The sequence below is a fragment of the Variovorax paradoxus EPS genome (assembly GCF_000184745.1).
Lineage (GTDB): Bacteria > Pseudomonadota > Gammaproteobacteria > Burkholderiales > Burkholderiaceae_C > Variovorax > Variovorax paradoxus_C.
Genome location: NC_014931.1, coordinates 3,604,494 through 3,717,619 on the forward strand (window position 1 = coordinate 3,604,494; position 113,126 = coordinate 3,717,619).

The following is a 113,126-nucleotide window of genomic DNA, read 5'->3' on the forward strand; positions in this document are numbered from 1 at the left end:
TGCGCGAGCAGGCCATGGTCGCCATCAACGAAGGCGGGCTCGACCGGCTGTTGGAGATCTTGAAATGACCGACGCCAACGTGCCGCTCTACCGCGCCGACGCGCTGCGGGACTACGCGAGCGCCCTGCTGCAGAAGGCCGGGCTCGCTGCAACGATGTCCGACAGCGTCGCCCGCACCCTGGTCGAAGGCGACCTGCTGGGACACGACACCCACGGCCTCGCGCTGCTTGCCGGCTATGTGAAGGAAATCGAATCCGGCGGCATGACTCCCGACGGCGCACCCGAGGTGCTGTCGGACCGCCCCGCCGCCGTGCTGTGGGACGGCAAGCGCCTGCCCGGCCCCTGGCTCATGGACCAGGGCATGGACCTGCTGGTGCCACGCGCCCGCGAGCTCGGCACCGCCTCGCTCGTGATCCGCCGCAGTCACCACATCGCCTGCCTCGCCGTCTACATGCTGCGCGCGCTGCAGGAAGACATGCTGATGCTCTTGGCCTGCTCGGACCCCAACGCGGCCAGCGTCGCGCCCTTCGGCGGGACGCAGGCGGTGTTCACGCCGAATCCGCTGGCGATGGGCTTTCCGCTTTCGCAGGGCGGCGTGATGGTCGACATCTCGGCCTCGATCACCACCAACGGCATGAGCAACCGCAAGCGCGCGGCCGGCGAGACCTTCGCCGAGGAATGGCTGATCGACGCCAGCGGCAAGCCGACGAACGACCCAGAGGTGCTGTTCGACGAGCCGCCCGGCACGCTGCTGCCCGTGGGCGGCCTCAGCCACGGCCACAAGGGCTATGGCATGGCGTTGCTGGTGGAAACGTTGACGGCGGGATTGGCCGGCTTTGGCCGGGCCGATCCCAAAGAGGGTTGGGGTGCGACGGTGCACATCACGCTGCATGACCTGAATGCGTTCGGCGGCAAGGAAGCGTTCCTGCGTCAGATGGACCACGTGGCGGCCCAGTGCCGGGACAACACGCCGATCGACGCGGCAAAGCCGGTCCGGCTGCCGGGCGAAGGCGGGTTGAAGCGCCGGGAAGCGCAATCGAAAAACGGGGTGCGGCTGCACCCGTCGATTGCGCGCTCGCTGCAGGAAGCGGAGCAGCGCCACGGGCTGCAGCTCGCGCAGGCGCTTTTCTAGGGGTCAGTCTTCCTCGAGCGGCTCTTCGGTCCGCTCCCCGGCTGGGCGCGGCGTGCGCTTGCCGGGCTTGGCCAGGATCTCGACGTAGAACTGCTTGCCGGCATCTTTCACGATGCCGTCGATCAGCTTGTTGATGGCTGGCAAATGGGCGACTTCAGCGGTTTCCGCCGATGCCCCGAACTTGCAATCGAAGTCCCAGAAATCGCTGCCCTCGGGCAGATCGCGCCGCCGCTCGCGCTTGATGTACTTGCTGATCTCGTGCTTGATGGCTTCGACGAGACGATCGGGGTGCTTGCCCTCGACTTGAAGCTGAAAGGTTTTTCTCATGGGTGATCGTAACGCCCCCGAGGGGGCTGCCGCGCTGTGTACAGTCGGCGGTTCAATGGAAAGCAGGTGATAGACATGGCGCGCGCAAACGACTGGGCAAGCAAGGTGATGGCATTGGTGAACGGCGGCAACGCCCCCGCGGCCATCGCGCAGATCAAGGTCGCGCCCTCGGTCAAGGACCTGAAGGCGCTGCAGACCATCATGACGCTCTCGAAAATGAAAGGCCGCTATCCGAACGTGGATGCGGCCATTTCGGACAACCTGGACCTGCTGGCGGCGCCCCGCCTGCATCGCTCGCCCTGAGGCATCGTCCCGCAACCTGATCCGGAATCCGTCAAATGAGAACCGTTCTCGACAATAATCGAGAAACGATTACGTACGTTCTCATTTGCCCATGTCCGCCCAACTCTCCCCCACCCCGCTGCTGCGGGCCTTTCAGGACAGCTACCAGGACCTGGTGCGGTTCATCGCTCGGCGCACCGGCAGCACGCACGACGCACGCGAGCTGGCGCACGACACCTGGCTGCGCCTGGCCGAGCGGACCGAAAGCGAGCCGGGCGAAAGGCCCCCGCCGGAGCCCGCCGCGCGTGCCTATGTCTACACCGTGGCCGAAAACATCGCCATCGATCACCTGCGCCGCCGGCAACGCGGCATGGAGCGCTTCGCTTCGGCATCGCAAGACGCCGACGCCGAGGCGGGCGCTGCGCACGACCACAGCACGCACGACATAGCCGAGCGCCTGTCGCATCGGCAAGCCCTCGATGCGGTCGATGCGGCGCTGCGGCAGTTGCCGCAACGAAGCCGCGACATCTTTCTGGCGGATCGCCTCGAAGGCACTGGCCACGCAGAGCTGGCCGAGCGATACGGCGTATCCATCAAGACCGTCGAGCGCGAAGTGATGCGTGCGCTCGACAGCGTGGAAGCGGCTGTGCATCGGTGGCGCGGCGACACGGCACCAGTGCGCACCGGACGCCGCCGGGCGCTGTCGGCACTGCTCGGCGTCGCCGGCATGGGCGTCGGCAGCACTACGCTGTGGCAGGCATGGCGCCAATGGATACCGAGCTACCAGAGCACACTGGCCACGGCCGTCGGCCGCGTCCGGACGCAGACCCTGCCGGACGGCACCCGCCTCAGCCTCGATGCGGCCAGCCGCGCCGAAGTGGCTTACTACGCCACGCGCCGCGCCGTGCAACTGCTTGCGGGCAGCGTCTTCTTCGACGTGGCGCGCGATGAAACGCGCCCCTTCGTCGTCGCCGCTCTGGGCCATGAGATCACCGTGCTCGGCACCCGTTTCGAGGCTGCGCTGCAAGACGGCGACCTGCGCGTGGCGGTTGAATCGGGCCAGGTGCGGGTTCGCAGCAGCAGCGGCGAAGAACGCGTCCTCGGCGCCGGCGACAGCGTGCGCATCGATGCATCGCAGCGGTTCACCACTGCACACCTCGGCGAGGCCGTTGCGGTGGCGCCGTGGCGCGAAGGCTGGCTCGACTTTCACCACGTGCCGCTGGGCGAAGTCGTGTCCCGCCTCGCCCGCTACAGCCCACGGCCCCTGCGCGTCGAGCCCGATGCCGCTTCGCTGCCTGTATTCGGCCGCGTGCACATCGCACAGGCCGGGACCTGGCTTCGCCTGCTGCCCGGCAGCCTGCCCGTGCAGGTGTGGGAAGACCCGAGCATCCCGCACGCCATCGTCATCGCGCGCCGCTCACCATCCTGACATCGCAGATTTTTGCGAATTGCATGAGGGATTCGCACCGCTCGGTCGTATCAGCCTGAAGAGCCCGAGAAAATCCATCCAGCGGATGGCCCGGGACCCATGGCCCAGAAATGAACCGACGTCATCGCATGCCTTCTCGCACCTCCCTTCCACGCGGCGCCTCGCGCCACCTGATCGCCGTCGCCGTCCTGGGCTGCATCGCCCAGGCCGGCCAGAGCGCGATGGCACAAGACACGGCAGCGACGCGGCCCCCGCAAGCCACGTCGACTGCGGCGGGCGCAGGTGCGGTCATCGGCTTCTCCATCCCCGCCCAGCCGCTGGACCAGGCGCTGAACCAACTGGCCCGCCAGGCCAACCTGCAGTTGCTGGCGCCGTCGGCCTTGCTGAACGGCCTTCGCAGCCGGGCGATACGGGCCGACCTGAGCGTCGGCGCGGCCACCTCGCAACTGCTGCAAGGCACGGGATTGACCGCTCGGATGACCGGCAACATGCTGGTCATCGAACGGGCCACGCAGACCTCCGACACCACGCTGCCGGCCGTTACGGTCAACGCCTCGGCAGAGCGCGAAACCGCCATCGGTCCGGTGCCCGGCTATGTGGCGCGGCGCAGCCAGACCGCCACCAAGACCGACACGCCGCTGCTCGAAGTGCCGCAGTCGATCTCGGTCATCGGGCGGGAAGAAATGGACGCACGCGGCGTGCAGGACATCATGGAAGCTGTGCGCTACACGCCCGGTGTCACGGTCAACAACTGGGGCTTCGACCCCCGGGGCATCGAATGGATCCTGATGCGCGGCTTCGACACGACAACCGGCATTGCCGGCTACCGCGACGGCCTCGTCCTGCCCGCCTATTCCGTGACCGAGCCCTACGGCGTCGAGCGCGTCGAAGTGCTGCGCGGACCGTCCTCGGTGACCTTCGGCCAGGGTGATGCCGGCGGCATCATCAACCGTGTGAGCAAGATGCCGAGCAACACGCCAGTGAACGAAGTCGAGGTGAGGTACGGCAACTTCCAGCGCAAGCAACTGGCCTTGGACCTGGGCGGAGTCGCCGGCGACACCCTCAGCTATCGCCTGCTCGGCGTCGGTCTGGACACCAACTCGCAGATGCACTACGGAGATGGCACGCCGTTCTCGAACAAGCGCACCTACCTGGCCCCTTCGTTGCGCTGGCAGCCCTCGGCCGACACCTCGTTCACGCTGCTCGGCGAGTTTCTGGACAACAAGGCCAGCGACGACGTCTTCTATGTCATGGACAACGCGGGCCGCAACACCGGCATCGTTCGCGGCGACCCAAAGTTCAGCCGCATCCGGAACCGCCAGGAATCGCTGGGCTACCTGTTCGAACACCATGTGAACGACAACTGGACGGTGCGCCACAACCTGCGTTACTCCAACGCCCGCATCGACAAGCACATCCTGCGCGACGCCCTGCTGCCGGACGACTACACGCTCACGCGCAGCGCGCGCTCCTTTCCGGAGTGGTACGGCCAGTGGAGTTCGGACGCACAGTTGCAGGGCCGTGTTCGCACCGGAATCGTCGAGCACACGCTGCTGTTCGGCTTCGACGCGACCCGCATCCGCTACACGTCCAAGGAGTTCTCGGGACCGGCACCCAGCCTGGATCTGCGCTACCCCGTCAACCTCCTGCCAATACCAGAGCCCCTCGTCCCCGCGAGCAACTACACCCAGATCACCCAGCAGTTGGGCATCTACGCCCAGGACCAGATCAAGATCGACGATCGCTGGGTGCTCACGCTCAGCGGACGCCAGGATCGCGTGAAGTCCGAGACCACCGACCGCATCAACAGCACCCGCAAAGGCCAGGCCGACAACAAGTTCAGCGGCCGTGCGGGCCTGAGCTATCTGGTCGGCAACGGTTGGGCGCCGTATGTCAGCTATGCCACGTCCTTCATGCCGACCAGCGGCGTCGACCTCAACGGCAACCCGTTGCAGCCGACCCGTGGCAAGCAGGTGGAAGCCGGCATCAAGTATCAGCCCGAGGGGTCGCGCACGTCGTTCACCGCTGCCGTCTTCGACCTGCGCAAGTCGAACGTGGTCACCTATGACCAGAACACCTTCGAGTCCCGTCAGATCGGCCGCATCCGCTCGCGTGGTCTCGAACTGGAAGCCAAGGCCGAACTGGCGCGCAACCTGAACTTAACTGCCTCCTATACCGTGCTCAACATGAAGGTGTTGGAGAGCGCCAACACGAGCGAGGTCGGAAAGATGCCGATCCAGGTGCCCAAGCAATCCGCTTCCCTGTGGCTCGACTACACCCTGGGGAACGGCATCGGATTCGGCGGCGGTGTGCGCTACATCGGCAGACGCTGGAACGACGTGACCAACACCTCGGACGAAGGCGGCGTTGCGCTGTTGGACGCCACGGTGCACTACAAGACCGGCCCCTGGCGCTTCGCACTGAGCGCAACCAACCTGGCCAACCGCAAGTACACCGCCTCACGCGCCTACAACAACTACTACAGCGGCAACGAGCGCACGCTGGTCGCCAGCGCGAAGTACCAGTTCTAGGCAGTGTCCGGCCAGCAGTGCGCAACCCGCGCACCACTGGCCCCGCAATGCTTCAGAGCGCCTGCCCGAGGCGCTTCACACCCTCTTCGATCTTGGCCACGTCGGCGGTCGCAAAGCTCAGGCGCAGCGTCGCCACATCGGGCTTCTCGGCAAAGAACGGTGCGCCGGGCACGAAGGCCACGAGCTTCTCGATCGCACGCTTGGCCAGCTCGTTCGCATCGGCCAGCTTGCCGTTGGCGCCCGTGAGACGCGCCCAGAAGAACAATCCGCCGTTGGGCTGCGTGAAGCTCACAGCATCGCCCAGTTCGCGCTGGAGCGCCGCGCCCATGGCCTGCGCGCGCTGGCCGTAGACCTCGCGCACATGCGCGAGCGTCGCGGGCATGCGGCCGCTCTTGAGGTATTGCGCGGCCGTGGCCTGCGAGAAGGTGCTCGTGTGTGCGTCGCTGAACTGCTTGCACATCGTCGCCTTGGCGAGCAATTCGGGCGGCGCGATCATCCAGCCGATGCGCAGGCCCGGGCTCAGCACCTTGCTCAGGCTGCCGCAGTGCGCGAGCAGCTCGCGGCTGCCGGGCACGTCCTTGCTCAAGGCGAGGATCGAAGGCGGCGGCGCTTCGCCGAAGTAGAGGTCGCCATACGGGTCGTCCTCGACGATCAGCGTCTGGTACTTCACGGCAAGTTCGAGCACCTTCTTGCGGCGCTCCAGCGTCAGCATCGCGCCGCTGGGATTGCCGAAGGTGGGGATCAGGTAGACGAACTTGGGCTTGTGCTCGGCGATGAGCTTTTCCAGCTCGTCGGTCTTCACGCCGTTGGCGTCGATGGGTGCGCTGATGAGCTGCGCGCCGTAGAGGCGGAAGCACTGGATGGTCGCCAGGAAGGTCGGGCCCTCGACGATCACCTTGTCGCCGGGCGAGATCATGGTCTTGCCCAGCAGGTCCAGCGCCTGCTGGCTGCCGGTGGTGACGATCAGGCCGCTGGGGTCCACATCGACGCCCTTGGTCTTCATGAACGATGCGAGCTGGCTGCGCAGCGGCTCGTAGCCTTCGGTGGCGCCGTATTGCAATGCGCCGCCTGGCTCCTCGGTCAGCGCCTTCTGGCTCGCTTCCTTCAAGCCCTCGACGTCGAACATCGCGCTGTCGGGAAACCCGCCTGCAAAACTGATGATGCCGGGCTTGCCGAGCAGCTTGAAGAGTTCGCGGATGGCGGAGGTTTCGACGTTGTCGAGGCGGGAGGCGAATTGCATGATGGTCGGTCTCACTTTCTGCGCGCCATTGTCGCGAAAGGCGGGTGCATGAATGCTGCGTAAGGCCATCGCCTTTCAACGATATATTGCGCCTGTCGCCGCGCTGCGCCCCCGGGCAGACGCGTGCGGCGCCCCCGAGCCCCATGAAAAAAGACAACATCTCCCTCTTCTTCGCCACCCTGCAGGCGGCCAACCCCACGCCCGAGACCGAACTCGAATACGACACCCCCTTCGAGCTGCTGGCCGCCGTGCTGCTCTCGGCGCAAGCCACCGACGTGGGCGTGAACAAGGCCACGCGCAAGCTCTATCCGGTGGCGAACACGCCGCAAGCGATCCTCGACCTGGGCGTCGAAGGGCTGGAGAGCTACATCAAGACCATCGGCCTGTACCGCAGCAAGGCGAAGCACCTGATCGAGGCGTGCCGCATGCTGGTCGAGCTGCACGGCGGCGAGGTGCCCCGCACGCGCGCCGAGCTCGAAGCGCTGCCGGGCGTCGGCCGCAAGACCGCCAACGTGGTGCTCAACGTGGCCTTCGGCGAGCCGACCATGGCGGTCGATACGCACATCTTCCGCGTGAGCAACCGCACCGGGCTCGCGCGGGGCAAGACCCCACTGGAGGTGGAACTCAAGCTCGAGAAGCGCGTCCCACCGGAATACCGGCTGCACGCGCACCACTGGCTCATCCTGCACGGCCGCTACATCTGCGTGGCGCGCAAGCCGCGCTGCTGGGAATGCGCGGTGGCCCCGTACTGTGACTACAAGCCCAAGACACCGGCTCCGAAAACGAACTGACAACGCACGCATGACGATCCTGAAGACCCACGGCGCCGTGCTCGCCACCGCCCTGCTCTCGGCAGCCGCCTTCGCGCCGGGCGCCGCGTGGTCGCAGCAGGGCAGCAAGGGCCTGTCGCCCGACGCCATGACGGCCTACGGCGGCCGCTGGTCGACCTCGTGTGCCGATGCGTCCGCGCCGACGCTGCAGGTGCGCGAGGACCAGTTGATCGTCGAAAGCGGCAAGCGCCGGGTGGTCGGCCAGTCGCCCGAAACGGCCCACAGCTTCTTCGGCAATAGCCAGCCGCCGGCTCGCTTCGACGTCGCCCTGATGAGCGATGTCGACAAGGCCGGCGCCCTGACCTTCCTGGTCTTCCGCGAAGCGCGGGGGCAGTCCATCACGTTGGATGCCGCGAAGCCGGTGGCTGGGCAACTGGGCCCCGAGCTGATGAAGCTGCGCTACTGGCGATGCGACGGCACCGCGCGCGCCGCGCTGCCGGCCGTGGAATCCACCGCGACGAAGCAGCCCGCTCCGCCAACAGGCAGCCCGGCCGCGCTCGCGCAAGGCCCCGCGATGCAGAAAGCCTGGCGCGCCGCACTTGGCGCCAAGGAAAACGACCGCTGGCTGGTGCGCCGCGAAGGCCCGGCGCCCGAGCCGCAATGGGTCACCGTGGCCGGCACGCGCTATGTGCTGCATGCCTTCTGCAAGCCGCACGACTGCCATGAAAACAACGCGATCGCGCTCTACGACCAGGGCTCGGGCCGCATCTACGGGCTGGTGCAGCGCAGCGGCAAGAACGTCTTCGTGGGCGCACCGCCGCAGGCGCTGGCACCGCAGCTGGACAAGCTCTGGCGCGAGCAGTGGCGGCAGAAGAACTGAGCTGACGGACGCTTTCCCGGGCTGCTCACCGAACTCGAACCGCAGTTCGCCCGAGGGTCGCAGTCACCCGACCGGCGGATGCTCGAAGGTCAACCAGCCGCCGAATGCCAGTTCGCCGGCCGGCCAGTCGGCAGCGGCTTCCGGGCAGCGGACGCCGCGCTGCAACAGCGTCACCGCCCGCAGCACGCCGGCGTGGGTGACCCAGAGCGCATCGCCCTCGCCCGCCAGCCATTCATCGTGTGCCTCGGCCGTGCGCCGCATGAATGCGCGCACGCTCTCGCCGTTCGCGCCGGCGATGCCGTCGGCGAAATTGCCGGTCCAGGCCTCGAACTCCTCGCGCGCGATGGCGGACCATGGCTGCCCTTCCCACGCGCCGAAGCTCATCTCCGCCAAACGGGCATCGTGCTGCACAACCAGATCCGGACGCAGCGCTGCGATGGCACCGGCCAATGCGGCGCAACGCCGCAGCGGCGAACTGCGCAGCGCGATGCCGGCGGGCAGCAAAGGCGCGATGCGTTGTGCGGCGGCCAGCGTGGCTTCGGCTTCCGCTTCAAGGTCGGTCGCGCCGTAGCAGAGGCCGGGCTCCGCGATCACGGGCGCGTGGCGCAGCAGCCAGAGCTTTCTCATGCCTGCCAGGCGAGCGCCAGATAGATCGCCAACTCGCAGACCTGCTGGGTCGCCCCCAGCCCGTCGCCGGTGAAGCCCTGCAGGCGACGCATGAAAAGACGCGCCATCCAGCCCGCGGCCACGACAACGGCCAGCAGCGCCGCGACGACATGCACCACGTCATGCGCGCACAGCAGCAGCGCCACGGCGGGAATCGACCACAGCACCGCGACGACCAGCGCACTACCACTGATCGCATCTGCCAGCGGCTTCGCCTTGCTCGCCCCGCTGTCGCCCACATAGGGCAGCCAGCGGATGAGGAACAGCGGCGCGAGGCGCGACAGCACATGCGCCCCGACGATGGCCACGGCCACCGTCTCCAGCCCGCGCCCGGCCAGCGTGGCGAGCAGCGCGAACTTGAGGCCCAGCGCGAGCACCAGCGCCACCGTACCGAAGGCGCCGATGCGCGAGTCTTTCATGATCTCCAGCGCGCGGTCGCGGTTGGCCGAGCCGCCGAGCCCATCTGCGACATCGGCCAGGCCGTCTTCATGGAAAGCGCCGGTCAGCATCACAGTGGCGACGGTGCTCAAGACCGCCGCGGCGAACGCGCCTGCGACGCTCTGCAATCCAACGCCCACGGCCACGAAGACCAGCGCCGCCACTCCACCCACAAGCCACCCGATGCCCGGCAGATGCGCCGCACTCGCCCGCAACATCTGCGGACTGAACCCGACCCATGCCGCGAGCGAGCCCGTCACCGGCACGCGCGTGAAGAACTGCAGCGCCAGCAGGAAGTGGCGAATGCCGCTCATCAAAATCAAGCGTCCTTGCGCGACACGCCCGCCGCCTCGAAGCTCGCCATCTCGCGCAGGATGCGGCAGGCCGATTCGAGCAGCGGCCAGGCCAGCGCGCCGCCCGAGCCTTCGCCCAGGCGCAGGTCGAGGTTCAGCAAGGGCTCAAGTCCAAGGTGTTTCAGCAGCAGCGCATGGCCCGGCTCCGCCGAGCTGTGCGCGGCCACGCAGCGCTGCGTCACATGCGGCTGCAGCGCTTGCGCGACCAGCACGGCAGCGCTGGCGATGAAGCCGTCGACCACGATCACGCGGCGCTCCTCTGCCGCCTGCAGCACGGCGCCGACCAGCGTGGCGACTTCGAAGCCGCCGAAAGCAGCCAGCGCGTCGAGCGGTTCCGTCGCCGTCGAATGCAAAGCCAGCACTTCGCGCAGCACATCCCGCTTGCGTGCGAGCCCCGCCGCATCGAGACCTGTGCCGGCACCGGTGCAGGCCCCGATGTCCAGCCCAGCGAGCCGCGACAGCAGCAGCGCCGCCGACGAGCTGTTGCCGATGCCCATCTCGCCCAGCAACAAGGCATTGCCCGGCAGCGCGCGCACCACCTCGCGTCCGTTGGCGATGGCCTGCGCGCATTGCTCGGCGGTCATCGCCGGGCCGGTCGACGCATCCGCCGTCCCGGCAGCAATCCGCCGCGACACCAACCCCGGACGAGGCTGGAAGTCCCGCCGCACGCCGCAATCGACCACCGTCAGCGCCAGCCCGTGCTGGCGCGCCAGCACGCTGACCGCGGCGCCACCGGCAAGGAAGTTCTCGACCATCTGCCAGGTCACATCGCTCGGATATGCGGAGACGCCGCGGGCCGCCAGCCCATGGTCGCCCGCGCAGACCAGCATCTGCGGCGCTTCGAGCACCGGCGCTTCGCTGCCCAGGATCGTGCCGATCCGCACGGCCAGCGTTTCCAGCTTGCCCAGCGCGCCGAGCGGCTTGGTCTTGTTGTCGATGGCGCTCTGCAGCCTCTCGGCCAGCGCGGCATCGGTGATGTCGGAGATGGAGGGAATCGTGTCGTTCATGCGGGTTCAATCAGGCCGGCCAGAACGCCGGCATCGAAATGGGTTTCGATGAAATCGGCCAGGCCGTCGAAGGTGCTGTCGAGCGTGGGTGCCGCGGCGCCGAACAGCGCATGCAGCACCGCAGCGTCCTCGAACAGCCCGTGAAGGTACAGCCCGAGCACATTGCCGCGCGCGTTCTGCCAGGCGAGCCCTTCGGGCATCACGGCGTGGCCGTCCTGCAGCATCTGCGGGTGGGCCGTGGTCTGGCCGTGGTGGATCTCGTAGCCGGCCATCGGCACATCTGACAGAGCGACCCAGTCGCCGCTCAGCGTGCCGAAGGTGGCTTTGCGATGGCGCACGGTCTTCTCGCGCTCGAACACCGTCACCAGCGGCAGCAGGCCGAGGCCAGGTGCGTTGCCGTCGATGCCGTGCGGATCGACCAGCGCCTCGCCCAGCATCTGCAGCCCGCCACAGATGCCGAGCACCACGCCGCCCCGGGCGGCATGCGCGGCCACGGCGCTGTCCAGCCCCTGCGCACGCATCCAGGCCAGGTCGCCGCTCGTGTGCTTCGAGCCGGGCAGCACGATCCAGTCGGCGCCGGCCACGTCGGCGGGCGTGCGCGCCCAAAGCAACCGCACGCCGGGCACGTTCTTGAGCGACTGGAACTCGTCGAGATTGCTGATGCGCGGGTACGCAATGACCGCCACCGTCGTCGTCACCTTGCCGCTCGCACGGCTGCGGTCGTCGAACACGCCGTCTTCCTCGGGCAGGCCGTGCTGCCACCACATCGGCAGCGTTGCGACCGTGGGCACGCCGGTCAGCGCCTGCAGCTTCTCGGGCGCCGGCGACAGCAGCGAGGCGTCGCCGCGAAACTTGTTGAGCACGAAGCCGTGCAGCAGCGCACGGTCGGCCTCGGGCAAGAGCGCCCAGGTGCCGTAGAGATGGGCGAAGGCGCCGCCCCGGTCGATGTCGGTCGCGAGCAGGCAGCGGGCCTCGGCGTAGCGGGCCACGCGCAGGTTGACGATGTCGCTGGTCATCAAGTTGATCTCGGCCGGCGAGCCCGCGCCTTCGATCACGACCACGTCGTTCTCGGCGCGCAATTCGTCGAGCGCCCCGGCGATCTGCGGCCACACGCGCTCGCTGCGCCCGCGCCAGGGCAAGGCCGAGAGCGCCTCGCTCACCTGCCCCATCAGGACGACCTGGCTGTGGGTGTCGCGCTCGGGCTTGAGCAGCAGCGGGTTCATGCGCACATCGGGCACGGCGTTCGCGGCCAGGGCCTGGAAGTACTGGGCGCTGCCGATCTCGCCGCCATCGACCACGCGGGCGTTGTTGCTCATGTTCTGAGCCTTGAAGGGCGCCACTTTCAGCCCCTGCCGCGCATACCAGCGGCACAGCGCCGTGGCCAGCCAGCTCTTGCCGGCTCCGCTGGTGGTGCCCAGGACCATGACGCACCGCGCCAGCCTGCTTTTCGCCGTTGAACTCATGGGCCGGATTGTCGTTGAGCGCCGGCGCGCCCCCGAGTCGGGTGGCCGAAATGCGGCATCTTTCACGCAGGCGCCCGGAGATGCGGTTGCGTTTTGAATCCGGGGGTGGCGCTAATCCGTATACAAGACATCCCAATGCCTTGCGATCACGGACCCATGCCTGCCCTCAACGACCTGGCGCTCACGGTCGAGGAACGCGAGCCGGGCCAGTTCTACTGGACCCTGCTCGAAGCCCTCGACAACAGCGGCCATTCAGACCTTCACGACACCCGCGACACCCTCGATTACCGGGTGTTCCGCTCGGCCGCCAAGCCGCAGGCCAGCCACTCCAACGCCCTGGCCCTGGGCGTCGCGGAGCTCCAGAAGATCAGCGCGTCGCCACCTTCTGCGTCGCTGTAGCCGATGCAGCCGAAGCGGTTGCCGCCGGCACTTCCCACGTACCGCCTATCGCGCGGATCAGGCCCACAGCCGCCTGGTACTGCGCCGACTTCACCTGCAGCGCCTGGCGCCGGTTGCGCAGTTCGCTGCGGCGTGCGTCGAGCAGGTCGAGCTGGCTGATGTAGCCGTTGCGGTAGCGCGTGTCCGACAGGCTCGTCGCCCGCTGGGCCGACGACACCGCCTTGGCCTGCACCACCGACTGCTCCTGCAGGATGCGGATCGCGGCCAGCTGGTCTTCGACCTCCTGGAACGCCACCAGCACCTGCGTGCGATAGCTGGCGAGCGCGCCGTCGAGCTGGGCGTTGGCGCCCTGCACGCCGGCCTCGCGGCGGCCGCCGTCGAAGATCGGCAGCGACAGCAGCGCGCCCACGCCCCACGAGCGGGCCGACCACTTGAAGAGGTCGCCGATCTCGGGCGAAGCGTAGCCGGCCGCGCCGGTCAGCGAGATGTCCGGGAACCACGCGGTTTGCGCCACGCCCACGCGGGCCTGCGCCGCAAGTACCGCGTTCTGCGCCGCCGACACGTCGGGCCGGCGCGTGAGCACCGTGCCGGGAACGCCGGGCGGAATGGCAGGCAGCGCCGTCGCCCACTCGTCGGTGCGCACACCGAAGCTGGAGGCCGAATCGCCCACCAGCACCGCGAGCGCATGCTCGACCTGGGCGCGTTGGCGGTCGAGCGCCAGCGCATCCGATTCGGTGGACGACACCTCGGTCTGCACCCGCGCCACGTCGAGCTCGGCGATGTCGCCGGCCGCCTGGCGGCGCTGCGTCAGGCGCAGCGTGTCGCTGTAGGCCTCGACCGTTTCGCGCATCAGTGCGCGTTCGGCGTCGAGCGCGCGCAGTTGCAGGTAGGTCTGCGCCACTTCGGCCTGCACCGCGAGCCGCGTGCTCTGCAGCAGGCCTTCGCGGCCGGCGGCGTCGAGCTTGGCCGCGTTGCTGGCGCCCGAGAGGCGGCCGAACAGGTCGACCTCATAAGAGAACGTGGCGCCGATGTTGGTCATCGTGCCCGGCCTGACGCTGGCCGAAGCCTTGTCCAGGCCCCCGCCACGGTTGGCGCCAGCGCCCAGGCCGATCTGCGGCAGCCGGTCGGCGTTGGCACTGCGCGCCAGCGCGCGGGCCTCGGCCAGCCGCGCCGCTGCGCCCTGGATGTTGTTGTTGTTGACGTCGGCCTTCTCGACCAGCGCATTGAGCACCGGGTCGTTGAACGCCAGCCACCAGGCGCCGCGTGCCTGCGCCTCGGAAGGCAGCGCCTTCGTGAAGCCGGCGGGCGGCGTGGCGCCCTGCTCCTTGAACTGCGCCGTGGTCTGGATCTCCGGCACGCCCGAAGGCACAGTGGCGCAGCCGGCCAGTGCCAGGGCTGCAACCAGCGGCAGCAAGGCGCCGCGGACCCAAGGTTGGAATGCGAATTTCATGATGAACTTTCTTCTTGATCGGTTGTGCGATCAGTCATGCGACTCGTGCGAGGGACGCGGCGAGGCCGGCACCGGGTGCAGCCCGCCACCGCCCGAACCACCGTGCGAAGACGAAGGTGCCGGAGCGGCCGGATGGCCCGCCGACACGAACTCCTCGCCATGCGGCACTTCGCCATGCAGCTTGAGCGGCTTGTTGCCCGCCAGGCGGCGCAGCAGCACATAGAACACCGGCGTCAGGAACAGGCCGAAGGCCGTCACGCCGATCATTCCGGCGAACACCGCCACGCCCATGGCCTTGCGCATCTCCGAGCCCGCGCCAGTCGAGAGCACCAGGGGCAGCACACCCATCACGAAGGCCAGCGAGGTCATGAGAATGGGGCGCAGGCGCAGGCGGCTCGCTTCGATCGCGGCCTGGATGGGCGTGCGTCCGGCGAACTCCAGCTCCCGTGCGAACTCCACGATCAAAATTGCGTTCTTCGCACTCAGCCCCACCAGCACGATCAACCCGATCTGCGTGAAGACGTTGTTGTCACCCCCCGATATCCATACGCCCGCCATCGCGGCCATGATGCCCATGGGCACGATCAAGATGATCGCGATCGGCAACGTCAGGCTCTCGTACTGGGCAGCCAGCACCAGGAACACCAGCAGGATGGCCAGCGGGAACACCAGGAAGGCGGAGTTGCCGGCCAGGATTTCCTGGTACGTCAGCTCGGTCCACTCGAAGCTCACGCCCTTGGGCAGCGTCTCGGCCGCGATCTTGGTGATCGCGTCCTGCGCCTGGCCCGACGAATAGCCGGGGGCCGGACCGCCGTTGATGTCGGCCGCAAGGTAGCCGTTGTAGCGCATGGCGCGTTCCGGGCCGAAGGTCGAGTTGACCTTCATCAGCGCGGCCAGCGGCACCATCTCGCCCGAAGTCGAGCGCACCTTCAAGAGGCCCACGTCTTCGGCACGGGCGCGGTAAGGCGCATCGGCCTGGACGCGCACGGAGTACGTGCGGCCGAACTTGTTGAAGTCGTTGGCGTACAGGCTACCCAGGTAGATCTGCATCGTGTCGAAGATGTCCGTCACCGGCACGCCGAGCTGGCGGGCCTTGGTGCGGTCGATGTCCGCATAGAGCTGCGGCACGTTGACCTGCCAGCTCGTGAACATGCCCGTGAGCTCGGGCGTGGCGTACGCCTTGGCCATGAAGGCCTTCACCGCGGCGTCCATCTGGTCGTAGCCGACCGAGGCGCGGTCTTCGATCTGCAGCTTGAAGCCGCCCGTGGTGCCCAGGCCCGCCACCGGGGGCGGCGGGAACATCACGATGAAGGCGTCCTGGATGCTCGAGAAGGCACCGTTGAGCTGGCCCGCCACCGCACCGCCGCTCTGGTCGGCGCGCTTGCGCTGGTCGAAGGGCTTGAGCGTGGCGAACACGATGCCCGAGTTCGAGCTGTTGGTGAAGCCGTTGATCGACAGGCCCGGGAAGGCGATGGCGTCTTCCACGTTCGGGTTCTTCTTCATGATCTCGCCCATGCGCTGGATCACTTCGTCGGTGCGGTCGAGCGTGGCGCCGTCGGGCAGTTGGGCAAAACCGATGAGGTACTGCTTGTCCTGCGCCGGCACGAAGCCGCCGGGCACCGCCTTGAAGAGACCGAAGGTCACCGCGATCAGCGCGACGTAGATCGCCAGCATCAGCGCCTTGCGAGAGATGACGTTCTTCACGCCGCCGCTGTAGGCCTCCGAACCACGATGGAACAGCTTGTTGAAGCCGCGGAAGAGCCAGCCGAAGGCCTTGTCCATGCCGCGCGTCAACGCGTCTTTGGGCTGGTCGTGACCGCGCAGCAGCAATGCAGCAAGAGCCGGCGACAGCGTCAGTGAGTTGATCGCCGAGATCACCGTCGAGATCGCGATGGTCACCGCGAACTGGCGATAGAACTGGCCCGTGAGACCGCTGATGAAAGCCAGCGGCACGAACACGGCCACCAGCACCAGCGCGATCGCGATGATGGGCCCGGACACTTCGCGCATCGCCCGGTAGGTCGCTTCACGCGGCGTGAGCCCGGCCTCGATGTTCCGCTCGACGTTCTCCACCACCACGATGGCGTCGTCCACCACGATGCCGATCGCCAGCACCAGCCCGAAGAGGCTCAGCGCATTGATCGAGAAACCGAGGACGTGCAGCACCGCGAAGGTACCGATCACCGACACCGGCACGGCCAAGAGCGGAATGATCGACGCGCGCCACGTCTGCAGGAACAGGATCACGACCAGCACCACCAGCGCGATGGCTTCGAGCAGCGTGTGGATCACCGATTCGATGGACGCACGCACGAACTGCGTCGGGTCGTAGGCGATGCGGTATTCCAGGCCTTCCGGCATGTTCTTGTTGAGCTCTTCCATCGTCTTGCGAACGTTGGCCGAGATGTCGAGCGCGTTGGAGCCCGGAGCCTGGAACACACCCATGCCGACGGCCGGGTCGTTGTTCAGCAGCGAACGCAGCGAGTAGTCGGCAGCGCCCATTTCGAGGCGGCCGATGTCGCGCAGGCGCGTCACGGCGCCGTCGGTGCCGCTCTTGACGATGATGTCGCCGAATTCTTCTTCGCTCTGCAGGCGCCCTTGCGCATTGATGGAGAGCTGCATGTCCACGCCCGAGAGGCCCGGCGATGCGCCGACCACGCCGGCCGCGGCCTGCACGTTCTGGCCGCGGATCGCAGCCACCACGTCGCTCGCCGAGAGGCCGCGCTGCGCGACCTTCTGCGGGTCGAGCCAGACTCGCATCGAGTAATCGCCGCCGCCGAAGATCTGCACCTGGCCCACGCCTTCGATGCGCGCGAGCGGGTCCTTCACATTCAGCACCGCGTAGTTGCGCAGGTAGTTGATGTCGTAGCGGTTGTTCGGCGAGACGAGGTGGACCACCATCGTCAGGTCGGGCGCGCTCTTGACGGTCGTGATGCCCAGGCGCCGCACTTCCTCGGGCAGGCGCGGTTCGGCTTGCGAGACGCGGTTCTGCACAAGCTGCTGGGCCTTGTCCGGGTCGGTGCCGAGGCGGAACGTGACGGTCAGCGTGAGCACGCCGTCGGTCGTTGCCTGGCTGCCCATGTAGAGCATGCCTTCGACGCCGTTGATCTGCTCTTCGAGCGGAGTCGCAACGGTTTCGGCGATCACCTTGGGGTTGGCGCCCGGGTACTGGGCGCGCACCACCACCGAAGGCGGCGCGACTTCCGGGTATTCCGAGATCGGCAGCCCGCGCAGCGCGATCAGGCCGGCTATCAGCATCAATAGCGACAGCACGCCGGCAAAGATCGGCCGGTCGATGAAGAATTTAGAGAGATTCATGTTGGTTCTCCGGCGGACGCAAAAGCGTCCCCTCCGAGTTCATCGAATTCGATTCAGGACTTCGCGGCTTCGGCCACGCGTTCCGGTTGTTGTTGCTTGGCGGCATCCGCTTTGGCGTCCATCGTCACGTTCTGCGGCACCACCAGCGCACCCGGGCGGATGTGCTGCAGGCCGTTGACCACGACGCGATCGCCGGCCTTCAGGCCCTTGCTCACGACGCGCAGGCCGTTGATGGAAGCGCCGAGCGCCACTTCGCGGTAGACCGCCTTGTTGTCTTCACCCACGACCATCACGAACTTCTTGTTCTGGTCGGTGCCGATGGCGCGTTCGCTCACCAGCAGCGCGGTGTCGTTGCGCGCCTGGCCCATGCGGATGCGGGCGAACTGGCCGGGGATGAGCGCGCCGTCCTTGTTGTCGAACGAGGCGCGCACACGCACGGTGCCGCTGCGGGCGTCGACCTGGTTGTCGATCAGCTGCAGCTTGCCGGTGAAAGGCGTGCCTTCGAGGCCGGCAGTGCCCATCTGCACGGGAATCGTGTCGATCTGGCCGCGGGCGCCGGCGTTGGCCGGCAGGTCCTTCAGGGCGCGGGTGACGACCTGCTCGTCGGCATCGAAGCTCGCGTAGATCGGGCTCACCGACACCAGCGTGGTCAGCACCGGTGCGCCGGGGCCCGCGGCGACGAGGTTGCCCACCGTCACTTCGAGCTTGCCGATGCGGCCGGACACCGGCGCCCGCACCTGGGTGTAGCCCAGGCTCAGGCGTGCGGTCTGCAGCGAGGCCTGCGCGGCGCGCAGGTTGGCTTCGGCTTCGCGGCCGGCGTTCACGCGCTCGTCGAGCTCACGCTGTGCGATGGCCTGCTCGTCCCACAGGCGCCTGGCGCGCTCCTGCTCGCTGCGGCTGAACGCTTGGCGGGCCTGCGCCGAGGCGACCTGGGCTTCGGCACGCTCCACTTCGGCGGCATACGGTGCGGGGTCGATGGTGATCAGCAGGTCGCCCTGCTTCACCAGCGCGCCTTCACGGAAGTGCACCGCCTGCACGGCGCCCGCCACGCGGGAGCGCACGTCGACGCGTTCGACCGCTTCGAGGCGGCCCGAGAACTCGTCCCACGCATTGATCTCGCTCGACGCGACGGTCGCGACCGACACCGGCGTGCCCTGCTGCGCCGCGACCGGTGCCGTGGCCTCGGCCTTGAAGCTGTACATGCCCACGACCGCGGCGGCGACCGCCAGCAGTGCGGTGAGGCCGGTCACGGCGGGCCAGAGGCTCTTGCGGGCGGCGGAAGACAGCTTGTGTTGTTCGTTGTTCGACATGATTTCGTCCTTCTCGATGACTTTTTGGGATGCAACAGGCCACCCCGGTGCTTTTGGCACCAGGAGGCGGATTTCAGGGAAAAAAGGGGCCCGACGCCCGCCTCAGAGGAGAGGCGGCGGCTGTCAGTGGGCGGTGCTGACTCTTGCGGGTCTAGCTGGGCTCGGGTGCCGCGGGAGGAGGCGGCGTCGTGGCGCTGAAGAACTCGCGAAAGTGCTGCTGCACGTTGGCCGCACAGTCCCGACAACCCTCGTTTTCAGGGTCGTACAGCGCTCTGGGCCAGTTCGCGGCGCCGGGCAGCACGCTGCTGGTGACCTCGATGCCGGCCGCGCGCAATCGGCCTGCGAAGGTCATGGCTTCGTCGCGCATCGCGTCGTCCTGCCCCACCAGCACCAGCGCGGGTGCCAATGCGGAGAGGCGCAGCGACCCACTCGGCACCGCATAGGGGTGCGTCGCGTTCGAGGGGCAGCTCAAATACTTTTCCCAACCGCTGGCCCAGCGGCATTCGGGCTCATCGTTGGTCGCCTTGCGCAGCGACGCGGTGCCTGCGCACGGATCGAGCATCGGCGACAGCAGGATCTGGCCCGCCACCGGCGGATGGGCTCGGTCGCGAGCGATCAGCGCAACGGCCGCGGCCAGGTTGCCACCGGCTTCTTCGCCGGCCAGATAAACCAGCGCGCCCTTGCCGCCCAGCTTGTTGCGTTGCTTGTAGAGCCATTCAAGGGCGGCATAGCCGACTTCGATGGGCTCGGGGAACGGCACCAGCGGATAGGCCAGCGAAACCACCACCGCGCCCGCGCCGGCCAGCAGCCGGCCCACGTTGCGCCCGTTGTCCAGGCCGCCGCACACGAATGTGCCGCCATGGAAATGCAGCACCAGGGGTGCCGTGTCGCTCTTGGCGCGCTGTCCGTAGACACGGGCGGCCACCGGTTCGCGACCGGGCAGCTCGATCAGCAGATCGGCTTCCACGCCTTGCACCGCGGCAGCAGCAGCGGCAGCTTCGGCAGAACGTGACGATGGAACGGGTGACATGGACGACCTCAGGGTGATGGGCGATGGTTGAAATATAAGGCGCCGTGTGTGACATGAAACAGGCAAGCTGACCCCACTCTGTTTCCAAACGGCTAACAATCCGTATGCCACAGGGGGTTGAGCGCCTTGTGTGAGAATCCGCCTCCCTCCGGCGTGGGCCGGCCCCCTCAACAGGCATTCACAGGCATTCAATGGATCAGATCCAGGCAATGCGGATCTTTGTCCGCGTGGTGGAAGCCGGCACATTCACCCGTGCCGCCGATTCACTCGCCCTGCCCAAAGGCACGGTCACCAAGCAGATCCAGGCGCTGGAATCGCGCCTGCGCGTCAAGCTCCTGAACCGAACCACACGCCGCGTGACGGTCACGCCCGACGGCGCCGCCTACTTCGAACGCGCCGCCCGCCTCCTGAACGACTTCGACGACATGGAGGCCAGCATGACCAATGCGCAGGCCAGCCCCACGGGGCGGCTGCGCATCGACGTCGGCACATCGGTGGCCCGGCAGATCATCCTGCCCAACCTCGCCAGCTTCTGCGACCGCTACCCCGACATCCAGGTCGACCTGGGCGTGAGCGACCGCACCGTCGACCTCATCAGCGACAACGTCGACTGCGTGATCCGCGCGGGCGAACTCAGCGACCAGTCGCTCGTGGCCCGCCGCATCGGCACGCTGCATTTCGTGACGGTGGCCTCGCCTGCGTACATCAAGCGCTACGGCACACCAGCGCATCCGAACGACATCGAAAAGCGCCACACGGTGGTGAGCTACTTCTCGGGCACCACGCGGCGCATCTACCCGCACGAGTTCCACAAGGGCGACGAGCGCATCGAGCTGAACGGGCCGTACCGCGTGTCGGTGAACGAAAGCAATGCTCATATGGCGGCGGTGCTTGGCGGCTTCGGCATTTCGCAGTGCATCACCTTCATGGCCGATCCGCACCTGGAAAGCGGCGAGCTGGTCGAGGTGCTGGCCGACTGGAGCCGCGATCCGCTGCCGATTCACGTCGTCTATCCGCCGAACCGCCACCTGAGCGCGAAGGTGCGGGCGTTCGTGGACTGGGCGGCGGATTTGTTCGCCAAGAACCCGAGGCTGCAGCGGCGTTGAGGCTCACGTCCGGCGCGAACCTCGCACCGCGGCGCCGCTGCTACGACAGATAGACCGGCTCGCACCGCACATCGGTCTTCACCGAATTCGCGATGAAGCACTCTTCATGCGCCCGGTGATGCATGTGCTCGATCTGCTCGCGCGTGGGCAGGTTCTCGCCCGAGAAGGAAACCTGCGGCCGCAACGTGACCACAGTCATAGCCATCTTGCCGTCGGCGTTCTTTTCCATGACGCCGCTGGCTGCGTCGAAGTAACGGTCGACGCAGAACTTGCGCTTCACCGCCATCGTCAGAAACCAGAGCATGTGGCAGCTCGACAGCGACGCGACGAAGGCTTCTTCGGGGTCGACCGCCGATGCATCGGAGAACGGCAGCGGCACCACGTGAGGCGACGAAGAACCCGCCCACTCCGCGCCGCCGTCGAAGCGCAGCGAGTGCTTGCGGCTGTAGGTGTTGGCCAGAAAGTCCTGATCGCCTCGCTGCCAGAGGACCTCTGCGGTGTATTCGGACATGGTCGTCGTTCTCCTTTGCAGTTTTTGTTGCGGATCAAGCGCCCAGCAGCTTGACCAGCAACGGCACCAGCAGCGCCGTCGCAATGCCGTTCAGTCCCATCGCCAGCGCCGAAAAAGCCCCAGCAGTTTCGTTCACCTGGATGGCCCGCGCAGTGCCGATGCCATGCGCCGCCATGCCGACTGCAAAGCCGCGCACCGCGGGCTCCTTGATGCGCAGCAGGTTCAACAGGCCCGTCGCCATGATCGCGCCCGAGATGCCGGCCACCGCAGCCGCCACCGCGGCCAACGACGGCAGGCCGCCGATCTTCTCGGCCACGCCCATTGCGATGGGCATCGTGGCCGACTTCGATGCGAGCGACATGATCAGTTCGTGCGAGCCGCCCAGCGCCCACGCGATGCCGATCGCCGAGACGATGGCAGCCACGGAGCCCATCAGCAGCGCGACACCGATCGGCAGCCACAGCCGCCGCAGCCGCGCGATCTGGCCGTAGAGCGGCACCGCCAGCGCCACGGTCGCGGGGCCGATCAGGAAGTGCACGAACTTCGCGCCTTCGAAGTACGTGTCGTAGGGCGTGCGCGTTATGAGCAGCACCGTCACGATGACGACGACGGAGATCAGCACCGGGTTGACCATCGGATTCGCGCCGCTGCGCCGATGCAGCCACAGCGCGCCCAGATACGCGAGCAGCGTGAGCGACAGCCACAGCAGCGGCGACTGCGCAAGAAAGACCCAGATTTCGGAAAGCTTTGCCGGGGCGCTCATTCGGCGTTCTTCCCTGTGATGCGGATCATCCAGCGAAAGGTGAGCGCGGTGACCGTCATGGTGAAGGCCGCGCCCAGAATGCCGGCCGCAAGAAACGGCAGCCACTCGCGCCCCACCCGCTCGAAATGCAACATGACGCCGGTCACGGCCGGAATGAACAGCAGCATCAGGTTGCGCAGCAGATGGCCCGAGGTATCGGTCAGCGCCTGCGGCACGCCGCCGCGCACGAGCAGCGCGATGAACATCAGCACCATGCCGATCAGCGGACCCGGAATCGGCAGGCCCAGCCACTGCACGAGCAGTTCGCCGGCCAGCTGGCAAAGGAAAAGCGAGGTGATGGCGTAGAGCATGTTTTCAATCTTCGGTGCAAGCGGCTGCGCGTGTCCAGGCCTGCTTCAGCGCCTCCTGGCTCTGCGGCGGCAGCACGCCCAGGCGCACGTGGCCCGGCAGGCCGAAGGAGGCGCAGTCGCGCAGCTTGATGCCGTCGGCGCGCAAGGCGGTGGCGAGCCGGGGGTATGGGGTGTCGGTGCGGGCGCAGAAGAAATTGGCGTCGCTGGGGAGGCACTGCCAGTTCAGCGATTCGCAGAGGGCGCGTTGTTGCGCTTTCCAGGTTCGCAGGGTGTGCAGGCTTTGGGCGAGCCAGGCTTGGGCTTCGTCGCCAATCCAGGTGTCGAGCAGCGCCACGCCGTGGGCGCCGATGGGCCATGACGGTGCGAGTCGTTCGAGCCGCTGCATCAAGGGCGCGGCGGTAGCGTCGTCGGGTGCGATCGCATAGGCGGCGCGGATGCCGGTGAGGCCCATGGCCTTGTTCGGCGTCCACAGTTGCCAGAGCCGGTTGCGCTGTGCGTCATCGAGCGAAGCCCGGCCTTCGAGGCGCAGCGGTTCGTAGGCCATGTCGAGCACGCAGGTGCTGCCTGCATCGGCGTGCAATACGAGATCTTCCTGCGCCTGCCCCAGCGGGCTCGACGGCTCGCAGCACCAGTGCAGCGCCGCATCGCAATGCGGCTCCGGCGCGCGCAGCACCTGGAGACCCCAGGCTTGCGCCGCGCGCTCGTAGTCGCCATAGCTGTGCGCCGGCAGCCAGACCTGCCGCCTGCCACCTTGCGCGACCGCCGCACTGATGCGATGGATGAATTCGCTCGCGCTCGCAGCGATCACGATGCGCTCGCCCGCAACGCCGTGAAAGGCAGCCAGCCTTTCGCGCAACGACGTGTAGCGCGGATCGGGATAGTGCGCAGCGTCGATCGCGCGCAATGCAGCCACCGCCGCCGGGCACGCACCGACCGCGTTGCCATTGGTCGAGAAGTCATGCGGCGCCGCGCCGGTTTCGTCGGGGCCGCCGTGCAGGGCATGGGTCAATGTCATGGCCACCCTGCCATCGCAACGATCGCCGCCGATGCGAACACGCCGGCCGCCAGCACCGCCCTGCCTCCGAGCACCGCTGTGCGCCGCGTGTCCTCTGCAGCGGCTTTGCGCCCTTCCCCGTTCAAGGTGTAGACGCCAGGTTTTGCCAACCGCACGCCGACCAGCAACGCCATCGCCGCCATCGGCCAACCGCTGTTGGGCGACGGCGTGCGGCGCGCCTCGCGGCCCAGATCCCTCGGCCATTGCCATGCCACCGAGGCCAGCAGCAGCACGGTGATGCGCGCGGGAAGCCACGAAAGCACATCGTCGGCGCGCGCAGCCCATTTGCCGAGCCACGTCCAGTCGCGGCCATTGCGCAGCCCCCGGTAGCCCCACATCGCATCGGCCGTGTTGGCGAAGCGGTAGAGCGCCGCGCCCGGCAGGCCGAGCAGGACGAACCAGAACAGCGGCGCCACCAGCGAGTCGTTGAGGTTCTCGGCCAGCGATTCGATCGCGCTCTCGCGCACCTCGCGCTCGCTGAGCGCGGACACATCGCGGCTCACCAGCCGGGCCAGTTGCGCCCGTCCCGCGTCGAGCGACACGGCCAGCGCCGCCTCGACCGCGAGCACTTCGTCGCGCAGCATTCGCCATGCGAAGAGCGGTTTCAACAGCAGCCCCAGCAGCACCGCTGCGGCCCATGCGGGAAGGTACAGCGTAACGAGCGATTGCAGCAGCTGCGCCGCGCACCAGGCCGCCATGCCACCGAGGCACCACGTCAGCGCGCCGATGAAAAAGACGGGCAAGTCCACGCGCTTCACCTTGTGGGGCTCCGGCGCGATGTGCGAGCCGATCCAGCCAAGGTACTGCCCCATCCATACCACCGGGTGCAAGCGCGCGGGGGGCTCACCCAGCCAGCGGTCGATGGCCAGCGCGAGCCAGAGCGCCGCGATGGCGATGAGGGCATGGGTGAAGGAGAGAGCAGGCATGGGGGCCGTCATTCTCGCGAATCAGGCAGTGGTGGCAGCCGGGTCTCGCGCCCGGCCGCGCCGCCACTGCGCGAAGGCGCCGAGTGCGACAAGCAGCGCGGCACCGAAGGCGACCCAGAGGCGGAGCACCACGGTCTCGGCCTTCGGTGGCGGTGCCTCGTCGGGCGTGGGATCGAGCTTGAGGCCGGTCACGGGCTGAGCGCTGTCGTCGCTCACGGATGTGGGCTTATCGGGTGCTGCCGGTGCCGGCGAAGGCGTGGGGGCCGGCGCCGCTGCAGGCGCCTTCTGCACTTCCACCGGCGCTGCAACCCGCGGCGCCAGTTCCGCCTGCACGAAGCGCTGCACCCCCGTATTGCGCTCGCGCAGGCCCGTAGCGCGCACGGCCTCGGCGTAAGCCTTCGCCAGCTCGCGCCGAGTCGCGTCATCGGGCTTCCAGTAGTTCAAGCGCACCGCATCGAGCATGCGCTCCAGCGTCTGCGCGAAGGCGGCGCGGTTGTCGCCTTCCAGCCATTCGCGCGTGCCCAGCTTGTACCGGTCGCGCACATACACGTCGTGCAGCGACTGCCACTGGTCCTGCCGCACGGTGCCGGGCGCGGTGACCTGCCAGCCCCAGAGGAACTGCGCGGTCTTGAGCACCTGCAGCGTGCCGCTGTAGCCCTCGGCCTTCTGCGCGGCGATCCATTGCGGGTGCAGATAGCGCGTCTGCATTTCGCGGGCGATGGCGCCGGCGGCCGTGTCGGTGCGCACCGTGCCGGCGTCGCGCAGGTTCTGCACGTACAGCGCGGGGTCCTTGCCGGTGAGTTGCCGCACGGCCTGCGCAATGCCGCCCAGGTACTGGAACGGGTCGTCGTTGGTGAGCACGCCGTAGAGATTCGACGTGCGCGCCATCAGCGCCGCATCGACCTGCGCGAGATTGCCCGCGTAGGCACCGGGTCGCCGGGCGCCGTCAAGCCCCTGACCATAGGCGTGGCCCATGCGGTCCATGTAGAGCTGCGCCATCTGCGCATCGCCGCCGCCGCGCCGCTGCGAAGTCCACACGTCGCTGGCGAGCGCAGCTTCTTCGAGCCCGGCGCCGTAGCTGCCCTGCTCGTTCGAGAACACGCGCGCGGTCGACCAGCGCTTCGCCTCGGCCGGCGTCGCGCCTTCCGCGCGCAGCTTGCGGGCCAGCGCCTCGCTGTGCTGCGCGACCGCATTGCCAGGCTCGTTCAGGGCAGCCACCTGCTGCACCGCCTCGTCGAGCCAACGCATCACGTTCGGGAACTGGTCGCGGTACGAACCGGTAACGCTGATCAGCACGTCCATGCGCGGCCGTCTCAGCACCGACGCGGGCAGCACCTCGATGCCCGCGATGCGCCTTGCCTCGTCCCAGCGCGGCTTCACGCCCATCGCGTAGAAAGCCTGGCTCTCCAACACACCTTGATGGCGCGAGGCTTCGCCGGCCCAGAGCGTGAAAGCAATCTTCTCGGGCGGCTTCCCGGCGTGGGCCTTGGCGTGCTCGGCGATCCACGCATCCATCGCGGCGACGCCGACGTCCCACGCGGTGCGCGTCGGCACGCGGCTCGGGTCGAAGCCGTAGAGGTTGCGGCCGGTCGGCAGGCTGTCGGGGTTGCGCACCGGGTCGCCGCCGTAGCTGGCCTTGAGGTAGCGGCCATCGAGGGCAGTGAGCAGGCCTTCGATTTCTTCGTTGTGGGCGAGTGCGGCGTCGATCTTTTGAGCGCGCTCGGCCATGGTTCGCAGTGCTTCGGCCTTCGCGGCATCCGCGCCCATCGCGCTCGCGGCTTCGGCATCCTCGAGCGCCACTTCGATCCATCGCGCCGGACGCGACGCCGCGATGTTCTTCGCGTCGATGAGGAAGGCTTCATGGACGTCTTCGCCCAGCGCCTCGGCCAAGGGCTTGCCGAGGATCTGCAGGATCGTCATGCGGCGCCGCTCCGCATCCGGCGCCTGCCCGAAGGTCGCCAAGCCCAGCGGCTGCGCGGTCAGCGCTAGTTCGTCGAGGTACGGATGCAGCACGGCGATGAAGCCCGTGAAGTCGGCGCGAATGCGCGCGGGCGTCCATTTCAGGTCGCGGTCGTAGTGCTGCTCTACGAACTCCGCGGTGAGCTGCTTTTCCATCGCGGCCTTCACCGGCCCGAGCGACAGCGTCTCCCAATCGTGCATGCGATCGTGCATCGCCTGCACGCCGGGGCGAAAGCCCGCGGGCGCGAACATCGGCGTCGAATGGCTCACCATCGTCGCGCGGCCGCGGCGCTTGGCGGTGGTGGCTTCGCCGAGGTTGTCCATGATGTACGGGTAGACATTCGGCAGGTCGCCGAGCGCGAGCAGCGGATCGTCCTGCACCGAGAGCCCGCGCTCCTTGCCCGCCGACCATTCGACCGTGCCGTGCGTGCCGACATGCACGACCGCGCTGGCGCCGAACTGCGTGCGAAGCCAGAGGTAGGTCGCCAGATAGCTGTGGCCGAGCGGAATCGCCGAGCGGTGATAGACCTGCTCGGCCTTGCCCGCCACCTGCGTGCCGGGCTCGAAGCGCGGCGGCTGGCGCAGCACGACGACGTTGCCGAACTGCACGCGCGGGATGACGAAGGCCGGCTCGCCCGCGACCGGCCGCAGCATGGTCGATTTCTCGGGCGGTCCCCAGTAGGTCTCGATGCGGCGCTGCGTCTCCGCAGGCAGCGCTCGAAACCATGCGACATAGCGCGCCAGTGGCAGCGAATCGGCCAGCCCCTTGCCGAGCAGCGGCTGCAACGCATCGACGCCATCGACCGGGTAGTACGCCTTCATCGTCGCCTGCACCTGCGCGATGAGCGCGTCCGCACCGGGTATCTCGGTGCGGTAACCCGCCGACTGCATCGCCGCCAGCATGTTGTTCACGCTGCGCGGCACGTTGAGAAACGACGCGCCGAAGTTCGCCTCGCCCGGCGGGTAGTTGTAGACCAGCATCGCGACGCGCCGGTCCGCGGTCGGCGTGCGCTGCAGGCGCAGCAGTGCGGCTGCCTTGCCAGCCACGGCGTCGATCTGCGCGGGCAGCGGCTGCAGCGTGCCGGTGGCGGCATCGCGTGCGCTCACGAGCATCGGGTCGGTCATGCCGGCCAGCTCGCTCGGGCTGTAGTAGGCGGCAATGTCGGTCTGCGCGAGGCCGTCCTTGCTCTCGGCCCACTGCCTGGCGTCCATGGCGAGCGACGGCAGCGTCTGCAGCACCGGCACGCCGATGCGTTCGAGATCGGCCTTGCGCTCGTTCGGCGTGAAGACCAGCGAGGCGTTGACGATCAGGTCGGCCACGCGTCGCCCTTCTCCACCGGCCGCATGCGTCATGCGAAAGAACAGGTCCTTCTGCTGGCGCGGGCCGTAGAAAGCGTAGGCGCGCAGGCCGCGTTGTTCGAGCGCGCCGATCAATTGGTCCAGCCAGCCGGTGTCGTCGCCCGTGACGGTGGCGCTGTTGACGGCAATGGCGACGGTTCCTGCGGTGCCAGCCAGTCGGTCCGCCGCCGCGATGTCGGTCTCGATGCGCGTCCAACGTGGGTGATAGAAGCCCGAGAGCGGCGTCGGCACGGGCGGCGGCAGGCCATTCACATCGTCGATCTGGGCCAGCGCCTTCATCGCCGACTTGAGGTTGACCGTGCCCGCGAACCGCCAGTACTCGCGCAGCCGCTGTGCCCAAACCGCATCGACGCCGCGCTCGGCAGCGAGCGGCGCTGCGTTGGAGGCTTGCCCCTTGGCGACGAGCGCGAACTCGCCGATCAACACATACGGCACGGCACTGCGAGAAACAACATCGCCGAATCGCGCCGCCGCGGCCTGCGCCACGCTGATGTGCGGCGCGTCGATCACCAGCAGCCGCGCACCGCTGAGTGCCGCAGCCAGCGCCTCAGGCGAATCCTTCGCAGCCGACACCACTTGGAGCGGCAAGCCCACCTCATGCGCCGCTTCTTGCAGCCGCACCACGCGCGCCGGTGACACCAGCGACGTGCTCAGCACCACGATGCGCGAAGGCTCGTCCGGCTCGGCGTGCGCACAGAACGCCAGCACCATCCACAGGAGTGCTACAAGAAACCGCGTCACTTCCCGCCCTGCGCCGCAGGCACCGCATCGGCCGGCACATAGACCATCGTGCCGTCCTTCAGCCGCCAGGCCGTGCCGGCCTTCTCGCCATCGCCCTGCCCCGTCGCACCGCTGGCCTTGAAGCGCGTGAGCTTCTGCCCCTCGCGCGTGATGATCTCCATGTCCGGCTTGCCCTCGTTGCGGATGACCGTGACCTTGTCCTGCGCGAACGGGTTCATCGGGTTGTTGATGACCGCGATCATCAGCATGCCGATGACCACCATGAACACGTCGATCAGGTTGATGGTGGAGAGCACCGGGTCGTCGTCATCGCTGTCCAGGCTGCTCAGGATCGAGAACTGCCTGCGAGTCATAAAAGCCGATCCCGCGCATCGAGCACCGTCACCAGCTCGCGCATCAGCCAGCGCCGGCGCACCGTGTAGACCACGAAGGTGATCGAGGCCGAAGCCAGCGCGACGATCACCGCCGCGAACGCGGGCGCAAGGCTCTGCGCCACGCCCTGCGATTCGCCCGAGGCCACGGCAACGAGTGCCGGCCCCATCGGGATCATCGTGGCGATCAGCCCGAGCATCGGCGCCACGCGGCTGCACAGGCGCACGCCTTCGAGTTGCTTCAGAACCACCAGCTCCATCTGCTCCTGGCTCGCATCGGCGTGGCGCTGCAGCGCCAGCACCCGCGACGGGTCGCGGCGGCGCTGCAGGTATTCGATGCCGAAGGCGCCGAGGCAATACACCGCATAGACAAAAGACAGCAGCACGCCGAGCGTCACGGGCCAGAGGAACAGGCGCGCGAGTTCGAAGAGAACGGTATCGAAGGCCAGCATCAGGCAGGTTCCACGGAAGACGGAATGGGAAAAAACAGGTTCGACGGCTGGCCCCAGCATTCATCGAACACCAGCGCCGAAAGCGGCTCGCGCTTGGCCCAGCGTTCGCGCTGCAGCATCGGCTCTTCGTAGAAATCATGGACCGGGCCGAGGCACAGCAAGGCGATGGGCTCGGCGCCTTCGGGCAGGCCGAGCAAGGTGCTCAGTTCGACCGGATCGAACAGCGACACCCATCCCATGCCCAAACCTTCGGCGCGTGCAGCGAGCCAGAGGTTCTGGATGGCACAGGAGGCCGAAGCGAGGTCCATCTGCGGCAGGGTGCGGCGGCCGAACACATGCTTGTCGCGGTCGTCGGCGAGCGACACGGCCAGCAGCTCGGCCGCATCGAGCAGGCCCTGCACCTTGAGGCGCATGAACTCGTCTTCACGCTCGCCGAGGGCACACGCCGTGAGCACGCGTTCGCGCTCGACCGCGTCGTGCAGGCGCCGGCGCAACGCAGCATCGCGGATGCGGATGAATCGCCATGGCTGCATGAACCCGACGCTGGGCGCGTGGTGCGCCGCTTCGAGCAGCCTCTGCAGCACCTCGGGCGCAACCTCTCCACCCGCGAAGTGCCGCATGTCGCGACGCTCGCGGATGGCGCGATAGACCGCCCTCACCTCATCGGCAGCGAATGCGTGCTGCTCCTGCGCCATCGCGCTCAATCCTCGATGCCGCGCTGCGCCGGGATGCCGGCCTTGAACGCGTGCTTGACCATCGTCATCTCGGTCACGGTGTCGGCCAACTCGATGATCTCGGGCGGGCAGCGGCGACCCGTGAGCGCCACATGCACATGCTTGGGCCGCGCGCGCAACGTCTCCAGCACGCCTTCGAGCGGCAGCCAGCCGTAGATCAGCGGATAGGTGATCTCGTCGAGCACCACGAGGAAAAATTCGCCCGACAGGATCGCCGCCTTCGCCTTCTCCCACCCGTCGCGCGCAAGCTGCCCCGAGCGTTCGAGGTCCTGGCTCTTCCAGCTGAACCCGTCGCCGAGCCCTTCGATCGGGATGCCGATCTGCTCGAACATGCGGTGTTCGCCGAAGCGCGCCGAGGGCACCTTCATGAACTGGTAGATCTTCACGGCCTTGCCGCGGCCATGGGCGCGCAGCGCGAGGCCGAAGGCGGCCGTGCTCTTGCCCTTGCCGTCGCCGGTGTTGACGATGACGATGCCGCGGCGTTCGCCCTCGGGCTTCTCGTAGGGCTTTTCGCTGGGGGGAGTTTCGATCTGCATAGGTGTGTGTTCCTTATTTCGGCAGTGCGATCCACTGGTCCGCCACGCGGTGCACGCGGATGCGGTGGTCGAACACCTGTTCGAGCGCGGTGTGGGTGGCCGGGTCGTCGCAGCCGCCGTGATGCACCACGCGGCCCTTGTCCATCACGACCATTTCGTCGGCGGCCAGTGCCATCGGCAATTCGTGCAGCACGCTGACCACGGTGCGGCCTTGGGCCACGAGCGTGCGGGCGGTCTGCATCCAGTCGGCCTGGTGCGGCGGGTCGAGGTTGGCCAGCGGCTCGTCCATCAGCAGCACCTGGGCCTCGACCGCAAGCGCGCGGGCGAGCAGCACGCGCTGGCGTTCACCGCCCGAGAGCTGGCCGAGCGGGCGGTCGCGCCAATCCCAGGCCTGCGTGCTGCGCAGGGCCCGCTCCACGGCTTCGCGGTCGGCCGCGCTCGGGGCAGCGAGCCAGCGCTGGTGCGGCAGGCGGCCAAGCATGGCGACGTCGTAGACCATGAGGTCGTCGGCGCTCGCCTCGCCCGTGCCGCTCTGGCCGAGCCACGAGAGCCGCTGCGCGCGGATGCGGGCCGGGATCTTTCCCTGCGCCTCGCCGAACAACCGCACTTCGCCCCGATGCGCGAGAAGGCCCGCAAGCGCCTTCAGCAATGTCGACTTGCCCGCACCGTTCGGGCCGACGATGCTGGTCCAGCGGGCGGACGAGAGCGCGAGGTCGATGCCGTGCAGCACCTCGGTCGTGCCGAGCGTGGCGCTGACGCGGCGCGCTTCGATGGCCGGTGTGCCGCTCATGACAAACCTCCACGCACGCTGCGTCGGTGCATGAGCCACAGCAGGTAACTGCCGCCGAGCACCGCGGTGAGCACGCCCACCGGCAGTTCCTGCGGCGCGATGAGCCACCGCGCCAGCAGGTCGGCCGCCATCAACAGCAGGCCGCCCATCAGCGCGGCAAGCACGATCAGCCGCGCATGCGTGGTCTTGACGACCGAGCGCACGAGGTGCGGCGCCGCGAGACCGACGAAGGCGATCAGGCCAGTCTGCGCGACCGCCGCGCCAGTCGCCAGGGCAAGCACCACGACCAGCGCCGCGCGCATGGCGCCGAGCGGCAGGCCGAGGCTGCGGGCAGTCGCCTCGCCGAGCGCCAACCCGTCGAGCACCGGCGCGAGCGCCCATGCCGCCAGCAGGCACACCGCGCACACCGCGCCCATCACGGCACAGGCGCTCCAGCCGACCAGGCCGGTGCTGCCGAGGATGAAGCCCTGGATGGCCTGCAGGATGTCCGCCGAGGCGATGGTGATCAGGTCTTTCGCGGCACCGAGCACCACGCCGACGATCACGCCCGCGAGCAAGAGCCGCAGCGTCTGCTGCACACCGCGTGCCAGCGTCAGCGTGAGCAGCACCGCGAGCACGGCGCCGATGAAGGCCGCGCCCGTGAGCCCAAGGCGCATCACCCATTGCGTGCTCGCGGCCGAGCCGCCGAAAAGCATCAGCGCCACCGCCACGCCCAGCGATGCGCCCGAGGCGCTGCCGAGCAGATAAGGATCGGCCAGCGGATTGCGGAACAGCCCCTGCGCCACCGCGCCGGCAAGCCCGAGCAGCGCGCCTGCAAGCCACGCGCCGAGCGTGCGCGGCAGGCGGATGTCCCAGACGATCTGCAACGCGACCGGGTCGTGCCGCGCGGCCAGCAGGCTCTCGAAGCCGGTGCTGCCGATGCCGAGGCCAAACAGCAGCAGCGCGACGCCCAGCACCAGCAAGGCCGCGCCGAGCAGCACGACGCGGCGCAGGTGTGCGGTATGCATGCGCGCGGCGTTCACTTGCCTTTGTCCACCAGGCATTGCGCCATCAAGCGTGCCGCTTCGTCCATGCGCGGGCCGGGGCGCACGAGCACGTCGGACTGCAGCGCGTCGAAGCGACAGATGCGCCCTTCGCGCACCGCGCGAATGCCGCCCCAACCGGGACGCTGTTCCAGCCCCTGCGCGCTGCGCACGCTGACCATGATGAGGTCGGGATTCGCGCGCACCACGTACTCGGGGTTGAGCTTCGGAAAGGGCCCGAGCTTCGCCGGCACGATGTTCTTCATGCCCAGCCGTGTGAGCGTTTCGCCGATGAACGACGACTCGCCCGCCGCATAAGGCGTGCTGTTGACCTCGAAGTACACGCGCTTGCCCCGCGCGCTCGCGGGCACCGACTGCGCCGCAGCCGACACGCTCGCATCGATCAGGCGCCACACGCGCGGCGCCTCGTGCGTGCCGAGCACCTGGTCGAGCTTGCCGAGCACGCGCTGCACGTCGGCATGGCTCTTGGGTTCGAGCACCAGCACCTTGAGGCCGAGCGCCTCGAGCCGCTGCGTGACGCGCGACGACTTGGCCAGCAGCACCACGTCGGGCCTGAGCGCGACGATGGCCTCCACGTTGGGGTCGATGCCGCCGCCCATCTGCGGCAAGGCGCGCACCGCGGCCGGCGAGTTGGAATAGTTGTCCACGCCCACGAGCCGCTCGCAGGCGCCGAGCGCGCAAACGGATTCGGTGAGCGACGGCAAGAGCGAGACGATGCGCTGCGGCGGCTGCGACAGACTCACGGTGGTGCCGCGTTCGTCGACCACGTCGAAGGCGTGCGCGGCAAGCGCGCACAGCGACAGGCCGATGGCGGCAAACATCGATGAAATTCGGAGCAGTTTCATCAGGCGGGTGCCTTCAGGCTCAACGGCAGGCCGGCGGCCATCAGCGTCACGCGGCTGCATGCGGCGGCCACGTCCTGGTTCAGGCGACCCAGGGCATCGACGAAGGCGCGCGTTTCTCGGCCGAGTGGAATGACGCCAAGGCCGATCTCGTTGCCGACCAGCACCACCGGTCCGCGCGCCTCGCGCAGCGCGATCTGCAGCATGGCGATGTGCGCCGAAGGCGTGCGCGTCGTCGGCCGTGCGGCTTCGGCGCGCAGCGGCATCAACAGGTTGGTGAGCCAGAGCGTGAGGCAATCGATCACCACCAGCGTCTCGGGCGCGCTCTGCGTGACGATGGCGCGCGCGAGTTCGACCGGCTCCTCGATGGTCCGCATGCCGGGCACGCGCTCTGCGCGGTCGGCCTGGTGGCGCACGATGCGCTCCTGCATCTCGTCGTCATGGGCCTGGGCGGTGGCGATCAGCACGGCGCGGTGCGTGCCGGGCACGGCGGCGAGCCACTCGATGGCGCGCTGCTCGGCGCGGCGCGACTTGCCGCTCTTCTGGCCGCCGAGGATGAATTCGTGCTCAACAACGGTCATCGATTGCTCCGTTTGCGGCATCGTTGCCCAGCTCGATCGGCACGGCCCCGAAGAGCCGCGCCGTCGCTTCCGGGCTGGAGGCGAACCATGCGTGGAAATAGCTGGCCCGCACCGGGCCATGCACATAGAAGGCTTCGCCGCCGCGCGCGCCCACGGGCTGCGTGGCGCCGGGCCGCGCGGTGTGGGCGAACGGCGCGAGCGGCGTTTCGCAGCGCGAATAGTGAAAGGTGTGACCGCGCAGGGTTTGGCTTCCCAACTGGAGTTGCTGGGGGCCAAGGCCGGCAAGGCGCTTCTGCATGGTCACGCGGCCGGGGAGCAGGCCCCAGAGGCGGTGGACCTGCGACTGTTCTTCATCGGTGTGGGTGGCCAGCTCGTCGAACAGCGCCATCATTCCGCCGCACTCGGCCCACACGGGCTTGCCTGCGGCGACGTGCGCAGCCAGGGAGGCGTGCATCGATTCGTTCGCCGACAGGGCTTCGGCATGCAGTTCGGGATAGCCGCCCGGGAGCCAGACGGCATCGCTGGCCGGCAACGCATCGCCCGCCAGCGGCGAGAAGAACGAAAGCCGCGCACCGAGTGCCGAGAGCACATCGAGGTTGGCGGGGTAGATGAAGGAGAACGCCGCGTCGCGCGCGATGGCGATGGTGCGGCCCGCCAGCAATTGCGGCGTGCCTTCGTCATCTGTTGTGACCGGATCGAAACGCACCTGCGGCAACTGCGAGACCGGCAACTGGCCCAGCGGCGTGTCGGCCAGCACATCGGCGGCCGCATCGAGCCGCGCCATCGCGTCGTCGAGTTCATTCGCGCCGACGAGGCCCAGGTGCCGTTCGGGCAAGGTGAACCTTGCATCGCGCGGCAAGGCGCCCATCCATTGCGAAGGTTCGCGCAACGCGTCCTTCAGCATGCCCGCGTGCCGCTCGCTCGCCACGCGATTGGCCAGCACGCCGGCCCACGGCAGGCCGGGCTTGAAGTTCTGTAATCCGTAGGCCAGCGCCCCGAAGGTGCCGGCCATGGCGTGCGCATCGATCACGGCCAGCACCGGCAGGCCGAGGCGCTCCGCGAGGTCGGCCGCGCTCGGCGTGCCGTCGAACAAACCCATCACGCCTTCGACGATCACGAGATCGGCCTCGTCCGCTGCGGCGTGCAGGCGCGCCCGGCAGTCGGCCTCGCCCGTCATCCACAGGTCCAGCGAATGCACCGGCGCGCCGGTGGCGAGCGCGAGCCAGTGCGGATCGAGAAAGTCCGGCCCGCACTTGAAGGCCCGCACCCGCCGGCCTTGCCGCGCATGCAGCCGCGCGAGCGCAGCGGCCACCGTGGTCTTGCCCTGCCCCGAGGCGGGCGCGGCGATCAGCACCGCGGCACAGGTGGCTGCGATGCCGTCGCGTCGTCGCGAAAGGTCGTTTACTGCGGTGTCCACTTGAGGCCGAGGTAGGCGGTGCGGCCCCCGTTGGCGTAGAGGCGTGCGTACTGGTAGTCCTTGTCGCCGACATTGTCGATGCGGGCGATGAGGTTCAGGTCCCGTGCGATCTGCGTGCTGGCCGACAGGTTCAGCAGCGTATAGCCGCCGAGCTTGATCTTGTTGGCCGCGTCGTCGTAGCGCTGGCTCGAGGCCTGCACTTCGGCGCCCAGCGTCCAGCCGGCCACGCGCCAGTCAGCGCCCAGCGTGCCGTGGCGCTTGGCGCGGCGTGCGAGCAGGTTGCCGGTCTCGGTGTCCTTGGGGTCCTGCACGTCGAACGAGGCACGCAGCGTGACGTCGCCGATGCGCTGGCTGGCCGAGAGCGTCGCGCCCTGCAGGGTGGCGCGGGCCACGTTGGTGTAGCAGCCGAAGGTCGAGGCGCAGCCCGTGGCGGTGCCCACGAAGTTGATCAGGTTGCGCACGCGGTTGCGGTACACCACGATGCCGGCGGTGGTGCCGTCCTTGGCGTAGTTCAGGCCCAGCTCGAGGTTGCGGCTGTCTTCGGGCTGCAGCGTGGCCACGCCGTATTCGCTGAAGCGCTGGTAGAGCGTGGGCACGCGGAAGGCGGTGCCGGCCGAGGCGGTGAAGCGCAGCGACGGCAGGATGGCGAAGCCGTAGGCGGCGCTGCCGGTGGTCTTGCCGCCGAACTCGCTGTCCTTGTCGCGGCGCACATGCAGCTGCAGCGAATGCGGGCCCTGCACGAAGCCGTAGCCGAGCGCGAGCGCGTTCTGCGAGCGGTCTTGCGAGAACAGCTTGGCCGAGGTGGTGGGTGCGTTTTCGAGCGCGTCTTCGCGGCGCTCCAGCGTGGCGGTCACCAGGTGCGGGCCGAAGCGGAATTCGTTCTGGAACAGGTAGCCGCGCAGGTTGGTTTCGGTGCGGTAGAACGAAGGCTGCGTCTTGTAGACCGATTGCGAGTCGGTCACCTGCACGCGGGTGCTGTAGATGTCGTTCCACTTGGCCGACCAGGTGAGGCCGGCGGTGCGCAGCGTGTTGTCCGAGACGTCGTTCCTGAATCGGATCGGCGGCCGGGTCCTGAAGCTGACCGAGGCGTCGTAGCCGGCTTCGACGCTGCTCTGGAGCAAGGTGGCGTCGATGCGCTGGTCGGGCGTGATCTGCAAGCCCAGCTTCAGGTTGCCCGAGGTGCTGCGGTAGCCGTCGCGGTCGGGGCTGGTGAAGCCGTCCTTCGAGGGCGTGCGCTTGTCGGCGGGCTGCACGTTGAAACCCTTGCTCTCTTCGTGCGCGACGCCGAACGAATAGTCGAGCAGGCCCGACTTGCCGCTCACGCCGCCTTCGATCTTGCGCAGGCCGTGGCTGCCGAAACCGACGCCCGCGTAGGGCGACACGCCCTCTTCGCCGCGCTTGGTGAAGAGCTGGATCACGCCACCGATGGCGTCGGAGCCATAAACCGCGGCGGCCGGGCCGCGCAGCACTTCGATGCGGTCGATCTGAGCGAGCGGAATGCCTTCCCAGCCAGCGCCGCCGGTCGATTGCGAGTCGATGCGCACACCGTCCAGGTAGACAGCCGTGAAGCGCGTCTCGGCCCCGCGGATGTAGAGGCTGGTGTTGTTGCCCACGCCGCCGTTGCGCGTGATCTCGATGCCGGGCTGGCGGGCCAGCACGTCGGCCACGCCGGTCGCGCCGCTGCGCTCGATGGCCTGGCGATCGATGATGGACACGTCGCCCACCAGGTCCGACAGCGGCTGCGGCGTGCGGTTGGCCGTGACCACCGTTTCGCCCAGCGTGGCTGCTGCTGCCTTTTCCTGCGCGTGCGCAAGCGTGGGCAACTGGATCAGTGCGAGGCCGCCGAAGGCCGAGGCCAGCGCAAGCGGCAGGCAGGCGAGGCCGCGATGGCGAATGGGCGCAGGCGCGCGACCGCGAGAGGCGCGGGAATTGAAAACACAGGAAATCATGAGTGAGCCGAACGAACGTCAATGCCCCTGGCCGGCCTCCCCGCCGGCGCCCTGGGCGCAATGACCGCCGCGGGCATGAACCGGTTTATTCGTTCGTGCATGCGGCAGCCGCCTTGTTGGCCGGTATCCGGGCTGGCAGAACGGCCCCTTGCCGCCTTCCCAGGCACCTGTTTCAGGGCGCCCAGTGGCTGGATGGAAAGGGGTGACGCCTTGCGGCGCCGTCTGCTTGACCGTTGCGGGGGCAGCGCAGGCGGCTTCGGCCTTGATCCGATGTCCGGCTTCCGGATCTCTCGGGGCGTTCACTCCTGCTTCCCGTTGAACTGCACCGTGCGAACCACGGCGCGAGCACCAACGGGCGGGATTTTAGGCCCTGCGGCGGATGCGCTAAGTCGAAAGTTGTGGCGCCGCCGTCGCACCTCTGTCCATCTCTGCACCCATCTCCGCCGAAAATTTGGAACCCTCGGGCGCAGGCCGCAGAATCGCCGCCAGGAAGAAGCCAGGCGCCACGCTGACTGCCAGCGGACCGCCTCCCCCGGGAAACTACAATCGCCAACCATGCCCGCCTCCAGCCCCATCGATCAGATCGCCGAGCGTGTGGAACGCTTGCTCGTGCGTCACGAAGAGGTACAGCGCACCAATGCGCTGCTCCAGGAACAGGTCGATGCGCTCGTGCGCGAACGCGACGGGCTCAAGTCGCGGCTCGCCGCGGCACGCACGCGCCTGGATGCACTGCTCGAGCGGCTGCCGGCTGAACCACCTCCCGAAGACTCCACCGCATGAAGCAGATAGAAGTACAGATCATGGGCCAGAGCTATTTGCTCGGCTGTCCCGACGGCGGCGAGCCGCAACTGCGCGATGCGGTCGAACGCGTGGACGCCGCCATGTGCAAGATCCGCGATGCAGGAAAAGTTAAGGCACGCGATCGCATCGCGGTGCTGGCTTCGCTGAACCTCGCCTTCGACCTCGCGGCGCAGCAAGCGGCAGCGGTTGCCGCGCCCGCTGCAACGCCCGCGCCTGCCACGACCGAGCCCGGTGAAGTCGATGCCAAGGCCGCCCAGCTCATTCAAAAGCTCGATCAAGCGCTGGCCGGCGATGGTCATTTGCTCTGAATGAACACCATGGACTCATACGGAGCGTAAAATCCGAACTGTCTGCGGTGCGCGTCGGGCTTAATATTTCCTTGTTCCAATGCTCTCCGGAGCCGGGCTTGGTACATCGCTTGACGGGCGTGATCATCTCGCGTCAGATGAACCCGAAGTCTTGCTGCCCTCGCCCACCTGAACCCTGGTTCAGGATGCGGGTTCGGCGCCCACTTGCAGACACCTTTTTCTATCCGGCACGGCCCCCAGCACACACTGCTCGGGGCCGTTGCTTTGTCCGAAGACCCGCAGCGTGACCGAATTCCTCGACCCCCTCCTGATTCTTGAACTTGCCGCACTCGGCCTGGGTACCGGCTTTCTCGCGGGGCTCCTGGGCATCGGCGGCGGCATGCTGATGGTGCCGTTCATCACGATCATCATGGGCCACCGCGGCGTGTCGTCCGACCTCGCGGTGAAGATGGCGATCGCCACCTCGATGGCCACGATCATCTTCACTTCGGTCTCCAGCGTGCGCGCGCACCACAAGCGCGGCGCGGTGCGATGGGACATCGTCAAGCGCCTCGCGCCCGGCATCGTGATCGGCAGCCTGGCCGGGAGCCTGGGCGTGTTCGCACTGCTCAAGGGCACGGCGCTCGCCATCTTCTTCGCGCTGTTCGTCGGCTTCTCGGCCACGCAGATGTTCCTCGACAAGAAACCCAAGCCCACGCGCCAGATGCCGGGCACCGCAGGCCAACTCGCGGGCGGCGGCGTGATCGGCTTCATCTCGGGCCTGGTAGGCGCGGGCGGCGGCTTCATCAGCGTGCCGTTCATGACGTGGTGCAACATCTCGATTCACAACGCGGTGGCCACGAGCGCCGCGCTGGGCTTTCCCATCGCGGTGGCCAACGTGCTCGGCTATGCGATCAGCGGCCAGACGGTGCAGGGCCTGCCCACCGGCTCCTTCGGCTACATCTGGCTGCCGGCGCTGGTGGTGATTGCCGTGTGCAGCGTGTTCACCGCACCGCTGGGCGCCAAGGCCGCGCACACGCTGCCGGTGAAGAAGCTCAAGCGCGTGTTCGCGAGCATCCTCTATCTGCTCGCCGCCTACATGCTCTGGAAGGGCCTGCGCGGCTGAAAAAGCCCCCATGGTCCGGGGGTGTGACCCGTTGCGATGCGCCGGACGCAGCCGTATAACGGTTTCATGAAAATCCTCATCGCCGTCGATGGCAGCGCCTACACCCGCAAGGCGCTCGACTACCTCGTTGCCAACCGCACCATGTTCGTGGACGGGCACGAGCTCATCGTGGTCCACGTGTGCACCGGCATCTCGGGCCACGTGACACGGCACCTCAGCAAGGAGGTCGTGAACGAGTACTACGCCGAGGAAAGCGCCAAGGTGCTCGACCCGGTGAAGGCGCTCCTGGCCGAGAAGGGCATCGGCAACTACACGATCGACAAGCGCCACGGCCATCCCGCCGAGGAAATCCTGAAGTCGGCCACCGCCACGCATGCCGAGCTGATCGTGCTCGGCACCCACGGCCATGGCATCTTCGGACGCGCACTGATGGGTTCCGTCGCGACCAAGGTGATCGGCGAGACCGACATCTCGGTCTTGCTGGTCCAGTAAGGCCTACTGCACCCGCTGCTGCCGCCACTCGCGCGGCGAGCAGCCGAAGCGCTCCCGAAACGCGCGGCTGAAATGCGCCGCATCGTTGAAGCCGCGTCCATACGCGATCTCCCCCACCGGCTTGCCCGCCAGACGCGGCTCCAGCAGGTCGCGGCTGCAGGCTTCGAGCCTGCCTTCCCAGATGTACTGCGAAGGCGTCAGCGGCTCGCTCTTGAACACGCGATGGATGTGGCTCGCCGACACCCCGAGCGACGCCGCGAGGCTGCCCACCGACAGCGAGGGATCGGCCAGTTGCTCGTCGATGCAGCGCTTCACGCGCGCAAGGTGGTACGCCGTCAGATTGCTGAGCGACGGCGCACGCGCCGCAGGCAGCGTCTGCAGGCCCGCCACGAGGATGCTCTGCACGCCGTTGGCGACGGCCAGCGCCGATGCGGGCTGCAGCGTGTCGATGTCTTCGCGCAGCGTGCGGATCATGCCGAGCAGCAGATGCCCCGCCCCCTCCTTGCCCGACACCGTGGTGGCCGTCAGCGTCTCGGTGTCGCGCAGCTCGCTGCGCAGGCGCTCGCCAGGTAGCTTGAGCACGATCTGCTCGAACCTGTCGTCGAACAGCAGCTCGTAGGGCCGCGTGCTGTCGTACAGCGCGAAGTCGCCGGCCGAGAGCACCGCATCGCGCCCGTCCTGCCGCACCACGCCGCGCCCCTGCGCCTGAATGCTCACGAGGAAATAGTCGTCCCCCGAGCGCGCGATGTGCCCGCTCGTGCGCATGACCTTCTGCGCGCCCGACTTGACCACCGACACATCGAGGCTGGGCAGCGAGTGCTGGCGGATGCTGCCTTCGAAGCGGCCGATGTCGTCCGGCCGCACCGGGTCGCACCCGAGCTGCACGTAGACGTTGCAGATCATGTCGGTCCAGTAGGCCAGGCGCTGGTCGCGCGCCACGGCATCGGTGCTGAGCAACTGGTTCATTGGGTTTCCCGGAAAGCGCATGCGTGCAACGCTGGAACAAGAACGCCGCCAGTTCGGATCAAGGCGTTCCGCGGCGGCGAATCTACGCTTCAAGCAACCCGCATGCCACCGCGCAAACCCGCGTTGGCGGTGTGCGAAGTTGTTTCATCACCCCACTTCCGGAGACCCGCCATGCCCACCACCGTTCACCCCAAGCTCCGCGTCGCCGCCGTGCAGGCCGCGCCCGTGTTCCTCGACCTCGACGGCACCATCGACAAGACCATCGATCTCATGGCCGAGGCAGCGGGCCAGGGCGTGAAGCTCATCGCCTTTCCCGAGACCTGGGTGCCCGGCTACCCGTGGTGGATCTGGCTCGATTCGCCTGCCTGGGGCATGCAGTTCGTGCAGCGGTATCACGACAACTCTCTGGTCGTCGGCTCGGCCGAATTCGACCGCATCAAGGACGCTGCGCGCAAGCACAGGATCTGGGTGTCGCTCGGCTACAGCGAGAAGGCGGCGGGCAGCCTCTACATCGCGCAGGCGCTCATCGACGACCAGGGCCACACCGTGCAGACGCGCCGCAAGCTCAAGCCCACGCACGTGGAGCGCACCGTGTTCGGCGAAGGCGACGGGTCCGACCTCGCCGTGGCCGAGACGGCCATCGGCAACATCGGCTCGCTCTCGTGCTGGGAGCATCTGCAGCCGCTGAGCAAGTACGCGATGTATGCGCAGAACGAGCAGATCCACTGCGGCGCATGGCCCAGCTTTTCGCTCTATCGCGGCGCGGCCTACGCCCTGGGGCCGGAGGTCAACAACGCGGCGAGCCAGGTCTACGCGGCCGAGGGCCAGTGCTTCGTGATCGCGCCGTGCGCCACCGTTTCGCCCGCGATGAGCGAGCTGATGTGCACCGATGCCGGCAAGCATCAGATGCTGCGCACCGGCGGCGGCTTCGCGCGCATCTACGCCCCCGATGGTTCGCCGCTCGGCACGCCGCTGGCCGAAGACCAGGAAGGCCTGGTGATCGCCGATATCGACCTCGGAATGATCTCGCTCGCCAAGGCGGCCGCCGACCCGAGCGGCCACTACTCGCGGCCCGATGTCACGCAATTGCTGCTCAACAAGACGCGGCGCGAGCCCGTGGTCTTTCAGCGCACGCCCGAGCCCGAAAGCAGTGCTCCCGAAGCGGTGCCCGCAGGCACCGAGCCGCGCCTGCAACTCGCCGCCTGACCGTACCGGAGCCACGCCATGGAATCCGCCATCGCCGAGCATCTGAAATGTCCCCGCACGCGGCACCGCCGCGTCGAGGACGACTACACGCCGCCCTACCCCGTCTGGTCGGCCCGAGCGCCGACTTCAGTGACGCAGGTGACGATGGGCTATTTCGGCGTGCAGTCGCGCGGCCCCGAGATGCAGGGCCGCGCCTGCGCCGCGCTGATGAAGATCGCGCGCGACTTCGCGCTGCCCGATGGGCCGGGCCATCACGACCTCGCGCACTACGTCGACGCCGATGGCTTCGACAACATGGTCGCCATCGCCTACTGGCACGACGCCGCGGCCTTTGCGCGCTGGAGCGCCACGCCTGCCATCGACGCATGGTGGCGTTCCGATGAGCGACTGAACGAAGGCCTTGGCTACTTCCGCGAAATCGCCTCGCCGCGCGTCGAGCACTTCGAGACGATGTTCAACACGCCGGACCGCTTCGAGGGCATCGGCGTGGTGATGGGCGAGCTCAGCGGAGAGCTGCAGGAGCACGGCTACTGGGGGTCGATGCGCGACCGCATCCCGCTCTCGCAGACCGATGCGCTGTCGCCCTCGGGCACGCGCGCAGTCGTCGCCGGCACACCGGCGCCGGGCCAGCGCGTGCGCATCGCGGGCCACGAGAACATCGCGATGATCCGCTCGGGCCAGGAGTGGGCCGACACCACCGGCCAGGAGCGCACGCTTTATCTGGAAGACATGGAGCCGGTGCTGCGCGAAGGCATGGATTTCCTCCGCGACCAGGGACTGGGCATCGGCTGCTACAGCAACCGCTACATGCACCACCTCGACGCGAAGGGCGCGCCGCTGCAAAAGTCCTTTGGCCTCAGCTACTGGCGCTCGCTCGCCGACATGGAGCGTTGGGCCGAATCGCACCCGACGCACGTCGCGATCTTCGGCAGCTTCATGCGCTATGTGCAGGCGCTGAACTTCCAGCTTCAACTGCGCGTGTACCACGAGGTGTCGGTGCTGAAGGCCGACGAGCAAAGCTACGAATACATCAACTGCCGCGCGCGCAGCGGGTTGATGAACGGGCTCGCCGTCACCTGAGAAAGAGGCTCGGTGGGGATTGCTTTAGGATGCGCGGCCCTATTCCAATCAAGGCCGCAAGGCAGGACCCCGACCATGTGGAGCGATCTCGAAAACCTCATCGAAGCCTCGATGCAGGAATGGAAAGTGCCCGGCCTCGCGCTGGCGGTGATTCAGGACGGCGAGGTGGTGCTGCAGAAGGGCTATGGCGTGCGCGACACCGACACCGGCCTGCCCGTGACCACCGACACGCAATTTTTGCTGTGCTCGATCACCAAGTCTTTCACCGCGGCCGGGCTCGGCCTGCTGGTCGACGAAGGCAAGCTGGAATGGAATCGCCCGGTGCGAGAGGTGATTCCCGAATTTCGCCTGCACGACCCGGTGGCGACCGAGCGGCTCACGGTGCGCGATTTGCTGTGCCACCACAGCGGGCTGCCGCGCCACGACTGGATCCACATGCCCGGCGACCTGAGCAACGCGCAGATGCTGGCGGCGCTCAGGCACCTCGCGCCGAACAAGGATCTGCGCGACACCTTCCAATACTCGAACCTCGGCTACCTTGTCGCGGGAATGATCACCGAGCGGATCAGCGGCCAGAGCTATGAGGAATTCACCACCGAGCGCCTGATGAAGCCGCTGGGCTTCAGGCATTTCGGCTTTTCCATCGAGGCGCTCGGCGCAGCCGAAGACGGCGCCCGTCCGCATGCGATCGACGGCGACGAGCGCCACCGTTCGCCGCTGTCGCCCATCCGCGCGACGCCTGCCGGCGGCATCAACGCCTCGGTGGCCGACCTCGCGAAATGGGCACGCTTTCTCCTAGACGGCAAGGCGGACGGCCGCCAGCTGCTCTCCGCGCAATCGCTGCGTGAAATGACGACGCCGCGCGTGTACATGGGCTGCTCCGAATACGCCGAGATCGGCGATTCGCACTATGGCCTCGGCCTCTTCTGCGAGCAATACCGCGGCGATCGAACGATTGCGCATTCGGGCTCGTGGACCGGCTGGAGCACGCTCATGACGCTTCTGCCCGAACGCCGCGCAGGCATCGTGGTGCTGACGAACCGCGCGCCGGGCGGTACCACGCCCATCCTCACCTTCGCGGCGCTCGACCGCCTCTGTGGCCGCGAACCGGTCGACTGGTTCGGCCGGCTCGCACCCAAGCGGAAGCAGGCGGTCGAACAGCAGAAGCTCGACAAGAAAGCCGCCGCGGAAGTTCGCCACAGCGAAACCCGGCCGAGCCATCCGCTCGAAGACTATGCCGGCGAGTACGAGCATCCGGCGTATGGACGCATCCGCATCGAGCAACGAGGGGACGGGCTTGCATGGCACTGGCGCGGCACCGAAGACCTGCTGCTGCACCGCCATTACGACGTCTTCATCACGCCCGACCGGCCGACGATCATGCATCCGAGCGACCGCACCCTCACCTTCCGCTACGACCGGCAGGGCCACATCGACCGCATCGAAGTGCCGCTCGAGCAGATGGTGGATGACATCGTGTTCCGCCGCGTCGCGGCTGGCGAGGTGCTCGACCCCGTATTCCGCCGGCTGTGCGCCGGCAACTACCTGCACGCGGGCCGCGTGATCGAGATCCGGCTCGATGCCGGCGACCAGCTCAACATGACGATCCCGGGCCAGCCGACCTACCGGCTGCTGCCGGCCGGCGGACGGCGCTTCAATGTCGAGACGCTCGAAGGCTTCAGCGTGGAGTTCCGCCGGCCGTCGCCGGACGTGGTGGACGCGCTGGTCTTTCATGAGCCGCGCGTCACAGCCCTCGCGCCGAGAGTGACGAAGCCCTAACGATGATCTGCTCAATGCGATCTCCGGCTCGGGACAAGACCGGCTCGCTTCATAGCCAATGATCGAGCACAGGTTGCGAGCTTGGTTATCAGAGTGTCCCTATGGACTCACTCGATGCGCAGACGACCAACTTGGCAGTTTTTTATACCCTCCACGGTGGGTTTCCGACGATTCCTACCTCCGCTCAATAGCGAAAAGCCTCCACAATGCGTGTTCGGTTCCTGAGAGCTTCCTCTCGCTTGCGAGCAATGCCTCCTGTTATTTGTCCGTCGCATTGCGGCAGCAATTCGCCGACCATTACGAATTCAATCTCTAATATCCGCGTGCAAAAAACACTTATCATTGAGTCGCCCAAATTAAAAAGGCGAATAGGATCACAGTGGGATGACTGTTTCCCCTACTATGCAGGATTCCCCGAATCTTTTGCCAGCCGAATAATTGAAACCGCCTCGTTGTCATCCAAAAAGGCCGTGATATTTGATCCTTGGAACGGCAGTGGAACTACAACATACGCCGCAGCCAAGCTTGGCTACAACTCACATGGCATGGATTTAAATCCAGTGATGGTTTTGGTTGCGCGCGCGCGCGCGCTGTATCCTACTGAGGCGGGAAGTATAGAGCCTCAAGCAAAAAGCTTGATTAAAGGCATTGGTGCATTAAAAAGCAACATCGAACCTAGTGATCCGCTGCTTCAATGGTTTACTTTCTCGACCGCAAGCACCATTAGAAATTTAGAGCGGCGAATTCGGAATAGATTGGTGAGCGCTGATACTCGAAGGGCCTCCTTTGATTTTGAAGAAATATCCTGCTTTGCGGCAACATTTTATATTTCACTATTCTCCATTTGTCGAGCGTTCGCAAAGCCATTTCGCTCAACAAATCCAACTTGGCTAAAAATACCCAAAGATTCAGCCAAAAAAATATCTTTGAATGCCTCCGAGATTCTGACTGCATTTGTCGATCAGGCAAAAAGCATGGCCATCGGGCTTCGATCTATAGATTATTCAAGCGTTGCATCGGCAAAAACAGAAATATCAGTTGGCAACACCACGACTTTGCATCGCAAAAATTTTGCGGACCTGATAATAACATCACCGCCTTATTGCACTCGAATCGATTATACCGCAGCAACAAGAATTGAATTAGCTGTTTTACATCCACTATTGGATGTAAGTCGCGAAACCCTGAGTCAGCAAATGATCGGCTCTATCAAAGTTCCGAATAATTCCATCGTGCCCGATGCTCGCTGGGGAAATTCCTGCATCGAATTTCTCAAGCGCCTTGAGGCTCACCGCTCTAAAGCCTCTGGCGGCTACTATTATAAAACTCATTTAGACTATTTTCAAAAAATGTCTAAGTCAATGGAAAATGTAGGAGCTTCCCTTAAAAAAGGAGGACGCGCAATTTTGGTGGTCCAAGATTCTTATTATAAAGAATTACACAACGACGTTCCGCTCACCTTAATTGAAATGGCTGCAAACTGCGGATTAGATCTCTTTCATCGCGTAGATTTTTCAAAAAATAATCCAATGGCCGCCATCAATCCAAAGTCAAAAAATTATCGTTCAACGGCAAAAGCCGTTGAATCGGTCATTTGCTTCAAAAAGTAAAAATAGGAAAATTAAAATGAAGGCCAACTCCTCTCCAATGTCTGTTGCCGATTACTGCGGCGCGATGCAAGAAAAAAAGATCATTGTCAACACCGACTATCAGCGAAAAGATGGCCTATGGAATACGCCAGCGAGATCCTTTTTTATTGAATCCATTTTGCTAGAGTATCCAATTCCAAAAATATTTGTATACGCAAAATTAGATCTAAAGACTAGAGGAGTTATCAAAGAGATTGTTGATGGGCAGCAACGGAGTCAAGCGCTCATGATGTTTTATGAGAATAAGCTCGCACTTTCGAAGAACATCGAAACAGAAGAACTCCAAGGTTTAAAATACAACAAGCTCGGCGAGGACTGGCAAGCAAAATTCCTTTCCTATCAACTTCCCGTCGACCAGTTTTCTGGTGTACCCGAAGATGAAGTCCGAGAAGCATTTCGTAGAATGAATGCCAACAACGTTCCATTGAACGCGGAAGAACAAAGAAACGCTCGGTATCAGGGCGATTTCAAGTGGTTCATCAATAGGATGGCCGAGTCTTACAAAGAGTCACTTCTGAAGCTCGGCCTTCTTTCTAGGCGTGACCTTATTCGGATGACCGATCTTCGCCTCTACGCAGAAATTGCACTTACGCTCGATGAAGGTTTTTTGACAGTCAAAGGCGTACAGCTCGACAGGCTATACAAAAAATATAATGCAAGCTTCGAGTCCGCCGAAGTGTTCGGCGAGAAGATGAATTTTGGGATAAAGCACTTTATTGAACGCGAAATCTTACATCAAGATGTATTGCTTCGGATGCATGTATTTCAGTCAATCGTCGTTGCCGCAATATCGATTAAATATGAAGAACCTTTTGAAGCACAGGCGATCGCAGCTTATCCCAAAATTGTTCACGCAGTGCAGGAACACAATCACTCCCTAGAAACATTAGTTTCTGCCTTACGTGAACCAGACAATTACCCGGCGCTTAGTGAATTTGTCAAAGCGAATACTTCCGCCACCAATACCGGCGAGGCTCGCGCAATACGCTTTTTTTATTTTAAAGCGGCACTTGTTCAGGCTGTATAAATCATGCGCGCCTCCATGCATCTAATGCATTTGCATAATGCAACACAGGGCAGAATAAGAAGACTACAACGTCTTTATGGGACAACTGTTCTGATCAATGCGCCCCATCAGAATCACCAACTTGGCTATTTGGCCATAGAGCTGGACAATCTGGTTATCTCTGTGCTTCGTGAATTTACGATTAGCACAATCCGCCAGGCAAAAACTCGAATTGGGGCAAGAATTCGAGTAAACCAAAGCTTGGGCCCAGAAGAGCAAATCGCTGCATACATCCTATCGATAGTTAATCCTGTCAAATATCGACGACTTAATTCGCCGCAGTCTATTCGACAAACGGATGAACAGACAATTCGAGACCCAAAAGAGACGGAGAAAATATTATCTTATGCCGGCGCGACAAATCTTCCGTCATTGCAAAATGCTCTAGCCCTAAATTCTGGCCTTTTTAAGAATTTAAAATCAATCCGCCATTTCTACGCACACAGGGGAAAGGACACTTTTGGTAAGGCCTCTGTCAATGCCGTAAGCATGGGGGTTTTGAACACCCATCATCCTGACGACATACTTATGTATGTTATTTCTGGGCGGCCTCATTCGGTGTTGGAGGAATGGCTAATCGATGCAAGTCTCTTCTTTGAACTGCTTATGGAGTGAGCTCTCGACGCGCCCGATTCGGGTCAAAAATCATGCTTGATCGGCAGGTTCAGTAAAGATCGGCTTGTTTCATCACCTGGAGGCCAAGCCTTTGGCTGGGTTATGCGGAGTATCCCGGTGCGAACAACCCCTTGTGCTCGGCACGCAGCAGCGCCTTCTGCACCTTGCCCATCGTGTTGCGCGGCAGTTCGGGCACGACGAAGCAGCGCTTGGGAATCTTGAAGTTCGCGAGCTTCGACTTGAGCTCCGCCACGATGGCGTCGGCATCGATGACGGTGCCCGGCTTGGCGATCACGATGGCCACGCCCACTTCGCCGAAGTCGGGGTGCGGCACGCCGATGACCGCGCTCTCGGCCACGCCGGCCATCTCGTTGATGTAGCCCTCGATCTCCGCCGGGTAGACGTTGTAGCCGCCGCTGATGATCAGGTCCTTGCTGCGGCCGACGATGGTGATGTAGCCGCGGCCGTCGATCTTGCCGACGTCGCCGGTTTTGAAGAAGCCGTCGGCGGTGAATTCTTCCGCCGTCTTCTCGGGCATGCGCCAGTAGCCGGCGAACACGTTCGGGCCATCGACCTCGATGCCGCCGATATCGTCGGTGGTGCAGTCGTTGCCCTTCTCGTCGCGCACGCGCAGTTGCACGCCCGGCAAGGCGAAACCGACGGTGCCGCCACGGCGCTCGCCCTGCTCGGGCTTGTAGGGGTTGGAGGTGAGCATGACCGTCTCGCTCATGCCGTAGCGCTCGAGGATCGTGTGGCCGGTGCGCCCCTGCCATTCGTCGAAGGTCTCGATGAGCAGCGGTGCCGAGCCCGCGACGAACAGGCGCATGTTGCGCACCGCTTCGCGTGTGAGGCCCGGCTCGGCGAGCAGGCGCACGTAGAGCGTCGGCACGCCCATGAACACGGTGGCTTCGGGCAGCTTGGCGACGATGCGCTTGGGGTCGAACTTCGCGAACCACAGCATCTTGCTGCCGTTGAGCAGTGCACCGTGCAGCGCGACGAAGAGGCCGTGCACGTGGAAGATCGGCAGCGTGTGAATGAGCACGTCGCCCGGCGTCCAGCCCCAGTAGTCCTTGAGCACCTCGGCGTTCGACAGCAGGTTGCCGTGCGTGAGCATCGCGCCCTTGCTGCGTCCGGTGGTGCCGCTCGTGTAGAGGATCGCGGCGAGGTCGTCGGGCGACTTTTTCGCGGGCGTGTGCTTGTCGCTGCACTGCGCCGCCACTTCGAGCAGCGTGCCGGTGCGGTCGTCGTCCAGCGTGAACACGTGCCGCGTGCCCGCCGCATTGGCGATGGGCCCGACCCACGATGCATTGCGGCTGGTGCACACCACGACCGCGGGCTCGGCGTTGCCGATGAAGTATTCGATCTCGGCGCTCTGGTAGGCGGTGTTGAGCGGCAGGAACACATAGCCCGCGCGCAGCGTCGCGAGGTACAGCAGCATCGCCTCGACGGATTTTTCGACCTGCACCGCGATGCGCGCGCCCTTCTCGAGCTTGAGCGCATCGAGCAGGTTGGCGATCATCGCGCTCGCGCGTTCGAGGTCGCGCCACGAATAGAACAGGCCGTTGTCGGTCTCGACTGCGATGCCGTCGAGGTCGGCGGGAAAGGCCGCGCGCAAGGCGGCGAACAGGTTGGCGTTGGTTGGCTTCTTCATCGCTTCGTCTTTGAACCGGTACTTCAGAAATTCGGGGTTCGCTTGGCAAGGAAGGCAGCGATGCCTTCGCGGTGCTCGGCGGAATCGGCGTAGTCGTAGGCCGTGGCGAGCAGGTTCTGCGTCGCACCGGCCTTCAGCGCGGCGAAGGTGCGCTTGTGCAGGCGCGCGGCCTGCGGCGCGAGCGCGGCGATGCGGTCGGCATGCACCTGCACTGCGGTCGCGACCTCGTTGTCGGGCAGCACCTGCAGCAGGAAGCCCGCGTCGTACAAACGCTGGGCGCCGTGCACGCCGGCAGCCAGCAGCATGTCGCGCGCGAGCACGTCGCCGATGGCGCCATGCACGAGGGCCGCTTCGCGCGGCGCCATGGGAAAGCCCAGCTTGGCGATCGGCGCGCCGAACTTCGCGGTGGCGCCCGCGATGCGGATGTCGCAGCAGCTCGCGATCTCGATGCCGGCGCCCATGCAGGCGCCTTCGATCTGCGCGACCAGCGGAATCGGGCAATCGAGCAGCGCCTGCAGCGCAGCCCACACCTCGTTCTCGTGGAATTGGCGCAGGCTCGGCTCTTCGAAGCGGAACGACGGATATTCGGAGATGTCACCGCCCGCGCAGAAGGCGCCCCCTTCCCCGCGGATCACGATGCATCGAAGGCCGGCATCGTCCAGGCCCGTGAACACCGTGCGCAGCTCGCGCCACATCGCGCGCGTCATCGCATTGAGGCGGCCCGCGTTCGACAGCGTGACAACCGCCACCGCGCCTTCGCGCTGCACCGATACGGACGCGCGTTCGCGCCTGGGCGACGCAGTGCCCGCAGCCGTCATTCGAGCTTGGTGCCCGACGCCTTCACGACCGTGGCCCAGCGCTTGATTTCGGAGTTCACGAAGCCGCCGTAGGCGGCCATGGTGAGAGTCGGGATCTCGGAACCGTTCTGCGCCCAGATGGTCTTGAGCTCGTCGGTGGCGAGTGCCTTCTTCATGTCGTCGACCGCGCGCGCCTGCGCTTCGGCCGGCGTGTTCTTCGGTGCCCAGAGGCCATACCAGGTGGTCACGGTGTAGTCGGGCAGGCCCACTTCGGCGGCGCACGGCACATCGGGAAACGCGGGGTTGCGCTTGGTGCCGGCAACCATCAGCGCCTTGATGCGGCCGCTCTTGATGTGCTGGGCCGAAGAACCCAGGCCGTCGAACATCAAGTCGACGTTGCCCGAGATCAGGTCCGACAGCGCCGGGCCCGCACCGCGGTACGGGATGTGGGTGATGAAGGTGCCGGTCTGTATCTTGAAAAGCTCGCCCGCCAGGTGGTGCGAGGTGCCCGAGCCGGCCGAGCCGTAGTTGAACTTGCCGGGGTTGCGCTTCACCAGCGCGATGAATTCCTGGATGGTGTTGGCCTGCACGCGCTTGGGGTTGATGACCACCACCTGCGGCACGTTGGCCAGCAGCATCAGCGGCACGAAGTCTTTCTCGATGTCGTAGTCGAGCTTGGGGTACACCGAGGGCGCGATGGCGTGGTGCACCGCCCCCATGAAGAGCGTGTAGCCATCGGCCGGCGCCTTGGCCGCGATGCTCGCGCCCAGCGTGCCGCCGGCGCCGCCGCGGTTGTCGATCACCAGCGTCTGCCCCGCCACCTTGGTGAACTGGCCCGAGAGCGGCCGCGCAAAGGCGTCGGTGCCGCCGCCGGCCGGGAACGGCACGATCATCGTCACCGGCTTGGTCGGCCAGCCCTGCGCGCGCGCGGCGCCGCAAAGAACGGCCGCACCGGCGGCGGCCACGCGCAGAACGTCACGTCGCTTAAAACTCTGGTTCATTTGTCTCTTCTCCGATCGTTGTGGATTTTGCCGCCCCATGCGGCGTTAGGCACCTTCTCCGCGCCCGCCTTGTTGTCGAACGTTCAGCCTTTTTTGAAGAACAGGCTTTCGATGTCTCCCGATACCGCGACCTTGCCGTCGCCCAGCCAGGTCCGATGCTTGTCGAGGCGCTTCAAGTCGTACAGGTAATTGACCATGAGGCCATACGACTGCTTGTGCCCCTTGGGCGAGGGATCGCCCGCCCAGTTCAACCGTTCGACCCGTGCACCGTTGCCCAGGTGGAAGCGCGCGACCGGGTCGGCCGGCGTGCCGTCGACCAGCGCACGGCCCAGGTACTCGGCGGCCGCCTGCAGCAGCCATTGGCGCAGCGGCGACTTGGCATCGAAGGTGGCGGCAGCTTCCACGGCGGCGAGCAGGCGCTCGGCCGTGGGCGGCACCGAGCCGACGAGGCGGCCGAGTTCGACCTCGCGCTTTTCATCGAGGCGCGGCAGCAGGTCGGCGGCGTTCTTGGCGAGCCAGGTGCGAAAGCCCGGAATCGGCGAGAGCGTGGCAAAGGTCTTCAGGCGCGGCAGTTCGTCCTGCAGCGTCTCGACCACGCGCTTGATGAGCGAATCGCCGAAGCTCACGCCGCGCAGGCCATTCTGGGTGTTGCTGATCGAATAGAAGATCGCGGTGGTCGCCTTGGCGGGCAGCACCGGTACGGCCGCCTCGTCGAGCAGCGGCGTGATGCCGTCGCTGATGCGGTCGACCAGCGCCACCTCGACAAAGATCAGCGGCTCGTTGGGCAGGCGCGGGTGGAAGAAGCCGTAGCAGCGGCGGTCGCTGTCGTCCAGCCGGTTCTTCACATCGGACCAGCTCTTGATGTCGTGCACCGCCTCGTAGCGGATGAGCTTCTCGATCAGCGAGGCCGGCGAATCCCAGTCGATGCGGCGCAGCTCGAGGAAGGCGACGTCGAACCAGGTGGAGAAGAGTTGCTCGAGTTCGGCATCGAGCGCAAGCAGGCGCTTGTCGGCCTTCAGGCACGGCAGCAGGCCGGCGCGCAGGTCGACCAGAAAGCGCATGCCCGTGGGCTCGACCGCGAAGCGCTGCAGAAGGCGCATGCGCGGCGAGACGAGCGCGCGGCGCAGCTTCATTTCGGCCTGCCCTTCGTCGGGCGTGCCGACCGCGGCCTGGTGCTGGTCGCGCGCGGTCTTGAGCTTTTGCGCATCGGCGGCGAAGTGCTCGCTCATCAGCGCCCAGTAGTCGCGGCGCTCCTCGGGTGTGGCCGCGGCATAGGCCTCCGCGATGGCGTGGGCCCGGCGGCCGCCTTCGACCTCGCTCACGCGCGGATCGATCACGGCCTGCAGGTCGGCCAGCACGCGGCGCAGTGCGCGCGGCGACAGGGCCTCGTCGGCCTTGCGCAGCGTGACCTGCAGGCGCTCGGCGGTCGTGCGCTCGCTGGGCTTGAGCGTGTTCTTCGGCACGCTCTTGGCAATGCTCTCGAGCGCCACGGGCACCTTGGACTTTTCGCCAGAACGCAGCCGCGCCTGGAACCATTCGGTCGCACTCATCGCTGGACTCCCCTGTCAAAGGTTGCGGGCGCGCCGTGGCAAATGGTCACGGCATCACCCTGGATTTCTGCTGGCGCGCGACTTCGCGCAATGCCTCGCGCTGGCGCGTGAGGTGCGTTCGCATGGCGGCGTCGGCGCCTTCGCTGTCGCGTGCCTTGAGCGCCGCGAACACGGCCAGGTGTTCCGACAGGCTCTGGTCGAGCCGGCCCGGCGCATGCAGTTGCTGCAGGCGCGCGAGCTTCAGGATCTTGCGCAGGTCGCCGATCACCTGCGCGAGCCACCTGTTGTCGGCGAGCTTGATGATCGCCTCGTGAATGATGTGGTTGGTGGCGTAGTAGTCGTTGATGCGGCGCGCCTTGGCGTGGCGCTCCAGGCGCTCGTGCAGCCCGTCGAGTTCGTGCAACTCGGCATCGCTCGCGTTGCGGGCGGCCTCGAAGGCGCAGCGGCCTTCGAGCAGCGCGATCACCGGAAAGATCTCGTCGAGGTCGCGCTCGGTCACTTCGTTGACGAAGCAGCCACGCCGCGGTTCATGTCGCAGCAGGCCTTCGGCGGTGAGCACCTTGAGTGCTTCGCGCAGCGGCGTGCGGGAAATGGAGAGGCGCTCGCACAGCGCGACTTCGTCCAGGAAACTGCCCGGCGCCAGCGTGCCCGCGAAGATCTGCTCGCGCAGCGTGGCGGCGACTTCGTCGTGCAGGGAGTTGGGGACCAGGCGCATGGAGATGGGGCTCTCGACCGTGGGTGGCTCGGCGTAATTTCCTGTAATTACGCATAATTGTGAGCGCGCAAACAATGTTGCGCAAGTGTCACGGGCGCCCCGCCCAGCCCGTGATTACCCTGAGATCACCCGCTTCAGGCGCGTGCGGCGACCGTCTTCTTGGCCCGGCCGAACCAGAACCACAGCGCGATGCCGCCAATCACCATCGGCACGCTGAGCCACTGTCCCTGGCTCAGGCTCAGTGCCCGGAGGCCGAGGAAGTCGTCGGGCTCGCGGAAGTACTCGGCAAAGAAACGCAGCGCGCCATAGCCGATCAAGAAGACGGAAGCCACCTGCCCTTCCTTCCGTTCCTTGCGCGCGTAGAGCCACATGATCGCGAAAAGCAGCAGGCCTTCGAGCAGGAACTGATAGATCTGCGACGGATGGCGCGGCAGCATCGACCCGCTCTGCGGGAACACCATGCCCCACGGCAGGTCGGGGCTGCTGAACCGGCCCCAGAGTTCGCCGTTGATGAAGTTGCCCACGCGTCCCGCGGCGAGGCCGGTCGGCACGCAGGGCGCGACGAAGTCCATCACCTGCCAGAACGGACGCGCACGCGAATGCGAGAACCACACCATCGCGCCGATCACGCCCAGCATGCCGCCATGGAAGCTCATGCCGCCCTGCCACACGTAGAGGATCTCGAGGGGATGGGTCAGATAGAACTCGGGCTTGTAGAACAGGCAATAGCCCAAGCGCCCACCGACGATCACGCCCATCACGCCGAGGAAAAGAATGTCCTCGATGTCCTTGCGCTGCCAGGCGCCCTGCCCGACCAGCGAGCGATACGGCTCGTGGCGCAAGCGGCGGGTGCCGAGGAAATAGAACAGCGCGAAGGCCGCCAGGTAGGTCAGGCCGTACCAGTGAATGGCGACGGGCCCGAGCTGCAGGGCGATGGGATTGATCTGCGGATACATGAGCATCCGCGGATTGTGCCCGGCCGGAATGTCGCGGCCGGCACGGGGACATTCAGGCCAATCTCAGCGCCCGAACTTCCACCACAGGAGGCCCGCCACCACGGCCGGCACCGCGAAGATCAGGAGAAAAATCGGCAGCTCCTCGGCCACCGAATACCCCGCCTTGATCACGCCCACCGCCATGTTGATGCCCGCGCCGATGAACCACGCCGGAATGAACCACTTGGCGGCAGTAGCCAGCGCCAGCGACGAGCCGTCGCCGATGAAGCGGCTGGCCAAGAGAAACACCACCAGCAGCACGAAGCCGCCGCCCATCACCATGACTGTGTGCATATGCGTTGTCCTCCGGGCGCGATCTTGCGGGATCAGCGGGTGGTGTAGCCACCGTTGGCAAGAATCGTCTGGCCGGTGATCCACCAGCCTTCGGTAACGAGGAACCGCACGATCGGCGCGATGTCCTCGATGTCGGTCAGGCCCTTCTTCGAGAACTTGCTGAGCGCCGCGGCGCTGCTGTGGTACTCGACGGCTTCCTTGCTCTCCTGGCCATAGAAGAACGGCGTGTCCATCGGGCCGGGACCGATGCCGTTGACCGAGATGCCGCGGTCGCCGAACTCCTTGGAGGCTGCGCGGGTGTAGTGCTCCACGGCGGCCTTGGAGCCCGGGTAGATCGAATAGAACGGCGTGTAGGCCGCCAGCAGCGAGCTCACGATCGTCACGATGCTGCCGCCATCGGCCATCGTGCGGCCGGCCTGCTGGATGAAGAAGAACGCGGCCTTGGCGTTGGCGTCGAAGCTCTTGTCGTAGTCGGCCTCGGTCACCTCGAGGATCGGCTTCTTGATGACCACGCCCGCGGTGTTGATCGCGATGTCGACCTGGCCGAAGTGCTTCACGGCCTGGTCGAACAGCTTGACGTTGTTCTCCACCACCGAGAGGTCGCCCTGCACCAGCAGCGTGTCGGCGCCCTTGGCCTTGAGCGCGGCGGCGGTTTTCTCGGCATCGCCGCGCGATGCGTCGCTGTTGTAGTGGATGGCGATGCCGCGGGCGCCGCCGTCGACCAGCTGGTGGCCGATGAGCGCGCCGAGGTTCTTGCCGCCGCCGGCGATGACGGCGACCTTGTTCTTGAGGGTGCGTGCGGACATGGAATGAGCTCCTGTTGAAAAAAAGCGTGGATGCGTGACGGGAAGAGTCCAGTCTATTGATTGAAAGCATCGGGATAAAGCGAATGAACGACGCTAGACTGTTCAAAAAATCACGAACAATCTAGGCAGTACCGCCATGGACCGCATCGACCTGCTCAAGGTCTTCCTCAGCGTTGCCGAAACCGGCAGCTTCACCCGCGCGGCCGACCGCCTCGCGCTGCCGCGCGCCGCCATCTCCACGGCAGTGCAGCAACTCGAAGCTCGGCTGGGTTCGCGCCTCCTGCACCGGACCACGCGGCGCGTCAGCCTCACACCCGATGGCGAAGCGCTGCTGGAGCGCGCCCGAGCACTTGTCACCGACATGGAAGACATCGAGCAGCAGTTCCTGCCCGCGCACAGCAATGTGAGCGGGCGGCTCAAGGTCGATGTGCCGAGCCGCATCGCGCGGCTGCTCATCGCACCGGCGCTGCCGGATTTCTTCGCGCGCTTTCCGGGCATCGAGCTGGAACTGGGTTCGAGCGACCGCGCGGTGGACCTCGTGCTCGAAGGCGTCGATTGCGCCTTGCGCGTCGGGCCGCTGGCCAGCAGCAGCCTGGTGGCGCGGCCGCTCGGGCACTTCACGCTGATCAACTGCGCGAGCCCCGCCTACCTCGCGCGCCACGGCACGCCGCAGACGCCAGCCGATCTGCCCGCGCACCTCGCGGTCAACTACGCCTCGCCGACCAGCGGCCGCGCCGCGCCCTGGGAATGGCAGCGCGACGGCGAGACCGCGACGCTGCGCATGCGCAGCCAGGTGGCCGCAAACAATGCCGAGACCTACATCGCGTGTGCGCTGGCGGGGCTGGGGCTGATCCAGATCCCCGCTTACGACGTGCGCGGGCACCTCGCGGCCGGCGAACTGGTCGAGGTGCTGGCCGATGCGCGCGCCGAGCCGCTGCCGGTGCAACTGGTGTACCCGCACCGGCGCAACCTCTCGCGGCGGATGCAGGCTTTTGCAGGATGGCTCGAAACGCTGCTCGCCGATTCGCTCGACAAACCCGCGGGCACTCGCCCCCGGAAGACGCGTTAGCCGCGCTCGCGCACGAACGCCACGAAGCGCGCGAGGGCCGGGTTGTTCGCCCCCTCGGGCCACACCAGGCTGGTCTCGCACACCGGGAGCGCGGGCGCGCTGCGGCGCCGGCCGGCCGGTGCGAACTCTGCAGCGCGGCGATAGACCACGCCCGCTCGCCGGAACTGCGTGACGCTCTCCGGCACCCAGGCCACGCCGATGTCTCCGGAAACGAGGTTGACGATGGTCTGCATCTGGATGGCCGCTTGGGCGAGCTGCGGCACGCGGCCGGCTGCGTGGTAGAGCTCGAAGATCGCGTCGTGCAGCGAAGGCACGATGCGGCGCGGAAAGATCACCAACGGCTCGGCCAGCACGTCGGCCAGCAGCAGCTTCTCAGTGCGGGCCAGCGCGTGCCGGGCCGGCAGTGCGAGCACCAACGGCTCTTCAGACACGGCCAGGCGCGTCAGGCCGGGCGGCGCAGCACCGGGCGAATGCAGCATCAGCCCCGCATCGATCTCTCCGCGCGCAAAGGCTTCGAGCTGCACGTCACCGGTGGCCTCGACCAGTTCGAGCGCCACCTCGGGGCACAGCACGCGGAATTCGCGCACCCACGCCGGCAATTGCTCGAAGCCGACCGTCGAGACGAAGGCGATGCGCACGCGCCCCACCTGCCCCGCCGCCGCAGCGCGCGCCCGCGCGGGCAGCGCCTGGGCACGCGCCAGCAGCTCGCGCACGTCGGGCAGCAGCGCCTCGCCGGCGGGGGTGAGCGCCACGCGCCTGCGGGTGCGGTCGAACAGCACCACGCCCAGCGTCTTCTCAAGCTGGGCGATGGCCTGCGTCACCGGAGGCTGGGTCATGTGCAGTCGCAGCGCGGCACGGCCGAAGTGCAGTTCCTCGGCCACGGCGACGAACTGGCGCCAGGCGCGCAGGTCGATCAATACTTCATTCATATGCCGAGCATATCAATCCACTCACAAAATTGGATTGGAACGAATCAATCAGAAGTCCGATACTTGGCTCCCCCGATCTCCCCACGATAGAAGAGACACCATGGACACCAAGCCAATCCAGATCAACCGCCGCAGCGCCAACATCGTCGAAGGCAAGAGCCGCGCCCCCAACCGCTCGATGTTCTATGCCATGGGCTACGAAGAGAGCGACTTCAAGAAGCCGATGGTCGGCGTCGCCAACGGCCACAGCACCATCACGCCCTGCAACTCGGGCCTGCAGAAGCTGGCCGACGCGGCCATCGCGGGCATCGAAGAAGCCGGCGGCAACGCGCAGGTGTTCGGCACCCCCACCATTTCCGACGGCATGGCGATGGGCACCGAAGGCATGAAGTACTCGCTGGTGAGCCGCGAAGTCATTTCGGACTGCATCGAGACCTGCGTCGGCGGCCAGTGGATGGACGGCGTGCTGGTGGTCGGCGGCTGCGACAAGAACATGCCAGGTGGCCTCATGGGCATGCTGCGCGCCAACGTCCCCGCCATCTACGTGTACGGCGGCACCATCCTCCCCGGCCGCTACAAGGGCCAGGACCTGAACATCGTGAGCGTGTTCGAAGCCGTGGGCCAGAACGCCGCCGGCAACATGAGCGACGAAGACCTGCACGAGATCGAGAAACGCGCCATTCCCGGCACCGGCTCCTGCGGCGGCATGTACACGGCCAACACCATGTCCAGCGCGTTCGAGGCGCTCGGCATCTCGCTGCCCTACTCCTCGACCATGGCGAACCCGCACGACGAAAAGGCCAACTCGGCCAAGGAATCGGCCAAGGTGCTGATCGAGGCGATCAAGAAAGACCTGAAGCCGCGCGACATCGTGACCAAGAAGGCCATCGAGAACGCCGTGGCCGTGATCATGGCCACCGGCGGCTCGACCAACGCGGTGCTGCACTTCCTGGCCATTGCGCACGCGGCCGAAGTGGAATGGTCCATCGACGACTTCGAGCGCATGCGCAAGAAGGTGCCGGTGCTTTGCGACCTGAAACCCTCGGGCAAGTACCTCGCGGTCGACCTGCACCAGGCCGGCGGCATTCCGCAGGTCATGAAGGTGCTGCTGAACGCGGGCCTCCTGCATGGCGACTGCATCACCATCAGCGGCCAGACCATCGCGGAAGTGCTGAAGGACGTGCCCGACGTGCCGCGCGCCGACCAGGACGTGATCCGCCCGATCGACAAGCCGATGTACGACGAGGGCCACCTGGCCATCCTGAAGGGCAACCTCTCGCCCGAAGGCGCAGTCGCCAAGATCACGGGCCTCAAGAACCCGGTCATCACCGGCCCGGCGCGCGTGTTCGACGACGAGCAGTCGGCCCTCAAGGCGATTCTCGACGGCAAGATCGTCGCCGGCGACGTGATGGTGCTGCGCTACCTCGGCCCCAAGGGCGGCCCGGGCATGCCGGAAATGCTGGCCCCCACGGGCGCGCTGATTGGTGCGGGCCTCGGCGAAAGCGTGGGCCTCATCACTGACGGCCGTTTCTCGGGCGGCACCTGGGGCATGGTGGTCGGCCACGTCGCGCCCGAAGCGGCCGCCGGCGGCACGATCGCTTTCGTGAACGAAGGCGACTCGATCACCATCGACGCGCACAAGCTGGTGCTCGAACTCAATGTGCCCGAAGCCGAACTCGCCAAGCGCCGCGAAGGCTGGAAGGCGCCGGCCCCGCGCTACACGCGCGGCGTGCAGGCCAAGTTCGCGTTCAACGCATCGAGCGCGAGCTCGGGCGCGGTGCTCGACAAGTTCTGATCGATCACATCATCATCCAGGCACCGTAGCCGAAGGCGATGAAGCCCAGGCCCACGATGCCGAGGATGCTGCGTGACTCGAATGCCATCGCTGGCGGAAAGCTCTGCACCACCAGGTGCAGCAGCGCGCCGGCGCCGATGGTCATGAAACCGGCGCCGAGCCCCTTGCCGAAGTCCTCGTCCGGATAGAGAAAGCACACGGCAAAGCCGGCGAGGAACACCACGTTGGCGAGCACCGTGCCGCACGTGCGCCATCGTTTTTGTGCGGGCGTGGCCTCGGGCTCCTTCTCCCAGGCGTTGGACGACGGGCGCCCCTCCTTGATCGCCATGCCGGTGAAGAAGAGTCCGAACATCGTCGGAAAGCCACCGAAGAGGCCGAGCCCCCAGACGATGCCCCACATGTTCTGGAAATCGGCCACCAGCGCCTGCGCGGGATCGGCCGGCTTGTAGCGCACGTCGACCGCATCGCCCGACCCTTTGTCGGAGAGCCCTCCACCCAGTCCCTTGACGCGGCGTACCTGCCCATCGGATGCGGTGTATTCGACGATGGGAGCACGGGTGGTCGTCGTGCGGCCCTTGTCGTCCTTGCTGCGCTCTTCGACGAACTCGACGAGATTGCCTTCCACGAGCACCGTGTCGGCAATCGATTGGTAACGCTGCCAGCCGACCGTGGCCGCACCGTAGAGCCCCGCGCAGCCGATCAGCAGCGCCCCGACGCCGACACCCCAGAAGAGCTTCTTGCGCCAACCCACGAGGGCGCCGATGGCCGGCCCGACAAAGAGGGAGAGCCCGAAGACGAGCAGTGCGTGGGTGGCGGCTTCGTCATCCATGGCGCGCTTTCGTTCTTGTAGCGCGGGGATGGTTGCCGGGGAGCGGCTATGCGCTCAGCGGCGCGGGCGCTGGCCGTTGCTGGTCGGCACGCCCATATTGGTCTTCTGGCGGTCGATGCGCGCTTGCTTGCGGCGGTTTTCGCGCTCGATCACCTTGCGCTTGGTGTAGCCCGACGAATCGGCCCATGCCCACCATGCGACGGCCAGTGCGAACGGCGACAGCACGATCCACCAGCTCCAGCCGGCGACCATGCCGACTTCGAAATACTTGAGGGCCAGGCTCAAGATGCCCAACAGCAGAAACCACATCGCGAATCCCTCCGGGTTGTTGTCAACGCATCCGGACGCCGGCGAGCGGCGCTACCTACAATCGCGTTGGCATCGAATGTAACCCAGCCCTTACGAAATAAATCCCCCATGAAAAGAGTTCTGTTCGCCGCAGTCCTGGGCCTTGGCTTCGCGGCCCCCGCCTTCGCAGACCTGGCCCTGGCCACGTCGAAGAACTGCATGAGCTGCCACGCGGTCGACCGCAAGGTGCTCGGCCCGTCCTTCAAGGACATCGCCACGAAATACAAGGACGACAAGGGTGCCGTCGACACCCTCGCCACCAAGATCGTGAAGGGCGGCTCCGGCGTGTGGGGCCCGGTGCCGATGCCGGCGAACAACCAGGTCAGCGAGGCCGATGCGAAGAAGCTGGCAGCCTGGGTGCTCGCAACGCCGCGCTGATCCGCCGCTGATCAGCTCAACCTTGAGGATTGATGTCGGCCGGAACCACCACCGGCCGGCGCTCGATGCGGTCTTCGAGCTGGCCGATGTGCGCGGCCAATGTGTTGTCGGTCTGCTCGGAGCGCACCCGCACCGCTGTCTCGAGTTGGTCGATGCGCGCCACCAGGGCCGCGTGCCGGTCGGCGTTGTGCGCCATGTGCTTGTTCTCCTGGGCTTCGAGGAAATTGCGCAATTCGGTGAAGCGCGAGGCCTCGGCCTTGTCGGCGAGGTCGCGCTGGACCTGCATTTCCTTCGTGTGGCGCTTGGTGTCGATGAGCACCGAGCTGTGCAGGTACAGCACATAGACCAGGAAGAAGGCGGCCAGCACGACCGTGAGGCCCAGCATGATCAGCCCCAGCGGCGCCGAGACGGTCATGAAGCCCAGCCAGACATCGGTGGGAGCCGCAAGCGTCCCCCAGTTCAATGCGGCGAGCGCTGCGATCAGCAGCACGATGACGAACAGGAAAGCGGATCTCACGCCCATTTGGGGCCTCCTCTGAAAAGATCGAACACAACAACCGGCGCCGCACGCGTCGAGGCGCGTGGCAACGGGTTGGTTTTACCTCAGGCAAAGGACCCGTCCGGCACGGCCGGACGGAGAGACGGCCACGTCCTACAGCCGTTCTGACAACTGTTCGAGGATTGCGGGATTTTCCAACGTCGAGGTGTCCTGCGTGATCTCTTCGCCCTTCGCGATGCTGCGCAGGAGGCGCCGCATGATCTTGCCGCTGCGCGTCTTGGGCAGGTTGTCGCCGAAGCGGATGTCCTTGGGCTTGGCGATAGGCCCGATTTCCTTGGCCACCCAGTTGCGCAGCTCGTTGGCGATCTGCTTGGCTTCCTCGCCGGTCGGGCGTGCGCGCTTCAACACCACGAACGCGCAGACAGCTTCACCGGTCACATCGTCGGGGCGCCCCACCACCGCGGCTTCGGCCACGAGGTCGGTCTTGGACACCAGCGCCGATTCGATTTCCATGGTGCCCAGGCGATGGCCCGACACGTTCAGCACGTCGTCGATGCGACCGGTGATGCGGAAGTAACCGCGGTCTTCGCTTCGCACCGCGCCGTCGCCGGCCAGGTAGATCGTGCCGCCCATCTCCTCGGGGAAGTAGCTCTTCTTGAAGCGCTCGGGGTCGTTCCAGATCGTGCGGATCATCGAGGGCCATGGCCGCTTGATGACCAGCATGCCGCCCGCGCCGTTGGGCAGGTCCTTGCCGGTCTCGTCGACGATGGCGGCCATGATGCCTGGCAGCGGCAGCGTGCACGAACCCGGCACCAGCGGCGTGGCGCCCGGCAGCGGCGTGATGACGTGGCCGCCGGTTTCGGTCTGCCAGAAGGTGTCGACGATGGGGCAACGCTCGCCGCCGATATTGCGGTGGTACCACATCCACGCCTCGGGATTGATCGGCTCGCCGACCGAGCCGAGGATTCGCAGGCTCGTGAGGTCCCAGTTCTTCGGATGCACCTTCTCGTCGCCCTCGGCCGCCTTGATGAGCGAGCGGATGGCCGTGGGTGCCGTGTAGAACGCCGAGACCTTGTGCTTCTCGATCATCTGCCAGAAGCGGCCCGCATGCGGGAAGGTCGGGATGCCCTCGAACACAACCTGCGTGGCGCCGGCCGCGAGCGGGCCGTAGGCGACGTAGGTGTGGCCGGTGATCCAGCCGATGTCGGCCGTGCACCAGAACACGTCTTCGGGCTTGATGTCGAAGGTCCAGTCCATCGTGAGCTTGGCCCACAGCAGGTAGCCGCCGGTGGCGTGCTGCACGCCCTTGGGCTTGCCGGTGGAGCCCGAGGTGTAGAGGATGAAGAGCGGGTGCTCGGCGTTCACCGGCACGGGCGCGCACTCGGTGCTCTGGCCCTGGAGCGCTTCGGTGAAGGTCTTGTCGCGGCCTTCGACGCGGTTCCACGCGGTGGGCGTGCGCTCGTAGACGAACACCGTCTTGATCGACTCGCAGCCGCCCAGCGCGATGCCGTCGTCCACGATGGCCTTGAGCGGCAGTTCCTTGCCGCCGCGCAATTGATAGTTGGCGGTGATGACGGCCACGGCGCCGGCATCGATGATCCGCTCCTGCAGCGCCTTGGCCGAGAAGCCGCCGAACACCACGCTGTGGGTGGCGCCGATGCGCGCGCAGGCCTGCATCGCGATCACGCCCTCGACCGTCATCGGCATGTAAATGACGACGCGGTCGCCCTTCTGGATGCCCGCGGCCTTGAGCGCGTTGGCGAACTGGCTCACGCGGCCGAGCAGTTCCTTGTAGGTGACGTTGGTGACGGTGCCGTCGTCGGCTTCGAAGACGATGGCCGTCTTGTTCTCGACCGGGGTGCCGATGTGCTTGTCCAGGCAGTTGGCGCTGGCATTGAGTTCGCCGTCGCCGAACCATTCGTAGAACGGGGCCTTCGACTCATCGAGCGTCCGGGTGAAGGGCTTGGTCCATTGCAGGTTGCCCTTGGCCAGGCGGGTCCAGAAGCCTTCGAAGTCGTCTTCGGCCTCCTTGCACAGCGCGTCGTAGGCGGCCATGCCGGAAATCCGGGCGCCTTCGGTGGCGCGGGCGTCGGGCGGGAAAACGCGGTTCTCGACGAGGACGGATTCAATGTTTTTCGATGCGCTGCTCATTCTCTTTGTCTCCTGGGTGGATGCGGCCGTAATGTCGACGGGGCCACTTACGGGTCACTGACGGATCGCTAACGCGTCCGATGTTAGTTCGCAGGGTTATCACGAGTGCGTCACGGGGGCACCCCTAAAATCGCCGGTCGTCCACGAACCCCCACCCGATGTCCGCTCCCGATCCTTTCGACCCTCTGAACCCGCCCGCCACTCGTACCTACCCGATGGGGCCGCTGCCCCGGCTGATCTTTGCGAGCCGCTGGCTGCAACTGCCCCTGTACCTGGGCTTGATCGTGGCGCAGGCGGTGTACGTGGTGCACTTCCTGGTCGAGTTGCTGCACCTGGTCGAAGCCGCATTCGGCAGCCAGGCCGCGCTGCAGGCCCTGATCACCAGCATCGGCTACAAGACCACCGCGCCGGTCGGCGCGCTCAACGAAACTGTGATCATGCTGGTGGTGCTGGCGCTGATCGACGTGGTGATGATCTCCAACCTGCTGATCATGGTGATCGTGGGTGGCTACGAGACCTTCGTGAGCCGCATGAACCTCGAAGGCCACCGCGACCAGCCCGAGTGGCTCAGCCATGTGAACGCCTCGGTGCTCAAGGTGAAGCTGGCGACCGCCATCATCGGCATCAGCTCGATCCACCTGCTCAAGACCTTCATCAACGCGGACAACTACACCGACCGCGTGCTGATCGCGCAGACGGTGATCCACATCGCCTTCCTGTTCTCGGCCATGGCCATCGCCTACACCGACAAGCTGATGAACCAAGCGGCCGCCGCCGGCTCTTCCAGCCACTGAACGAGATCACGCCGCCTGCCTCAGCGGGGCGGCGGCAAGTCCCACGACGGCACTTCGGTGAAGCGCTCGGCCAGGAAGTCGAGCATCGTGCGCAGCGTGGCCGGCATGTGCTTGCGCGAGGTGTACACCGCGTACATGCCAACGACCTGCGGCTCGCAATCCTCGAAAAGCGACACCAGCTCGCCCGACTGAAGCAACGCCGCCGTCAGGTAGGTCGGCAGCATCGCAATGCCCGCTCCGGCCCGCGCGAGGCACATCAGGCTCGCGGCATCGTTGGCCGACACGTTGCCATTCACGGCCACGGACAACGGCTCCCCGTCCGCCTTGCGGGTGAAATTCCAGAGGCTGTGGCCGAAGTACGAATGCGTCAGGCAGTTGCGCTGGGCCAGTTCGTCCACACGCAGCGGTTTGCCGTGCTCCTTCAGGTACGCGGGCGAGGCGCACACCACCGAGCGGCAGGTGGTGAGCCGGCGCGCGATGAGGTTGGGATCGATCTCCGCCGCCGTGCGGATCGCCAGGTCGATGCGCTCGTCCACCAGATTGACGGTGCGGTCCAGCAGTACCAGGTCGACTGCTACGCCCGGGTAGAGCCGCACGTAGTCCGCGATGGCGTCGGCCAATTGCGCCTGCGCGAACGAGGTGCCGGTCGTGATGCGCAACTGCCCCTGCGGCGCTTCGGCCGGATGCCGCACCGCGGCCTGCATGTCGCCCGCGAGTTCGAGCACCTGGCGGCAGCGCGGCAGCAGTTCCTCGCCCGCGGCGGTGAGGCTCAGGCGGCGCGTGGTGCGGTGCAGGAGCCGTGCGCCGGTCCATTGCTCCAGTTCGGCCACGTAGCGCGTGACCACGGGGCGTGACATGTCGAGCTTCTCGGCCGCAGCCGACAGGCTGCCCGAATCCACCACATTCACGAACACCCGCATTGCGTTCAATCGATCCATTCGAACGATTTTAGGAATAAAGAAGCGCGTATTTCGAGGTATTTCTTTCGAAACCAGAAACCTAAGATGCGATTCATCCCATCCACTTCCGACATTTCTGGAGTCATTCATGAGCCACATCGCCATCATCGGCGCCACCGGTCGCGCCGGTAGCCGCCTTCTCGACGAAGCGCTGCGCCGCGGCCATACCGTCACCGCCATCGCACGCAAGGCCGGCGAAAAGCTGTCCGGCCGTGCCAATGTGAAGGCCGTCGATCTCGACGTGCTAGACGGTCCCGCGCTCGAAAAGGTACTGGCAGGCCACGACGCCGTGTTCAGCGCCGCGCACTTCGCCACCGTGCCGCCCGCAGCCGTCATCGAGCCGGTCAAGCGCGCGGGCGTCAAGCGCCTGCTGGTGGTCGGCGGCGCCGGCAGCCTGTTCGCGGCGCCCGGCCTGAAGGTCATCGAGACGCCGAATTTCCCAGATGCCTACCGCGCCGAAGCCACGGCCGGCGGCGTGTTCCTCGACGCACTGCGCGCCGAGAAGGAACTCGACTGGACCTTCCTCTCGCCCTCCGCCGAGTTCGTCGAAGGCGAACGCACCGGCAAGTTCCGCCTCGGCAAGGACGACCTGCTGGTCAGCGCCGAAGGCCGCAGTTGGATCACTTTCGAGGACTACGCGATCGCCTTCATCGACGAGCTCGAGAAGCCCGCGCATTCCCGCCAGCGCTACACGATCGGCTACTGAAGATCACCCCCTGCCCGTTCGGGCTGAGCTTGTCGAAGCCTTTCACGCCCTGCCCGGCCCTTCGACAAGCTCAGGGCGAACGGGGTTGGGGGGCGCGCCGGCGGAAACGGGTTGCGATCAACGCCCCGTCATGTTCTCCGGCACCACCCACTGGTCGAACTGCTCGGCCGTGAGATGCCCCGAGGCGATCGCCGCTTCGCGCAGGCTCGTGCCTTCCTTGTGCGCCTTCTTCGCGATGTAGGCCGACTTGTCGTAGCCGATGTGCGTATTCAGCGCCGTCACCAGCATCAGCGAGCGCTGCACCAGCTCCGTGATGCGTTCGCGGTTCGGTTCGATGCCCACGGCGCAGTGGTCGTTGAAGCTCACCATGCCATCGGCGAGGAGGCGCACGCTCTGCAGGAAGTTGTGGGCCACCATCGGGCGGAACACGTTCAGCTCGAAGTTGCCCGAGGCGCCGCCGATGTTGATGGCCACGTCGTTGCCGAACACCTGCGCGGCCAGCATCGTGACGGCTTCGCTCTGCGTCGGGTTGACCTTGCCCGGCATGATCGACGAGCCGGGTTCGTTCTCGGGAATGCTCAGCTCGCCGATGCCGCTGCGCGGGCCGCTCGCGAGCCAGCGCACGTCGTTGGCGATCTTGTTCATGCTGGCCGCCAGCGTCTTGAGCGCGCCGTGGGCATGCACCAGCGCATCGACGCTGGCCATGGCTTCGAACTTGTTCGGCGCGGTCACGAACGGCAGGCCGGTGAGCTTGGCCAGTTCAGCGGCGACCTGCTCCGCGTAGCCCTTCGGCGCATTGAGCCCGGTGCCGACGGCCGTGCCGCCCAGCGCCAGTTCGCAGAGGTGCGGCAGCGCGGCGCGCACATGCGCTTCGCCGTGTGCGAGCTGTGCGACGTAGCCCGAGAACTCCTGGCCCAGCGTGAGGGGCGTGGCGTCCTGCAGGTGGGTGCGGCCGATCTTCACGATGTCGGCGAAGTCCTTCGACTTTTTCTCCAGCGTGCCGCGCAGCTTGGCGATGGCGGGCAGCAGCTTGTGGGTGATGGCTTCGACGGCCGCGACGTGCATGGCGGTGGGGAACACGTCGTTGCTCGACTGGCTGCGGTTCACGTCGTCGTTCGGGTGCACGAGGCGCCCTTCCCCGCGCTCGCCGCCGAGGATTTCGCTCGCGCGGTTGGCCAGCACCTCGTTGACGTTCATGTTGGTCTGCGTGCCCGAGCCGGTCTGCCAGACCACCAGCGGGAACTCGCCCGGGTGCTTGCCGGCGACGACTTCGTCGGCCGCGGCCACGATGGCTTGGGTCTTCTTCTCGTCCTGCAGCCCCAACGCATGGTTCACCACGGCCGATGCGCGCTTGACTTGCGCCAGCGCCTTGATGATTTCGCGCGGCTGCTGCTCGCCGGAGATGTCGAAGTTCTGCAGCGAGCGCTGCGTTTGCGCGCCCCACAGCTTGTCGGCCGGCACGTCGATCGGTCCGAAGGTATCGCGCTCGGCACGGGTTTTGGGGGAAGTCGTCATGAGAAAAAGCTCCGCAGTCTGGGGAAATCGGGTGCGCCGCTCACCGGCGCGGCCCAGAGTATCGCCCTGATAAGAATGGCTCTCATCTGACGCGGACTTTGCGTCACGGACCGCGACCGTCCGGACCCGCCGGATTGACAGGCTTCATGTCAAAAAGTTATAATCCAAGTCTTTCGAGGACCTATAAGTCATGTGGATGACGCTGTAGGTCCCGCCTTCACTACTCGCGGATCTTCGAATCCCGTCGCGGTGCAGGTTCATCCCGCCAGGCCTTGCCCGGCAAACCCGCCGGATCTTTTCCGGCCCCACTGCCACGCCAACATTCGGCGGGCACTGGTTTCGTCGCCACGTCGTCTTCAGTGCCTGTCGGCAGCCTCCAGGGCTCGCCGGGCCATTGCACGCGTCTTGTTCACGTGCTCTGTGTTTCGGGCGGCCCATCGGCTGATGGCGTGACCGTTGCCGTCCCGCGCTTTTGGCGGGCGGCGCTGTGTCCAACCTTTCAACAAGGAGCCCCGGCATATGGCCAAAGGAATTCTCATCGACCATGTCTTCAAGGTGTTCGGCGACTCGCCCGACGAAGCCCTCGAACTCGTGCGCCAAGGTTTTTCGAAGAAGGAAATCCTCGCGCAGACGGGCCAGTCGATCGGCGTGTTCGATGCCACCTTCGAGATCCAGGCCGGCGAGATCTTCGTGATCATGGGCCTCTCGGGTTCGGGCAAGTCGACGCTCGTTCGGCTCCTGAACCGTCTGATCGAGCCGACCGCGGGGCGCATCGTGATCGACGGCGCCGACATCAACGAGCACTCCGACACCAAGCTGCGCGCGCTGCGCCGCAAGGACATCAGCATGGTGTTCCAGTCGTTCGCGCTGATGCCGCACATGACGGTGCGCGAGAACACCGCGTTCGGCCTGGAGCTCTCGGGCACCAGCAAGAAAGAGCGCCTGGCGCAAGCCGACAAGGCGCTCGCCCAGGTGGGCCTCGCGGGCTGGGGCGACAGCTACCCCGACGAGCTTTCCGGCGGCATGCAGCAGCGCGTGGGCCTGGCGCGCGCGCTGGCGTCCGACCCGTCGATCCTCTTGATGGACGAGGCCTTCTCGGCGCTCGATCCGATCATCCGCACCGAGATGCAGTCGGAGCTCCTGCGGCTGCAGCAGGAACAGCGCCGCACCATCGTCTTCATCTCGCACGACCTCGATGAAGCCATGCGCATCGGCGACCGCATCGCGATCATGAAAGACGGCCAGGTGATCCAGGTCGGCACGCCCGACGAGATCCTGCGCAACCCCGCCGACGACTACGTGCGCAGCTTCGTGCGAGGCGTGGACGCTGCGGCCGTCTTCAAGGCGGCGGACATCGCGCGCAAGTCGCTCACCGTGGTGTGCGAGCACCCCGAGCGCGGTGCGCGCGCGGCGCTCAAGCTGCTGGAAGACCAGGACCGCGACTTCGCCTACGTGACGAGCCCGAACAAGCGATTCCTGGGCGTCGTGTCGGCCGACACGCTGCGCGGCGCGCTCGACGGGCATTCGGATCCACTCGGGCTGCAGCACGCGTTCCTCGCCGACCTGCCGCGCATCGACGCCGAGGCTCCGGTGGCCGGCCTCATCGGCCAGCTCGCGCAGGCGCCGTGCGCGCTGCCGGTGGTGGCGGGCGACGGGCGCTTCTGCGGCGCGATCAGCAAGACGACGCTGCTCAAGTTCCTGGACCGCGACACGCCGCCGATCGAGCCCGTCTCCCCGCATGCCGCCCCCGCCCTGGCCGCCGAGCCGCACTGATCCACGAAGGACCTGAACGATGAACGACACCACATTGCCTTCCGACCCGAACATGCACGACCTGGGCGCCGCGTTGAACACGGCCCCGGAGCCCACCGCCTTCGTCGATCCGTGGGAGGCGCTCTCGGCCGCGCCCGACACCTCGGCCACCAGCGCCTGGCTCGATGCACCGGTGAACGCCGCGCACCAGCTTGCCGGACAGGCCGACACCGCCACCAGCGGTTTTCAACTGCACCGCCTCTGGGACGGCACCCTCCCCGTCGAGTCCTGGATCAACCAGGGCCTCGGCTGGGTGGTCGAGCATTTCCGCCCCTTCTTCCAGACCGTGCGCCTGCCCATCGACAGCACGCTGAACTGGGTGCAGGGCCTGCTGACCGGCCTGCCGACGCTCGCGATGATCGCGCTCATCGGCCTCTTCGCCTGGCAGTTCGCAGGCCGCGCGCTGGCCATCGGTACCACGGTGGCGCTGCTGCTCGTGGCGATGCTGGGCATCTGGCCCGAAGCGATGGTCACGCTGTCGCTGGTGCTGACCTCTCTCGTGTTCTGCATGGTCATCGGCCTGCCGCTCGGCGTGCTGCTGGCCAGCAGCGACCGGGCCCAGCGGGTCATGCGGCCCGTGCTCGATGCGATGCAGACCACGCCCGCCTTCGTGTACCTCGTGCCGGTGGTGATGCTGTTCGGCATCGGCAACGTGCCGGGCGTGATCGTGACGATCATCTTCGCGCTCGCGCCGCTGGTGCGCCTCACCAACCTGGGCCTGCGCCAGGTGCGGCCCGACCTGATCGAGGCCGCGCGGGCCTACGGCGCCTCGCCCTGGCAGATGCTGGTGAAGGTGCAGCTGCCGCTGGCCATGCCCTCGATCATGGCGGGCATCAACCAGGCGCTGATGCTGTCGTTGTCGATGGTGGTGATCGCCTCGATGATCGCCGTCGGCGGCTTGGGCCAGATGGTGCTGCGCGGCATCGGCCGGCTCGACATGGGCCTTGCGACCGTGGGCGGTCTGGGCATCGTGCTGCTGGCGATTTCGCTCGACCGGCTGACGCAGGCGATGGGCAAGTCGCGCCGCAGCGCGGGACGGCGCTGGTGGCACACCGGGCCTGCGGGGCTGGCGCTGCGTGTGCTGCAGCGGCTCGTCGGCACGCCGTCGCGCGATGCGGGCGCGCCCGTTCCCGCACTTTCCACGCAATGACAGGTCACGGAGGAAATCAACGCATGAAGAACACCCGTCTTCTCATCGCCCGCGCCGTGCTCGCGCTCGGCTTCGTCGCCATCGGCGCAACCGCACAGGCCGCCAACGATCTGCCCGGCAAGGGCATCACCGTGCAGCCCCTCAAGAGCTCGCTCGCCGAGGAAGCATTCCAGACGCTGCTCGTGATGCGCGCTCTCGAAAAGCTCGGCTACACCGTCGAGCCCATGAAGGACCTGGAGCCCGCCACCGAACACCTGGCGATCGCCAATGGCGATGCCACCTTCATGGCCAACCACTGGAGTCTGCTGCACGCGGACTTCTACAAGAACAGCGGCGGCGACGCGAAGCTCTCACGCACCGGCGTGTACTCGGACGGCGCGGTGCAGGGCTACCTCATCGATCGCAAGACGGCCGAGCAATACAACATCACCAACATCGCGCAGCTGAAGGACCCGGCGATCGCCAAGCTGTTCGACGCGGACGGCGACGGCAAGGCCGACCTCACTGGTTGCAACCCGGGCTGGGGCTGCGAACTGGCCATCGAGAACCATCTGACGGCCTACAAGCTGCGCGACACCGTCACCCACAAGCAAGGCAGCTACGCCGCGCTGATGGCCGACACGATTGCCCGCTTCAAGCAGGACAAGCCGGTGCTGTACTACACGTGGACGCCCTACTGGGTGAGCGCCGTGCTGCGCCCGGGCGCGGACGTGGTGTGGCTGCAGGTGCCCTTCTCTTCCTCGCAGGAAGGCCAGGCTGACACCCGGCTACCCAACGGCAAGAACTACGGCTTCCAGGCCAACCGGGAGCAGATCGTCGCGAACAAGGCCTTTGTCGAGAAGAACCCGGCTGCAGGCAAGCTGTTCGAGGTGATGAAGCTGCCGATCGGCGACATCAATGCCCAGAACCTGCGCATGAGCCAGGGCGCCAATACGCAGCAGGACGTGGAGCGGCACGCGGATGGGTGGATCCGGGTGCACCAGCAACTCTTTGACGGCTGGATTGCCGAGGCGCGGGCTGCTGCGAGGTAGCACGGCAGCCCTGGGACGGCGGCTGAGATAATCCGGGAGCGTTTTCCCGTGTTACCCACTACAAAAAGCCCCCCACCATGACGACCACGATCCAGCAGGCCGACCTGATCGAATCGATCAGCGCCGCGCTGCAGTACATCAGCTACTACCACCCCGCCGACTACATCGCCCACTTGGCCCGCGCCTACGAGCGCGAACAGAGCCCCGCTGCCAAGGACGCCATCGCGCAGATCCTCACCAACAGCAAGATGAGCGCCACGGGCCATCGCCCGATCTGCCAGGACACCGGCATCGTCAACGTGTTCCTCAAGGTGGGCATGGACGTGCGCTGGGGCGGCTTCACCGGCAGCCTGGACGACGCCATCAACGAAGGCGTGCGCCGCGGCTACAACCACCCCGACAACACGCTGCGCGCCTCGGTCGTGGCCGATCCGCAGTTCGACCGCAAGAACACCAAGGACAACACGCCCGCGGTGATCTTCACCGAGATCGTTCCGGGCAACACCGTCGAAGTGACGGTCGCGGCCAAGGGCGGCGGCAGCGAGAACAAGAGCAAGCTCGTGATGCTGAACCCCGGCGACAGCGTGGTCGACTGGGTGCTCAAGACCGTGCCCACCATGGGCGCCGGCTGGTGCCCGCCGGGCATGCTGGGCATCGGCATCGGCGGCACCGCCGAGAAGGCCGCGCTCATGGCCAAGGAAAGCCTGATGGACGACCTGGACATGCACGAGCTGCAGGCCAAGAAGGCTTCGGGCGCCGAGCTCAGCAAGGTCGAGGCGCTGCGCATCGAGCTGTACGAGAAGGTCAATGCGCTCGGTATCGGCGCGCAGGGCCTGGGCGGCCTGGCCACCGTGCTGGACATCAAAATCAAGATGTACCCGACCCACGCGGCGAGCAAGCCCGTGGCGATGATCCCCAACTGCGCGGCCACCCGCCATGCGCACTTCGTGATGGACGGCAGCGGCGCTGTCTACCTCGATCCGCCATCGCTGGACCTGTGGCCCGACGTGAACTGGGCGCCCGACGAAAAGAAGAGCAAGCGCGTGAATCTCGACAAGCTCACGCCCGCCGAAGTGGCGAGCTGGAAGCCGGGCGACACGCTGCTCCTGAACGGCAAGATGCTCACGGGCCGCGACGCCGCGCACAAGCGCATCCAGGACATGCTGGCCAAGGGCGAGAAGCTGCCGGTGGACTTCACCAACCGCGTCATCTATTACGTCGGCCCGGTCGATCCGGTCGGTGACGAGGCCGTGGGCCCCGCCGGCCCGACCACCGCCACGCGCATGGACGGCTTCACCGAAATGATGCTGGCCCAGACCGGCCTGATCGCGATGATCGGCAAGGCCGAGCGCGGCCCGGTCGCCATCGAGGCGATCAAGAAGCACAAGAGCGCCTACCTCATGGCCGTGGGCGGCGCCGCCTACCTGGTGAGCAAGGCGATCAAGACCGCCAAGGTGGTCGGCTTCGAGGACCTGGGCATGGAAGCCATCTATGAATTCGACGTGGTCGACATGCCCGTGACGGTGGCGGTCGATGCGGGCGGCACCAGCGCGCACATCACCGGCCCAGCCGAGTGGCAGAAGCGCATCGCCAGCGGCGAGTTCAAGACCATCATGATGGAAGAGGCCTGAGCCCTTGAAACCGGTCGGCGTGTTCGACAGCGGCGTGGGCGGGCTCAGCGTTCTCGCCGCGTTGCGCGCCGAACTGCCGCACGAGCGCTTCGTGTATTTTGCCGACACGGCGTTCGCGCCGTATGGCGAGCGCGGCGATGACTATGTGATCGAGCGCTCGCGCAAGGTGACCGAACAACTGATCGCCGAGCACGGCATCGGGGCGCTGGTGGTGGCCTGCAACACGGCCACGACAGCGGCGATCCATCTGCTGCGCGCCGAGCATCCGGCGCTGCCCATCGTGGGCCTGGAGCCGGCGCTCAAGCCCGCTGTGGCGACGAGCCGCACCGGCCACATCTCGGTGATGGCCACGCGCGGGACGCTGGCCAGCGCCAAGTACGCGGCCCTGCGCGATTCGTTTGCCGGCTCGGCCACGGTTCGCGCCGTCCCCTGCGACGGGCTCGTGAAAGCCATCGAGGGCCTCGACACCGAGGCCATCGCGACGCTCTGCGCACGCTATATGGCGGAGGCCGGTCCTTTTGGCGATGCGGCCGGCGAAGTCGACACGGTCGTGCTCGGCTGCACGCACTACCCGCTCGTCAAAGACCAGTTGCAACGTCACGCACCGGCCACGCTGCGCTTCATCGACACCGGCGCGCCGGTCGCGCAGCAGACGCGGCGCGTACTGACAGCCGCCGGCCGCCTCTCGGGCGGCGAAGGCGGGCTGATTCTCCAGAGCAGCGGTGACCAGTCCGTGCTCGAAGTGGCCGCCGCACGCTGGCTGCAAATCTCGCCGCAAGGTACAACGGCGACCTCCGCCTGAAATCATCGCCGTCATGCGTCTCTTCCTGCGCCACGCCCTGCTCCTGCTGTGCCTTTCTGCCGCAGGCTTGAGCCACGCCGCCTGCGAGAGCGGCCTCGCCGAGCGCATGCACGCCAAGCTCTACCCCAAGCGCCCGCTCGACGAGCGGCTCGCGGCCTGCAAGGTGTGGCCGGCGTTCCCCGGCCGCAGCATCGTGGTGCTGCCGATGCCGCGCGAAACCACCGACAAGGGCGCCAAGGTCTTCGACCTCGAGGTGCTGCTGATCCAGCGGCCCGACAACGGCAACACCGAGCGAGACACCGTCATCGGCCGCCTCCTGCAGCCCGAGGCGCTCGACGAGGACGCCACCACCGCGATCCAGGACATCCGCATCGACACCTCGCGCTACGTGCTCGCCTCCGACGCACGCGCCTTCGGCGTGCGCGTGCGCTATCGCGGCAGCAGCGCGCCGTCGAGCCCGCTGGCCAGCGAGACGGTGCGCCTCTATGTGCAGCACGGCAGCAAGCTGCGCGAGGTGCTGCAGGAGATCGAGCTCGACCACGACAACGGCGGATGGGATTCGACCTGCACCGGCCATTTCGAGAAGCTGCGCACCATGCTCTCGGTGGGCAAGTCGACGAGCAATGGCTTTGCCGACCTGCAGCTCTCGCGCACCCTCGTTCAGAGCCATGCGCAGGAGCAGGAAGACCAGGGCTGCATCGAGAAGACGCTGCCCGCGAAGTTCAGCACGGTGACGCTGCGCTACGACGGCGAGCGGTTCAAGGTGCCGAAGTCGCTGCTGCAGCAATCGCCCTGACGGGCGGCTGAACGGCGGCGCATTTTCACGGCACCGTCACACGAAAGTACCAGCATGTGCGGTTTGTCCAGAACAACAACCGCGCACCATGAACTCTGTCTCCGCCTCCCGCATTCCCTTCAAGCCCATGCTGCTCGCCAGTGCCTTGTCTGCTGTTCTGCTGGCTGCTTGCGGCGGCGGTAGCGGGGGTGCCGCGAGCTTTCCGATCGTGCCTCCCACGGGGGCCGCGCCGCCAGTGACACAGCCGCCGGCAACGCAGCCGCCAGTGACGCAGCCACCGGTCACGGAACCACCCGCCGCGGAACCGGACCAAGTCATTTCAAAGGCGCAGTTCACGCCCAATGCCGGCACCACCGAGGGCTCGTCGGACGCATCGACCGCCTTCGCACTGCCCGACAACTTCATGCTCGTGGCCGACGACGAGGCCAACGTGCTGCGCGTGTACCCGCGCGCCGGCGGCGCTGCGGTAAAGGAATGGAGCTACGAACTCGAAGGCCCGAAGCTGGGCAAGGAGCTCGACCTCGAAGCCGGCGTGCGCATCGGCGACACGCTGTACCTCACCGGTTCCAACAGCAACAAGAAAGACGGGGGCGATGCGCCCGACCGCTCGCACCTCTTCGCGGTGAAGGTGACCGGCACCGGCGCTGCGACCGCCTTCAGCTATGTCGGCCAGTTCTCGTCGCTCGAGGCTCAACTGGTGGCCTGGGACGCCGCCAACGGCCATGGCCTGGGCGCCAACCACTTCGGTTTTGCCGTCTCGGCCGGCGCCGGCATCGTGCCCGAGCGGGTGGATGGCTTCTCGGTCGAGGGCATGACCAGCGCACCAGGCGACAGCGCGTTGTGGCTGGGCTTCCGCGCGCCGCAGACCGGCGCATCGACGCGCGCCAAAGCGCTGATCGTGCCGGTGCAGAACTACGCCGCACTGGTGGGCGGCACGTCCACGCAGGCCGCGTTCGGCGCGCCCATCGAACTGGAACTGGGTGGGCGCGGCATCCGCTCGATCGACAAGGGCACGGACGGCAACTACCTGATCGTCGCTGGTCCGGCGGGTGCTGCTAGCGCGGACGTGGACCGCAACTTCGGGCTGTTCTCGTGGAACGGCAATCCGGGCACGGCGCCTGTCGAGCTGTCGAACGACCTGGACAAGCTGCGCCTGAGTACCGGCGGCAGCTTCGAGTCGACGGTCGAAGTGCCGGGGCCGGTGACGGCGGGCACGCAGGTGCAACTGCTGCTGGACAACGGCGACACGGTCTGGCCGGGACAGAAAGACGCTTCGAAGGACCTCCCGCCAGCGGACCAGAAGTTCGAAGGCTTCGTCGTGCGCCTGGGCCAACCGTGGGTCGACACCGCCGGCCCGGTGCTGCGCAGCGCCTCGCCCAAGGCCTCGGACGGCAGCGTCGGCGCGAATGCGAAGCTGACCCTGAGCTTCAACGAAGGCGTGCGCCTGGGCGCCGGCAGCATCGTGCTGCACAAGGCCGACGGCAGCGTGGTCGAGACCTTCTCGGCCGGTAGCCCGGCCGCGCGCCTGCAAGCCGCCTTCAACGTGATCACGCTGACACCGAGCCAGCCGCTGGCCCCCTCGACCGGCTACTACGTGACCGTCGACGCCAACGCGATCACCGATGCCAAGGGCAACGCCTACGCTGGCATCGCCGACGCGACCACGATGCGCTTCACCACCAGCGCACCGCCCGCGCTGGCGGCCGGCGACATCCTCTTCATGGGCGCGAACGCCGACAAGACCGACGCGTTCGCCTTCGTGCTGCTCAAGCCGATGGACGCGGGCACGCGCATCGTTTTCACCGACCGCGACCGCACCGCCGCCGACTTCGACACCATCACCAACGAGAGCGCTTTCGTCTGGACCGCCGACCGCAGCCTGCCGGTGGGCACCATCGTGACCATCCAGCCGGACGTGGCCAAGAACACGAACCCGATCGCGAACATCGGCACCGTGCAGGGCGCGGGCGGTGGCATCAGCGGCAGCTACGAGACGGTGTATGCCTTCGTGGGCGGCACCATCGCCGGCCTGGGCGACGGCGCTGCCGGCACGATCAGCGGCGTGGGGACCTACCTGGCCAGCATCACGCTGGGGCCAGTGCCCACTGCAGACGCCATTCCAGCCACGCTGACGACCGCGGGCGCCGCGATCAGCTTCCCCACGCAGTTCGACGTGCTCTACAACGGCCCGATGCTGCCGGCCTCGCCGACGCCAACCGACATCGCGAACTTTGCGGCGAGCGTGAAGAACATGGCCAACTGGAAATTCCAGAGCAAGGCCGGCTGGCCGCTGACGAACAACAGCCTGTTCTGACGGCTCATTTGCGCAGCGCGGCCTCGCGGCCGCGCCGCATGTCGATCGGCAGCAGCAACAGCAACCCCGCCACGAACAGCACCGCGGTCGAGAGGATCGCGATGCGCTGGTTGCCGCCCGTGGCCCAGGTGATCGCGCCGAAGCTCAGCGGGCCGATGATGCTGGCCAGCCGGGTCGCGAAAGTCCAGAGCCCGAAGAACTCCGCCAGTTGCTGCGGCGGCGCGAGGTAGCCGGTCATCGCGCGGCCGGCGGACTGGCTCGAGCCCATCGCGAGCCCTGCGATGGCAGCGGCCCACCAGAAACCGCCTTTGGTGGTCACCACGGCGGCAATCACGCAGACCGCGACCCACGCCACCAGCGTGACCGCCAGCGAGACCTTGTGGCCGATGCGGTCTTGGATGTAGCCGAACGAGAAAGCGCCGACGGCTGCGGCGACGTTGAGCACGAAGATCAGCACCATCGTCTCGCTCGCCACGAAGCCGATCACCTGCTCGGCGTAGATCGCCGCAAGCGTGATGGCGACCGCCACGCCGCCCTGGTAGCAGACGGTGCAGACCAGCAGCCACATGAAGTCGCGATAGGCGCGTGCCCGCTTGTAGGTGGCCCGCAATTGCTGCCACGCGCCAAGTTCGCCGCGCGCGGTTTTCGGCTGTGCACGCTCGGGCAAGAGCGCGAAGGTGGCGCAGGCCGCACCGCCGTAGATGGCGGCCGTGATCAGCATCGTGACCGGCACGAAATGCGAAGCCGGCAATCCCCTCGCCTGCGACCACAGCACGTAGGCCAGGCAGATGCCGAGCGTGAGCATGCCGCCGACATAACCGAAGCTCCAGCCCCATCCGCTCACCTTGCCCATGCCTTCGGGCGTTGCCAGCTCAGGCAGGAAGGCGCCCGTGAGGGACTCGCCGTAGGAATAGAAAGCGTTCGAGATGATCACCAGCAACATGGCCAGTGCGACACCGCCCGAGGCGCCCGCAAAGCGCGGCGTGAGCGCCAGTGCGGCCGTGGCCAGCACGCAGCCGGTGGTGGCAACGACCAGCACCCGCTTCTTGGCACCGCGCAGATCGGCCCAGGCGCCGATGGCGGGCATCGTGAGCATCACGATGGCGTAGGAGATGCTGAGTGCGGCGGTCCACGCAAAGGCGGCCCAAGGCGCGCCCTTGGCGATGCCGCCCACGAAGTAGGCGGCGAACACGGCGGTGATGACGACCGTCGTGTAGCCCGAGTTGGCGAAGTCGTACATCGCCCAACCGAAGACCTCGCGCTTGCGCACGCCGGAGCGCAGCGCGGAGGCGGGAAACAGGGCCATGCGGCCTTGCGTTGGGCGAGTGGTTGCGGGTTGCTAGTGCAGGTGACGCGGACGGCGACCGCCGCCGTGGCCACCGCCGCTTCCGCCGCTGCCCGGACCACCCGTGCCGCGCGGACGCTTGCCGATTTCAAGCGAGTTCACGAGGGCGTCGAAGCGGTCGCTGAAGAGACGATCGATCTCGGAGACCACGCCACCCAGTTCGGCGCCGTCGAAATGGCGCTCCATGAGGTTGACGACGTCTTCCACCAGCAGATCGCGCTGCACCTGCATGATCGCGGCCGGGTTGGGACCGACGAACAGCATCAGGAAATCGTCGCGGGATTCTTCGTCCGGGTCGCCCTCTTCCTCGTCGAAGTCGGTGTCATAGAAGGTGACTTCGATCGCGGCGCCGCGGTCCGACAGTTCGTTCAGGCCCATGCACATCTCGTCGAGTGCCTGGCGGAAGTCTTCGTCGCCGGGGACGGTCCAGCAGATCTGCAGCGTGTGATCCTTCTGCTCGAAGCGGATGCCGGGTTCTTCTTCGTAAGTGCTGGTGGCGCCATCGGCCAGCGACTTGGCGCCTGCATATTTCCAGAGCGGCTTGAGCGCTTCCTGAATCTGCTCGAAGCTCACGTCCGAACGCAATGGCACGTCGCCATGCACATGGATCTCAAATGGAGCGTTGTAGCGAGGCATCGAATGCTCCTTTTTTAAGTTTGGTACCCGGAACGGGGGTCGAACCCGTATGCCCCGATCAAGGAAGCGGCGGATTTTAAGTCCGATGTGTCTACCAATTTCACCATCCGGGCGTCAGGTTGGACATCGACGATAACCCAAACGAAACAAGCCCCGGCAACGATGGTTGGCGGGGCTTGTTTGTCGGATCGAATCGTGTCTAACGAGAAGGTGGAGGCGCGACCCGGAGTCGAACCGGGCTAGACGGATTTGCAATCCGTTGCATAACCGCTTTGCTATCGCGCCACGCAGAAAAACGAAATCGAACTTGCGAAAAAAAGGGAAGCATTTGCTTCCCTTTTTCAAAACTGGAGCGGGAAAAGAGTCTCGAACTCTCGACCTCAACCTTGGCAAGGTTGCGCTCTACCAACTGAGCTATTCCCGCGTTTCGAGCCTCGAATTATATACCAGTTTTTCGAGGCCTGGCAAATTCGCGCCTTCAATGTTTGATCGAACCCTCGGCGGCCGGGGTGCCCGCGCGCTGCTTGGCCAACTCGGCCACGGCAGCGGCCGAAGCAGCCACCTCTTCGTCGGACAGCGGCTCCGGCATCTTCTCGAGCGCGATCTCGAGAACCTTGTCGATCCACTTCACGGGCACGATCTCGAGGCCGTTCTTCACGTTCTCGGGAATGTCCTGCAGGTCCTTGGCGTTCTCTTCGGGGATCAGCACGGTCTTGATGCCACCGCGCAATGCGGCCAGCAGCTTTTCCTTCAGTCCACCGATGGCCGTGACCTCGCCGCGCAGCGTGATTTCACCGGTCATCGCAACGTCGCTGCGCACGGGAATGCCCGTGAGCGCCGACACGAAGGCCGTCGTCATCGCCGCGCCCGCGCTCGGGCCGTCCTTGGGCGTCGCGCCATCGGGCACGTGGATGTGGATGTCGCGCTTCTCGAACATCTCGTCCTTGATGCCCAGGCGGCGCGAGCGGCTGCGCACCACCGTGCGTGCGGCCTCCACCGATTCCTTCATCACGTCACCCAGCGAACCCGTGCGGCTGATCACGCCCTTGCCGGGCATGGTGACCGCCTCGATCGTCAGCAGATCACCGCCGACTTCGGTCCACGCGAGACCCACCACCTGGCCGACCTGGTTCTGCTTCTCTGCGAGGCCGAAGCTGTACTTGCGCACGCCGAGGAACTCGTTGAGATTCGATCCATCGACCGTCACCTTCGGCGTGAGCTGCTTCAGCAGCAGGCCCTTCACCACCTTGCGGCAGATCTTCGAGAGCTCGCGTTCCAGCGAACGCACCCCGGCTTCACGCGTGTAGTAGCGCACGATGTCGCGCACGGCCTCTTCGGTGACCGCAAGCTCTTCGTCCTTCACGCCGTTGTTCTTCATCTGCTTGGGCAGCAGGTACTTGATCGCGATGTTGGTCTTCTCGTCCTCGGTGTAGCCCGAGAGGCGGATGACTTCCATGCGGTCCAGCAGCGCCGGCGGAATGTTCATCGAGTTCGAGGTGGCGACGAACATCACGTCGCTCAGGTCGAAGTCGACTTCCACGTAGTGGTCGCCGAAGGTGTGGTTCTGCTCGGGGTCGAGCACTTCGAGCAGCGCGCTCGACGGGTCGCCGCGGAAGTCCGTGCCCAGCTTGTCGATTTCGTCCAGCAGGAACAATGGATTGCGCGTGCCGATCTTGCTCAGCCCCTGCAGCACCTTGCCCGGCAGCGCGCCGATGTAGGTGCGGCGATGGCCGCGGATCTCGGCTTCGTCGCGCATGCCGCCCAGGGCCATGCGTGTGTACTTGCGGCCGGTCGCCTTGGCGATCGACTGCCCCAACGAAGTCTTGCCGACGCCCGGTGGGCCCACGAGGCACAGGATCGGCGCCTTCACCTTGTCGACACGCTGCTGCACCGCGAGATATTCAAGGATGCGGTCCTTGACCTTCTCGAGGCCGTAGTGGTCGGCATTGAGCACCGCCTCGGCATTGGCCAGGTCATGCTTGATCTTGGTCTTCTTGCTCCACGGCAGGCCGATGAGCACGTCGATGTAGTTGCGCACCACGGTGGCCTCGGCCGACATGGGCGACATCAGCTTGAGCTTCTTGAGTTCGCCTTCGGCCTTCTTCAAGCCTTCCTTGGACATCTTGGCGAGCTTGATCTTCTTCTCGATCTCCTCGATGTCCGCGCCCTCTTCGCCTTCGCCGAGCTCCTTCTGGATGGCCTTGACCTGCTCGTTCAAGTAGAAGTCGCGCTGGTTCTTCTCCATCTGACGCTTCACGCGGCCGCGGATCTTCTTGTCGACGTTGAGGATGTCGACCTCGCGCTCAAGCTGGCCGAACAGGTTTTCCAGGCGCGCCTTGACGTCGTCCAGGTCGAGCACGGCCTGCTTGTTATCGAGCTTGAGCGGCAGGTGGGCGGCGATGGTGTCGGCCAGGCGGCCGGCGTCGTCGATGCTCGAGATCGAGGTCAGGATCTCGGGCGGGATCTTCTTGTTCAGCTTGACGTACTGGTCGAACTGCTGCATCACCGCGCGGCGCAGGGCCTCGACCTCGGTGCACTTCTCGCCGCCTTCGGTGGCCTCGACAGGCGTCACGTTGGCCGTGAAGTGCGTCTCGCCGTCATCGATGCGGTTCACGCGTGCGCGCTGCTGGCCTTCGACCAGCACTTTCACCGTGCCGTCGGGCAGCTTGAGCATCTGCAGGATGGTCGAGACGCAGCCGACCTCGAACATGTCCTCGACCGAGGGCTCGTCCTTGGCGGCGGCCTTCTGGGCCACCAGCATGATGCGGCGCTCGGCCTCCATGGCCAGTTCGAGCGCCTTGATGCTCTTGGGGCGACCCACGAAGAGCGGGATCACCATGTGGGGAAACACCACGACGTCGCGCAGCGGCAGCAGCGGCAGGTCGAGTGCTTCGGGAGGCAGGGGGGTATGACCAGACATGCGAAATCCTTTACGCCTTCTTCGCTGCTTCGCGGTAGACGAGCAGCGGTGGCTTGTTTTCGTCGATGGTCGATTCCTCGACCACCACCTTGTCGACATTGGTCGCGTTCGGCAATTCGAACATGGTGTCGATCAGCGACTGTTCAAGGATCGAACGCAGGCCCCGTGCACCCGTCTTGCGGGCCAGCGCCTTGCGTGCAATGGCCTTGAGCGCCGCCGGGCGAATCTCGAGGTCCACGCCTTCCATTTGAAGGAGCTTGGTGAACTGCTTGACCACCGCGTTCTTCGGCTCGGTCAGGATCTGGACCAGCGCATCCTCGGAGAGTTCCGCGAGCGATGCGACCACGGGCATTCGGCCCACGAGTTCGGGGATCAGGCCGAACTTGATCAGGTCTTCGGGTTCGACTTCGCGAAACACCTCGGTGATGCTGCGCTGCGCCTTGCTCTTGACCGTCGCGCCGAAGCCGATACCCGAGGCCTCGGTGCGGTTTTCGATGACCTTCTCCAGGCCCGCGAACGCACCACCGCAGATGAACAGGATGTTGGTCGTGTCGATCTGCAAGAAGTCCTGGTTCGGGTGCTTGCGCCCGCCCTGGGGCGGCACGCTGGCCATTGTGCCTTCGATGAGCTTGAGCAAGGCCTGCTGCACGCCCTCGCCCGACACGTCGCGCGTGATCGAGGGGTTGTCGGACTTGCGCGAGATCTTGTCGATTTCGTCGATGTAGACGATGCCGCGCTGGGCACGCTCGACTTCGTAGTTGCAGCTCTGCAGCAGCTTCTGGATGATGTTCTCGACGTCTTCGCCCACGTAGCCGGCTTCGGTCAGCGTGGTGGCGTCGGCCATTACAAAGGGCACGTCGAGCATGCGCGCGAGCGTCTGCGCGAGCAGCGTCTTGCCCGAGCCTGTGGGGCCGATCAAGAGGATGTTGCTCTTGCTGAGCTCGACGTCGTCGCCCTTGGCCTTTTCCTTGTGGCGCAGGCGCTTGTAGTGGTTGTAGACCGCCACCGACAGCATGCGCTTGGCCGGCTCCTGGCCGATCACGTAGTTGTCGAGGTTGGTCTTGATCTCCAGCGGCGTGGGCAGGTCGCTGCGCGCTTCGCGCGCCTCTTCACCGGCCGGCAGCTCGTCGCGAATGATTTCGTTGCAGAGATCGATGCACTCGTCGCAGATGAAGACCGAAGGGCCCGCGATCAGCTTCTTGACCTCATGCTGGCTCTTGCCGCAGAACGAGCAATAAAGCGTTTTTTCGCTGGAGGAGCCTTTTTTTTCGGCCATGGACAGATGCCTCGTTACAGGGGTATGGACAATGATAACTAAACAAAAACGGCGTTTCCCGTGTGGAAAACGCCGTTTTTTGCCTTTTGCGCCACAGGGCGCCGGGCAGTTTTAACCGCGCTTGGCAACGACCTGGTCGACCAGACCGTAGTCCTTGGCCTCATCGGCCGTGAGGAAGTAGTCGCGCTCGGTGTCGGTCTTGACCTTTTCCAGCGGCTGGCCGGTGCGCTCGGCCAGGATGCGATTCATCTGGTCCTTGGTGCGCAGGATGTCGCGCGCATGGATCTCGATGTCGGTCGCCTGGCCGCGTGCGCCGCCGAGCACCTGGTGGATCATGACCTTCGAGTTGGGCAGCGAGAAACGCTTGCCCTTCTCGCCGGCCGCCAGCAGGAAGGCGCCCATGCTGGCCGCGAAGCCCAGGCACATGGTCGACACGTCGGGCTTGATGAACTGCATGGTGTCGTAGATCGCCATGCCGGCGCTCACGCTGCCGCCCGGGGAGTTGATGTAGAAGGAAATGTCCTTCTCCGGGTTCTCGCTCTCCAGGAACAGCAGCTGGGCCACCACGAGGTTGGCGGTCTGGTCGTTGACCTCGCCCACCAGGAACACGATGCGTTCCTTCAGGAGGCGCGAATAGATGTCATAGGACCGTTCGCCGCGGCCCGACTGCTCGACGACCATCGGAACCATGCCGAGGCCTTGAATTTCGTTTGCGATCATGAATTAGCTCTCCGGGAAGTGGAATCGTTCGCTGTGTATGAACTGTACGCCTGAGTGAAATGGGGCTCGTGCCGCAAAGCACAAGCCCCATTGGCGTTGCGGTCAGCGACGGGATCAGCCTTGTTGCTGCTGCGCCATCAGTTCGTCGAACGACACCGACTTTTCATTGACCTTGGCCTTGCCGAGCACGAAATCGGTCACGTTGTTCTCGATGACGACGGCTTCGACTTCCGCCAGGCGGTTGTTGTCGCTGAAGTACCAGCGCACCACGTCGGCCGGCTTTTCGTAGCTGGCGGCGAGTTCGTCGATGTGCGCCTTGATCTGCTCGGGCTTGGCTTGCAGCTCGTTGGCACGCACCAGTTCGGCGACCACCAGGCCCAGGCGCACGCGGCGCTCGGCTTGCGGGCGGAACACTTCCTCGGGAATCGGTGCCTTGTCGGCGTCCTTGATGCCGCGTTGCTTGAGTTCGGCGCGGGCGCCTTCGATCATGCGGCTGACTTCCGACTGCACGCTGGCGTTCGGCAGGTCGAGTTCGGCGTTGGCAACCAGCGCGTCCATCACGGCGTTCTTGTTGCGGGCCAGCAGGCGGAACTTCACTTCGCGCTCGAGGTTGCGCTTGATGTCGGCGCGCAGGCCTTCGACCGTGGCTTCGGCGATGCCGAGCGACTTGGCGAGCTGTTCGTTGACTTCAGGCAGGTGCGAGGCTTCGATCTTCTTCACGGTGACCATGAAGTCGGCTTGCTTGCCGGCCACGTCCTTGCCGTGGTAATCGGCCGGGAACGACAGCGGGAAGGTGCGGCTGTCGCCGGACTTCATGCCGCGCACCGCATCTTCGAATTCCTTGAGCATCTGGCCTTCGCCGACCACGAACTGGAAGTCTTCGGCCTTGCCGCCCTGGAAGGGTTCGCCGTCGATCTTGCCTTCGAAGTCGACCGTGACGCGGTCGTCGTCTTGCGCGACGGCGTCTTGCGCGCGCTGGGCGAAGGTGCGGCGTTGCTTGCGCAGGATGTCGAGCGTCTTGTCGATCGCGTCGTCGCCCACTTCGGCCGAGAGCTTCTCGACTTCAGCGCCCGACAGGTCGTTGATCTTGACTTCGGGGAACACTTCGAACACCGCGTCGAAGGCCAGTTCGCCTTCGGGCGACTCTTCCTTCTCGGTGATGCGGGGCTGGCCGGCCACGCGAAGCTTGGCTTCGTTGGCAGCTTGCGAGAAGGCTTCGCCGACCTTGTCGTTCATGACTTCGTAGTGCACCGAGTAGCCATAGCGCTGGGCCACGACATTCATCGGCACCTTGCCGGGGCGAAAGCCGTCCATCTTGACGGTGCGCGCGAGCTTCTTGAGGCGCGAATCGACTTCGTTCTGGATGGTGCCGACCGGCAGGGTCAGCGTGATCTTGCGTTCGAGCTTCTCGAGAGTTTCAACGGTCACGGTCATGATGTCTTCCTTGTGAGGGGTGTGGCTGGTGCGCGGGGCCGGACTCGAACCGGCACGTTCTTGCGAACGTCAGGACCTAAACCTGGTGCGTCTACCAATTTCGCCACCCGCGCGATGCCAATTTTTCAGGTGAATGCAAAAGCGGACGGCCCTGGTGCATCGAATACCGGAGTACCCGCCTGCCCAAAGACCGTCCGCCTGAAATCGGTCAACCGCGCATTTTAAACGCAAGAATGGGGGCCTCCCGGCTATTCACTTCGTGTAATTCGCCACCTCCCGAGGAGGAGGCGCGGACCACCTTGGGGCGGCCCGGCGGCGTCCGCTACCCCGCTTTTGGCTCCCGCTTGACACGGAATGCGGCGGCGTACATTGCCGGCAGCGCCAGCAGGGTCAATACCGTCGCCACGATCAGCCCGCCCATGATGGCCACGGCCATCGGTCCCCAGAACACGCTGCGCGAGAGCGGAATCATCGCCAGCACCGCGGCCGCCGCCGTCAGCACGATGGGGCGCAAACGCCGCACGGCCGATTCGACGATCGCGTCCCAAGCCGGCACGCCCTCCTTGCGGTCGCTTTCAATCTGGTCGATCAGGATCACCGCGTTGCGCTGGATCATGCCCATCAGTGCGATCACGCCCAGCAGCGCCACGAAACCGAACGGCCGGTTCAGCAGCAGCAATGCACCGGCGACGCCCGCAATGCCCATCGGCCCGGTGATGAACACCAGCAGCGAGCGGCTGAAGCTGTGCAACTGCAGCATCAGCAGCGTGAACACCAGGAACAGCATGATCGGCACGCCCGCCACGATGGAGGCCGAGCCCTTGCTGCTTTCCTCGACCGCGCCCGCCACTTCGATGCGGTAGGCGCCCTGCCCCGCCGCCAGCCAGCCGGCTTCGAGCTGGCGAAGCTTGGGCAGCAGTTCGGCGGTCACGGTCGCACCCTGTAGGCCTTCGCTCACATCGCCCTGCACGGTGATCGCGTAGTCGCGGTTCTCGCGCCACATCACGCCCGGCTCCCAGGTAAACACCGGCCTTGCGATCTGCGTGAGCGGGATCGAGCGGCCCGACGTCGTCGGAATGTAGGCGTTGCCGATGTCCGAGATGGCTTCCCGCTCATCGGGCGACTGGCGCAGCACGATGTCGATCAGCAAATCGTTCTCGCGGTACTGGCCCACGGTCGTGCCGCTGAACATCGTGCGCGACGCCTGCGCGATGGCCTGGCTCGTCACGCCGAGCGCGCGCGCCTTGGCCTGGTCGATCTCCAGGCGAATCACCTTCACCGACTCGTTCCAGTTGTCGTTTACGCCGCGCATGTTGGCGTTCTCGCGCAGCACCGCCTTCACCTCGTCGGCGTGCGCGCGCAGTTGCGCCGGCTCGGTGCCGATCACGCGGAATTGCACCGGGTACGGCACCGGCGGTCCGTTGGGCAGCAGCTTGACGCGGCCGCGCACCTCGGGGAACTCCTCGGCCAGCAACGCCGGCAAGCGCAGCCGCAGCCGTTCGCGCACCTTCAGGTCCTTGGCGAGCACGATGAGCTGCGACACGTTGGTCTGCGGGAACACCTGGTCCAGCGGCAGATAGAAGCGCGGCACGCCCGAGCCGACCCAGGTGCTCACGGTCTTGACGCCCTCTTCCTTCATCACGCGCTGCTCGACGCGCTTGGCCACCTCTTCGTTGGCCGCGAACGAGGTGCCTTCTGGGAACCAGATGTCCACCATGATCTCGGGCCGGCTCGAATCGGGGAAGAACTGCTGCTGCACCTTGCCCATGCCGAAGATGCCGAGCGCGAACACCAGCACCGTCGCGCCGATGGTGAGCCACCGGTGCTGCACGCACCAGTCCACCGCGTGGCGAAAGCCGTTGTAGAACGGGGTGTCGAAGAGCTCGTGCGGTCCTTCGACAAGCTCAGGATGACCGGATGAAGCGTGCGGCTTCACCTTGAGCAGCAGCGTGCCCAGGTACGGCACGAAGTACACCGAGACGATCCACGACAGCACCAGCGCAATCACCGTCACCGCGAAGATCGCGAAGGTGTATTCGCCCGTCACCGACTTCGCCAGGCCGATCGGCAGGAAACCGGCCGCCGTGATGAGCGTGCCCGTGAGCATCGGCTTGGCCGTCACGTCGTACGCATAGGTGGCGGCGCGGGCCTTGTCATAGCCCTCTTCCATCTTCCGCACCATCATCTCGACCGCGATGATCGCGTCGTCCACGAGAAGGCCGAGCGCGATGATCAGCGACCCCAGCGATATCTTGTGCAGCCCGATGCCGAAGTAGTTCATCGCGAGGAAGGTCACCGCCAGCACCAGCGGAATGGTGATCGCCACCACCAGCCCCGGCCGCATGTCGATGTACCAGCCGAAGCGCCCACCCTTGTGCAGGCCGAGCGCGATGATGCTCACCGCCAGCACGATGGCCACGGCCTCGATCAGCACGCCGACGAATTCGTTCACCGAGCTGGCCACCGACACCGGCTGGTCCTGCACCTGCGCAAGCTTCACGCCGAGCGGCAGGCGCTGGTCGATCTGCGCGGTCGCGACCTTCAGCGCCTTGCCCAGCGCAATGATGTCGCCGCCCTTGGCCATGGAGACGCCCAGGGCAATCACTTCCTTGCCCTGGTGGTGCACCTTGACGGCCGGCGGATCGATGTAGCCGCGATGGATTTCGGCGATGTCGCCCAGCTTCAGCTGGTTGCCCGAGGTGCCGCGGATCGGCATGTCGCGCAGCTGGTCGACGCTGGTGAACTGGCCCGCCACGCGTACCTGCACCACATCGAGCGGCGACTGGATCGTGCCGGCGCTTTCCACCGCGTTCTGCGAACCGAGTTGCGCAAGCACCGCGTTGAAGTCGAGCCCCAGCTGCGCCAGGCGCTTCTGCGAGATCTCGATGTAGACCTTCTCGTCCTGCACGCCGAACTGATCGACCTTGGCCACGTCCTTCACGCGCAGCAACTGCTGGCGGGTTTCGTCGGCCAGCGTCTTGAGCTCGGCATAGCTGAAGCCTTCGCTCTCCAGCGCATAGATCACGCCATAGACGTCGCCGAAATCGTCATTGAAGAACGGCCCCTGCACGCCGGGCGGCAGCGTGTTGCGCATGTCGCCGATCTTCTTGCGCACCGTGTACCAGACGTTGACCACGTCCGCGGCCTTCGAGGAATCCTTGATCTGGAAAATGATCTGCGACTCGCCCGGCTTCGAATAGCTGCGGATCTTGTCGGCGTACGGTGCCTCCTGCAGCGTGCGTTCGAGCTTGTCGGTGACCTGCTCGGCCACCTGCTGTGCGGTGGCGCCCGGCCAGTAGGTGCGCACGACCATCGCGCGAAAGGTGAACGGCGGGTCTTCGTCCTGCCCGAGCTGGAAGTACGCGAAGGTACCCAGCACCATCAGCACGACCATCAGGTAGCGCGTGAGGGGCGCGTGGTCCAGCGCCCACTTGGAGAGGTTGAAGCCGGCAGACTTGGCGGCAGGCTTGTCGACCGGTTTGTCGGTGGTGTTCGCTGCGCCTTCCGTCATTTGGCGGCACCTGCAGCGATCTCCTTCTTGGTTGCGGCGACCGGCTCGACGGCCTGCACGACGTCCTTCGCATTGGCGGCGGCCGCAGCCGCCTCCTTGGACTGGTAGATGGTGACCTTCTGCCCCGGCGAGAGCACATGCACGCCCGCGGCCACGACCATCATTCCCGGCGAGAGCCCGCCGCCGATAACGGCTTCGTTGCCGTCGGCGGTGGCGACCTGCACGGGCTGCGAGCGCACCGTCATCGTCGATTTGTCGAGCACCCAGACCGCCGAGCCCTTTCCTTCCTGTCGCAATGCGCTGGTCGGCAGTTTGATCACGGCGGTGTTGGCGTGGGCCAGCGCCTGCGGGCGCGCGTAGACGGTGGCGCCCAGCGGGGGCGACGTGGCCGCATCGATCGCGACCTTGACCGAATAGGTGCGGGTGACTGCGTCGGCACTGGCCGCCACTTCACGCACCTGGCCCTGCAATTCATTGCCGCCGGACCAGCCGCGCACGGTGACCGGCGAGCCGGGCTTGATCGCCTGGGCGCGGTCTTCGGGCACCGCGAACACCACGTCGCGCGCGCCGTCCTGCGCAATGCGCACGACCGGCGTGCCGGCCTGCACCACCTGGCCCGGCTCGGCCTCGATGGCGGTGATGACGCCCGCCACATCGGCGACCAGCGTCGTGTAATTTGCTTGATTGCCTTGGGAAGCAAGCTGGGCCTGTGCCTGCTCGAGTTGCGCCTGCGCCGCCTTCCAGGTCGTTTCGCGGCGCTCCAGTTCAGCGCCGCTGATGAAGTTCTGCTCGCGCAGTTCGCGGTAGCGCTTCAGGTCGGCGGCGGCAAGGTCGCGGTTGGTGAGCGCGGCCGCCTGCTGGGCGCGGGCGGCGTCTGCGGCGAGCTTGTAGTCCTGTGGATCGAGTTGCGCCAGCACTTGGCCGGCCTGCACGTGCTGGCCGAGATCGGCCTGGCGCTTGGTGATCTTGCCGGCCACGCGGAACCCGAGGCGCGATTCGACGCGGGCGCGGACCTCGGCCGAGAACTCGGGCTGGGCGTCGAAGTCGCTGGTGCCGACGGTCACCAGCTTCACCGCTCGCACGGGCTCCTCGGCGGCCGGCTTAGGCGAACAGCCGGCCAGGATGAGGGAGGGAATCAGCAGCCACAAGGCGCTGCGCACACGGGGAAAAGCAGTGGAGGCGGTCATGAGACACCCAAGAAAGTACGAACCCGGGCCTTTAATGACCCACTGGTTAGTAATCTAGGGTAAACGTTAAATACTGTCAATGACCCGCGGGTCAGTTGACTGCGGAATCTAGGTCCGCTGGCCCATCTCCACCAGCCGGTTGTCAGGCAATTCGAAGTAGTCCGACGCCCTCCCCGCATTGCGCTGCAGCCAGCCGAACAGCACCCGGCGCACCGGATTCATGCCCGGCAGGTTCTCCTCGCCCACCGAGGCGCGCGAGACGAAATACGAGGTCTTCATCGAATCGATCGCCAGCGTCTTCTGGTAGGCCAGGATGCGGATGAATTCGGGCACATCGGGCCGCTCCATGAAGCCGTGGCGCGCGGTGACCACCCAGATGCCCTCCATCAACTGCTCCGCCTCGATGCGGATGCGGGCGTCGACGCGTGGCGTGTCGCAGGGCAGCACGCGCAGCACGATCACCTGGTCGTGCAGCACCTGGTTGTGCTTGAGGTTGTGCAGCAGCGCATGCGGAACCGCCGTGGCATCGGGGTTCAGAAACACCGCGGTGCCGCTCACCCGGTGCGGCATGTGCTGCGCCAGCGATTCGATGAAGGGCCGCAGCGGCAGGCTCTCGGCAGCCGCGGCCTCCAGCCCCAGCCGCCGGCCCTTGGCCCAGGTGGTGAAGAGCACCATCACCACGGCCGCTACTGCCAGCGTGAGCCAGCCCCCGTCGGCCACCTTGAGGCTGTTGGCGATCACGAAAGTCAGGTCGACCACCGCGAAGGCCGCCACGGCCACCACCACCGCCACCCTGTTCCACTTCCACAGGCCCCAGGCGACGATGCCTGCGAGCAGCGTGGTCGTCACCATCGTGATCGACACCGCGATGCCGTACGCCGCCGACAACGCGCCCGAGCTGCGGAAGCCCAGCACCAGCAGCAGCACGCCCACCATCAGCAGCCAGTTCACGGCCGGCACGTAGATCTGCCCGATGGCCGAACCCGAGGTCTGCACCACCCGCATCCGTGGCAGGTAGCCCATGCGCATCGCGTGCGCGGTGAGCGAGAAGGCGCCCGAGATCACCGCCTGCGAGGCGATCACCGTGGCCATGGCCGCCAGCACCACCATCGGCAGCACGCCCCACGAGGGAAAGAGGCGGAAGAACGGGTTGTCGATGGCCGCCGGATTCGCCAGCACCAGCGCCCCCTGCCCGAAATAGTTGAGCACCAGCCCCGGCAGCGCGATGAAGAGCCATGCGAGCCGGATCGGCTTGGCGCCGAAATGCCCCATGTCCGCATAGAGCGCCTCGCCGCCGGTGAACGCCAGGAACACCGCGCCCAGCACCGCGAGCGACTGCGCCCTGTGCTCGATCAGGAAGCCGAAAGCCCTCCGCGGATCGAGCGCCGCCAGCACCTGCGGCTGCTGCACCACCTGCCAGAGCCCGGCAGCAGCCAGCACGAGGAACCACAGCAGCATCACCGGCCCGAAGATCTTGCCGACCACGCCCGTGCCCTTTTTCTGCACCATGAAGAGCGCGATCAGGATGACGACCGTGATCGGGATCACCGCGCGCTGCAGCACCGGCGCCTGCACCTCCAGCCCCTCGACGGCCGAGAGCACCGAGATCGCCGGCGTGATGAGGCTGTCGCCGTAGAACATGGCCGCGCCCACCAGGCCCAGCAGCCCGATCGCGTTCCACACCCAGGGTTTGGTCTTCGGCCCGGCGACCGCGCTGCGCGCCAGCGCCTGCAGCGCGAGGATGCCGCCCTCCCCGTCGTGGTCGGCGCGCAGCACGAACACCACGTACTTCAGCGTCACCACGAACATCAGGCCCCAGAAGATCAGCGACAGCAGCCCCAGCACCGAATCGGGCGAGAACGGCACGCCGTGCTCGGGGTTCATCGTTTCCTTGAAGGCGTAGAGCGGCGAGGTGCCGATGTCGCCGAACACGACGCCGAGCGCCGCGATCATCAATCCGGGCCCTGCCGGATGCCCCGCTCCGCTTTGCGCTGGAATCTGGGCCGTGGAGGCCGGAGCCGATGCGTTCATGGGGCGATCTGTTCGAAGTGGCAACGCACCGAGCATAGGGCCGGGGCATCGTGTCGCGGACAATCGTGGCGTGTCCGCCACTCCCCACCTTGCCGCCCCGCCGGCGCATTACGAAAACTTCCCGGTCGCCTCGTGGCTCTGCCCGCCGCATCTGCGCCCGCCGATTGCCGCGATCTACCACTTCGCGCGCACTGCCGACGACATTGCCGACGAAGGCGACGCCTCGCCCGACCAGCGCCTGGCCGAATTGCGCGCCTACCGGGACGAACTCGCCGCCGCCGCGCAGGGCGAGGCGCTCGCCGGCTCCCGCTGGCCGCACGTCTTCGGCCCGCTGGCCCACAGCATCGCGCAGTACAGCCTGCCCGAAGCGCTGCTGGCCGACCTGCTGAGTGCCTTCATGCAGGACATCGAGAAGACCCGCGATTACGGCACCTATGCCGACCGCGCCGAGCTGCTCGACTACTGCCGTCGCTCGGCCAACCCGGTCGGCCGGCTGCTGCTGCATCTCTATGGCGTGCACGACGCCGAGGCGCTGGCGCAGAGCGACGCCATCTGCAGCGCGCTGCAGCTCATCAACTTCTGGCAGGACCCGAGCGTGGACCTGCCGCGCGGACGCTTCTATTTCCCGCTGACCGACTGTTCCCGCCGCGGCCTCACGCGCGAGCACTTCAAGGTGTTCGAGCCGCTGTCGGCCGCGCCGCCGCCGCAGGAGGCCATCAACCTGGTTTCGGTCGTGTCGTTCTGGGCGCGCGAGCTCATGGAGGAAGGCGCTCCGCTGGTGCACCGCCTGCCGGGCCGCGCCGGATGGGAACTGCGCCTCGTCGTGCAGGGAGGCCTCCGCATCCTCGACAAGATCACCGACCTGGGCTTCGACACCTTCTCCCAGCGCCCCACCATCGGCAAGGCCGACGCGCCCGTCCTGCTCTGGAAAGCGCTGCGGATGCGGAGACAATGGCGCCCCATGAAAGCAGCGCCTCCCCGATGAATCCCGAGCAATACGTGCAAGACAAGGCGGCAGCCTCGGGCAGCAGTTTCTATTACGCCTTCCTGTTTCTGCCCAAGCCCCGGCGCGCCGCGATCACGGCGTTCTATGCCTTCTGTCGCGAGGTCGACGACGTGGTCGACGAGGTCAGCGACCCCGGCGTTGCCGCCACCAAGCTCGCCTGGTGGCGCACCGAGGTCGCCCAGGCCTTCGCGGGCACGCCGCGCCATCCGGTGATGCTGGCGCTGATGCCGCACGCCGCGGCCTACGGCATCGAGGCGCGCCAACTGCTCGAGGTGATCGACGGCTGCCAGATGGACCTGGACCAGACCCGCTATCTCGACTTCCCCGGCCTCGCGCGCTACTGCCACCTCGTGGCCGGCGTGGTGGGCGAAGTCGCGGCGCGCATCTTCGGCCAGACCGATCCGCAGACCACGGCCTATGCCCACAAGCTCGGGCTGGCGCTGCAGCTCACGAACATCCTGCGCGATGTGGGCGAAGACGCCCTGCGTGGCCGCATCTACCTGCCGGTCAACGAACTGCAGCAGTTCGACGTGAAGGCGCACGAGATCCTCAATCGCGTGCACTCGGACCGCTTCGTGGCGCTCATGAAGTTCCAGGCCGAGCGCGCGCATGCCGCCTACGACGAGGCGCTCGCCCTGCTGCCGGTGGCCGACCGTCGCACGCAGAAGCCGGGCCTGATGATGGCCAGCATCTACCGCACGCTGCTGCGCGAGATCGAGCGCGACGACTTCCAGGTGCTGAACCAGCGCGTGAGCCTGACGCCCGTTCGCAAGTTCTGGCTCGCGTGGAAGGTTCAGGCGCTGGGGCGGATCTAGCCGTCGCACCCATGGATCCGTGCCAAGCTCCGTATCGAGATCTGTTCGATGCGCTCTACAAAAGCGCCCCGGCGGAAGATGTCTTTGAGACGCTGCTTCGTCCGTGGCTCGACGCGCACGCGGAAGAACGCGACTGGCTGAATGCGTTCGCGCAGAGATCCTCGCCGGCGCCCATCGTCACCGAGGACTCGTGGCGCCTCTACGCACTGTCGCGCGTCAATCAGGTCTTGCTGCTGGCCTTTCAACGCAATGAGGGCGAAGGCTGGGAAGGCCCGAATCTGAGCCTGCCGGATTACCTGGCATTCATGACCGGCCTGTGTTGCCGCGTGGCCGACGAGACGGACTACTCGCCGTTCTTTCACGAGATTGTCGAAGCCGCTGAAGAGAAGAGACCTCTCTTTTCGCGGCGCAAGGCCCTTGAACTGGCAAGGGTCGATTGGCCCGCGTTGATGCTCGGGACGATGATGTTCTCGCGAGCAGGCGTTGCGGTCAGCTGCGCCCCTGGCGCCCTGCATACTGAGATCGCAACGTCCTCGACTCTCTATTGGCAACGCTGGCGCAAGCACCGTCGCACCTCGGATCTTTCGGATGGCTGGGGCTCCAATTCGCAATGGAGAACGCCCTTTCGTCGCGACTATGTCGTCGGCGAAGAGTTGCTCTTCAACGCGGATGGCAAGCACGACCTGGCTGCGCCCGGATTGCCAGCCTCCGAGTACGACGACCTGACTGTTGCCGAGCGCATCGAGCTGCTCACGCACAGGTGTTTCGTCCGTTGCGAGAAGCCCGACGACGACTTTCATCCCTACGGCGACCGCATCCAACTTCCTCACGGTTTCCAGCAATGAAGAAGCTTGCCGTCATCGGCGCCGGCTGGGCCGGCCTTGCCTGTGCGGTCGAGGCCACGCGGCTCGGTCATTCGGTCACGCTGTTCGAGGCGGCGCCCATGCCGGGCGGACGGGCACGGCGCGTCGATCAAATGCACGGCATGGCGCTGGACAACGGCCAGCACATCCTGATCGGCGCCTACACGGCCACGCTCAAGCTGATGCGCGAAGTCGGCGTCGATGTCGAACAAGCACTGCATCGTCTGCCGCTCTCATTGCGATTCGCCGACGGCGGCGGGCTCAAGCTGCCGCGGCTGCCAGCGCCGCTCGATCTGCTGGCGGGCATCTTCACGGCGCGCGGCTGGACGTGGCGGGACAAGTCTTCGCTGCTGCGCACCGCCATCGGCTGGCGGCTTTCCGGATTCCGCTGCGCGAGCACCACCACGGTCGCCGACCTGTGCGCCGGCCTCTCGCCGCGGGTGATGCAGGAACTGATCGAACCGCTGTGCGTGTCCGCACTCAACACGCCGGTGGCCCAGTCGAGTGGTGAAGTGTTCCTGCGCGTGCTGCGCGATGCGCTCTTCAGCGGCAGCGGCGGCGCCGACCTGCTGCTGCCGCGCGCAGACCTCGGCGCGCTCCTGCCGGATGCAGCGATCGCATGGCTGACGGAGCACGGCGCGACAGTGCGCATCGGCACGCGCGTGCGGGCCATCGCACCTGAAGCCGGGCAATGGCGCGTCGATGACGAAATCTTCGATCAGGTCATCCTGGCTTGTGCCCCCTGGGACGCCGCGCGGCTCGTCCGCGCATCGGGCGTGCCGGCCGAGCGCTGGTGCGAAACCACCGAGGCGCTGCGCTTCGAAGCCATCGCCACGGTCTACGTGCGCGGCGCCTCGAAGTTGGCAGAGCCGATGCTGGCCCTGCGGAGCGATCCGGCCTCGGCGCCCGCACAGTTCGTGTTCGACCGCGGCGAGCTCGGCGGCCCGGAGGGCGTGCTCGCGCTCGTCATCAGCGCCAACGAAGCATCGCGTGAAACGCTCGAAGAACAGGTGATCGCGCAAGCCGCAGCGCAGTTGAATCAGACTTCGCTGGAGATCATCCAGACCGTCGTTGAAAAGCGCGCCACCTTCGCCTGTACACCCGCCCTCGCCCGGCCGCCGATGCGCGTCGCACCCGGCCTGCGGGCCTGCGGCGACTACACCGAAGGCCCCTACCCCGCGACGCTCGAAGGCGCGGTGCTCAGCGGATTGGCGGCAGCGCAGGCATCGACCACCTCATGACCGAACTGCGCTACCTCGACTTCGACTACAGCGAAGACACCGAAGGCCACGGCACCTTCGACGCCATGGCTTCGACTTCGCCGGAGAAATCACCCGAGGTGCATGCCGAGGTCGAGCAGGTGCTCGCCTGGGCCGAAGCCACGTTCCCGGATGCGCGCGGCGCACTGGACGAAGGCGCCCTCTGGGACTATGACCTGCAGGAAACGCGCGAAGACCCGCGCTTCACCACCGTCACCCTCTCGCTCAGCGGCACCGCGGACTTCTGCACCGCGCTGCGCGAGCAATTCGCGCTCGACTGACCGATCAGGCCGCCTTGTTCGGCAGGCGCAGCAGGCTCAAGCCCAACAGCACGAAGGCACCGCCGGACACGCGATTGAAGAGCTTCGAACGGCGCGGATCGGACAGCTGCTTCTTCAGCATCCGCGCGAGCAGCACATAGAACGCATGCGACAGCACCGAGCCCGCGGCGAAGGTGGCCGTGAGCACCGCGAACTGCCCGAGGATCGGCGCATCGTGCGTGAGGAACTGTGGGAACAGCGCCGAGAAGAACAGGATGCCCTTGGGATTGGTGAGCGCCACGGTCACGCCATTGCCGAACAGGCGCCACGCGGCGCGCGGTGCGGCGGGCGCGCCGGTTGCAGCCAAATCGGAGAACACGCTGGCCCGGTTACGCCACTGCTTCACGCCCAGGTAGATCAGGTACGCCGCGCCCGCCACCTTCAGCACCATGAACGCGGACGCCGAGGTCGTCAGCACCACGCCCAGCCCCGCCATCGCGGCGGCCGACACCATGAACAGGCCCACCGCATTGCCGAGCGAACTGATCATCGCGCGTCGCGGCCCCACGGAGATCGAGTTCGACACCGCGAGCAGCACGGCTGGACCGGGGGTGAAAGCGACAAGCAGCGTCACGCCGCAGAAGATGAGCCAGTTGGAGAGATGCACTTTCGGAGTTCCTGCGCGAAAGGTGGACAAGGGACGAGACGGGGAGCGGGAAACTATAGTCCGACGGCTCGCCGCCCGCCCCGGCCGCGCCAATTGCCCCTCACCTCTGGACAAAGAACATGGTCACCTGCTACCTGCGCTACATCGTCGATGCCTACAAGCTCAAGGAATTCGAGCACTACGGCAAGCTCTGGATTCCGCTGGTCGAGAAGTTCGGCGGCAAGCACCACGGCTACTTCCTGCCTTCGGAAGGCGCGAACAATGTCGCGCTGGCGATGTTCAGTTTTCCGAGCCTCGCGGCCTATGAGAAATACCGCGCCGACTCGATGCAGGACCCCGAGTGCCAGGCGGCCTTCAAGTACGCAGAGGACACGCGCTGCATCCTGAGCTACGAGCGCAGCTTCTTCCGGCCAGTCTTCGAATAAGTCTCAGGCGCCGAGCGCCACGCAAAGCGCGTGCAGGTTCGGCACGATCAGCTGCGGTCGCGCGCCATGCACCCAGGGGCGCTCATCGCGCACCAGCCATGCGGCCTGCATGCCGGCGTTGAGCGCGCCGACCACGTCGAGCTCGGCGTCGTCGCCCACATGCAGCACGTCCTTGGGCAAGAGGCCGACAGAGGCCGCGGCGGCGCGGAAGATCGGCGCGTGCGGCTTGCCGCTGCCGAAGGCACGCGCATTGAACGCGGTGCGGAACCAGCGGCCCACGCCGGTCTGGTGGATGTCGGCATTGCCGTTCGACACGGCAACCAATGGATAACGCTCGCTGAGCCACTTGAGCGCGGGCAGCGCATCGTCATAGAGCGTCACGCGCTGGCGCTCGGCGAAGAAGGCGTCGAAGGCGGGATCGGCCAGTGCCGGGTCTTCTCCGGAGCGCTTGAGCGCAGTGCGGATCGACTCGCGGCGCAGCGCGCTCAGGTCGTGCGCGAGGTCCGAACGCTCCTTCTCGGTGGCTTCGCGCAGTTCGCGCAGGATGCCGGGCGTGAGCAGCAGCGAGGCCGTCTTCGGTGCCTCGCGCAGGAGCCATTCCTGCAGCACGGCTTCGGCGCGTTCGATGGTCGGCCAGATGGGCCAGAGGGTGTCGTCGAGGTCGAGCGAGATCGCGGAGATGCGCTGGACATCGAGCGGCGCGGCGTTCGCCGGCGCTGTGGGGGCGGAGGTCATGCCTGAGAATATCGCATGCCTCAAGCCCCGACGAATGCCTCGACCAGCGCGACCACAAACACCAGTTCCTCCAATGACCGCACCGCCGTCCTCTGGTGCAACCTGGGCTCCCCCGACGCCCCCACCGCCGCCGCCGTTCGCCCCTACCTCGCCGACTTTCTGGGCGACCCGCGCGTGGTCGAAATTCCGAAGGTGCTCTGGACACTGATCCTGCACGGCATCATCCTGCGCGTGCGGCCGGCCAAGTCCGCTGCCAAGTACGCGAGCATCTGGATGCCCGAGGGCTCGCCGCTCAAGGTGTGGACGCAGAAGCAGGCGACGCTCCTGGCAGGCTGGCTCGGCGAACGCGGCCACCGCGTGACGGTGCGCGATGCGATGCGCTACGCCAACCCGTCGATCGCATCCCGCCTCGACGCGCTGCAGGCCGAGGGCGCCACCCGTGTGCTGGTGCTGCAGGCCTATCCGCAGTACTCGGCCACGACCACCGCGAGCGTGATCGATGCGGTGAACGACTGGAGCCGGAAGCAACGCCGCATTCCCGAATTCCGCTTCGTGAACCAGTACCACGACGACCCCGCCTACATCGACGCACTCGCCCAGGGCATCGAGCACCACTGGAAAACCGAGGGCCGCGGCGAAGTGCTGCTGATGAGCTTCCACGGCATTCCCGCGCGCAACATCGCGCTCGGCGATCCGTACCAGGCGCAGTGCCTGGAAACCGCGCGCCTGCTTGCGGCGCGGCTGGGCCTTTCCGATGCGCAGCATCGCGTCACCTTCCAGTCGCGCTTCGGCCGCGCCAAGTGGCTCGAGCCCTACACCGAGCCAACGCTGCGCGAACTCGGCGCGAGCGGCATCAAGCGGGTCGACGTGGTGTGCCCTGGCTTCCCGGCCGACTGCCTCGAGACGCTGGAAGAAATCGCCATGGAAGGCCGCGAAGCCTTCCTGCATGCGGGCGGCCAGGCCTTCAGCTACATCCCGTGCCTGAACGACAGCCCGGCATGGATCACCGCGCTCGCTGGCGTCGCCGAACGCAACCTCGCGGGCTGGCCTACCAGGTAACTCAGCTCGCTGCCTTCCGCGCCAACAGCGCCTGGATCGCCGCTTCCATCTCGGCGCATTCACCCTCGCCGAAATGCTGGCGCATCACCTGCCCCTTGGCGTCGACCAGGTAGAACGCCGGCCAGTACTGGTTGTTGTACGCCTTCCAGGTCGTGAAGCCGTTGTCCTGCGCCACGGGGTAGCGGATGTTGAACCGCTCGATCGCGTCCTGCACGTTGCGGGTCGACCGCTCGTAGGCGAACTCCGGCGAGTGCACGCCGACCACGACGAAGCCTTGGTCCTTGTAGGTTTCATACCAGCGCACCACGTGCGGCAAGGTGCGGATGCAGTTGATGCAGGTGTAGGTCCAGAAGTCGACCAGCACCACCTTGCCCGCGAGCCCCTGCATCGTGAGCGGCCCCGAGTTGAGCCATTTCTCGATGCCCGCGAACTCGGGTGCGCGGCCGTAGTCCTTGAGGCCCGGCGATGCGGCGAGCGCACCCTGCATCGGCCAACCGGCCATGGCAGCCGCGCCTGCAGCAAGACCTGAAAACGCCCTTCTCGACAGCAACTTGCCCATGATCGCAACCCCATTCGTGTCAGACCGACAGCGGTCTGGCGCGATTGTTGGGCGCGCGCCTTGTCAGCGCGCATGTGTCACGGCAATTTGAACTTTGTCGCGAGGCCGTGACGTCTTGCCGATCAGAACTTGCCGAGGTAATCCAGCTTGCCGATCGGCATGCCGCTGTGGCGCAGCACGTCGTAGGCGGTGGTCACATGGAAGAAGAAATTGGGCAGCGCGAACTGCAGCAGGTAGCGCTGCGCAGTAAAGGTGGCTTCGCCCTCGCGCGTCTTGATGGTCACGGGGCGCTCTTCCTGGCCGTCGATCAGCGCGCGGTCCACGGTCGCGAGGAAATCCTGCGTCTTGCGGATGCGGGCCACCAGGTCGTCCCAGGTTTTTTCCTCGTCGGGGAAGCTGGGCGCCGTGATGCCCGCGATGCGCGCAGTGCCGAGCTTGGCGGCATCGCTCGCGCGCTGGATCTGGCCGACCAGCGTGAGCATGTCGGGCGCGAGCCGCGCATCGACCAGCGTGGCGGTGTCGATGCCGTTGGCCTTGGCGTGCGCCAGGCTCTTGTCGAACAGGTGGGTCAGTTGTCCGAGACCGCGGGTGAAAACCGGGACGGACAGGTCGTACAGCGAGAGCGACATGGTGAGGCGAGCCTTGTTGTGGTTGAAGTCGGCGGCGATTGTGCTGCCGCCGCCCGTTCAACGACCGGCCGCCCGGATAAACCCCTCGATGGGCTCCAGTTGTTCGGGCACGTTCAGCGCGGGCGCGTGACCGCACCCCTGGATTTCGATGACCTGCAGCCGTCCCTCGGCGCCCGGCCCGCGGCGCCGCATCTCCTCGACCACCTCGGGCAGCACCAGGTCCGACTCGGCGCCGCGCAGGCACAGCACCGGCACCTCGATCGCGTCGTAGTGCGGCCAGATCAGGTAGTCGTTGTCGTGCGCGCTGAACTGCTTGACCATCGCCGGGTCGTAATGCGGCGTCACGCGGCCGTCGGCGAGGCGGCGGGTGGAACTTTCGGTGAGGCGCCGCCACTGCGCATCGCTGAGCCAGCCGTAGGGCTTGTAGACGGTGCGAAAGAACGCCTCCAGCTCGGCCACCGTGTCGAACGAAGGTGGCTGGCCCGCATAGGCACGGATGCGCTCGATGGCCGCTTGCGCAAGCTGTGGCGCGTTGTCGTTGAGCGTGAGGCTCGCAATGCGCGCCTTCATGCGCGGCTCGAAGAGGCCCGAGGCGCACACCATGCCGATCGCGCCGCCCATCGAGGTGCCGACCCAGTGCACGCGGCCGAGGCGCAGTTCGTCGCACAGCGCATTCGCGAGCCGCGCGTAGAAGGAGAGCTGGTATTCCTCATCAGGCAGCGGGCTCCATTGGCTCAAGCCGCGGCCGATGGTGTCGGGACAGATCACGCGGAAGCCGCGCGCCCCGAAGTGCTGCGCCAGCTCGTCCATGTCGCGGCTGGTGCGCGCGAGGCCGTGCCAGGCGATGACCACCGGCGCATCGGGCGCGCCCCATTCGAGCCAATGGATTTCGCGGCCGGCAAGCTCCGCGTAGTGCGATGTGGGGATGAGGGGCGCGCTCATCGCGCCGCCCTCGCCCGCAGCTTGCCGACGATGCCGGTCGGGAAGTAATACACCGACAGCACGAACAGCACACCGAGCCACAGCAGCCAGCGGTCGGGCGACAGCAGCGCTGCGAGCCAGGGCAGCCCGCTCGCCGCCTCGCTGCCCAGGCGCAGCAGATCCTGCAGATAGCTCTGTGCCACCACGAACAGCACCGCGCCGATGGCTGCGCCGTAGATGGTGCCCATGCCGCCGATCACCACGATCAACAGCACGTCGATCATGATTTCGAAGCTCAGCGAGGTGTCGGGCCCGTTGTAGCGCAGCCAGATCGCGAGCATCGCGCCGGCGAGCGTGGCGAACAGCGCCGAGAGCACAGCGGCGGTCGTGCGATACACCACCACGCGGTAGCCGATGGCCTCGGCGCGGAACTCGTTCTCGCGAATGGCCTGCAGCACGCGGCCGAAGGGCGAATTCACGATGCGCAGCAGCGCGAGCACCAGCACCACGGCAGCGACGAACAGCAGGTAGTAGCAGAGCAAGCGGCCATCGAGCGAGACGCCGAGGAACGGCTCTTCAGAAAACTCGAAGCTCGGCGAAATCAGCTCGGGCAGCTTGAAGGTCAGGCCGTCCTCGCCGCCGGTGAAATCCGACAGCTGCGAGGCCAGCGTCTGGAACGCCGAGGCCACGGCCAGCGTGATCATCGCGAAGAAGATCGCGCGCACTCTCAGCGAGAACAGCCCGATGGCGAACGAGAGCACCAGCGAAATCGCGAGCGATGCGCCCAGCCCCACGAGCACCGCGCCCCAATTGGGCCCGAGCCGCGAGGCCGAGATCGCGATGCCATACGCACCGATGCCGAAGAACATCGTGTGCGCGAAGCTCACGATGCCGGTGTAGCCCAGCAGCAGATCGAAGCTCGCGACCAGCACCACGAACACCAGGATCTTGGCCGCGACGCTGAGCGCCTTCACGCCCGGGAAGATGAACGGCGCGAACGCCAGCGCGAGGAACAGCGCCACCAGCAGCAGCGCCAGGAGACGGCTGCGGGGCATGTCGTTGGAAAGAAGTCGTTTGAGGAACATGGGTGTCTTCTTCCTCAACGGTTCGCCACGGGGTACACGCCCTGCGGCCGCCACAGCAGCACCGCCACCATCAGGAAGATGCTCGCGAACTGCGTGAGCGTGGGCAGCAGGAAGCCGATGTAGTTGGTCATGAGCCCCACGAGCAGCGCGCCGATGAGCGCCCCACCCGTCGAGCCCAGCCCGCCGATGATGATCACGATGAAGATCAGCACGTTGACCTGCGCGCCCATCTGCGGCACCAGGTTCTGCTGGAAGAGGCCCCACATCACGCCGCCCAGGCCCGCGAGCGCGCTGCCCACCACGAACACGCCGACGAAGAGCCGTCCGATGCGATAGCCGAGCGACTCGACCATCTCGCGGTCTTGCACGCCGGCGCGGATCAGGAGGCCGATCTTGGTGCGGCCGAGCGTCCATGCGAGAACGCCGAACACCACGATGCCCACGGCCACCGCGAGCAGCCGGTACTTGCTGATGGCCGCGTCGCCGATCAACAGCGAGCCGCGCAGCGCCTCGGGCAACGGCAGCGGCACCTGCGCCGGCCCCCAGATCACCTTGATGAGCTCCTCGCCGATGATCATCCCGCCCATCGTGATGAGGATCTGCTTCAAGTGCTGGCCGTAGACGGGCCGCACGATGAAGCGCTCGAAGGCGAAGCCGACCGCGCCCGCGACGGCCATCGCGACCAGCATCGCAGGGAACACCGCGACGAGGTTGCGCCAGAGTTCCTGCGAACCGGTCCAGTCGCCCATGAGGCCGAGCACGCTGCTTGCCACGAAGGCGCCGAGCGCGATGAACACGCCGTGGCCGAAGTTCAGCACGTCCATGAGGCCGAACACCAGCGTGAGGCCCGAGGCGATGATGAAGATGATCATGCCCATCGCCAGGCCCGCGACCGTGAGCGTGAGCCAGGTCGAGAACGAGCCGGTGAGCGGCAGCGCGACGAGCGCGAGGATGGGGGCCAGAAGCAGCGGCTTCCAGTCGAAGTCGAGTGCTTTCATTTCTGCGCTCCCTTTTCTTGCTCCCTCTCCCGCTTGCGGGAGCGGGTTGGGGTGAGGGCCAGCAGCGCAGACGTGAGGACGCGGCCATTGCACAGGCCGTCTGCCCTCACCCTAGCCCTCTCCCGCAAGCGGGAGAGGGGACAAGACATCGAATACGTCATAGCGCGAGACCCAATAAAGATTGCTGCAGTTGCGCATCGGCGGAGAACGCCGCCATCGAGCCGCTGTGCACCACGCGGCCGTTGTCCATTACCGCGACGTTGTCGCCCAGGCGCTGTGCGAAGTTGATGTTCTGTTCGACCAACAGGATCGTCACGCCGCTGCGCTTCAACTCAGCGAAGGCGTCGATCATGTTGTTGATCATCACGGGCGCGAGGCCCTTGCTGGGCTCGTCGATCAGGAGCAGCTCGCGCGGCTCCACGATGGCGCGCGAGACCGCGAGCATCTGCTTCTGTCCGCCCGAGAGCTTGCCGGCCGGGTGGTTCCAGAACTTCTCGACCGCGGGAAAAAGCTTGAAGATCCACTTCAGGCGCGTGTCGTCGATCTGCCCGGCATTCTTGGCGCCGCGCGCGGCGAGCAGCATGTTCTCCTTCACCGTGAGGTCGGAGAAGATGCCCATGTTTTCGGGCACATAGGCGATACCGAGGCCGGCGATCTGCGGCGTCTGCAGCGCGGTGATGTCCTTGTCGGCGAAGCGCACCCTGCCTTGCGATGCATGCCACAGGCCCATGATGGTTCGCAGCGTGGTGGTCTTGCCCGCCCCGTTGCGGCCCAGCAGCATGGTGAGCTGGCCCTTGGGCACGGCGAGGTCTACGCCATGCAGGATGTGGTAGGCCCCGATGTGCGTCTGCACGCCTTCGAGGGTCAAAAGATTCAGAGCGGTCATCGGCTTTGCTCCTTCCCCTTCCGGGGGAAGGTTGGGATGGGGACAAGCGGCGCTTGCGAAGCCGCGGCTATGTGGAGGCCGCGAGCCCCCACCCCTGCCCTCCCCCGGGAGGGGAGGGAGAAATTCAAATTCATCAGGCGCGTCATGCAGCCGCCTCCTTCGCGATGCCCAGGTAGGCCTCCTGCACCACCGGCGAGGCGATCACCTCGGCCGGTTCGCCATCGGCCACCAGCGTGCCGTTGTGCAGCACGATGATTCGGTCCGCGAGTTCGCGCACCACGTCCATCTTGTGTTCGACCAGGAGGATGGTCTTGGTCTTGTCCTGCTTGAGCTTGCGGATCAGGTCGAGGATGACCGGCGCCTCGGCCGCGTTCATGCCAGCCGTGGGTTCGTCGAACATGAAGACCTTGGGCTCCAGCGCCATGAGCAGCGCCACCTCCAGCTTGCGCTGGTCGCCGTGCGGCAGGCTCGCGACCGTCGCGTGTTCGCGCGACTTCAGCGCCACGTCCGCGAGGATCTGGTCCGCGCGCTCGGTCAGCGCCTTGTGGTCGCTCCAGATGCTCCAGAGGTTCAGGCCCCGCCGGTGCGCGCCCTCGCGCGTGGCCTGCACCGCCAGCCGCACGTTCTCCAGCACCGTGAGATTGGGGAACAGGTTGGTGAGCTGGAAGGCCCGCCCCAGCCCCGCGTGCGTGCGCGCGGACGGCGACAGGCCCGAGAGCGATTGCCCGTCGAGCGACACCGTGCCGGCGCTCGCCTTGAGCTGCCCCGAGATCAGGTTGAAGTAGGTGGTCTTGCCCGCCCCGTTGGGGCCGACGATGGCCGTCAGCGTGCCCGGCGCGAAGGCGCAGCTCACGCTGTTGACGGCCACGTGCCCACCGAAGCGGATGGTCAGGTCTCGGGTCTCAAGCATCGTTGGTCATTGCGAAAAGAAAAGGTGTCTGTCGATGTCGACCAGCCTCAGCAGGTGCCGATCACGTAGTAGTTCGGGCCGGTCTGCTTCAGTGTGGTGGTCACATAGATGTTCCACAGGCCCATCGCCTGCGCCGAACCGTAGGCGTACGTCAGGCCCCACAACGCATACGCGCGGCCCGCCAGCGTGTGCGCATAGTTGCTCGCGGTGTAGCAGGTGCCGCCGGTGCCGCCCGAAGTGGTGGTGCCGGTGGCGGCCGTCGACATCGCGCCCTGCGCGTTGCTCGCGTCCAGCGCCGCCACGGTCCAGCTGTAGGTGGTGGATGCGGCCAGGCCGGTGTCGGTGTAGTTGGTGCCGGCAACGGGTGCCGCGTTGACCTTGCTCCCGCCGCGGTACACGTTGTAGCCCGTGGCGCCCGAGACGCCGGCCCAGCCGATCACCATGCTGCTGGCGGTCGCGCCCGAGGTGCCCACGCCGGTGGGCGCCGGCAGCGACGAGCCGCCGCCCGAGCTGGTCACGCGGTCGACCATGGCCTTCATCGCCGCCATCTGCGGGCCCGACTTCTTCGCGTAGTTCGCGCTGTCGTAGCCCCACCAGTCCCAGCAGCTGTTGGTGGCCGCGGTGCTGGTCTGCGGATAGATCAGCACGATGTTGTTGGTGTCGGCCCAGCGGTTGTAGCCGGTCTTCTTGACGTACTGGTCGCCCACGTCGGTGTAGTTCTGCTTGCAGCCGTGCAGCACCAGGTGCACGCGGCACGAGGCGGTGGTGCAGGCCTGCGGCACGTAGATCCACCCCGTGGCGGCCGCGCCGTGGCCGGTGATGAACTCCGACTGGTTGAACTCGGTGAAGGTGCCGCCCAGCGTGCCGTTGTTGCGCGGGTTCAGCGGGCCGTAGAGGTGCGTGAGGATCTCGCCCGCGAGGTCGAAGCCGCAGTTGTTGATGTAGGGCGAGGCGGTGGCGCCGCACGCGCCGCCGTAGTCGTCGGTGACCATCGCGTGGCCCGCGCCGAGGTTGTTCTTGTAGACCGTGTTGGCGGCCGGCACGAAGCTCTGGTAATAGGTCTTCAGGTCGTCCATCACCGCCTGCTTGACGGTGTTGTCGGCGGTGCCGGAGAAGAGGTAGACCTTGGAGCCGGTCATGTTCGACACCGGATCGATCGTGCCGCTCGCGGCCCAGCTGTTGGTGGTGCTCACGAGCGTGGACACCGGGATGCTGGTGCTGTGCGTCATGCAGCGCCCCGTGGCATTGAGCACCGAGCCTTCGGCGCAGTAGTACGGGCCGCCGGCCACGATGCCGGCGCCGCGCTTGAAGGTGGCCGAATAGGCCACGTGCAATTGCACCGCCATGAAACCGCCGGCCGAGAGGCCCGACACGCTCACCTCCGCCGGGTTGGCGTTGAGCGCCGGCAGCGGCACCGCCGCCAACGCGGCATGCGCCGCCACCGTCATTGCCGCGGCCGCGGCCAGTCCCTTCCAGTTCCTTCTCATCGCTTGCATCGCTGTCTCCTTGTGTTGTGGGTATCGAACGCTTGCTTGCAGACTGACGAATCGGCCGTGGATCGCGCCGGCCTCGCGCGGACGCAGGCTGGCGCTTCGCCCGGCGGCCATCCGGGGCGAAATGGGAGCGGCGCTTTCTTGCGCGCCGCGCGGGGTCATGGGGTCAGGGGGCGATCGCGCCGTGTCGATCAGCGCTTGTTCTTGATCGGGATGTCCATTTCCTCAGGCTTGATCTCATGGACCAGTTCGGGCACGCCCCAGGCGAACGCCGGGTCGACCTTGATCTTGAAGTGGTACATCGACTGCATCGCCTGATGGTCTTCCTTGCGGAAGGTCATCTTGCCCTTGGGCGTGTCGAAGCTCATGCCTTCCATCGTGCTGATGAGCTTGTTGGTGTTGGTGTCGCCGCCCGTCTTCTTGAGCGCCGTCACCACCGCCATCGCCGCCGAGAAACCGCCGGCGGTGAAGAAGTCCGGCGGCGTCTTGAACTGCTTGTAGTGCGCCGACACCATCGCTTCGTTCACCGGGTTCTTCGGGATGCCGAAGTAGTAGTACGCGGCGCCCTCCATGCCCGGCAGCGCCTTGTACGCGGCCATGGCCGGCAGGATGTTGCCGCCGGTGGCGATCTCGATGTTGTAGCGCTTCAAGTCGAGGTCGACGATCTTGAACGGGTTGCCCGCGCCGGCCCAGACGATCCAGATGATCTTGCGGCCCGGCTGATCCTTCAGCTTGTCGATCAGGCGCTGCGCACCGGCGGTGAAGTCGGTGGTCGCGGGCGGCAGGTACTCCTCGTGCACCAGCTTCGCTTTCTTGAGCGCGGCACCGAAGGCCTTCACTCCGTCGCGGCCGAAGGCGTTGTCCTGCGCGAGCGTGGCGACGGTGACGCCGGCCTTGTCGACCGCCACCGCATTGGAGATCGCGTCCTGGCTCGAATTGCGGCCGGTGCGGAAGATGTACTTGTTCCACTTGTCGCCGGTGATCGAGTCGGCCACGGCCGGCTCGACCAGCAGGATCTTCTTGTATTCCTCGGCCACCGGCAGCATCGCGAGCGCGACGCCCGAAGCGGTCGGGCCGACGGCCAGCGCGGCCTTGTCATCCGAATACGCGGCGGCGAGCAGCGACTTGCCGAGGTCCGGCTTGCCCTGGTCGTCCTTCTCGATGACCACGAGCTTCTTGCCGTTGACCGTCATCGTGCCGCCGGTGGCGTAGTCCAGGCCCATCGCGAAGCCGGTCTGGGTCTGCTTGCCGTAGGCCTCCAGCGGGCCGGTCTTGCTGTAGATGTGGGCGATGCGGATTTCGTTGGACTGGGCCCAGGCGGGGGCGGCCGCGGCGCAGGCGGAAAGCGCGGCCAGCGCGACGAGGTGGCGACGGATCATATTTATGTCTCCTGAAAGTGGTGACTGAATATTGCACAGTTCGTGCCACCCGCTCAACTCATTGATAACAAAGGTTTCTTCATTGGGAAGAAGCCTTTGGCGCCTGATTTCAGAACACTTGTAGTGTTTGAATTTCAGGCAATTGTCTTTTTATCAGTCAGGGTTTACCAAGAGCTTTGCGCGCCGCGATCCAACGCTGGAATTCGCGCTCGGCCTGCATCCGGAATTCATTTCGCGTGTGGTTGCAGATGGCGTGGGCAAGACGGCGATGCTTCTGGTTGCGCACGCCGCCCAGCGTCGAGTCGATGAGGTGCTCGATGGTCGCGGACTCGGGCCGGCCGTGCGGCTCGTCGAAATCCATGGGGAGGCCGCACCAGTGGCAGTTGGGGCCGAAGGTGGAGCGGAGGGCGCGGACGCTCATGACGATTGCCCCTGGCTCGTCATGCGCTCGTACAAGGTCGCACGCGAAATGCCGAGCAGCCGCGAGGTCGCAAGCTTGTTTCCGCCCGTGCTGGCCATGGCGGCCGCGATAGCCTTGCGCTCCAGCTCGGCGACTTGCTGCGCCAGCGGCCGCAGCAGCGCGGCTTCTTCGTCGCCATTCGCATGCGACAGGTCGGGCAGCTCGATCTGCTCCAGCCCCGCTTCCCGCAGGATGCGTTCGAGCTGCACGGCATCGATGCGTTGCGAATCGCTGCGCATCGTCACCTGCTCCAGCACGTTGCGCAGTTCGCGGATGTTGCCGCGCCAGTGCTGGCCGGCGAGCAGCGCGAGCGCATCGGGCGTGAGTTCGGGCGGCGCCTCGCCGCTGCGCAGCGCCATGTCTTCGCCCAGCGCCTCGACCAGCGCGGGGATGTCGCTGCGCCGCTCCCGCAGCGGCGGCACGCGCAAGGGCAGCACGTTGAGGCGGTAATAAAGGTCTTCGCGGAACAGGCCACGCCTCACCAGCTCAGGCAGGTCGCGCGAGGTGGCGGTGATCACGCGCGCATCGAAGGGCACGAGCTTGTTGGAGCCGAGCGGCTCGATCTCGCCCTCCTGCAACGCGCGCAGCAGCTTGGCCTGCAGGCCGAGCGGCATGTCGCCGATCTCGTCGAGAAAAAGGCTGCCGCCGTCGGCCAGCTTGAACTTGCCTTCGCGCCCTCGCCTGTCGGCGCCGGTGAAGGCGCCGGGTGCGAAGCCGAAGAACTCGGCTTCGAGCAACGTGTCGGGCACGGCCGCGATGTTGACGCTGACGAACATGCCCTTGGCCCGCGCCGACGACGCGTGAATTGCATGCGCCAGCAGTTCCTTGCCGGTGCCGGTCTCGCCCAGCAGCAGCACCGGGCTGGTCGACTGCGCCGCGCGGCGCGCATGGCGCTTCACTTCCACCGCGGCTGGGCTGCTGCCGATGAAGCTCGCGAAGGTGTACTTGGAGCGCCGCTGGCCGTCGGGCGCGTGCTGGTAGAGCGGGTTGTTGCGCTGGCTGGCGAGCTCGCGCCGCGCGTCGTCGAGGTCGCGCTGCAGCAGCGCGAACTTGCTGATGAGCGGCTGCAGCGTGGTCTCGGGCTGGTCGAACAGCACGATGCCGATGGCGCCGATCACATCGCCCGCGCCGCTTTCGGGACCGTCGCTCTCTGCACGCAGCGGAATGCGGCTGACCACGAAGGTGCCCGCCTTGTTGGTGAGCAGGTCCACAAGGATCGGCTCGCCGGTTTCGAGCACGCGGCGCATCTGCGTGTTGGGGATCACGTCCTCGACCATGTGCCCCATGAATTCGTCGATGGACGAAAAACCCAGCGCCGGCAGGAAGCGCCGGTAGCCCTCGTTGACCCACACGATGCGCCCGCTGCTGTCGACCAGGAACATGCCCTGGCTGATGCTGGAGAACAGATGGAACATCGAGCGCGCGGCGAGCGCGAGGATGCCTTCGGCATCGAGGGGCAAGGCGGGGGGAGCAGGCATGGGCGGATCGTAACTGTGCATCGAAAGACAACAAATCCGGCGTCGATGCAGAGCCGGAAATGCCTGGAACGGCGTCGAAGAAAAAAAGCCTTCAGGAAGCCTTAACTAAATCAATCGTTTGATTTCGCCCGTGGTTTAATGCCGGGCATGAACGCGAGGGATCCCATCATTTCCACGCCGCCTCGTGCGCCCCGTGCACCGCGCGCCGATGGCGCCGAGGCGCGCCATCGGCTGCTGCACACCGCGCTGCGGCTCTTCGCGCAAAAGGGTTTCGCCAAGACCTCCACCCGCGAGATCGCCCGCGAGGCCGGGGTCAACATCTCGGCCATCAGCTACTACTTCAGCGACAAGAACGGCCTGTACGGTGCCTGCTTCACCGAGCCGATGGGCGGCGACTCCGACGACCTGGTGGCGATCTTCAGCACGCCCGACCTCACGCTCGAAGAGGCGCTGCGCATCTGCTTCACCTCGGTGATCGAGCCGCTGAAACAGGGCGAGATCGTGCGGCAGTGCATCCAGCTGCACATGCGCGAGATGCTGGAGCCGACCAGCCAGTGGGCCAAGGAGATCGAGCGCGACATCAAGGGCCCGCACCGCGCCATCGTCGAGCTGCTGTGCCGCCACCTGAAGCTGGAGCGCGCCGACGACGACATCCACCGCCTGACCTTTGCGATCACGGGGCTGTCGATGCAGCTCTATGTGAACCAGGATTTCATCGAGGCGGTGCGCCCGTCGCTCCTGCGCACGCCGCGCAGCATCGACACCTGGGCCAACCGGCTCACCGTCTACGCGCTGGCGCTGGTGCAGGCCGAAGCCGCGCGCCGGCAGGCCCTGACCGCCGACGAGAAAGCCGCAGCAACCGCGCCTGCCGCCTCCCCGGCACGCGCCGCGAGAAAGAAGACATGAGACGACTCCGACCGATTGCCTCCCTCTGCCTCCCCCTGGCGCTGAGCCTCGCCCTCGTGGGCTGCGGCCTCACACGCCCGCCGGCCAAGGTCGAGGCGCCCTTCCCTCCGCAATGGAATGCGCCCCTGCCCCATGGCGGCTCGCTCGCATCGCTGGCCGACTGGTGGCGCCAGCTCGACGATCCGCTGCTGGTCGAGTTGATCGCCGCGGCCGAAAACGCCAGCCCCAACCTCGCGAGCGCCGCGGCGCGCGTGGCCGAGGCGCGCTCCACGCGCGTGCAGGCCGGCGCGGCGCTGCTGCCCAGCCTGGACGGCACGGCGTCGGCGAGTCGGGGCGTCTCGGGCTCGTCCTTCAGTGGGGGCGGCGCGAGTTCTTCTTCATCCGGCAGCAGCTCTGCCGCAGCGGCCACGGCACCGCTCACCACGCTGCAGGCCGGCCTGCAATCGAAGTGGGAAATCGACCTCTTCGGCCGCCTGCGCGCCGACCGCGATTCGGCCCAGCAGAAGCTCGACAGCGCGACCGCCAAATGGCACGACGCGCGCGTGGCTGTCGCGGCCGAAACCGCCAACGCCTATTTCGCCGAGCGCGCCTGCCGGCAGCAACTGCGCGTGTCCGAATCCGATGCCAAGTCGCGCAGCGAAACCTCGCGGCTCACCGACCTGTCGGCCGGCGCCGGCTTCACCGCACCGGCCGACGCGGCCCTCGCCCGCGCCAGCGCCTCGGACGCTTCGGGCCGCCTCACGCAGCAGCGCGCGCAGTGCGCGATCCAGCGCAAGGCGCTGGTGGCGCTCAGCGGCATCGACGAACCCACGCTCGCGCAGAAGCTCGCCGTCTCGCACACGCAGCGCGCGCTGGTGGTGATGGGCGGCATCGAGAGCGTGCCGGCGCAGGCGCTGTCGCAGCGGCCCGATGTGTACGCGGCCGAACTCGCCGTGGCATCGGCCAGCGCCGATGTGGGCTCGGCGGAGGCCGAGCGCTATCCCAAGCTCAGCATTTCGGGTTCGATCGGCCGCACGCAGATCCGCACCAGCGGTTTTCGCGAGTCGCTGGAGACCTGGACGGTCGGGCCGGTGTCGCTCACCGTGCCGCTGTTCGACTTCGGCGCGCGCACGGCCAACACCAATGCGGCCAAGGCGCGCTACGCCGAGGCCGTGTCGCTCTACCGCGCGAACGTGCGGCAGGCGGTGCGCGAGGTCGAAGAAGCGCTCGTCAACCTCGACGCCACCGAAGCCCGCACCACCGATGCCGACAGCGCGGTGAAGAACTACCAGGCCTCCTTCGACGCCACGCAGGCGCGCTACAGCAGCGGCCTGGCCAGCCTGTTCGAGCTGGAAGACTCGCGCCGCACCCTCTTCGCCGCGCAGACCGCGCGCGTCACGC

At 66.3% G+C, this 113,126-nt stretch carries 104 protein-coding genes, 4 tRNA genes and 1 riboswitch (2 of these 109 cut by a window edge); of the genes, 40 read left to right on the forward strand and 68 right to left on the reverse strand.

What is annotated here, in order from left to right; all coding sequences use genetic code 11:
* Window positions 1–68, forward strand: partial view of a phosphoserine phosphatase SerB gene (gene serB / locus VARPA_RS16700; protein WP_013541757.1) — the final stretch only. It extends 646 nt beyond the left edge of the window; 68 of the gene's 714 nt are visible here — the last part of the coding sequence; its start codon lies beyond the left edge, outside the window; its stop codon occupies window positions 66–68.
* Window positions 65–1,132 (forward strand): Ldh family oxidoreductase, encoded by a 1,068-nt coding sequence (locus VARPA_RS16705; RefSeq protein WP_013541758.1) that lies wholly within the window; start codon window positions 65–67, stop codon window positions 1,130–1,132. Before serB ends, VARPA_RS16705 begins: the two co-directional genes overlap by 4 nt.
* 3 nt (window positions 1,133–1,135) lie before the next feature.
* Here the strand turns inward: VARPA_RS16705 and VARPA_RS16710 are convergent, their stop codons facing one another.
* Window positions 1,136–1,459: a DUF6172 family protein gene (locus VARPA_RS16710; RefSeq protein ID WP_013541759.1), complete on the reverse strand. Its 324-nt coding sequence runs from the start codon at window positions 1,457–1,459 to the stop codon at window positions 1,136–1,138.
* Window positions 1,460–1,534: 75 nt separating this feature from the next.
* On the opposite strand from VARPA_RS16710, the gene VARPA_RS16715 reads away from it, so the two are divergent.
* The 3 genes from VARPA_RS16715 to VARPA_RS16725 all read left to right on the forward strand — a co-directional run bounded on the left by VARPA_RS16715 (window position 1,535) and on the right by VARPA_RS16725 (window position 5,701).
* A complete protein-coding gene (locus VARPA_RS16715) occupies window positions 1,535–1,762 on the forward strand; it encodes a hypothetical protein (protein WP_013541760.1) in 228 nt (75 codons plus the stop codon).
* A 91-nt stretch (window positions 1,763–1,853) separates the two neighbouring features.
* Complete coding sequence (locus VARPA_RS16720) at window positions 1,854–3,170, forward strand: sigma-70 family RNA polymerase sigma factor (protein ID WP_013541761.1); 1,317 nt, start codon at window positions 1,854–1,856, stop codon at window positions 3,168–3,170.
* A gap of 128 nt (window positions 3,171–3,298) precedes the next feature.
* Window positions 3,299–5,701, forward strand: coding sequence for a TonB-dependent siderophore receptor (locus VARPA_RS16725; RefSeq protein WP_013541762.1), 2,403 nt, complete (start codon window positions 3,299–3,301; stop codon window positions 5,699–5,701).
* Between the two features lie 52 nt (window positions 5,702–5,753).
* Here the strand turns inward: VARPA_RS16725 and VARPA_RS16730 are convergent, their stop codons facing one another.
* Window positions 5,754–6,941, reverse strand: coding sequence for a PLP-dependent aminotransferase family protein (locus tag VARPA_RS16730; RefSeq protein WP_013541763.1), 1,188 nt, complete (start codon window positions 6,939–6,941; stop codon window positions 5,754–5,756).
* Window positions 6,942–7,084: 143 nt separating this feature from the next.
* Between VARPA_RS16730 and nth the strand changes: the two genes are divergently transcribed.
* Together nth and VARPA_RS16740 are read left to right on the forward strand one after the other, a co-directional pair.
* Window positions 7,085–7,732: an endonuclease III gene (nth, locus tag VARPA_RS16735; protein WP_013541764.1), complete on the forward strand. Its 648-nt coding sequence runs from the start codon at window positions 7,085–7,087 to the stop codon at window positions 7,730–7,732.
* A gap of 10 nt (window positions 7,733–7,742) precedes the next feature.
* Complete coding sequence (locus tag VARPA_RS16740) at window positions 7,743–8,591, forward strand: Ivy family c-type lysozyme inhibitor (RefSeq protein WP_013541765.1); 849 nt, start codon at window positions 7,743–7,745, stop codon at window positions 8,589–8,591.
* A gap of 63 nt (window positions 8,592–8,654) precedes the next feature.
* Here VARPA_RS16740 and VARPA_RS16745 read toward each other — a convergent pair whose 3' ends face one another.
* The 4 genes from VARPA_RS16745 to VARPA_RS16760 are packed head-to-tail and all read right to left on the reverse strand — an operon-like array spanning window position 8,655 to window position 12,518.
* Window positions 8,655–9,218, reverse strand: a complete 564-nt coding sequence (locus VARPA_RS16745) for a histidine phosphatase family protein (protein ID WP_013541766.1) — start codon at window positions 9,216–9,218, stop codon at window positions 8,655–8,657.
* Complete coding sequence (locus VARPA_RS16750) at window positions 9,215–10,009, reverse strand: adenosylcobinamide-GDP ribazoletransferase (RefSeq protein WP_013541767.1); 795 nt, start codon at window positions 10,007–10,009, stop codon at window positions 9,215–9,217. Before VARPA_RS16750 ends, VARPA_RS16745 begins: the two co-directional genes overlap by 4 nt.
* Before the next feature lie 5 nt (window positions 10,010–10,014).
* Window positions 10,015–11,055, reverse strand: coding sequence for a nicotinate-nucleotide--dimethylbenzimidazole phosphoribosyltransferase (gene cobT, locus VARPA_RS16755; protein WP_013541768.1), 1,041 nt, complete (start codon window positions 11,053–11,055; stop codon window positions 10,015–10,017).
* Window positions 11,052–12,518 (reverse strand): cobyric acid synthase, encoded by a 1,467-nt coding sequence (locus tag VARPA_RS16760; protein WP_013541769.1) that lies wholly within the window; start codon window positions 12,516–12,518, stop codon window positions 11,052–11,054. The genes cobT and VARPA_RS16760 overlap by 4 nt, the downstream gene beginning before the upstream one ends.
* 156 nt (window positions 12,519–12,674) lie before the next feature.
* Between VARPA_RS16760 and VARPA_RS16765 the strand changes: the two genes are divergently transcribed.
* The gene (locus VARPA_RS16765) at window positions 12,675–12,917 is read left to right on the forward strand and encodes a hypothetical protein (protein ID WP_013541770.1); all 243 of its coding nucleotides are present in this window, start codon (window positions 12,675–12,677) and stop codon (window positions 12,915–12,917) included.
* Here the strand turns inward: VARPA_RS16765 and VARPA_RS16770 are convergent.
* The 4 genes from VARPA_RS16770 to VARPA_RS16785 all read right to left on the reverse strand — a co-directional run bounded on the left by VARPA_RS16770 (window position 12,886) and on the right by VARPA_RS16785 (window position 20,025).
* Complete coding sequence (locus VARPA_RS16770) at window positions 12,886–14,367, reverse strand: efflux transporter outer membrane subunit (RefSeq protein WP_013541771.1); 1,482 nt, start codon at window positions 14,365–14,367, stop codon at window positions 12,886–12,888. The genes VARPA_RS16765 and VARPA_RS16770 overlap by 32 nt on opposite strands.
* A 30-nt stretch (window positions 14,368–14,397) precedes the next feature.
* Window positions 14,398–17,685, reverse strand: coding sequence for an efflux RND transporter permease subunit (locus VARPA_RS16775; protein ID WP_013541772.1), 3,288 nt, complete (start codon window positions 17,683–17,685; stop codon window positions 14,398–14,400).
* A 53-nt stretch (window positions 17,686–17,738) separates the two neighbouring features.
* Complete coding sequence (locus VARPA_RS16780) at window positions 17,739–18,995, reverse strand: efflux RND transporter periplasmic adaptor subunit (RefSeq protein WP_013541773.1); 1,257 nt, start codon at window positions 18,993–18,995, stop codon at window positions 17,739–17,741.
* A 151-nt stretch (window positions 18,996–19,146) separates the two neighbouring features.
* The gene (locus VARPA_RS16785) at window positions 19,147–20,025 is read right to left on the reverse strand and encodes an alpha/beta hydrolase (protein WP_013541774.1); all 879 of its coding nucleotides are present in this window, start codon (window positions 20,023–20,025) and stop codon (window positions 19,147–19,149) included.
* A gap of 191 nt (window positions 20,026–20,216) precedes the next feature.
* Here VARPA_RS16785 and VARPA_RS16790 point away from each other — a divergent pair, with 191 nt between their 5' ends.
* Window positions 20,217–21,131, forward strand: a complete 915-nt coding sequence (locus tag VARPA_RS16790) for a LysR family transcriptional regulator (RefSeq protein ID WP_013541775.1) — start codon at window positions 20,217–20,219, stop codon at window positions 21,129–21,131.
* A 40-nt stretch (window positions 21,132–21,171) separates the two neighbouring features.
* Here the strand turns inward: VARPA_RS16790 and VARPA_RS16795 are convergent, their stop codons facing one another.
* The 16 genes from VARPA_RS16795 to VARPA_RS16870 are packed head-to-tail and all read right to left on the reverse strand — an operon-like array spanning window position 21,172 to window position 37,509.
* On the reverse strand, window positions 21,172–21,642 hold the full coding sequence (locus VARPA_RS16795) for an OsmC family protein (protein ID WP_013541776.1): 471 nt from the start codon (window positions 21,640–21,642) through the stop codon (window positions 21,172–21,174).
* Window positions 21,643–21,676: 34 nt separating this feature from the next.
* Entirely contained in the window at window positions 21,677–22,405 is a 729-nt protein-coding gene (locus VARPA_RS16800) for an LrgB family protein (protein ID WP_013541777.1), read from the reverse strand.
* Entirely contained in the window at window positions 22,402–22,755 is a 354-nt protein-coding gene (locus VARPA_RS16805) for a CidA/LrgA family protein (protein WP_013541778.1), read from the reverse strand. The genes VARPA_RS16800 and VARPA_RS16805 overlap by 4 nt, the downstream gene beginning before the upstream one ends.
* A 4-nt stretch (window positions 22,756–22,759) precedes the next feature.
* Entirely contained in the window at window positions 22,760–23,770 is a 1,011-nt protein-coding gene (locus tag VARPA_RS16810) for an aminotransferase class I/II-fold pyridoxal phosphate-dependent enzyme (RefSeq protein WP_013541779.1), read from the reverse strand.
* Entirely contained in the window at window positions 23,767–24,735 is a 969-nt protein-coding gene (cbiB, locus tag VARPA_RS16815; protein WP_013541780.1) for an adenosylcobinamide-phosphate synthase CbiB, read from the reverse strand. Before cbiB ends, VARPA_RS16810 begins: the two co-directional genes overlap by 4 nt.
* 21 nt (window positions 24,736–24,756) lie before the next feature.
* Window positions 24,757–28,794 (reverse strand): cobaltochelatase subunit CobN, encoded by a 4,038-nt coding sequence (gene cobN, locus VARPA_RS16820; protein WP_013541781.1) that lies wholly within the window; start codon window positions 28,792–28,794, stop codon window positions 24,757–24,759.
* Complete coding sequence (locus VARPA_RS16825; protein ID WP_013541782.1) at window positions 28,791–29,147, reverse strand: DUF2149 domain-containing protein; 357 nt, start codon at window positions 29,145–29,147, stop codon at window positions 28,791–28,793. The genes cobN and VARPA_RS16825 overlap by 4 nt, the downstream gene beginning before the upstream one ends.
* Window positions 29,144–29,617, reverse strand: a complete 474-nt coding sequence (locus VARPA_RS16830; RefSeq protein ID WP_013541783.1) for a MotA/TolQ/ExbB proton channel family protein — start codon at window positions 29,615–29,617, stop codon at window positions 29,144–29,146. Before VARPA_RS16830 ends, VARPA_RS16825 begins: the two co-directional genes overlap by 4 nt.
* Window positions 29,617–30,312 carry a 5,6-dimethylbenzimidazole synthase gene (gene bluB, locus VARPA_RS16835; RefSeq protein WP_013541784.1) on the reverse strand — a complete coding sequence of 232 codons (696 nt, stop codon included), beginning with the start codon at window positions 30,310–30,312 and terminating at the stop codon, window positions 29,617–29,619. Before bluB ends, VARPA_RS16830 begins: the two co-directional genes overlap by 1 nt.
* A 5-nt stretch (window positions 30,313–30,317) precedes the next feature.
* The gene (cobO, locus tag VARPA_RS16840) at window positions 30,318–30,887 is read right to left on the reverse strand and encodes a cob(I)yrinic acid a,c-diamide adenosyltransferase (protein WP_013541785.1); all 570 of its coding nucleotides are present in this window, start codon (window positions 30,885–30,887) and stop codon (window positions 30,318–30,320) included.
* 13 nt (window positions 30,888–30,900) lie between these two features.
* Window positions 30,901–31,677, reverse strand: a complete 777-nt coding sequence (locus VARPA_RS16845; RefSeq protein ID WP_013541786.1) for an ABC transporter ATP-binding protein — start codon at window positions 31,675–31,677, stop codon at window positions 30,901–30,903.
* A complete protein-coding gene (locus VARPA_RS16850; protein ID WP_013541787.1) occupies window positions 31,674–32,684 on the reverse strand; it encodes a FecCD family ABC transporter permease in 1,011 nt (336 codons plus the stop codon). Before VARPA_RS16850 ends, VARPA_RS16845 begins: the two co-directional genes overlap by 4 nt.
* An 11-nt stretch (window positions 32,685–32,695) precedes the next feature.
* A complete protein-coding gene (locus VARPA_RS16855) occupies window positions 32,696–33,565 on the reverse strand; it encodes an ABC transporter substrate-binding protein (protein ID WP_013541788.1) in 870 nt (289 codons plus the stop codon).
* On the reverse strand, window positions 33,565–34,143 hold the full coding sequence (locus VARPA_RS16860) for a bifunctional adenosylcobinamide kinase/adenosylcobinamide-phosphate guanylyltransferase (protein ID WP_013541789.1): 579 nt from the start codon (window positions 34,141–34,143) through the stop codon (window positions 33,565–33,567). Before VARPA_RS16860 ends, VARPA_RS16855 begins: the two co-directional genes overlap by 1 nt.
* Window positions 34,130–35,560, reverse strand: coding sequence for a cobyrinate a,c-diamide synthase (locus VARPA_RS16865; protein ID WP_013541790.1), 1,431 nt, complete (start codon window positions 35,558–35,560; stop codon window positions 34,130–34,132). The genes VARPA_RS16860 and VARPA_RS16865 overlap by 14 nt, the downstream gene beginning before the upstream one ends.
* Window positions 35,545–37,509, reverse strand: a complete 1,965-nt coding sequence (locus VARPA_RS16870; RefSeq protein ID WP_013541791.1) for a TonB-dependent receptor domain-containing protein — start codon at window positions 37,507–37,509, stop codon at window positions 35,545–35,547. Before VARPA_RS16870 ends, VARPA_RS16865 begins: the two co-directional genes overlap by 16 nt.
* Before the next feature lie 100 nt (window positions 37,510–37,609).
* Window positions 37,610–37,877: riboswitch (cobalamin riboswitch) on the reverse strand.
* A 187-nt stretch (window positions 37,878–38,064) separates the two neighbouring features.
* Here VARPA_RS16870 and VARPA_RS16875 point away from each other — a divergent pair.
* From VARPA_RS16875 to VARPA_RS16890, 4 genes are all read left to right on the forward strand, one after another.
* On the forward strand, window positions 38,065–38,289 hold the full coding sequence (locus tag VARPA_RS16875; protein ID WP_013541792.1) for a hypothetical protein: 225 nt from the start codon (window positions 38,065–38,067) through the stop codon (window positions 38,287–38,289).
* Window positions 38,286–38,618 (forward strand): cell division protein ZapA, encoded by a 333-nt coding sequence (locus VARPA_RS16880; protein ID WP_013541793.1) that lies wholly within the window; start codon window positions 38,286–38,288, stop codon window positions 38,616–38,618. The genes VARPA_RS16875 and VARPA_RS16880 overlap by 4 nt, the downstream gene beginning before the upstream one ends.
* A gap of 283 nt (window positions 38,619–38,901) precedes the next feature.
* Window positions 38,902–39,723 (forward strand): sulfite exporter TauE/SafE family protein, encoded by an 822-nt coding sequence (locus VARPA_RS16885; protein WP_041942940.1) that lies wholly within the window; start codon window positions 38,902–38,904, stop codon window positions 39,721–39,723.
* Between the two features lie 66 nt (window positions 39,724–39,789).
* On the forward strand, window positions 39,790–40,215 hold the full coding sequence (locus VARPA_RS16890; protein ID WP_041943720.1) for a universal stress protein: 426 nt from the start codon (window positions 39,790–39,792) through the stop codon (window positions 40,213–40,215).
* Window positions 40,216–40,218: 3 nt separating this feature from the next.
* Here VARPA_RS16890 and VARPA_RS16895 read toward each other — a convergent pair whose 3' ends face one another.
* A complete protein-coding gene (locus VARPA_RS16895; protein WP_013541796.1) occupies window positions 40,219–41,181 on the reverse strand; it encodes a helix-turn-helix domain-containing protein in 963 nt (320 codons plus the stop codon).
* 171 nt (window positions 41,182–41,352) lie between these two features.
* On the opposite strand from VARPA_RS16895, the gene VARPA_RS16900 reads away from it, so the two are divergent.
* The 6 genes from VARPA_RS16900 to VARPA_RS31120 all read left to right on the forward strand — a co-directional run bounded on the left by VARPA_RS16900 (window position 41,353) and on the right by VARPA_RS31120 (window position 48,576).
* A complete protein-coding gene (locus VARPA_RS16900; RefSeq protein ID WP_013541797.1) occupies window positions 41,353–42,387 on the forward strand; it encodes a carbon-nitrogen hydrolase family protein in 1,035 nt (344 codons plus the stop codon).
* An 18-nt stretch (window positions 42,388–42,405) separates the two neighbouring features.
* A complete protein-coding gene (locus VARPA_RS16905; RefSeq protein ID WP_013541798.1) occupies window positions 42,406–43,467 on the forward strand; it encodes a phenylacetaldoxime dehydratase family protein in 1,062 nt (353 codons plus the stop codon).
* 75 nt (window positions 43,468–43,542) lie between these two features.
* Complete coding sequence (locus tag VARPA_RS16910) at window positions 43,543–45,246, forward strand: serine hydrolase (protein ID WP_013541799.1); 1,704 nt, start codon at window positions 43,543–43,545, stop codon at window positions 45,244–45,246.
* Between the two features lie 323 nt (window positions 45,247–45,569).
* A complete protein-coding gene (locus tag VARPA_RS30640; protein ID WP_167330545.1) occupies window positions 45,570–46,856 on the forward strand; it encodes a DNA methyltransferase in 1,287 nt (428 codons plus the stop codon).
* A 16-nt stretch (window positions 46,857–46,872) separates the two neighbouring features.
* Window positions 46,873–47,922, forward strand: a complete 1,050-nt coding sequence (locus VARPA_RS16915) for a DUF262 domain-containing protein (RefSeq protein ID WP_013541801.1) — start codon at window positions 46,873–46,875, stop codon at window positions 47,920–47,922.
* 3 nt (window positions 47,923–47,925) lie between these two features.
* Entirely contained in the window at window positions 47,926–48,576 is a 651-nt protein-coding gene (locus VARPA_RS31120; protein WP_013541802.1) for a hypothetical protein, read from the forward strand.
* Window positions 48,577–48,676: 100 nt separating this feature from the next.
* Here the strand turns inward: VARPA_RS31120 and VARPA_RS16920 are convergent, their stop codons facing one another.
* The 8 genes from VARPA_RS16920 to VARPA_RS16955 form a co-directional block, all read right to left on the reverse strand.
* On the reverse strand, window positions 48,677–50,227 hold the full coding sequence (locus tag VARPA_RS16920) for a malonate--CoA ligase (RefSeq protein WP_013541803.1): 1,551 nt from the start codon (window positions 50,225–50,227) through the stop codon (window positions 48,677–48,679).
* A gap of 23 nt (window positions 50,228–50,250) precedes the next feature.
* On the reverse strand, window positions 50,251–51,045 hold the full coding sequence (locus VARPA_RS16925) for an enoyl-CoA hydratase/isomerase family protein (protein ID WP_013541804.1): 795 nt from the start codon (window positions 51,043–51,045) through the stop codon (window positions 50,251–50,253).
* Window positions 51,042–52,025: a Bug family tripartite tricarboxylate transporter substrate binding protein gene (locus tag VARPA_RS16930; protein ID WP_013541805.1), complete on the reverse strand. Its 984-nt coding sequence runs from the start codon at window positions 52,023–52,025 to the stop codon at window positions 51,042–51,044. Before VARPA_RS16930 ends, VARPA_RS16925 begins: the two co-directional genes overlap by 4 nt.
* Window positions 52,026–52,108: 83 nt before the next feature.
* Complete coding sequence (locus tag VARPA_RS16935; protein ID WP_013541806.1) at window positions 52,109–53,575, reverse strand: malonyl-CoA decarboxylase; 1,467 nt, start codon at window positions 53,573–53,575, stop codon at window positions 52,109–52,111.
* Between the two features lie 46 nt (window positions 53,576–53,621).
* A complete protein-coding gene (locus VARPA_RS16940; RefSeq protein WP_013541807.1) occupies window positions 53,622–54,290 on the reverse strand; it encodes a GntR family transcriptional regulator in 669 nt (222 codons plus the stop codon).
* Between the two features lie 134 nt (window positions 54,291–54,424).
* A complete protein-coding gene (lgt, locus tag VARPA_RS16945) occupies window positions 54,425–55,252 on the reverse strand; it encodes a prolipoprotein diacylglyceryl transferase (protein ID WP_041942941.1) in 828 nt (275 codons plus the stop codon).
* A gap of 57 nt (window positions 55,253–55,309) precedes the next feature.
* A complete protein-coding gene (locus tag VARPA_RS16950) occupies window positions 55,310–55,579 on the reverse strand; it encodes a hypothetical protein (RefSeq protein WP_013541809.1) in 270 nt (89 codons plus the stop codon).
* Between the two features lie 32 nt (window positions 55,580–55,611).
* The gene (locus VARPA_RS16955) at window positions 55,612–56,385 is read right to left on the reverse strand and encodes an SDR family oxidoreductase (protein ID WP_013541810.1); all 774 of its coding nucleotides are present in this window, start codon (window positions 56,383–56,385) and stop codon (window positions 55,612–55,614) included.
* A 136-nt stretch (window positions 56,386–56,521) separates the two neighbouring features.
* Between VARPA_RS16955 and VARPA_RS16960 the strand changes: the two genes are divergently transcribed.
* On the forward strand, window positions 56,522–57,454 hold the full coding sequence (locus tag VARPA_RS16960; RefSeq protein ID WP_013541811.1) for a LysR family transcriptional regulator: 933 nt from the start codon (window positions 56,522–56,524) through the stop codon (window positions 57,452–57,454).
* Here the strand turns inward: VARPA_RS16960 and VARPA_RS16965 are convergent.
* Window positions 57,451–58,383: a LysR family transcriptional regulator gene (locus tag VARPA_RS16965; RefSeq protein ID WP_013541812.1), complete on the reverse strand. Its 933-nt coding sequence runs from the start codon at window positions 58,381–58,383 to the stop codon at window positions 57,451–57,453. The genes VARPA_RS16960 and VARPA_RS16965 overlap by 4 nt on opposite strands.
* Before the next feature lie 100 nt (window positions 58,384–58,483).
* On the opposite strand from VARPA_RS16965, the gene ilvD reads away from it, so the two are divergent.
* Window positions 58,484–60,178, forward strand: a complete 1,695-nt coding sequence (gene ilvD / locus VARPA_RS16970; RefSeq protein WP_013541813.1) for a dihydroxy-acid dehydratase — start codon at window positions 58,484–58,486, stop codon at window positions 60,176–60,178.
* Window positions 60,179–60,182: 4 nt separating this feature from the next.
* On the opposite strand, the gene VARPA_RS30235 is transcribed toward ilvD, so the two are convergent.
* Together VARPA_RS30235 and VARPA_RS16980 are read right to left on the reverse strand one after the other, a co-directional pair.
* Entirely contained in the window at window positions 60,183–61,007 is an 825-nt protein-coding gene (locus VARPA_RS30235) for a DUF3592 domain-containing protein (RefSeq protein ID WP_013541814.1), read from the reverse strand.
* A 54-nt stretch (window positions 61,008–61,061) separates the two neighbouring features.
* Window positions 61,062–61,316 (reverse strand): TIGR04438 family Trp-rich protein, encoded by a 255-nt coding sequence (locus tag VARPA_RS16980; protein ID WP_013541815.1) that lies wholly within the window; start codon window positions 61,314–61,316, stop codon window positions 61,062–61,064.
* A 108-nt stretch (window positions 61,317–61,424) separates the two neighbouring features.
* Between VARPA_RS16980 and VARPA_RS16985 the strand changes: the two genes are divergently transcribed.
* On the forward strand, window positions 61,425–61,733 hold the full coding sequence (locus tag VARPA_RS16985) for a c-type cytochrome (RefSeq protein ID WP_013541816.1): 309 nt from the start codon (window positions 61,425–61,427) through the stop codon (window positions 61,731–61,733).
* Window positions 61,734–61,749: 16 nt separating this feature from the next.
* Here VARPA_RS16985 and VARPA_RS16990 read toward each other — a convergent pair whose 3' ends face one another.
* Complete coding sequence (locus VARPA_RS16990; protein ID WP_013541817.1) at window positions 61,750–62,256, reverse strand: hypothetical protein; 507 nt, start codon at window positions 62,254–62,256, stop codon at window positions 61,750–61,752.
* Window positions 62,257–62,385: 129 nt separating this feature from the next.
* A complete protein-coding gene (gene acs / locus VARPA_RS16995) occupies window positions 62,386–64,383 on the reverse strand; it encodes an acetate--CoA ligase (RefSeq protein WP_013541818.1) in 1,998 nt (665 codons plus the stop codon).
* Window positions 64,384–64,541: 158 nt separating this feature from the next.
* Here acs and VARPA_RS17000 point away from each other — a divergent pair, with 158 nt between their 5' ends.
* A complete protein-coding gene (locus VARPA_RS17000; RefSeq protein WP_013541819.1) occupies window positions 64,542–65,177 on the forward strand; it encodes a YqhA family protein in 636 nt (211 codons plus the stop codon).
* A 20-nt stretch (window positions 65,178–65,197) separates the two neighbouring features.
* Here VARPA_RS17000 and VARPA_RS17005 read toward each other — a convergent pair whose 3' ends face one another.
* Complete coding sequence (locus VARPA_RS17005; protein ID WP_013541820.1) at window positions 65,198–66,115, reverse strand: LysR family transcriptional regulator; 918 nt, start codon at window positions 66,113–66,115, stop codon at window positions 65,198–65,200.
* A gap of 109 nt (window positions 66,116–66,224) precedes the next feature.
* Between VARPA_RS17005 and VARPA_RS17010 the strand changes: the two genes are divergently transcribed.
* Window positions 66,225–66,842 (forward strand): NAD(P)-dependent oxidoreductase, encoded by a 618-nt coding sequence (locus VARPA_RS17010; protein ID WP_013541821.1) that lies wholly within the window; start codon window positions 66,225–66,227, stop codon window positions 66,840–66,842.
* 117 nt (window positions 66,843–66,959) lie between these two features.
* Here VARPA_RS17010 and fumC read toward each other — a convergent pair whose 3' ends face one another.
* Window positions 66,960–68,357: a class II fumarate hydratase gene (fumC, locus tag VARPA_RS17015; RefSeq protein ID WP_013541822.1), complete on the reverse strand. Its 1,398-nt coding sequence runs from the start codon at window positions 68,355–68,357 to the stop codon at window positions 66,960–66,962.
* Window positions 68,358–68,876: 519 nt separating this feature from the next.
* Here fumC and proV point away from each other — a divergent pair.
* From proV to VARPA_RS17050, 7 genes are all read left to right on the forward strand, one after another.
* Complete coding sequence (proV, locus tag VARPA_RS17020) at window positions 68,877–70,130, forward strand: glycine betaine/L-proline ABC transporter ATP-binding protein ProV (RefSeq protein WP_013541823.1); 1,254 nt, start codon at window positions 68,877–68,879, stop codon at window positions 70,128–70,130.
* A 19-nt stretch (window positions 70,131–70,149) separates the two neighbouring features.
* The gene (proW, locus tag VARPA_RS17025) at window positions 70,150–71,319 is read left to right on the forward strand and encodes a glycine betaine/L-proline ABC transporter permease ProW (RefSeq protein ID WP_013541824.1); all 1,170 of its coding nucleotides are present in this window, start codon (window positions 70,150–70,152) and stop codon (window positions 71,317–71,319) included.
* Window positions 71,320–71,342: 23 nt separating this feature from the next.
* Window positions 71,343–72,350, forward strand: coding sequence for a glycine betaine/L-proline ABC transporter substrate-binding protein ProX (gene proX / locus VARPA_RS17030; protein ID WP_013541825.1), 1,008 nt, complete (start codon window positions 71,343–71,345; stop codon window positions 72,348–72,350).
* A gap of 77 nt (window positions 72,351–72,427) precedes the next feature.
* Window positions 72,428–73,981 (forward strand): fumarate hydratase, encoded by a 1,554-nt coding sequence (locus VARPA_RS17035; protein WP_013541826.1) that lies wholly within the window; start codon window positions 72,428–72,430, stop codon window positions 73,979–73,981.
* Window positions 73,982–73,985: 4 nt separating this feature from the next.
* Window positions 73,986–74,783, forward strand: a complete 798-nt coding sequence (gene murI, locus VARPA_RS17040; RefSeq protein WP_013541827.1) for a glutamate racemase — start codon at window positions 73,986–73,988, stop codon at window positions 74,781–74,783.
* A 13-nt stretch (window positions 74,784–74,796) separates the two neighbouring features.
* The gene (locus tag VARPA_RS17045) at window positions 74,797–75,579 is read left to right on the forward strand and encodes a hypothetical protein (protein WP_013541828.1); all 783 of its coding nucleotides are present in this window, start codon (window positions 74,797–74,799) and stop codon (window positions 75,577–75,579) included.
* An 88-nt stretch (window positions 75,580–75,667) separates the two neighbouring features.
* Complete coding sequence (locus VARPA_RS17050) at window positions 75,668–77,893, forward strand: Ig-like domain-containing protein (protein WP_013541829.1); 2,226 nt, start codon at window positions 75,668–75,670, stop codon at window positions 77,891–77,893.
* Window positions 77,894–77,897: 4 nt separating this feature from the next.
* Here VARPA_RS17050 and VARPA_RS17055 read toward each other — a convergent pair whose 3' ends face one another.
* From VARPA_RS17055 to VARPA_RS17115, 13 genes are all read right to left on the reverse strand, one after another.
* A complete protein-coding gene (locus VARPA_RS17055) occupies window positions 77,898–79,199 on the reverse strand; it encodes an MFS transporter (RefSeq protein WP_013541830.1) in 1,302 nt (433 codons plus the stop codon).
* A 33-nt stretch (window positions 79,200–79,232) separates the two neighbouring features.
* Window positions 79,233–79,874, reverse strand: coding sequence for a DUF6806 family protein (locus VARPA_RS17060; RefSeq protein WP_013541831.1), 642 nt, complete (start codon window positions 79,872–79,874; stop codon window positions 79,233–79,235).
* A 21-nt stretch (window positions 79,875–79,895) separates the two neighbouring features.
* A tRNA-Leu gene (locus tag VARPA_RS17065) sits at window positions 79,896–79,987 on the reverse strand.
* Between the two features lie 98 nt (window positions 79,988–80,085).
* Window positions 80,086–80,159 (reverse strand) — tRNA-Cys (locus VARPA_RS17070).
* A 63-nt stretch (window positions 80,160–80,222) separates the two neighbouring features.
* Window positions 80,223–80,298, reverse strand: a tRNA-Gly gene (locus VARPA_RS17075).
* 54 nt (window positions 80,299–80,352) lie between these two features.
* Window positions 80,353–82,794: an endopeptidase La gene (gene lon, locus VARPA_RS17080; RefSeq protein ID WP_013541832.1), complete on the reverse strand. Its 2,442-nt coding sequence runs from the start codon at window positions 82,792–82,794 to the stop codon at window positions 80,353–80,355.
* A gap of 10 nt (window positions 82,795–82,804) precedes the next feature.
* The gene (gene clpX, locus VARPA_RS17085) at window positions 82,805–84,070 is read right to left on the reverse strand and encodes an ATP-dependent Clp protease ATP-binding subunit ClpX (protein WP_013541833.1); all 1,266 of its coding nucleotides are present in this window, start codon (window positions 84,068–84,070) and stop codon (window positions 82,805–82,807) included.
* A gap of 111 nt (window positions 84,071–84,181) precedes the next feature.
* On the reverse strand, window positions 84,182–84,790 hold the full coding sequence (clpP, locus tag VARPA_RS17090; RefSeq protein WP_013541834.1) for an ATP-dependent Clp endopeptidase proteolytic subunit ClpP: 609 nt from the start codon (window positions 84,788–84,790) through the stop codon (window positions 84,182–84,184).
* Between the two features lie 114 nt (window positions 84,791–84,904).
* Window positions 84,905–86,224 (reverse strand): trigger factor, encoded by a 1,320-nt coding sequence (tig, locus tag VARPA_RS17095; protein WP_013541835.1) that lies wholly within the window; start codon window positions 86,222–86,224, stop codon window positions 84,905–84,907.
* Window positions 86,225–86,250: 26 nt separating this feature from the next.
* Window positions 86,251–86,337, reverse strand: a tRNA-Leu gene (locus VARPA_RS17100).
* 209 nt (window positions 86,338–86,546) lie between these two features.
* On the reverse strand, window positions 86,547–89,735 hold the full coding sequence (locus VARPA_RS17105; RefSeq protein ID WP_013541836.1) for an efflux RND transporter permease subunit: 3,189 nt from the start codon (window positions 89,733–89,735) through the stop codon (window positions 86,547–86,549).
* Window positions 89,732–90,922, reverse strand: a complete 1,191-nt coding sequence (locus VARPA_RS17110; protein WP_013541837.1) for an efflux RND transporter periplasmic adaptor subunit — start codon at window positions 90,920–90,922, stop codon at window positions 89,732–89,734. The genes VARPA_RS17105 and VARPA_RS17110 overlap by 4 nt, the downstream gene beginning before the upstream one ends.
* 108 nt (window positions 90,923–91,030) lie before the next feature.
* Window positions 91,031–92,953: a potassium transporter Kup gene (locus VARPA_RS17115; RefSeq protein ID WP_013541838.1), complete on the reverse strand. Its 1,923-nt coding sequence runs from the start codon at window positions 92,951–92,953 to the stop codon at window positions 91,031–91,033.
* Window positions 92,954–93,023: 70 nt separating this feature from the next.
* On the opposite strand from VARPA_RS17115, the gene hpnC reads away from it, so the two are divergent.
* From hpnC to VARPA_RS17140, 5 genes are read left to right on the forward strand one after another with little or no spacing between them, the layout of a single operon-like run.
* A complete protein-coding gene (gene hpnC / locus VARPA_RS17120; RefSeq protein WP_013541839.1) occupies window positions 93,024–93,938 on the forward strand; it encodes a squalene synthase HpnC in 915 nt (304 codons plus the stop codon).
* Window positions 93,935–94,774, forward strand: coding sequence for a presqualene diphosphate synthase HpnD (hpnD, locus tag VARPA_RS17125; protein WP_013541840.1), 840 nt, complete (start codon window positions 93,935–93,937; stop codon window positions 94,772–94,774). Before hpnC ends, hpnD begins: the two co-directional genes overlap by 4 nt.
* A gap of 11 nt (window positions 94,775–94,785) precedes the next feature.
* Window positions 94,786–95,619: a hypothetical protein gene (locus VARPA_RS17130; RefSeq protein ID WP_013541841.1), complete on the forward strand. Its 834-nt coding sequence runs from the start codon at window positions 94,786–94,788 to the stop codon at window positions 95,617–95,619.
* The gene (gene hpnE / locus VARPA_RS17135; RefSeq protein WP_013541842.1) at window positions 95,616–96,878 is read left to right on the forward strand and encodes a hydroxysqualene dehydroxylase HpnE; all 1,263 of its coding nucleotides are present in this window, start codon (window positions 95,616–95,618) and stop codon (window positions 96,876–96,878) included. The genes VARPA_RS17130 and hpnE overlap by 4 nt, the downstream gene beginning before the upstream one ends.
* Window positions 96,875–97,177, forward strand: coding sequence for a hypothetical protein (locus VARPA_RS17140; protein ID WP_013541843.1), 303 nt, complete (start codon window positions 96,875–96,877; stop codon window positions 97,175–97,177). The genes hpnE and VARPA_RS17140 overlap by 4 nt, the downstream gene beginning before the upstream one ends.
* A gap of 4 nt (window positions 97,178–97,181) precedes the next feature.
* On the opposite strand, the gene VARPA_RS17145 is transcribed toward VARPA_RS17140, so the two are convergent.
* On the reverse strand, window positions 97,182–97,823 hold the full coding sequence (locus VARPA_RS17145; protein ID WP_013541844.1) for a LysE family translocator: 642 nt from the start codon (window positions 97,821–97,823) through the stop codon (window positions 97,182–97,184).
* Between the two features lie 119 nt (window positions 97,824–97,942).
* On the opposite strand from VARPA_RS17145, the gene VARPA_RS17150 reads away from it, so the two are divergent.
* Window positions 97,943–98,248 carry an NIPSNAP family protein gene (locus tag VARPA_RS17150; RefSeq protein WP_013541845.1) on the forward strand — a complete coding sequence of 102 codons (306 nt, stop codon included), beginning with the start codon at window positions 97,943–97,945 and terminating at the stop codon, window positions 98,246–98,248.
* 3 nt (window positions 98,249–98,251) lie between these two features.
* On the opposite strand, the gene VARPA_RS17155 is transcribed toward VARPA_RS17150, so the two are convergent.
* Entirely contained in the window at window positions 98,252–98,983 is a 732-nt protein-coding gene (locus tag VARPA_RS17155; RefSeq protein WP_013541846.1) for an HAD family hydrolase, read from the reverse strand.
* Between the two features lie 15 nt (window positions 98,984–98,998).
* Here VARPA_RS17155 and hemH point away from each other — a divergent pair, with 15 nt between their 5' ends.
* Window positions 98,999–100,042 carry a ferrochelatase gene (gene hemH, locus VARPA_RS17160; RefSeq protein ID WP_013541847.1) on the forward strand — a complete coding sequence of 348 codons (1,044 nt, stop codon included), beginning with the start codon at window positions 98,999–99,001 and terminating at the stop codon, window positions 100,040–100,042.
* Between the two features lies 1 nt (window position 100,043).
* Here hemH and VARPA_RS17165 read toward each other — a convergent pair whose 3' ends face one another.
* The 11 genes from VARPA_RS17165 to VARPA_RS17215 form a co-directional block, all read right to left on the reverse strand.
* The gene (locus VARPA_RS17165) at window positions 100,044–100,544 is read right to left on the reverse strand and encodes a thioredoxin family protein (RefSeq protein ID WP_013541848.1); all 501 of its coding nucleotides are present in this window, start codon (window positions 100,542–100,544) and stop codon (window positions 100,044–100,046) included.
* Window positions 100,545–100,723: 179 nt separating this feature from the next.
* Window positions 100,724–101,230 (reverse strand): DUF1993 domain-containing protein, encoded by a 507-nt coding sequence (locus tag VARPA_RS17170; protein WP_013541849.1) that lies wholly within the window; start codon window positions 101,228–101,230, stop codon window positions 100,724–100,726.
* A 57-nt stretch (window positions 101,231–101,287) separates the two neighbouring features.
* Complete coding sequence (locus tag VARPA_RS17175) at window positions 101,288–102,172, reverse strand: alpha/beta fold hydrolase (protein ID WP_013541850.1); 885 nt, start codon at window positions 102,170–102,172, stop codon at window positions 101,288–101,290.
* The gene (locus tag VARPA_RS17180) at window positions 102,169–103,236 is read right to left on the reverse strand and encodes a branched-chain amino acid ABC transporter permease (protein WP_013541851.1); all 1,068 of its coding nucleotides are present in this window, start codon (window positions 103,234–103,236) and stop codon (window positions 102,169–102,171) included. The genes VARPA_RS17175 and VARPA_RS17180 overlap by 4 nt, the downstream gene beginning before the upstream one ends.
* Before the next feature lie 14 nt (window positions 103,237–103,250).
* Window positions 103,251–104,234: a branched-chain amino acid ABC transporter permease gene (locus VARPA_RS17185; RefSeq protein ID WP_013541852.1), complete on the reverse strand. Its 984-nt coding sequence runs from the start codon at window positions 104,232–104,234 to the stop codon at window positions 103,251–103,253.
* A gap of 157 nt (window positions 104,235–104,391) precedes the next feature.
* Window positions 104,392–105,120: an ABC transporter ATP-binding protein gene (locus tag VARPA_RS17190; RefSeq protein ID WP_013541853.1), complete on the reverse strand. Its 729-nt coding sequence runs from the start codon at window positions 105,118–105,120 to the stop codon at window positions 104,392–104,394.
* A 142-nt stretch (window positions 105,121–105,262) separates the two neighbouring features.
* Entirely contained in the window at window positions 105,263–106,030 is a 768-nt protein-coding gene (locus tag VARPA_RS17195) for an ABC transporter ATP-binding protein (protein WP_013541855.1), read from the reverse strand.
* A 47-nt stretch (window positions 106,031–106,077) separates the two neighbouring features.
* A complete protein-coding gene (locus tag VARPA_RS17200) occupies window positions 106,078–107,526 on the reverse strand; it encodes a PHB depolymerase family esterase (RefSeq protein WP_013541856.1) in 1,449 nt (482 codons plus the stop codon).
* 188 nt (window positions 107,527–107,714) lie between these two features.
* Window positions 107,715–108,902: a substrate-binding domain-containing protein gene (locus VARPA_RS17205; RefSeq protein ID WP_013541857.1), complete on the reverse strand. Its 1,188-nt coding sequence runs from the start codon at window positions 108,900–108,902 to the stop codon at window positions 107,715–107,717.
* Window positions 108,903–109,059: 157 nt separating this feature from the next.
* Complete coding sequence (locus VARPA_RS17210; protein ID WP_013541858.1) at window positions 109,060–109,323, reverse strand: hypothetical protein; 264 nt, start codon at window positions 109,321–109,323, stop codon at window positions 109,060–109,062.
* On the reverse strand, window positions 109,320–110,840 hold the full coding sequence (locus VARPA_RS17215) for a sigma-54 interaction domain-containing protein (RefSeq protein ID WP_041943725.1): 1,521 nt from the start codon (window positions 110,838–110,840) through the stop codon (window positions 109,320–109,322). Before VARPA_RS17215 ends, VARPA_RS17210 begins: the two co-directional genes overlap by 4 nt.
* A 138-nt stretch (window positions 110,841–110,978) precedes the next feature.
* On the opposite strand from VARPA_RS17215, the gene VARPA_RS17220 reads away from it, so the two are divergent.
* Together VARPA_RS17220 and VARPA_RS17225 are read left to right on the forward strand one after the other, a co-directional pair.
* A complete protein-coding gene (locus VARPA_RS17220; protein ID WP_013541860.1) occupies window positions 110,979–111,746 on the forward strand; it encodes a TetR/AcrR family transcriptional regulator in 768 nt (255 codons plus the stop codon).
* Window positions 111,743–113,126 carry the 5' portion of an efflux transporter outer membrane subunit gene (locus VARPA_RS17225; RefSeq protein WP_013541861.1) on the forward strand. The gene runs 131 nt beyond the window's last position, so only the first 1,384 of its 1,515 coding nucleotides appear in the window; its start codon is at window positions 111,743–111,745; the stop codon falls past the right edge of the window. The genes VARPA_RS17220 and VARPA_RS17225 overlap by 4 nt, the downstream gene beginning before the upstream one ends.

Coding starts and splice junctions, on each gene's coding strand:
- VARPA_RS31120 (WP_013541802.1), top strand. CDS start 47,926: ATGCGCGCCTCCATGCATCTAATGCATTTGCATAATGCAACACAGGGC.
- VARPA_RS17155 (WP_013541846.1), bottom strand. CDS start 98,983: ATGACCTCCGCCCCCACAGCGCCGGCGAACGCCGCGCCGCTCGATGTC.
- VARPA_RS16890 (WP_041943720.1), top strand. CDS start 39,790: ATGAAAATCCTCATCGCCGTCGATGGCAGCGCCTACACCCGCAAGGCG.
- VARPA_RS16775 (WP_013541772.1), bottom strand. CDS start 17,685: ATGAATCTCTCTAAATTCTTCATCGACCGGCCGATCTTTGCCGGCGTG.
- VARPA_RS16845 (WP_013541786.1), bottom strand. CDS start 31,677: ATGAGCGGCACACCGGCCATCGAAGCGCGCCGCGTCAGCGCCACGCTC.
- VARPA_RS17140 (WP_013541843.1), top strand. CDS start 96,875: ATGACCGAACTGCGCTACCTCGACTTCGACTACAGCGAAGACACCGAA.
- nth (WP_013541764.1), top strand. CDS start 7,085: ATGAAAAAAGACAACATCTCCCTCTTCTTCGCCACCCTGCAGGCGGCC.
- VARPA_RS16990 (WP_013541817.1), bottom strand. CDS start 62,256: ATGGGCGTGAGATCCGCTTTCCTGTTCGTCATCGTGCTGCTGATCGCA.
- VARPA_RS17210 (WP_013541858.1), bottom strand. CDS start 109,323: ATGAGCGTCCGCGCCCTCCGCTCCACCTTCGGCCCCAACTGCCACTGG.
- proX (WP_013541825.1), top strand. CDS start 71,343: ATGAAGAACACCCGTCTTCTCATCGCCCGCGCCGTGCTCGCGCTCGGC.
- ilvD (WP_013541813.1), top strand. CDS start 58,484: ATGGACACCAAGCCAATCCAGATCAACCGCCGCAGCGCCAACATCGTC.
- VARPA_RS17005 (WP_013541820.1), bottom strand. CDS start 66,115: ATGGATCGATTGAACGCAATGCGGGTGTTCGTGAATGTGGTGGATTCG.
- VARPA_RS17115 (WP_013541838.1), bottom strand. CDS start 92,953: ATGAACGCATCGGCTCCGGCCTCCACGGCCCAGATTCCAGCGCAAAGC.
- VARPA_RS16805 (WP_013541778.1), bottom strand. CDS start 22,755: ATGCTCTACGCCATCACCTCGCTTTTCCTTTGCCAGCTGGCCGGCGAA.
- VARPA_RS17220 (WP_013541860.1), top strand. CDS start 110,979: ATGCCGGGCATGAACGCGAGGGATCCCATCATTTCCACGCCGCCTCGT.
- VARPA_RS16940 (WP_013541807.1), bottom strand. CDS start 54,290: ATGCGCCTGGTCCCCAACTCCCTGCACGACGAAGTCGCCGCCACGCTG.
- VARPA_RS17180 (WP_013541851.1), bottom strand. CDS start 103,236: ATGTTCCTCAAACGACTTCTTTCCAACGACATGCCCCGCAGCCGTCTC.
- VARPA_RS16705 (WP_013541758.1), top strand. CDS start 65: ATGACCGACGCCAACGTGCCGCTCTACCGCGCCGACGCGCTGCGGGAC.
- hemH (WP_013541847.1), top strand. CDS start 98,999: ATGCCTCAAGCCCCGACGAATGCCTCGACCAGCGCGACCACAAACACC.
- VARPA_RS16850 (WP_013541787.1), bottom strand. CDS start 32,684: ATGCATACCGCACACCTGCGCCGCGTCGTGCTGCTCGGCGCGGCCTTG.
- VARPA_RS16920 (WP_013541803.1), bottom strand. CDS start 50,227: ATGAAGAAGCCAACCAACGCCAACCTGTTCGCCGCCTTGCGCGCGGCC.
- VARPA_RS17105 (WP_013541836.1), bottom strand. CDS start 89,735: ATGACGGAAGGCGCAGCGAACACCACCGACAAACCGGTCGACAAGCCT.
- VARPA_RS16740 (WP_013541765.1), top strand. CDS start 7,743: ATGACGATCCTGAAGACCCACGGCGCCGTGCTCGCCACCGCCCTGCTC.
- VARPA_RS17200 (WP_013541856.1), bottom strand. CDS start 107,526: ATGCAAGCGATGAGAAGGAACTGGAAGGGACTGGCCGCGGCCGCGGCA.
- VARPA_RS16875 (WP_013541792.1), top strand. CDS start 38,065: ATGCCCGCCTCCAGCCCCATCGATCAGATCGCCGAGCGTGTGGAACGC.
- VARPA_RS17165 (WP_013541848.1), bottom strand. CDS start 100,544: ATGGCCGGTTGGCCGATGCAGGGTGCGCTCGCCGCATCGCCGGGCCTC.
- VARPA_RS17185 (WP_013541852.1), bottom strand. CDS start 104,234: ATGAAAGCACTCGACTTCGACTGGAAGCCGCTGCTTCTGGCCCCCATC.
- VARPA_RS16950 (WP_013541809.1), bottom strand. CDS start 55,579: ATGCACACAGTCATGGTGATGGGCGGCGGCTTCGTGCTGCTGGTGGTG.
- proV (WP_013541823.1), top strand. CDS start 68,877: ATGGCCAAAGGAATTCTCATCGACCATGTCTTCAAGGTGTTCGGCGAC.
- VARPA_RS17035 (WP_013541826.1), top strand. CDS start 72,428: ATGACGACCACGATCCAGCAGGCCGACCTGATCGAATCGATCAGCGCC.
- VARPA_RS16790 (WP_013541775.1), top strand. CDS start 20,217: ATGGATCAGATCCAGGCAATGCGGATCTTTGTCCGCGTGGTGGAAGCC.
- VARPA_RS16900 (WP_013541797.1), top strand. CDS start 41,353: ATGCCCACCACCGTTCACCCCAAGCTCCGCGTCGCCGCCGTGCAGGCC.
- fumC (WP_013541822.1), bottom strand. CDS start 68,357: ATGACGACTTCCCCCAAAACCCGTGCCGAGCGCGATACCTTCGGACCG.
- VARPA_RS17205 (WP_013541857.1), bottom strand. CDS start 108,902: ATGATCCGTCGCCACCTCGTCGCGCTGGCCGCGCTTTCCGCCTGCGCC.
- VARPA_RS17045 (WP_013541828.1), top strand. CDS start 74,797: ATGCGTCTCTTCCTGCGCCACGCCCTGCTCCTGCTGTGCCTTTCTGCC.
- VARPA_RS16760 (WP_013541769.1), bottom strand. CDS start 12,518: ATGAGTTCAACGGCGAAAAGCAGGCTGGCGCGGTGCGTCATGGTCCTG.
- VARPA_RS16855 (WP_013541788.1), bottom strand. CDS start 33,565: ATGAAACTGCTCCGAATTTCATCGATGTTTGCCGCCATCGGCCTGTCG.
- proW (WP_013541824.1), top strand. CDS start 70,150: ATGAACGACACCACATTGCCTTCCGACCCGAACATGCACGACCTGGGC.
- VARPA_RS16710 (WP_013541759.1), bottom strand. CDS start 1,459: ATGAGAAAAACCTTTCAGCTTCAAGTCGAGGGCAAGCACCCCGATCGT.
- VARPA_RS16905 (WP_013541798.1), top strand. CDS start 42,406: ATGGAATCCGCCATCGCCGAGCATCTGAAATGTCCCCGCACGCGGCAC.
- VARPA_RS17130 (WP_013541841.1), top strand. CDS start 94,786: ATGGATCCGTGCCAAGCTCCGTATCGAGATCTGTTCGATGCGCTCTAC.
- VARPA_RS16745 (WP_013541766.1), bottom strand. CDS start 9,218: ATGAGAAAGCTCTGGCTGCTGCGCCACGCGCCCGTGATCGCGGAGCCC.
- VARPA_RS16785 (WP_013541774.1), bottom strand. CDS start 20,025: ATGTCACCCGTTCCATCGTCACGTTCTGCCGAAGCTGCCGCTGCTGCT.
- VARPA_RS16765 (WP_013541770.1), top strand. CDS start 12,675: ATGCCTGCCCTCAACGACCTGGCGCTCACGGTCGAGGAACGCGAGCCG.
- VARPA_RS17195 (WP_013541855.1), bottom strand. CDS start 106,030: ATGCTTGAGACCCGAGACCTGACCATCCGCTTCGGTGGGCACGTGGCC.
- VARPA_RS16750 (WP_013541767.1), bottom strand. CDS start 10,009: ATGAGCGGCATTCGCCACTTCCTGCTGGCGCTGCAGTTCTTCACGCGC.
- VARPA_RS16860 (WP_013541789.1), bottom strand. CDS start 34,143: ATGACCGTTGTTGAGCACGAATTCATCCTCGGCGGCCAGAAGAGCGGC.
- VARPA_RS16800 (WP_013541777.1), bottom strand. CDS start 22,405: ATGAGCGCCCCGGCAAAGCTTTCCGAAATCTGGGTCTTTCTTGCGCAG.
- clpX (WP_013541833.1), bottom strand. CDS start 84,070: ATGGCCGAAAAAAAAGGCTCCTCCAGCGAAAAAACGCTTTATTGCTCG.
- clpP (WP_013541834.1), bottom strand. CDS start 84,790: ATGATCGCAAACGAAATTCAAGGCCTCGGCATGGTTCCGATGGTCGTC.
- bluB (WP_013541784.1), bottom strand. CDS start 30,312: ATGGCGCAGGAGCAGCACGCATTCGCTGCCGATGAGGTGAGGGCGGTC.
- VARPA_RS16965 (WP_013541812.1), bottom strand. CDS start 58,383: ATGAATGAAGTATTGATCGACCTGCGCGCCTGGCGCCAGTTCGTCGCC.
- cobT (WP_013541768.1), bottom strand. CDS start 11,055: ATGAACGACACGATTCCCTCCATCTCCGACATCACCGATGCCGCGCTG.
- VARPA_RS17170 (WP_013541849.1), bottom strand. CDS start 101,230: ATGTCGCTCTCGCTGTACGACCTGTCCGTCCCGGTTTTCACCCGCGGT.
- VARPA_RS17000 (WP_013541819.1), top strand. CDS start 64,542: ATGTCCGCTCCCGATCCTTTCGACCCTCTGAACCCGCCCGCCACTCGT.
- VARPA_RS16960 (WP_013541811.1), top strand. CDS start 56,522: ATGGACCGCATCGACCTGCTCAAGGTCTTCCTCAGCGTTGCCGAAACC.
- VARPA_RS16980 (WP_013541815.1), bottom strand. CDS start 61,316: ATGTGGTTTCTGCTGTTGGGCATCTTGAGCCTGGCCCTCAAGTATTTC.
- VARPA_RS16880 (WP_013541793.1), top strand. CDS start 38,286: ATGAAGCAGATAGAAGTACAGATCATGGGCCAGAGCTATTTGCTCGGC.
- VARPA_RS16915 (WP_013541801.1), top strand. CDS start 46,873: ATGAAGGCCAACTCCTCTCCAATGTCTGTTGCCGATTACTGCGGCGCG.
- VARPA_RS16825 (WP_013541782.1), bottom strand. CDS start 29,147: ATGACTCGCAGGCAGTTCTCGATCCTGAGCAGCCTGGACAGCGATGAC.
- VARPA_RS17010 (WP_013541821.1), top strand. CDS start 66,225: ATGAGCCACATCGCCATCATCGGCGCCACCGGTCGCGCCGGTAGCCGC.
- lon (WP_013541832.1), bottom strand. CDS start 82,794: ATGTCTGGTCATACCCCCCTGCCTCCCGAAGCACTCGACCTGCCGCTG.
- VARPA_RS16730 (WP_013541763.1), bottom strand. CDS start 6,941: ATGCAATTCGCCTCCCGCCTCGACAACGTCGAAACCTCCGCCATCCGC.
- VARPA_RS16870 (WP_013541791.1), bottom strand. CDS start 37,509: ATGATTTCCTGTGTTTTCAATTCCCGCGCCTCTCGCGGTCGCGCGCCT.
- acs (WP_013541818.1), bottom strand. CDS start 64,383: ATGAGCAGCGCATCGAAAAACATTGAATCCGTCCTCGTCGAGAACCGC.
- VARPA_RS17110 (WP_013541837.1), bottom strand. CDS start 90,922: ATGACCGCCTCCACTGCTTTTCCCCGTGTGCGCAGCGCCTTGTGGCTG.
- tig (WP_013541835.1), bottom strand. CDS start 86,224: ATGACCGTGACCGTTGAAACTCTCGAGAAGCTCGAACGCAAGATCACG.
- lgt (WP_041942941.1), bottom strand. CDS start 55,252: ATGCTCATGTATCCGCAGATCAATCCCATCGCCCTGCAGCTCGGGCCC.
- VARPA_RS17190 (WP_013541853.1), bottom strand. CDS start 105,120: ATGACCGCTCTGAATCTTTTGACCCTCGAAGGCGTGCAGACGCACATC.
- VARPA_RS16770 (WP_013541771.1), bottom strand. CDS start 14,367: ATGAAATTCGCATTCCAACCTTGGGTCCGCGGCGCCTTGCTGCCGCTG.
- VARPA_RS17055 (WP_013541830.1), bottom strand. CDS start 79,199: ATGGCCCTGTTTCCCGCCTCCGCGCTGCGCTCCGGCGTGCGCAAGCGC.
- VARPA_RS17215 (WP_041943725.1), bottom strand. CDS start 110,840: ATGCCTGCTCCCCCCGCCTTGCCCCTCGATGCCGAAGGCATCCTCGCG.
- VARPA_RS16715 (WP_013541760.1), top strand. CDS start 1,535: ATGGCGCGCGCAAACGACTGGGCAAGCAAGGTGATGGCATTGGTGAAC.
- VARPA_RS16810 (WP_013541779.1), bottom strand. CDS start 23,770: ATGACATTGACCCATGCCCTGCACGGCGGCCCCGACGAAACCGGCGCG.
- VARPA_RS16780 (WP_013541773.1), bottom strand. CDS start 18,995: ATGTCGAACAACGAACAACACAAGCTGTCTTCCGCCGCCCGCAAGAGC.
- hpnE (WP_013541842.1), top strand. CDS start 95,616: ATGAAGAAGCTTGCCGTCATCGGCGCCGGCTGGGCCGGCCTTGCCTGT.
- VARPA_RS17060 (WP_013541831.1), bottom strand. CDS start 79,874: ATGCCTCGCTACAACGCTCCATTTGAGATCCATGTGCATGGCGACGTG.
- VARPA_RS16830 (WP_013541783.1), bottom strand. CDS start 29,617: ATGCTGGCCTTCGATACCGTTCTCTTCGAACTCGCGCGCCTGTTCCTC.
- VARPA_RS16720 (WP_013541761.1), top strand. CDS start 1,854: ATGTCCGCCCAACTCTCCCCCACCCCGCTGCTGCGGGCCTTTCAGGAC.
- VARPA_RS17150 (WP_013541845.1), top strand. CDS start 97,943: ATGGTCACCTGCTACCTGCGCTACATCGTCGATGCCTACAAGCTCAAG.
- VARPA_RS17050 (WP_013541829.1), top strand. CDS start 75,668: ATGAACTCTGTCTCCGCCTCCCGCATTCCCTTCAAGCCCATGCTGCTC.
- cbiB (WP_013541780.1), bottom strand. CDS start 24,735: ATGCCTGCTCTCTCCTTCACCCATGCCCTCATCGCCATCGCGGCGCTC.
- VARPA_RS16895 (WP_013541796.1), bottom strand. CDS start 41,181: ATGAACCAGTTGCTCAGCACCGATGCCGTGGCGCGCGACCAGCGCCTG.
- VARPA_RS16935 (WP_013541806.1), bottom strand. CDS start 53,575: ATGAGTGCGACCGAATGGTTCCAGGCGCGGCTGCGTTCTGGCGAAAAG.
- VARPA_RS16725 (WP_013541762.1), top strand. CDS start 3,299: ATGCCTTCTCGCACCTCCCTTCCACGCGGCGCCTCGCGCCACCTGATC.
- VARPA_RS16930 (WP_013541805.1), bottom strand. CDS start 52,025: ATGAACCAGAGTTTTAAGCGACGTGACGTTCTGCGCGTGGCCGCCGCC.
- VARPA_RS17175 (WP_013541850.1), bottom strand. CDS start 102,172: ATGAGCGCGCCCCTCATCCCCACATCGCACTACGCGGAGCTTGCCGGC.
- hpnD (WP_013541840.1), top strand. CDS start 93,935: ATGAATCCCGAGCAATACGTGCAAGACAAGGCGGCAGCCTCGGGCAGC.
- VARPA_RS16985 (WP_013541816.1), top strand. CDS start 61,425: ATGAAAAGAGTTCTGTTCGCCGCAGTCCTGGGCCTTGGCTTCGCGGCC.
- VARPA_RS16955 (WP_013541810.1), bottom strand. CDS start 56,385: ATGTCCGCACGCACCCTCAAGAACAAGGTCGCCGTCATCGCCGGCGGC.
- VARPA_RS16910 (WP_013541799.1), top strand. CDS start 43,543: ATGTGGAGCGATCTCGAAAACCTCATCGAAGCCTCGATGCAGGAATGG.
- VARPA_RS16925 (WP_013541804.1), bottom strand. CDS start 51,045: ATGACGGCTGCGGGCACTGCGTCGCCCAGGCGCGAACGCGCGTCCGTA.
- VARPA_RS30235 (WP_013541814.1), bottom strand. CDS start 61,007: ATGGATGACGAAGCCGCCACCCACGCACTGCTCGTCTTCGGGCTCTCC.
- cobO (WP_013541785.1), bottom strand. CDS start 30,887: ATGCAGATCGAAACTCCCCCCAGCGAAAAGCCCTACGAGAAGCCCGAG.
- VARPA_RS16795 (WP_013541776.1), bottom strand. CDS start 21,642: ATGTCCGAATACACCGCAGAGGTCCTCTGGCAGCGAGGCGATCAGGAC.